This is a genomic window from Actinacidiphila sp. bgisy167, from assembly GCF_965342175.1.
Classification (GTDB): Bacteria; Actinomycetota; Actinomycetes; order Streptomycetales; family Streptomycetaceae; genus Actinacidiphila.
Genome location: NZ_CBDRBL010000003.1, coordinates 1 through 115,343 on the forward strand (window position 1 = coordinate 1; position 115,343 = coordinate 115,343).

Sequence of the window (115,343 nt, forward strand, 5' to 3'; positions counted from 1 at the left end):
GCCGCCTATCCGCGCGACCTCTTAGTTAGCCGAACGCGGCCCTCACGGCAAGGCCGGTCGCGGACGACGGCGGTCGGCGAGCCGACCGCCCGCGTGACTGACGCAGCGTCGGCTTCTGCCTCATGCACCGGCGCGGGCCGAAACGCGGGTGGAGCGCGGCGGGGCCCCGCCCGGACCGGTCAGGTGGAACTGCCGGTCCGAACGGGGCCCTGGAACGGGACGGTGCGGCGGCTCCTGGGTGCCGCCGGCAGCCAGCTCCCTCAGGCGAGCTTCACCCGGAAGACCTGCTGCGTCTCGTCGCGCTGGGTGCGGGTCGCGCCGCGGTCGCTGGTGAACACCACGACACCGCGGTGCAGGGCAGGCCAGGTGTTGTTGCCCTGCCGGCTCACCTGGGTGGCCGCGGACCAGCCCTTCTTGCGGTCGAGGGTGGCGGTGAGGACCTTCCACCGCCAGTCGGCCGAGCGGGAGTCGTACCAGACGGCGCGGACCGTGCCGTCGGGGTCCACCCCGAGCCTGGCCCGCTGGCTCATCGCGTCGGCGTCGAGGGCGACGTTCTCGAACGCCGTCCACGTGGTGCCGCCGTCGGTGGAGCGGCTCGCCCGCAGCTGGAGGTTGGCGCCGGAGCTCTGCAGCGCGCCGCTCTCCCAGATCGCGACGAACGTGCCGTCTTGGTCCACGGTCAGCGCCGGGTGACGGTCGGAACGGTCGCTGACCTTGCTGACCTGGACCGGGTTGCTCCAGGACTGGCCCGGCGCCTTGCGCACCGACGCCAGGATCTGCCAGTTGTCGGGATCGGTGCCGCCCGCGGCGGCCTGGCCGGCGGGCGGGGTGTGGCCGGTCCACAGCGGGTCCGGGTCGTAGCGGTCGTCCTGCCAGGTGATCACGGCGTGCCGGCCGTCGTGGACGGCGATCGCGGGGAACAGCGAGGCGGGGTAGCGCGGGGAGCGGGTGTCCTCGGGAACGCCGGGGCTGGTGGTCTTGCCCGCGGCGGAGACGTTCACCGCGGCCTTGTCGACGCCGACGATCTGCGCGTAGACGTCGAACGCTCCGCCGCTGTTGTCGGACCAGGCGACAAGGGGGTGCTTGTCGTCGACCAGAGCCAGCGCCGGGTGCACGGCGCGCCCCTTGCCCTTGCTGACCTTGCTCGGGGCCTTGAAGGACGTGCCGCCGTCGGCGCTGTGGGCCAGCAGGATCACCGGACGGTGCGGCTGCTCCTTGCCCTGCTCGTCCTGCCAGACCACCCAGACATCGTCGGACGTGGCAGCGATGCGCGGGAACCGCGCGGTGGCCGACCGGCCCGAGAGGGTGGCGGACGCGGTGGTCCTGCCCTTGGCGTCGAGGCGGCGGTAGACGACCTTGCTGGCGTGGTCCTCGTGCACCTCCGCCACCACGTGCGTGATGCCGCCGACGACCGCGACATCGGAGAAACCGGTGAACGCGCCCGGGTTGCCGACGACGAGTTCCGCCTTGTCGTGGGCGGTGTCGGCGGCCGGGAGCGGGATCTCGGGCCGCGGAACGGCCGGAGCGCCCACGGAGACGAAGATCGGCGAGGTGGCGCCCCGGAGCTGGTCCGGCAGGTTCGGGTCGGCGTCGGAACCGGAGGCGGCGCCGGGGGAACGGGCCTCGACCCGGAACCAGCCGTGGTCCGTGTCCTTGAGGACGAGCGGAAGCTCGTAGCTCTCGTTGGCACGCTGCGGACGGTAGGTCGCGACGGGCCCCGCCGAACGGCCGGGAGCCGCGTAGACGTGGACGGTGGTGCCCTTGCCGCCCTTGACCTTCACACGCAGTGCGGCCTTCTTGGGCAGCTTGCGGCTCGGCACGACCACTTCGTCGCCGCCGATCGCTTCGAACACGCCGTCGCCGTCGACGTCCGCCTCGATCGTCAGGAACGGCCCCGCGGTGTTCTGCGCGACCGTCGTACGGCCGCTGCGGAACCCGTCGAGGATGCCCAGGACCGAGCGCTCGGCCGCGAAGACGTGTGTGGTGGGCATGCCGGGGGCGTCGACGTCCCACAGCTCGCGGAAGTGGCAGTCGCTCGCCGCCGCCACGCCGAAGCGGAAGCCCGCGTTCCACCGGTTCTCCGCGTACTCGACCTGCTCGTCGGGGCCGGTGGAGACGTTGAGTACCTCGACGAGGTCCGCGCCCTGGACGCTGGCGTTGGCGCTCGGGCCGTCCGCCGGGGTGTACTCGCCGTCGTCGGGGTGGGCCTGCGACCACACGGCGCCCTGGGCGTGGGCGTCCCAGACCGACTGCTGTACGTGGCGGAAGGGCGCGGAGCCGGGCGGGTTGGCGCCGTCCACGATCACGTCCACGTTGCCCAGCACGATGGCGTGGGGAGAGCCGTTCGCCTCCTCGCCCGGGAGCAGCAGCAGTTTGGACGACTTCCACTGGGGGTCCCAGACCTGGTCGTACGTCCGGTGGTCGGTCAGGGGCATGAAGTCGAGCTTGGCCTCCTCGCCCTTCGCGATCTGGTCGCCGACGGAAAGGTTGCCGGGCAAGGTCTGGTGGGACGTCTGGCGGGGACCGCTGCCGTCCGACGAGTGGTCGTCGTGGACGTGGGTGTCACCCGCGAGCCATGTCCCCTTGGGGGCCTTCTTCCGGTTGAGCGCAGAGTGCCCGCCCGCCGGCTTGACCTTGCCGCCGGCCCCGGCGGCGGAACCCGTGGCCGCCTGGGCGGTGCCCACGCCGACGCCGACGGCCACGACGGCGGAACCCGCCATGACCACGAACCTCCGGCGGGTGAGGGCCGCCTCGGAACCGTGGTCCGGCTCGTCGGCCCGTGTTGCTGTTTCCATCTGCTGCGCCTTTGTGCGTGACGAACAAGTACGGGGCGCGCACCCGTTGTGCGCTGCCTCACAGAAGGACGGGTGAGCCACCTGCGGGCAACGCCGGTGTGACATACTGGTGAACGAATGCCATACGAGCTGACCGCGCCTCCTGCTCTCGTCACGCTGCCAGCCGCATCTTTTCTGTGCATGGGTCACATACCCCTCATGTGCGCGTGCCCCATGGGTCATTCGACCCTCATCGACAAGGTCGAACGGTTTTGGGGTGCCTCCGCCCGTGTCACCGCGCCGGACACAGCGTCTGTACACGTCCTTGGACCGTCCTCGTCGGTGGCCTCCTGTCACGGGTACGCCGGCGCCCCCGCTGTCCGGCCACACCGCCCAGGTGGTGCGGATCCGTCATGAGGGCGCACCGCCGGACGCGGCGTCCTCGGTGCCCGCGGCCTCGCGCCGCAGCCGGGCGAGGGCGTGGACCGTGTCGCGCGTCGCCGGGTACAGCTCCCGGTACAGACGGTGCAGCCCGTCGTATGCGGCACCCGCGGCCGGGTCCGGGACGCACCGGTCACGGACCGGATTCCACGCTGCGGTCGCCGCCTCGCCCTCCAGGTGGGCGGCCGCGAGCCGGGCGGCCCCGTAGGCGGCGCCGACGGTCACGGTGGGGATGTCCTGGGGCAGTCCGGTGACGTCGGAGACGATCCGCGTCCACAGCCCGCCCCGGGTCCCCCCGCCGACCGCGACGACCCTTTCGATGGCGGCGCCCGCCCGCCGCATGGCCTCGACGTTGTGCCGCACGCCGTGCGCGGTGGCCTCCAGCGCGGCCCGGTACAGGTCGCCGCGCGTGTGCTCGAGGGTGAGACCGGCGATCACGCCGCGCGCGTCGGGGTCGGCGATCGGGGTGCGCTCGCCCGCGAAGTAGGGGAGCATCGCGAGGCCGCGTGCGCCGACGCCGCTCTGCTCGGCCTCCGCCAGCAGGACCGCCCGGTCGGCCGCGCCGAAGAGGCCGCGCAGCCACTCGGTGACGGCTCCGGAGGTGGCCATGCCACCGGCCAGGGACCTGGTGCCAGAGTACGCGCCGACGGTGCTCCACAGCTCGGGCACCCGCAGTTGGCGGGTGACGGTGGCGATGAGGAACATCGTCGTGCCGTACATGAGCATCAGGTCGCCCGGTCGGGTCGCGCCGACGCTGACGGCCTCCGCCCAAGCGTCGACGGTGCCGGTGAGGACGGGTGTGCCGGGTGCGAGCCCGGTCGCGGCGGCCGCCTTCGCCGTCACCGTTCCGGCACGGTCACCGGGCCAGCGCAGCTCGGGCAGCTCCATGTGCGGCCATACCGCGTCCACCCAGGGGCGGTACCAGTCCTCGGCCCCGGTGTCGTAGAAGGGCACGGACTGACTGGCCGCATGGTGGTCCAGCACATAGGCGCCGGTGAGCCGGTGGACGAGGAAGGAGGACGGCATGAACAGCCGCCGGGCGGCCGCGAACACCTCCGGCTCGTGCTCGGCCACCCAGGCCACCTTCGGACCCACGGCCTGCGTGGAGAGGACGCTGCCGCACCGGTCGAGAACGGCCGGGCGGCCGAGTTCCGCGTCGAGCCGGGCGATCTGCGCGACGGCCCGCGTGTCCACCCCGTAGAGCACGGCCGGGCGCAGCGGCCGGCTCGCACCGTCGGCCAGCGCGACGCACGGGCCCATGCCGCTGATGCCGACCGCCGCCACCGGTCCCGGGCGTCCCACGCCGACGCCGGTTGGGCTGCTTCCGCCGCTCGCACCGCTCGCAGGGCCTGCGCCTCCCTTCGCGTCCGGGCCGCCCAGGTGACCTGACAGCAACTCGCGGGTGATGTCGCGGAACTCCCGCCACCACACTTCGGGGTCCATCTCGACGTGTCCTGGTCGCGGGCGGGAGACGGTGTGTGCGCGCACCGCGGTCGCGATCACCGTGCCCGAGGCGTCGACCAGGACACCCTTGCTGCTTGATGTGCCGATGTCGACACCGAGGTAGGCCATGACCGCATGTCACCACACCGCCGGGCGCCGACGACGGGCAACGCGGCCGCCCTTGACGGCCTCCGCCTTCCGCGCACCGCCGCCCGTCCCGACCCGGCCCCGCCCCCGGCTGCCGCTCAACCCGGTGGGCGGGAAGTGCGGCGGGCCTGCTTCATCTCGGCCTCGTACAGGTGGTCGCGCCCCTGTGCGAGTTCGTCGACGAGGCGCCGTTCAAGGTCCGCGAACCGCCGGTAGTAGGTCCGGTCGTAGGACTCGACGATCTGGAAGGTCCAGTGGCCGGGGATGACATCGCGTCCCAGGATCTCCCGTTCCACGACGTCGGCGTGTGACGCGTGACCGGCTTCCCTCAGCAGTCGGACGGTACGGTCGAGTTCGAGGTCCGCGGTCCCGGTCAGCTGGTGGAAGGAGTACAGGTGGCCGCGGGCGCGCTCGGTGGTCTCCAGTGCCTTCGACAGGGACCCGAGTGCCTCGACCGTCAGATCGGTCATCCCGGGCGGGCGCCGATGCGCGGCGTCCGGCGGCTGCTGCGGTGTGTCAGGTTCTTCGCTCATCCCTGCGGTATGCCACGCGAGGGCGCCGGCCTATCGCCGTCCTCCCCCACCCGAGGGTGCGGGCCGTCGCGTGGGCCGCACGTCCGCCCCGGTCACGGCCCCTCGCCGGTGTGCACGGGGGCGGCAGGCCGGAGCGGCCGGGTGACAAGGGCCACAGCGAGCCGCCGGGGGGGACGGCGGGTTGCCCGGCGGACTCCACGGCACCTAGGATCTTGCAAAGTCAAGTAATCTGTCGGCACCACGGCGGTCCCATGCGCACGTCCACGAGTCCCCCTTCGAGCCCGCCCCGAGCGGCGGCACCCGCGGCGGACATCCGCCCGGCGGCCTGAACCGACAGGGCCCGCATCAGCCGCGCCCCCCATGCCGGCCCAGGCCCGTGCGCGGCGACTCCCGCCGCGACCGACACAACGAGCACGGCACTTCACAGGGGCACCGGTCTGCCGCAGCACCGGGGAACGACAGGAACAAGGCGGCGCCGCATGACGCCGCACGAGCAGAGGAGGACCCGGGGTGACCGGCAGATCCCACAACCCCTATGGCTTCTGGTACCGGCTGGCGGCGGCCATCGCGAAGCCCGTGCTGTTCGTCCTCGTCAAACGCCAATGGCGCGGGCACGAGCACATACCCGCGGAGGGCGGCTTCATCACCGCCGTCAACCACATCTCGTACTTCGACCCGCTCACCTACGGCCACTTCCAGTACAACAGCGGCCGGCCGCCCCGCCTCCTCGCCAAGGCGTCCCTCTTCAAGATCCCCTTCGCCGGCACGGTGCTGCGCAAGACCGGCCAGATCCCCGTCCACCGCGGGACCGCCGACGCCGCGCTGGCGCTGAGGGACGCGATCACCGCCGTCAACAGGGGCGAGTGCGTGGCGCTGTACCCGGAGGGAACCGTCACGCGCGATCCGCAGCTGTGGCCGATGGTGGCCAAGACCGGTGCGGCGCGCATCGCGCTGACGACCGGCGCCCCGGTCATCCCCGTCGCCCAGTGGGGCGCCCACCGCATCGTGCCGCCCTACGCGCGCGGAGGCCGCGGCGACCGCCGGGTGCGGCTGGTGCCCCGTCAGGCCGTGCACGTCGTGGCCGGACCGCCGGTCGACCTCAGCCGCCACCACGGCAAGGACATCACCCCCGACGTCCTCAAGGAAGCCACCGAGGACATCATGGCCGCCATCACCGCGCTCCTCGCCGACATCCGCGGCGAGCAACCGCCCGCCGAACGCCACTCCGTGCGCCGTTTCCCGCGTCAGCAGGCCGGATAGCCGCACGACCGCCTTCGGCTCGCTCTGTCACCGGTGGCGGGGACGGGTCGTGCGAGACAGCGCCGCGGGCCGGCGCCGTCCGGTCCGCTCGTGCCGCCGTCCGTCTCCCCGCCGTCTCCCTCCCCGCCGTCTTCTGGCCGCCGGGTCAGGAGGCCGTCGCGGCACGGTCGGACGCACTGCGCAGGACGCAGAACTCGTTGCCCTCGGGATCCGCCAGGACGGCCCATCCCGAACCGTCGGCTTCCCGGCGGTCGGCCACCACGGTGGCCCCCAGACCGAGCAGCCTCTCGACTTCATCCTCGCGCGAGGTCTCCGGACGCAGGCACAGGTGCAGCCTGTTCTTGCACGACTTCGGCTCGGGGACCTCGTTGAAGTACAGCGACAGCCCTGTCGGCAGGATCACCTGCGTCTCCCTGTCCCCCGGTCCGGTGCCCGGGGGCAACGGGCGGCCGGTCACCCCGCCCCAGAACCTGGCCAGTTCATACGCGTCCGCACAGTCGATCGCCACGTTCTGCACTGTCGAAACCATGCGCACGAGCCTGCCAGATCCCGGAACATGGCAGAACAGCCGCGCGGAGACCGAATGCAGCGCTGCATCGATCGGTGAGCCGCTGTCACCCAACCGGGTGTCCGGGGGTGTCGATCGCGGATCGGTTGGCGCGGCGGGTTGATCCGGCGCGAACCGTTGCTTTGACTCCGTGCACGTGGCGACCAACGGTTCTTCCTCCCGTACTCCGCAGTCTCTGGGAGCGGCACTGGACGGTGCGGCGATGTCGCGGCTGCACATGAGGTTCTGGCTGCTGGCCGCGCTGGGGATCCTGCTCGACGGGTTCGACTTCTTCGTCATCGCGGTGGCGAACCCGCTGATCGCCAAGGACTTCGGGGGCAGTGCGGCAGAGCAGGGGGTGCTGTCGGCGGCCGCGATCGTGGGGGCGGTGTTCGGTGCGGCGCTGCTGGGGCCGCTGGGCGACCGGATCGGGCGGAGCCGGATCTTCAAGGTCGACCTGTGGCTGTTCGTGGTGTTCTCGGTGGCGTGCGCGTTCGCTTGGGACATCTGGTCGTTGATCGTGTTCCGGTTGCTGTTGGGGGTCGCGGTGGGGCTGGACTACCCGATCGCGGCGAGTTACGTGGCGGAGATCCTGCCCGCGCGGAACCGGGGGCGGTGGCTGGTCGGCGCGTTCAGCCTGCAGGCGGCCGGGATCGTGCTGGGGGCGGTGGTCGGAGTGGTGATCCTGCTGGTGCTGCCGGAGACGGGGTCATGGCGGCTCATGCTGGGCTTCGGGGTCCTGCCGGCGCTGCTGATCATCGTGCTGCGGCGTAATGTGCCGGAGAGCCCCCGGTGGCTCGCGCAGAACGGGCGCGAACGCGAGGCCTGCGAGATCGCGGAAGCCATGACCGGGCAGCAATGCCATGTGACGGAGGCGGACCGTGCACGGGGCGACCCGCCGTCGGAAGGATTGACGGCTTTTGCGCAGCCCCGATTGTTCTCCAGGCGGCTGTGGCGGCGCACGGTCTTCACCGCCGTCCCGTGGTTCCTGATGGACATCGCGACGTACGGGGTGGGGATCTTCACCCCGACGCTGCTCACGGGGCTCGCACTGAGCGGCGCGCACGCCACGTTCATCTCCGAGGACATCTCCTCGACCGAGGGCACGGCGGCCCTCGACGCCTTCCTGGTGGTCGGTTTCGTGCTGGCGATCGTGCTGGTGGAACGGGTGGGGCGGACGCCGCTGCAGCTCGCGGGCTTCGCCGTGATGGCCGTGGCACTGTGCCTGCTGGCCGTCGCCGAGTCGCTGCCCGGTGGCGGCGACGGTCATCTGCCCCTGGTTCTGGCGGGCTTCGCTCTGTTCAACACCTTCATGAACCTGGGCCCGAACGCCACCACCTTCGCCCTCCCTGCCGAGGTGTTCCCTTCCGAGGTGCGGTCCGCGGGCCATGGCTTCGCGGCCGCCTGCGGCAAGCTGGGCGCGGCTCTCGGGACCTTCCTCTTCCCGGTGTTGCTGGACGCCGTCGGGACCGCCGCACTGCTGTTCGGAGTGGCCGCCACCAGCGCACTCGCCTTCGTCGTGACGTGGGCCTTCCGCATCGAGCCCCGCGGGCGCTCCCTCGAGGAGCTATCCGGTGCCGAGACAGCTACACTCGCACCGCGCGTCACCCCGCCGTAACGGCCCATACGCCATGTGACGCAGGAACCAGCGTCGTTCCGGGCGGCGTCCCGGCCGACCTGAGCCCCAACCGCCCGCTCCACATCGCCGGTCCGCCATCCGGCGCAACCGGCACAGCCAGGACCCGCCTGGCTCCGGACAACGAAGCGGCTCACCTGCCACCTGCCACCTGCCACCTGCCACCGCAAGATCATCCTGGAGCCGGCCGGCGGTAACTCCACGTTTGCTTGTGATCGCTACGTTTCGCGGAGTCCAGTTCCGTGCTACCGCAGGCAATGTGCACGTACATCAGAAAGAACCAGACGTGACGAACCCGTTCGAGGACCAGCAAGCCCCTTACCTGGTGCTGGTCAACGCAGAGAAGCAGCACTCACTTTGGCCGACCTTCGTCGACGTCCCCGAGGGTTGGGACATCGCCTTCGGTGAGGCATCACGCCAGGAGTGCCTGGATTACGTCGAGCGCACATGGACCGACATGCGCCCCCAAAGCCTGATCGATGCCATGGACGGCCAATAAAGAGCGGCGACATCAGCCGTCCGTAGACCCTCAGCGGCTGCACTCGGCCGAGCAGCTCCAAGCCGGGACCGCCGCACGCGCTACACGTCTTCGCCGCTCTCGGAAATCCGAGACGGCTCTCCGGGCCCGGCGCCCCGGACCGAACGTGCGCCAAAGGCCACCTGCCACCTGCCGGGCCCCCGAACTCCTCACCCGTGCCGCATGAGCGGCAGCGCGTAACCGTGTGACCCGCGAGAACTCACCGCATCTTCGCAGACGGTTACAGGAATGCGCCGGTCGCCACTCGGGCGGGTCCAGCATGACACCGCGCTCGCGGCCGGACTTCTGGGACCTGAAGTGCAACGCGCCTGCCACTTCTGCGGCCTAACGGATACAAAGTCCGTGCAGAAATGAATTCGCGCTGATTTCTCGCTGGATATCAAGTACACGGGATGTTCGATATGCCGAACCATGCCACAACGGCCCTGACTGCAGCTCAGAAAGGCATTTGGTACTCCCAGGCACTGGATCCGACCAGCCCGGCCCAGAACATGGTGGAGTACCTGGAGATCTCCGGCCCTCTGCAGCTCGGCTTGCTGGAGAAGGCGTTCGGCCAGGTGCTGGCCGAGGCCGAGCTGTCGCATCGGAGGTTCGGGCAGAGCGACGACGGGCCGTGGCAGGTGGCAGAGCCCCTGCGTGACTACCGCTTGCCCGTGATCGACCTGCGGGATGAGCGCGCGCCCCTGGCGGCCGCCGAGGCATGGATGCGTGCCGACGCGGCACGTCCCGCCGATCTCGAACACGGCCGCATCATCACCTTCGCCGTGCTACTGGTGGGTGACGACAGAAGCATGGTGTACCTGCGGGCCCACCACATCGCAGTGGACGCCGTCGGATACGCGGTATGGCTGAACCGGGTCACGGATGTCTACACCGCCCTTGAGGAGGGACGGGACTGCCCGTTCACGCCGTTCGCGCCCCTCGAGGAGATCGTGGCCGACGACGAGGCGTACCGCGGGAGCGCGCAGTTCGCGCAGGACCGTGCGTACTGGACGGAGCGGATGGGGGACGCGCCCGACGTCCTTGCCCTGGCCTCACGGACGGCGTCGGCGTCCCACCATGCTCACCGCCGGACCGCCGTGGTTCCGGCTGAGATCGCGCAGTCGCTTCGACAGGTGGCCCGCGCGTCGGGCGTCGCCCTGCCGGCCCTGCTGATCGGGACCGCCGGGCTGTACGTGCATCGGGTGGCGCAGGTGCGTGATGTCCTGCTGGGACTGACTGTCACGGCGCGCAAGGGGTCGCGTGTGAGGGGGGCGGTGGCGAGCATGGCCCAGGCGCTGCCGCTGCGCCTGCGTATCACGGGTGGCATGAGCGTGCGTGACCTGGCTCGGGAGGCTTCTGCAGCGAGCCGGGGCGTTCTCCAGCACCAGCGTTACCGATACGCGGACCTGTATCGGGACCTGAAACTCGCCCCTGCGAACAGTCGCATGTTCGGCCCCGAGATCAACTTCCTTCCTGATGACCGGGCACTCCCCCGGTTCGGACGATGCGAGACCACCGCGCGCACTTACCTGGCGAACGGTGCGGTGGACGACCTGACGATCCTCGTATACGAGCGTGACGCAGGCCTGCGGCTGGATTTCCTGGCCAACCCCGCGCTCTACACCGAAGAAGAGAATGCCGCCCACCAAGCGCGGTTCGTCCATCTGCTCGCGGCCCTGGCCCGGCTGGAGCCCGATGCGCCGATCTCCCGGTTGGATGTGGCCACCCCGGTCGAACGCCACCGCACTTTGGTCGAGTGGAACGACACCACCTGTGACCTTCCCCTCCCGCCGCTTCCCACCTTGTTCGAGGCGCAGGTCGCGCGCACGCCGGACGCGACGGCGGTGGTGTCCGAGGACACCCGGTTGACGTATGCGGAGCTGAACGCCCGCGCGAACCGTCTGGCGCGGCTGCTGGTCACCAAGGGTGCCCGGCCGGAGGGCCGCGTGGCCATACTGATGGACCGTTCGGTCGACCTGGTGGTCGCCCTGCTGGCGGTGATGAAGTCAGGGGCTGCGTACGTGCCGGTCGATCCCGGTCATCCGGTCGATCGGATCGCCTATCTGATGGCCGACGCCCGGCCCGCGCTGGTGGTGACCACCCAGCCGGTGGCGCCGGTGTTGCCCGAAGGTACGGCGCCGCTGGTCGTGGATGCCCCGGAGACCGTCGAGGCGCTCACACGTCTTGACGATGGGGATCTGACCGACGCCGAACGCGGCGTGGCGCTGCATCCCGCTCACCCCGGTTACGTGATCTACACCTCGGGATCCACGGGCCGCCCGAAGGGGACGGTGATCTCCCACCACGCGCTCGACAACTTCGTCGCCGCCATGCGCGAGCACCTGACGCTGGACGCCGGCGACACCCTCGTCGCGGTGACCACGGTGGCTTTCGACATCCACGCGCTGGAGATGTACGTACCGCTGGTCGCGGGCGCCCGCGTGGTGATCGCCGACCACGACACCACCCGGGACCCACGGGCCCTGGCCGGGCTGATCCACCGGTCGGCGGCCACGGTGCTGCAGGCGACGCCCGCAGTGTGGCAGGCCCTGACTGCGGAGGCCCCGGACGCGCTGCCCCGACTGCGGGCCCTGGTCGGCGGCGAGGCACTGCCCCCCGCACTCGCTCGGCAGTTGACGGCGGCAGCGGTATCGGTGACCAACCTGTACGGCCCCACGGAGACCACTGTCTGGTCGACGCTGGCGACCTTGAACAGCGAACACGACAGCCGGGTACCGATCGGACAACCCATCCGCAACATGCGGGGGTTCGTGCTGGACGCCGCGCTTCGGCCGGTCCCGATCGGGGTCACCGGGGAGCTCTACATCTCCGGGGCCGGACTGGCTCGCGGCTACCTCGACCGGCCCGGCCTGACCGCGGAACGGTTCGTCGCCAACCCTCACGGCACTGCGGGCGAACGCATGTACCGCACCGGGGATCTGGCCCGCTGGAGCTCCGACGGACAACTGGAATACCTCGGCCGTACGGACGACCAGGTCAAGATCCGCGGCTTCCGCATCGAACCCGGCGAGATCGAAGCCGCCCTGGCCTCCCACCCGGCCGTCAGCCGGGCCGCCGTCGTCGCCCGCGAGGACCAGCCCGGCGACATGCGCCTGGTCGGCTACATCGTCCGCACCGCGGGCAGCGCCCTGCCCACGGACAGCACCGCCCTGCGCGCCCACGTCGCAGCCCTGCTGCCCGACCACATGGTGCCGGCAGCGGTCGTCGAACTGGACGATCTCCCGCTCACGGCGAACCGCAAACTCGACCGCAAGGCCCTGCCCGCCCCCGACTACGCCGCGGGTACCACCGGCCGGGGACCGGCGAACGCCCGGGAAGAAATCCTGTGCTCCCTGGCCGCCGAGGTCCTGGGCCTGCCGTCCGTCGCGGTCGACGACGACTTCTTCGACCTGGGCGGCCACTCCCTCCTCGCGACCCGTCTGGTCAGCCGGATCCGGTCCGTGTTCGGCGTCGAGGTCCCGATCCGGACCCTGTTCGAAACTCCCACGCTCCGAGAACTGGCCGCCCGGCTGACCACCTCCAGCGCGCCCCGCTCCCCGCTGGTGCCGACGCGACGACCGGAGCTGGTGCCGTTGTCCTTCGCCCAGCAGCGCCTGTGGTTCCTCGGCGAGCTCGAAGGCCCATCAGCCACCTACAACCTCCCGATGGCCCTACGGCTGACCGGCACCCTCGACACCCACGCCCTGCACGCCGCACTCCACGACGTGCTGGCCCGGCATGAAGTCCTGCGCACGGTGTTCGCCACCGTCGACGGCCAGCCGTACCAGCGGATCCGGGACCTCGACGCGCTCGGAGACCTCCTCACCGCCGTCGACGCCGAACGCGTCCCGCAGGCCGAGGCGACCCGCCTGGTCACCGAAACGGCGGAGCACCCCTTCGACTTGACACGCGATATCCCGCTGCGCGCCCGACTGCTCCGGACCGGCCCCGACGAGCATGTGCTGGTCGTGGTGGTCCACCACATCGCCGGTGACGGATGGTCCCTCGGCCCGCTCGCCCATGACCTCTCGACGGCCTACGCGGCCCGCACCGCCGGCAATTCCCCCGCATGGGCGCCGTTGCCCGTACAATACGTTGACTACAGCCAGTGGCAGCGCGACCTCCTCGGCGACGCGTCGGATCCAGCCAGTGTGCTGTCGCAACAGTTGGCTTACTGGCGCCAGGCGCTGAACGGGATCCCCGAGGAACTGGCCCTGCCGGTCGACCGACCCCGTCCACCGGCAGCCTCCCACCGGGGCACCACCGTGGACCTGCACATCGAACCGGACGTCCACCAAGCGATCGCGGACCTCGCCCGAGCACAGGGCGTCACCGTCTTCATGGTGCTGCAGGCCGCACTGGCCGTCCTGCTGCACCGCCTCGGCGCCGGCGACGACATCCCCATCGGCACCCCCGTCGCCGGACGCACCGACGAAGCACTCGACGACCTGGTCGGATTCTTCGTCAACACGCTCGTCCTACGCTCCGACCTGTCCGGCGATCCCACGTTCCTGGAGATGCTGAGTCAGGCACGCGAGACGGCCCTGGGCGCCTACGGGCACCAGGACGTGCCCTTCGAACGCCTGGTGGAAGTGCTCACGCCGACCCGGTCCGTGGCCCGCCACCCCCTGTTCCAGGTGATGCTCACCCTCCAGAACACCACCACGCCGAATCTCGAGCTGCCCGGCCTGACCACCGCGGTCTGGCCCACCAGCGGCGGTCCCGCCAAGTTCGACCTGGACGTCCGGCTCGACGAACACCTCACCGACCGCGGTACCCCCGCCGGTCTGCGCGGAGCGATCACCTACGCCACCGACCTCTTCGACCACCGCACCGCCACCAGCATCGCCGAGCGATTCATCCGAGTCCTCGCAACGGTCACCGCACAGCCGTCCGTCCCCGTGAGCCGGATCGACATCCTCAGCCCGGTCGAACACCACCGCATCCTGGTGGAATGGAACGACACCACCCGGGAACTTCCCCTCGCGACGCTTCCCGAACTGCTCCAGGCGCAGGTCGCCCGCACCCCCTCCGCGTCCGCCGTGGTGTTCGAAGGCGTCGAAGTCTCCTACGCCGAACTCGACACCCGCGCCAACCAGCTCGCTCGACTGCTGATCGAACACGGAGCAGAGCCCGAGCAACTGGTCGCACTGGCACTGCCACGGTCCGTCGACCTCATCGTCGCCATCCTGGCCGTACTCAAGACAGGGGCCGCCTACCTCCCCATCGATCCCGATCATCCGATCGATCGAATCGCCTACGTCATGGCCGACGCCCGGCCCGCGCTGGTGGTGACCACCCGTACGGTGGAGCCGGTGCTGCCCGAGGATGCGGCACGGCTGGTGGTGGACGCCTCGGAGACCGTGGAGGCGATCTCGCGTCTCGACGGCGCGGACCTGACCGACACCGAACGCGGCACGTCACTGCTGCCCGCCCACCCCGCGTACGTCATCTACACCTCCGGATCCACAGGCCGGCCGAAGGGCACCGTGGTCTCCCACCACGCACTCGGCAACTTCATCACCGCCATGCGCGAGCACCTGGCGCTGGACGCCGGCGACACCCTCGTCGCGGTGACCACGGTGGCCTTCGACATCCACGCCTTGGAGGTCTACGTACCCCTCATGTCGGGTGCCCGCGTGGTGCTCGCCGACCGGGACACTGCCCGCGACGCACAGGCCCTGGCCAAACTGATCCACCGGTCCCAGGCCACGGTGCTGCAGGCGACACCCGCAGTGTGGCAGGCCCTGACCGGGGAGGCCCCCGAGGCCATCGACGCACTGCGGGCACTGGTCGGCGGCGAGGCACTGCCCCCCGCGCTCGCCCGATCATTGACGGCGGCCGCGGCGTCGGTCACCAACCTGTACGGCCCCACGGAAACCACCGTGTGGTCGACGAGGGCAACCCTGAACCCCGGACACAACGGCCGTGTGCCCATCGGACAGCCCATCCGGAACACCCGCGTTTACGTCCTGGACGCGGCCCTCCGGCCGGTGCCGACCGGCGTGGCCGGAGAGTTGTACGTGTCCGGGGCCGGCCTGGCCCGGGGGTACCTCAACCGATCCGCACTGACCGCGGAACGCTTCGTCGCCAACCCCTATGGCACACCCGGCGAACGCATGTACCGCACCGGGGACCTCGCCCGCTGGAGCGCCGACGGACAACTGGAACACCTCGGCCGCACCGACCACCAGGTCAAGATCCGCGGCTTCCGCATCGAACTCGGCGAGATCGAGACGGCACTGGCCTCCCACCCGGCCGTCATCCAGGCCGCCGTCATCGCCCGCGAGGACCAGCCCGGCGACAAGCGCCTGGTCGGCTATGTCATCCCGAGCGACCACACGGACGGGGTGGACGTCGCGGATGTCCGCGCCGGCCTGTCAGCCGTGTTGCCGGACTACATGCTGCCTTCGGCGATCGTGGCACTGGACGCGCTCCCGCTCACGGCGAACGGCAAACTGGACCGCGAAGCACTCCCCGCCCCCGACTGCACTCCGACCACCGACGGCACCGGCCGCGGTCCGGTCAACGCCCAGGAGGAAAGCCTGTGCGCCCTGGCCGCCGACGTACTCGGCCTGCCGACCGTCGGAATCGACGACAACTTCTTCGACCTCGGCGGGCACTCGCTCCTCGCAACACGCCTGATCAGCCGCATCCGATCAGCGTTCGCAGTCGAGGTGCCGATCCGGACACTGTTCGAGGCTGCCACCTTCCGCGAACTCGCCGAGCGGCTGACCACCACCGCCCCCTCCAGGCCTGCCCTGGCGCCGGCGCTGCGACCGAAGCTCGTGCCGCTGTCCTTCGCCCAACAGCGCTTGTGGTTCCTAGGCGAACTCGAGGGCCCCTCCGCCACCTACAACATCCCCCTGGCCCTGCGGCTGACCGGCACACTCGACACCGACGCCCTGCACTCCGCACTCCGCGACGTCGTGAACCGGCACGAAGCCCTGCGCACCGTGATCACCACCACCGACGGCCAGCCCCACCAGCGCATCGCGCGCGCCGACGCAGTCGGTGACCTGCTCACCGTGATCGATGGCCAACAGGCCTCGCAGGGCGAAGAGGAGGCGGTGGCGCTCCCCTTCGATCTGGCGCACGAGATCCCGCTGCGGGCCCGGCTGATCCGGATCAGTCCCGACGAGCATCTGCTGATCGTCGTGGTCCACCACATCGCCGGTGACGGATGGTCGCTCGGCCCGCTGGCACACGACGTGTCGACCGCTTATGCCGCCCGCTCCACCGGCCGTGTACCGAGATGGGAGCCGTTGCCCGTCCAGTACGCCGACTACAGCCTGTGGCAGCGGGAGTTGCTGGGAGACGCGGGCGACCCCAGCAGCCTCCTGAGCAAGCAGCTCGCATACTGGCGACAGGCGCTGGGCGGAATCCCGGAAGAGCTCGATCTGCCCTACGACCGGCCGCGTCCACCAGTGGCCAGCCACCGCGGCGGCACCGTCGAGCTGCACATCGACGCAGACACACACCAGGCCGTCGCAGACCTGGCACGAACGCACGACGTCACCGTGTTCATGGTCGTCCAGGCAGCACTGGCCGCCCTCCTCCACCGCCTCGGCGCCGGAGACGACATCCCCATCGGCACCCCCGTCGCCGGCCGCACCGACCACGCGCTCGACGACCTCGTCGGATGCTTCGTCAACACCCTCGTCCTACGGAACGACCTGTCAGGGAACCCCGACTTCGTTCGACTCCTCGAACGCGTCCGTGAACGCGCACTCAACGCCTACGCACACCAGGACGTGCCCTTCGAACGCCTGGTGGAAGACCTCGCACCCACCCGGTCCATGGCCCGCCACCCCCTGTTCCAGGTGATGCTCACCCTGCGGAACACCACCACGCCGGACCTCTCACTCCCCGGCCTGAACATCGACGTCCTGACCACTGGCGACAGCCCCGCCAAGTTCGACCTCGACATCCAGCTCAACGAACACCTCACCGAGCACGGCAAGCCCGCCGGCCTGCACGGTGCCATCACCTACGCCACCGACCTGTTCGACCACCACACGGCCGCCGGCGTCGGCGAACGCCTCGCCCGTGTCCTCGAAACCGTCACCGCGAACCCGTCGGTGCCGGTGCACAGGATCGACATCCTCAGTCCCGTCGAACACGACCGCGTCCTCGCGGGTTGGAACGACACCACCCGGCCCATGCCGCAAGCCACCGTGACGGAGCTGTTCGAGGCCCAGGTCGCGCGCACTGCTTCCGCTCCCGCCGTGGTGTTCGAAGGCGTCGAAGTCTCCTACGCCGAACTCAACACCCGCGCCAACCAGCTCGCCCGACTGCTGGTCGGTCACGGGGCAGGGCCCGAGCAACTGGTCGCTCTGGCGCTTCCCCGCTCCGTCGACCTCATCGTCGCCGTCCTGGCCGTATTCAAGACGGGGGCCGCCTACCTGCCCATCGATCCCGGTCACCCGGTCGAGCGCATCGCGTATCTGCTTACTGAGGCCCGGCCCTCGGTCCTCATCGCCGCTGACGCGACGTGGGAGGGTCTGCCGAGTGTCGACGCAACTCGTCTGTCACTCGACGATCCGCGGCTGCGGCAGGACCTGTCGGGCCGCGCTGCGCATGATCTGTCCGACGGGGAGCGGCGCAGCCCGTTGCTGCTCGATCACAGCGCGTACGTCATCTACACCTCCGGCTCCACGGGGCATCCCAAGGGCGTGGTGGTCACACACCGTTCGCTCTCCAACAACATCACCGCCGTCGCGCCGGAGTACGGGATCGACAGGCGTTCGCGGGTGCTCGGGGCGACGGCGTTCAGCTTCGATGTGTCGGTGCAGGACCTGTTCGTCACCCTGGTCTCCGGTGCGGTACTCGTGCTGGTCGCCGATGACGATCGGGTCGACCTCGAGCGCCTGCGGGATGTGATGCGTGCGCAGGGCGTGTCGGTGGCGCATGTGACACCGGGAGTCGCGCGGCAGCTGGACCCTGCGTGCCTGCCGCAGTTGCGGATGCTCGTGGTGGGGGGTGAAGCCCCGGACGCGGGTCTCGTCACCCGGTGGGTCACTGCCGATCGGGAGTTCTACAACAGCTACGGGCCGACGGAGACGACCATCGGGTCCACGCTGATGCGGTGTGCCGCACCGTCGTGGAGCCGTACTCCGCCCATCGGCCGGCCCATAGCGAACACCCGGGCCTTCGTGCTGGATCGGTGCCTGCGGCCCGTGCCGCCCGGGGTGGCCGGGGAGCTGTACCTGGCGGGTGTTCATCTGGCGCGGGGATACCTGGACCGTTCCGGGCTGACGGCAGAGCGGTTCGTCGCGAATCCCTACGGGACCTCCGGCGAGCGGATGTACCGGACCGGGGACCTCGCCCGCTGGAACGCCGACGGGCAGCTGGAATACCTCGGCCGCGCCGACGACCAGGTCAAGATCCGCGGCTTCCGCATCGAACCCGGCGAGATCGCGGCCGCTCTTCTCTCCCACCCGGCCGTCACCCAGGCCGCCGTCATCGTCCGCGAGGACCAGCCCGGCGACAGGCGCCTGGTCGGATACATCGTCCCGGAGAGCGGTCCGGACGTTGTGGACATCACGGACGTCCGTGCCCGTCTGTCAGCCGTGTTGCCGGACTACATGCTGCCTTCGGCGATCGTCGCGCTGGACGCGCTCCCGCTCACGGTGAACCGCAAAGTGGACCGGAAGGCGTTGCCCGCGCCCGACTACACCGCCACGAGCCCGGGCCGGGAACCGCGGACCCCCCAGGAACAACTCCTCAGCCAGGCGTTCGCCGACGTCCTCGGCCTCCCCCACGTCGGGGTCGACGACGACTTCTTCGACCTCGGCGGCCACTCCCTGCTCGCCACCCGCCTCGTCAGCCGCATCCGCACCACCCTCCGGGCCGACATCCCGGTTCGCGCCCTGTTCGAAACCCCCACCGTCGCCGGACTCGCCCTCCGCCTCGCCGAGGGCGGCGCCGACGCCCCACGCCTGCCACTGGCGGTCCGGCCGAGGCCCAGCACGGTGCCGCTGTCGTACGCCCAGCAGCGCCTGTGGTTCCTGGAACAGCTGACAGGACCGTCCGCGCTCTACAACATCCCCATCGCCCTCCGCCTCACCGGCGACCTCGACCCCGAGGTCCTGCGAACCGCTCTCACCGATGTCGTCACCCGCCACGAGGTCCTCCGCACCGTTTTCGGGGTTGTCGACGGCGCACCTGAGCAGCGCGTCCTCGCCCACCAGGCGATCGACCTGCCGCTCTTCCCAGAGCAGGTGCCGGAGGGTGAACTGGCGTCGGCAGTGACCGGAGAAGCCCGTCGCCCCTTCGACCTGACCGACGAACTCCCCATACGAACACGGCTGTTCGCTGTGGCGCCACAGGAACACGTTCTGGTCCTGGTGTTGCACCACGTCGCCGGGGACGGCTGGTCCCTCGCGCCACTCGCCCGCGACATCTCGACCGCCTACACGGCTCGCGCCAACGGACAGGCGCCGGACTGGGAGCCGCTCCCGGTCCAGTACACGGACTACGCCCTCTGGCAGCGCGACCTTTTGGGCGACGGCCGGGACGCAGAGAGCGCCCTGAGCCGACAGTTGGGCTACTGGCGCGAGACGCTCGCCGGCCTGCCGGAAGAACTCGCCCTTCCCACCGACCGGCCGCGGCCACCGGTGGCCACCCACCGCGGCGGCACCGTCGGCGTTCGTATCGACGGCGAACTCCACCAGCGGATCACCAGCCTGGCCCGCGCCGAGGGCGTCACCGTGTTCATGGTGCTCCAAGCCGCCCTCGCGACCCTGCTCTTCCGACTCGGCGCAGGCGTCGACATTCCCATCGGGACCTCGTTGGCCGGCCGCACCGACGAAAGCCTGGACGAGCTGGTCGGGTTCTTCGTGAACACCTTGGTGATCCGCACCGACATATCGGGGGATCCGTCCTTCCGTGAACTGATGCACCGCGTACGCGAACGGGGTTTGGAGGCCTTCGCCCACCAGGACGTGCCGTTCGAAAGACTTGTGGAAGACCTGGCCCCCAGTCGGTCCATGGCCCGCCACCCCCTCTTCCAGGTCATGCTCGCTCTGCAGAACACCGCCCCGGCGAGCCTCGCTCTGCCCGGTGTCGATACCCACCTCATGACCACGGGTGACCAGCCTGCCAAGTTCGACCTCGACTTCCAGTTCCGCGAAGGCCACGCCGGCAGCCTGATCGGCTCCATCACCTACGCCACCGACCTCTTCGATCACGGCACGGTGGAGTCACTGGCCGAGCGGTTGGTTCGCATCCTCGACACCGTGACCGCCGACCCCGCACGGTCCGTCACGGCCATCGACCTTCTCAGCGCGGACGAGCGCCACGACGTGCTGTCGGCCTGGAACGACACGGCGCACGAGGTACGGGTCGCGACGCTGCCGAACCTCTTCCAGGCACAGGCCGCGCGCACCCCCGACGCCACCGCCGTGGTCTTCGAACACGTCAGGCTGTCCTACGCCGACCTCAACGCACGTGCCAACCGGCTCGCCCGCCTCATGGCCGGACGCGGCGCCGGACCCGAAAGCCTCGTCGCGGTCCACCTGGAGCGCTCCGCCGATCTCGTCGTCGCCCTGCTGGCCGTCCTCAAGACAGGCGCCGCCTACCTCCCCGTCGACCCGGACCACCCTGCCGACCGCATCACCCGTCTCCTGGCGGACGCCGGACCCGTGCTTCTGCTGACCAGCGCCGCCCTGAAGCCGGCGATCCGCGGACAGGTCCCCACCCTCGTCCTCGACGACCCGGAGCTGACCACCACACTCAGCCGCCTGTCCACACGCGACCTCGAGGACGGCGACCGCACCTGCGGCCTTCTCGTCGACCACCCGGCGTACGTCCTCTTCACCTCCGGGTCCACCGGACGACCCAAGGGCGTCACGATCACCCACCGGGGCCTGGTCAACCGATTGGCGTGGATGCAGGACGCCTACCGGCTGACCTCGGACGATCGGGTGGTGCAGAAGACGCCGTTCGGGTTCGACGTGTCGGTGTGGGAGTTCTTCTGGCCGCTGCTCGAAGGTGCGACGCTGGTGGCGGCCCGTCCGGGCGGTCACCGTGACCCGGGGTACCTGGCCGGGCTGATCCAGCGCGAGCAGGTCACCGTCGCCCACTTCGTCCCGTCGATGCTGCAGGCGTTCGTCGCCGAACCCACTGCCCAGGAGTGCACCTCGCTGCGGGCCGTGGTCTGCAGCGGCGAGACGTTGTCAGCCTGGTTGCGGGACCGGTTCCACGCGGCGCTGTCGATCCCGCTGCACAACTTGTACGGCCCGACCGAGGCATCCATCGATGTCACCGCCTACACCTGCGAACCCGGCGCCGCCACCGGCGGCGTGGTGCCCATCGGCCGACCTCTGTGGAACACGCGCGTGTTCGTGCTGGACGCCGCGCTGCGACCCGTACCGCCCGGCGTGGCCGGCGAACTGTACCTGGCCGGGGCACAACTCGCCCGGGGATACCTCGACCGGCCGAGCCTGACCGCCGAACGGTTCGTCGCCAACCCCTACGGCGAGCCGGGTGAACGGATGTACCGCACAGGTGATCTGGCCCGGTGGAACGCCGACGGACAACTGGAGTACATGGGGCGTACCGACGACCAGGTGAAGATCCGCGGGTTCCGCATCGAACTCGGCGAGGTCGAGGCAGCCCTCCTCACCCACCCGTCCGTCACGCGAGCGGCCGTGGTCGTCCGGGAGGACCGGCCAGGCGACAGGCGTCTGGTCGGGTACGCGGTGGCGGCCGGCGACGCTGACGTCGCCGAGCTCCGAGCGCACTCGGCTCGGGTGTTGCCCGAGTACATGGTCCCGGCCGCCATCGTGGTGCTCGACGAACTGCCCCTGACGGTCAGCGGCAAGCTCGACCGGCGGGCGCTGCCGGCACCGGAGTACAGTGCCGGGTTCGCCGGGCGTGGGCCGTCGACGGTGCAGGAGGAGATCCTGTGTGCGCTGTTCGCCGAGGTACTCGGCCTGCCCTCCGTCGGTGTCGATGACGATTTCTTCGAGCTGGGCGGGCACTCCCTGCTGGCGGTGACGCTTGTGGAGCGGGCCCGGGCGGCGGGTGTCGCGGTGGATGTGCGGACGCTCTTCACCAGCCCGACCGTGGCCGGTCTGGCGGCACTGCACGACGCTCCGAGGCTGGTGCTGCCCACCAACGGCATCCCCGCAGGTGCCACGACCATCACTCCGGAGATGGTGACGCTGGCCGACCTCACGACGGAGGAGATCGCTGACATCACCGCGCAGGTGCCCGGCGGTGCGGCCAACATCGCCGACATATACCCGCTGGCCCCGCTCCAGGAAGGCATCCTCTTCCACCACCTGCTGGAGGGCGAGAACGGCACCGATCTGTACACGCTGCCGTACGTCCTGCGCTTCGACTCCCGGCAGCGGGTGGACGACGTTCTCGCCGCCGTGCAGCAGGTGGTCGACCGGCACGACATCCTGCGTACGGCCTTCCTGTGGGAAGGTCTCCGGGAACCCGTCCAGGTCGTCCTGCGCACCGCCCCCGTTCCGGTCACGATCCTCCCACTGGAGGGCACGGACGCCGTAGGCAGCCTGCTGGCCACACGCACCACGCCGATGGACGTCCGGCGCGCCCCACTGATGCAGGCCGGCGTCGCGCAGGACCCGGACGGCCAACGCTGGTACGTCCTGCTCGAAGTGCATCACCTGGTGCAGGACCGTACGTCCCTCGCCCTGGTCTTCGAGGAGATCCGCGCGATCCTCTCCGGAAACGGAGACACGCTGCCGTCGCCGCTGCCGTTCCGTGAGTTCGTCGCACGGGCACGGCTCATGATCTCGGCTCAGGAGCACGAGCGGTTCTTCGCGGAGCTTGTCGGGGACGTGAGCGAGCCGACCGCGCCGTACGGGCTGCTGGACGTGCACGGCGACGGCCGCGGCGTGTCCGAGGCGCGCATGCCACTGGATGGCGAGGTGGCGCAGCGGCTGCGTGAGCAGGCGCGGCACCTGGGTGTCAGCCCGGCGACGCTGTTTCACGTCGCGTGGGCGCGCGTCGTGTCAGCCACCTCCGGCCGCGACGACGTGGTGTTCGGCACCGTGCTGTTCGGCCGGATGAACGCCGGAACCGGCGCTGACCGGGTGCCCGGCTTGTTCGTCAACACACTGCCCACCCGCCTCGTCGTCGGCTCCATGAGCGTGCGTGACGCCGTGGACGCCATGCGGCGGCAGCTCGCGGATCTGCTGGTGCACGAGCACGCACCGCTCATCCTGGCGCAGCGGGCCAGCGCCCTTCCCGCTCGGACGCCGCTGTTCACCTCTCTGTTCAACTACCGGCACGCCGAGGACACCGCCGCACCGACCCCCGAGGGCGTCGAACTGCTGCACGGCCACGAGCGCACCAACTACCCGCTGGAATTCGCCGTCAACGACCAGGACCCCCTGTTCACCTTCACCGTCCAAGCGGTGGCGCCGGTCGATCCGCGATCGGTGGGCGCCTTCATGCACACCGCGGTCGAGGATCTCGTCACTGCGCTCGAGGACGATCCCGGGCGGCCGTTGCGTGCGATCCACGTTCTGGACGACAAGGAGCGCCGACTGCTGGTCGAGTGGAACGACACCGCCCGCGACGTCGCCCCCGCGACGCTTCCCGAGCTGTTCCAGTCGCAGGCGGCCCGGACCCCGGACGCAGTCGCGGTGGTGTTCGAGGGCCTCCAGCTCACCTACGCGGAGCTGAACACGAGGGCCAACCGGCTGGCACGACTGCTGGTGGAGCGTGGTGCGGGTCCCGAGCAGCGGGTGGCGGTCATGATGGACCGCTCCCCGGATCTCGTCGTCACCCTGCTCGCCGTGGTCAAGGCCGGCGCGGCATACGTGCCGGTCGACCCCGAGTACCCGGCCGAGCGGGTGGCCTACGTGCTGCGGGACGCCAAGCCCACGCTGGTGGTCACCACCCGTCACATCGGAAGCGCTCTACCCGGAGCCGTGGCGCGGGTGGTGCTGGACGACCCCGCGACCATCACCGAGCTGGCCGGACAGGCCGGCGACGACCTGTCCGACGCCGACCGCGGCGGGGCACTGCTCCCGGCCCACCCCACCTACGTGATCTACACCTCGGGATCGACCGGGCGACCCAAGGGCGTGACGGTCCCCCACGCGGGTGTCGTGAACCGACTCGCGTGGATGCAGGACGCCTACCGCCTCACCCCGGACGACCGTGTCGTGCAGAAGACACCGTTCGGGTTCGACGTATCGGTCTGGGAGTTCTTCTGGCCCCTGCTCGAAGGCGCCACCCTCGTCATGGGCCGCCCCGGCGGACACCGCGACCCCGAGTACCTGGCCGAGCTCATCAAGCGCGAACACGTCACCATCGCCCACTTCGTCCCCTCCATGCTTCAGGTCTTCATCACCGCAGCCGAAACCTCCCCATGGGCCCTGCCATCGCTGCGCGCGGTCATGGCCAGCGGCGAAGCCCTGCCCGCCGAACTGCGGGACCGCTTCATGACCTCCTTCGGCGTCCCCCTGCACAACCTGTACGGGCCGACCGAAGCCTCGATCGACGTCACCGCCTTCACGTGCGAACCCGACGCTCACAACGACGGCGTCGTGCCCATCGGCCGCCCGGTCTGGAACACCCAGGCCTTCGTACTCGACACAGCACTGCGCCCGGTACCGCCCGGCGTCGCCGGAGAGCTGTACCTGGCCGGGATCCAACTGGCCCGTGGATATCTCGACCGGCCCGCACTGACCGCCGAACGGTTCGTAGCCAACCCCCACGGCGAACCGGGCGAGCGCATGTACCGCACCGGAGACCTCGCCCGCTGGACCACCGATGGGCAACTCGAATACCTCGGCCGCACCGACGACCAGGTCAAGATCCGCGGCTTCCGCATCGAACTCGGTGAAATCAAGACCGCACTCCTCGCCCACCCGGCCGTGGGCCAAGCCGCCGTCATCGTCCGGGAAGACCAACCCGGCGACAAACGCCTCACCGGCTACATCGTCCCGGCGAGCGAGTTGTCCACCGAGGACGTCGACGCCTTCCGAGCGGCGGTCGGTGCTCTGCGGAACCATGTCGCGACCCTGCTGCCGGAATACATGGTCCCGTCCTCGATCGTCGTCCTGGACGCGCTGCCGCTGACGGTGAACGGCAAGCTGAACCGTGCCGCCCTCCCAGCGCCCGATTACGCCGGCCAAGGCGAGCGCAGGGAACCTGCGTCAGCCGAGGAAGCCGCTCTCTGCGACATCTTCGGCAAGGTGCTGGGCGTCCCCGGCTTCGGAGTGGACGACAACTTCTTCGACCTCGGCGGGCATTCCCTCCTCGCGACCCAGCTCGCCGGTCACATCCGCGCCACCCTCAACAGGGAAGTGCCGATCCGCGCGATCTTCGAAACGCCCACTCCCGCCGGACTGGCGAAGCGGCTGGGACCGGAGAAGCACAGCCGGCCCGTCCTGCGTCCCCGGCCGCGCTAGGTCGCCGCTCCGCCCGTTCCCGCGCACCTCACCTGTTCAGTCCGTCATCTGTCGTAGAGAGCACTCCGATGATTCCTCTGTCCTTCGCCCAGCAGCGGTTGTGGTTCCTCGGTGAACTGCAGGGACCCAACGGGATGTACAACATCCCGATCACTCTGCGGCTCACCGGTGACCTGAACCAGGAGGCCCTGCGCACGGCACTGGCGGACCTGATCGAGCGGCACGAGGCGCTCCGTACACTGATCGCGACGGTTGACGGCGTCCCCGAGCAGCGGATTCTCTCCCCCCACGACGCGGGCCTGCGGCTACCGGTGATCGATGTGGCGGAAGACGAGATCGCGCGGGTGGTGGCCGAGGAATCCGCCCGCCCGTTCGACCTCTCCCGCGAGATCCCCTTGCGGGCATGTCTTCTCGCGGTGGCGCCACGGGACCACGTACTGGTCCTGGTGACCCATCACATCGCGAGTGACGGCTGGTCCCTGGCGCCCTTGGCGCGGGACGTCTCCACCGCCTACACCGCCCGGTCGGGCGGCCATGCCCCCACCTGGGAACCTCTGCCGATCCAGTACGCCGACTACGCGCTCTGGCAACGTGAACTCCTCGGGGGCGAGGACGACCCGGCGAGCTTCCTTGAACAGGAACTGTCGTACTGGCGGGAGGCTCTGGCCGACCTGCCGGAGGAACTGCCCCTGCCGTTCGACCGGCCGCGTCCGGCCGCGCCGAGCCACCGCAACGGCAGCGCCGACCTCGGCATCCCCGCCGAGCTGCATCGGCGGCTTGCCGCCCTTGCCCGGGCCGAGGGCGTCACCATGTTCGCGGTGCTCCATGCCGCGCTCGCCACCACGCTCTCCCGTCTCGGCGCCGGCACCGACATCCCCATCGGCACTCCGGTAGCCGGGCGTACCGAAGTCGCGTTGAGCGACCTCGTCGGCTTCTTCGTGAACACCCTGGTGGTGCGCGCCGACCTGTCGGGACGCCCCTCCTTCCGCGAGGTGCTGGCCCGGGTGCACGAGCGGAATCTGGACGCGCTCACCCACCAGGAACTGCCCTTCGAGCGGCTGGTCGAGGACCTCGCGCCCGCTCGGTCGCTGGCCCGTCAGCCGTTGTTCCAGGTCATGCTGGCGTTGCAGGACAACGTCGAGCCGGCCCTCACGCTGCCCGGCCTCGATGTGACCGTGCTGGCGAGCAGGGAGGCGCCGGCCAGGGCCGACCTCGCCGTTTCCATCAGGGAAACCTTCGGCCCCGGCGGCGCCCCGACCGGTCTCATGGGTGGCATCGGTTACGCGGCGGACCTGTTCGACCACGCCACCGTACGGACGCTGGCCGAGCGGTTCGTCCGGGCACTGGACGCCGTGACCGACGACCCGGCACAGCCCGTCGACGCCATCGACCTGCTCAGCCCGGCCGAACGCCGGCAGGTCGTGGTCGAATGGAACGACACCGCGCACGACGTCCCCGCGGCAACACTGCCCGCACTGTTCGAGGCGCAGGTGCTTCACGCCCCCGCCGCGACGGCGGTGATGTCCGAGGGTGTCGAGATCTCCTACGCCGACCTCAACGCCCGCGCCAACCGGCTCGCCCGCCACCTGGCCGACCACGGCGTCGGCCCGGAATCCCTCGTCGGAGTGCATCTCGAGCGCTCCGCCGATCTGGTCGTCACCCTCCTGGCGGTGATGAAGGCCGGCGGCGCCTACCTCCCCATCGACCCCGACCACCCCGCCGACCGGATCGCGTACCTGCTCTCCGACGCCCGGCCCGCCCTCGTCGTCACCACCAGCGCTCTCCAGCCGCGTCTGCCCGCCGGTGACACGGTGCGGCACCTCGTCCTCGACGCCGCCGCCACGGCGTTCGCCCTCGACGGCCTGTCCTCGACCGACCTCGACGACCGTGACCGCCACGGTGCGCTGCTGCCCGCGCACCCGGCGTACGTCATCTACACCTCCGGCTCGACCGGACGGCCCAAGGGGGTCGCCGTACCGCATCAGGGGGTGGTCAACCGCCTGAAGTGGATGCAGCACCAGTACCCGATCGGAGCCTCGGATCGGGTACTGCAGAAGACCCCGTTCGGATTCGACGTGTCGGTCTGGGAGTTCTTCTGGCCCCTCCTCCAGGGCGCCGTCCTGGTCGTGGCCCGCCCCGGGGGACACCGCGACCCCGCCTACCTGGCCGCTCTGATCCAGACGCGGCAGGTCACCGTCAGCCATTTCGTTCCCTCCATGCTGAAGGCCTTCCTCACCGAGCCCTCGGCCTCCCGCTGCACCACGTTGCGCGCCGTCCTCTGCAGCGGCGAAGCCCTCACCCCCGAACTCCGCGACCGGTTTCTGCGCACGCTGAACACCCCGCTGCACAACCTCTACGGCCCCACCGAAGCCTCCATCGACGTCACCCACGCCTCGCATCTCACAGGTGACGACTCGACCGTCCCCATCGGCCGACCCGTGTGGAACAGCCACGCCTACGTCCTCGACTCCTCTTTGCGCCCCGTTCCCCCCGGCGTCCCCGGCGAGCTCTACCTCGCCGGCGTCCAACTGGCCCGCGGCTACCTCGAACGCCCCGGCCTCACCGCCGAACGCTTCGTCGCCAACCCCCACGGCCGGCTCGGCGAACGCATGTACCGCACGGGCGACCTCGTCCGCTGGACCACCGACGGACAGCTGGAGTACCTCGGCCGGACCGACGACCAGGTCAAGATCCGCGGCTTCCGCATCGAACCCGGCGAGATCGAAGCCGCCCTCACCTCCCACCCGGCCGTCGCCCAGGCCGCCGTCACCGTCCGCGAGGACCAGCCCGGCGACAAACGCCTCATCGGCTACGTCGTCCCGAAGACCGGCACCGACGGCACCCACGTCCGCAACCACGTCGCCGGCCTGCTGCCCGACCACATGGTGCCCTCGGCCGTGGTCGTCCTGGACGCCCTGCCCGTGACGGTGAACGGCAAGCTCGACCGGGCCGCCCTGCCCGCGCCCGGCTACAGCACGGGACACACCGGCCGAGGGCCGCGCACCGCCCGCGAGGAGATCCTGTGCGACGCCTTCGCCGAGATCCTCGGCCTGCCGCGCGTCGGGGTGGACGAGAATTTCTTCGACCTCGGGGGGCACTCGCTGCTGGCGGTGACGCTGGTGGAACGGCTGCGCGCGCGCGGCCTGTCGGTCGATGTGCGGTCCCTGTTCACCACGCCTACCGTGGCCGGTCTCGCGGCGACCACCGGCCGAGCCGAGGTGCAGGTTCCCCCGAACCGCATCCCGGCCGGTGCGCGGGTGCTCACGCCGGACATGCTTCCCCTGGTCGACCTCGACACGGGGCACATCGCGGAGATCACCGCTCGCGTCCCCGGCGGCGCCGCGAACGTGGCGGACGTGTACCCGCTCGCTCCACTCCAGGAAGGCATCCTCTTCCACCACCTCATGGGCGGCGAGGCCACGGATGACGTGTACGTGCTGCCCACCGTCCTTCGCTTCGCTTCCCGCGAGAGACTCGACGCGTTCGTGACCGCCCTGCAGAAAGTGGTGGACCGGCACGACAACTTGAGGACCGCGGTGCTCTGGGAAGGGCTGCCCGAGCCGGTGCAGGTGGTGCTCCGGCGCGCAGTGCTGCCGGTGCGGGAGGTCGTGCTGACCGGTGACGCCGACGTTCCGGCGGGCGACCACGAACTGGTCGCCCGGCTGCTGGCGGTGTGCCCCTCGTCGATGACCGTCAGCCGTGGTCCTCTGCTCCGTATGCACGTGGCCATGCAGCCCGGCAGCGACCAATGGCTCGCGCTGGTGCAGGTCCACCACCTGATCCAGGACCACACCGCGCTGGACGTCATTCTGAGCGAGGTGTACGCGTTCATCGACGGACGCGACGACGAACTGCCCGCGCCGTCGCCGTACCGCGACGTCGTCGCGCAGGCACGGGCTCAGGTGTCCCGGCAGGAGCACGAGACGTACTTCGGTCGCCTGCTCGGCGACGTCACGGAGCCGACCACCCCGTTCGGGCTGGTGGACGTCCACGGGGACGGCACGGGAGCCGCCGAGTACACCGCCCCTATGGATCCGCGACTGTCCGGGAGGCTCCGTGAGCAGGCACGTCGCCTCGGGGTGAGCCCCGCGACGTTGTTCCACGTCATATGGTCCCGCGTGCTGGCCGCGACCTCGGGCCGCGACGACGTGGTCTTCGGGACGATCCTGTTCGGCCGGATCGGCACGGGGGCCGAACGGGTCGTGGGTCTGTTCATCAACACCCTCCCGGTCCGTGTCAGCACCCGCGGCTCCAGCACACGCGACGTCGTGCGCGCCGTACAGGCCCAGCTTGCCGAGTTGTTGCTGCACGAGCACGCACCGCTCGCGTCGGCACAGCGGATGAGCGGGATACCCGGGGAAGCCCCGCTGTTCACCTCGCTCCTGAACTACCGTCACAGCAGGAAGGACTCCGCACAGGCACGTGCCGGGCTTCCGGGCGTGGAGGTGCTTTTCACCCAGGAGCGCACGAACTACCCCGTGGGAATGATCGTCAACGACACCGGCGACGAGTTCGTCCTCACGGCCCAGGTCGTCGCACCCGGGTCGCCCGACGTCCTGTGCGCCATGATGGAGACAGTCGGCGAAGGGGTGGTCGCGGCGCTGGAGACCGCACCGGATGCGCCGCTCGGCGACATCCCGGTGCTGACGGCCGACGAGCGCCGGCGTGTCCTGGTCGAGTGGAACGACACGGCGCGGGACGTGCCGGCGACGACGCTGCCCGAGCTGTTCCAGGCCCAGGTCGCCCGCACGCCCAGCGCGACAGCGGTGGTGTTCGGTGACACCGAACTGTCCTACGCCGAGCTCAACGGCCGCGCCAACCAGCTCGCCCGCCACCTCGTCGAGCACGGTGTCGGACCCGAACGACTGGTCGCCGTGGCACTCCCCCGCTCGATCGACCTCGTCGTCGCCATCCTGGCCGTGACGAAAGCCGGCGGCGCCTACCTGCCGATCGACCCCGCCTACCCCGCCGACCGGATCGCGTACCTGCTCACCGACGCCCGGCCCGCGCTCCTCATCGCCGACGGAGCAACGCGACAACTGGCCACAAGCGGCGACGTCGCACAGCTGTCCCTGGACGTTCCCCAGCTGCGACAAGCACTGTCGGTCCTCCCCGACCACGACCTGCAGGACGCCGAGCGACTCTGCCCTCTCCTGACCACCCACCCCGCCTACGTCATCTACACCTCCGGGTCGACCGGCCGCCCCAAGGGCGTCACTGTCACCCACCACGGCCTGTCGAGCCTGATCACCGCACAGGCCGAGGCATTCACCATCACGCCTGCCAGCCGCGTCCTGCAATTCGCCTCACCCAGCTTCGACGCCGCCCTCGCCGAGATCGCCGTCACCTTGTGCACCGGCGCCACCCTCGTCACCGCCGCTCGAGAGGACCTCCTCCCCGGCCCGGCACTGACCCGCCTGGTCGCCCACCAGAACGTCACCCACGCCACCCTCCCCCCTGCGGCCCTCCCCCACCTCACCCCCCACGAGCTCCCCCACCTCACCACCCTCATTACCGCAGGCGAAGCCCTCCCGGCCCACCAGGTCACCCCCTGGGCGGCCGACCGCAACTTCGTCAACGCCTACGGCCCCACCGAAACCACCGTCTGCGCCACAACCGCCCGGCTCGCTCCTCACACTGGCGCCGCCATCGGCGCCCCCATCGCCAACACCCGGGTGTTCGTGCTGGACGCGGCACTTCGGCCGGCGCCGGTCGGCGTGGCCGGGGAGCTGTACATCTCCGGCGCCGGGCTGGCCCGCGGTTACCTGAACCGCCCCGGCCTCACCGCCGAGCGCTTCGTCGCCAACCCCCACGGCGGGCCGGGCGACCGCATGTACCGCACCGGGGACCTGGCCCGCTGGAGCGCCGACGGGCAACTGGAATACCTCGGCCGCACCGACGACCAGGTCAAGATCCGCGGCTTCCGCATCGAACCCGGCGAAGTCGAAGCCGCCCTGGCCTCCCACCCGGCCGTCACCCAGGCCGCCGTCATCGTCCGCGAGGACCGCCCCGGCGACAAACGCCTCACCGCCTACGTCGTGCCCACCACCCCGGACGTGGACGCCGCCGCGATCCGCAGCCATGTCACCGACCTGCTGCCCGACCACATGGCGCCCTCGGCCGTGGTCGTCCTGGACGCGCTCCCGCTGAGCCTGAACGGCAAGCTCGACCGCAAGGCCCTTCCCGCGCTCGCGTACGGGACAACCGAGGCGATCCGGGAGCCGCGAACCCCGCAGGAACAGCTCCTGTGCCAGATGTTCGCCGACGTCCTCGGCCTGAAGGACGTCGGGGTGGACGACAACTTCTTCGACCTCGGCGGCCACTCCCTGCTGGCCACGCGCCTTGTCAGCCGCATCCGCACCACCCTTGGCCTGGAACTCCCGATCCGGGCCCTGTTCGAAACGCCCACCGCCGCCGGACTCGCGGGCCGTCTGACCGATGCCGGGACGGCGCGCCGGGGGCTGACCACCGGACCGCGCCCCCAGGTCGTCCCCCTGTCATTCGCCCAGCAACGGCTGTGGTTCCTCGGTGAGCTCGACGGACCCTCCGGCCTGTACAACATCCCCATAGCCCTCCGGCTCACCGGCGACCTCCGCCCCGAGGCCCTCCGCACCGCCATCCACGACGTCATCACCCGGCACGAAGTCCTCCGCACCGTCTTCCCGAGCGTCGACGGCTCGCCCAGCCAGCGCATCCTCGGCCCGGAGGCGATCGACCACCGGTTCCAACTGCCCGTGATCGACGTTCCCGAAGGTGACATCGTCCGGGCCGTCAGGGAGGAGGCCGCACGCGGCTTCGACCTCGGCCGCGACATCCCCCTACGGGCACGGCTGTTCGCGGTCACGCCGCAGGACCACGTCCTGGTCGTGATCCTCCACCACATCGCCGGCGACGGGTGGTCGCTCGCACCGCTGGCACGGGACATCTCCACCGCCTACACCGCCCGGGTGGACCACCGGATTCCCGCCTGGGAACCCCTCCCGGCCCAGTACGCCGACTACACACTCTGGCAGCGTGAGCTCCTCGGGGACGAGGACGACTCCGGGAGCCTCCACGGCACGCAGCTGACCTACTGGCGTGAGACGCTCGCCGGTCTGCCGGAAGAACTCGCCCTGCCCGCCGACCGTCCCCGGCCGACGGTGGCGTCCCACCGCGGGGCCACGGCCGACATCAGCGTCGACGCGAACCTGCACGCGCGGCTGACCGCGCTGGCCCACGCCGAGGGCGTCACCATGTTCATGGTGCTCAACGCCGCACTGGCGACACTGCTCTCCCGCTTGGGGGCGGGTACCGACATCCCCATCGGCACCCCGGTCGCCGGACGTACCGATGAGAGTCTGAACGACCTCGTCGGGTTCTTCGTCAACACCCTGGTGATCCGCACCGACGTATCGGGCGCGCTCTCATTCCGGGAGGTGCTTCGGCGCGTCCGCGAGCGGAGCCTGGGCGCCCTCGCCCACCAGGACGTACCGTTCGAACGCCTGGTGGAAGACCTCGCCCCCGCCCGCTCCATGGCCCGCCACCCGCTGTTCCAGGTCATGCTCGCCCTGCAGAACACCACCGAGCCGGCACTCGGCCTGCCCGGCCTGAGCAGCCGCCTCCTGCCCAACGGGGACCAGTCCGCCAAGTTCGACCTCGACGTCCAGCTCCGCGAGACCCACGCCGGCGGCCTCCCGGCAGGCCTGACCGGCACCGTCACCTACGCGGCCGACCTGTACGACCGCACCACCGTGGACACCTTCATCCATCGGCTCATACGAGTCCTCGACGCCGTGACCACGGACCCGGCACTTCCGGTCACCGGCATCGATCTCCTCAGCGAAACCGAACGCCGACAGGTACTCGTCGCGTGGAACGACACCGGCCGGGATGTGCCGCAGGCCACGCTGGCGGAGTTGTTCGAGGCCCAGGTGGCCCTCAGGCAGGACGCCATGGCGGTCGAGTTCGGCGACGTCGCGTTGTCCTACGCGGAACTGAACACGCGGGCGAACCGCCTGGCGCGGCTCATGGGCTACCGCGGCGTCAGGCCGCGGGACCGGGTGGCGGTGATGATGGACCGCTCGGCTGATCTTGTGGTGGCAGTGCTGGCGACAGTCAAGGCCGGGGCGGCGTACGTGCCGATCGACCCGACCTATCCGGCTGACCGGATCGCCTTCATGCTGGCGGACGCCCAGCCTGCCCTCCTGGTCACGCAACAGGCCCACGTCCGCGCGGACATCCGCGGGGAGCGCCTCGTGGTGGACGATCCCGCCACGACCGCCGAGTTGGAGGACCTCTGTCGGGAGGACCTTTCGGACACCGACCGGGGCGGGAGCCTGCCGGCCACCCACCCCGCGTACGTGATCTACACCTCCGGGTCGACGGGGCGTCCCAAGGGGGTGGTCGTACCGCAGCAGGCGGTCGTCCGTCTCGTTCGGCAGGCGAACTACGTCTCGTTGGGCACTGACGACGTGGTCGCTCAGGCGTCGTCGGTGTCGTTCGACGCGGCCACCTTCGAGATCTGGGGTGCGCTGGCCAACGGCGCCAGGCTGGTGGGCGTCGACCGGAATGCGCTGCTGTCGCCCGAACAGCTCGCCGCGCAGATCGAGCGCAGCGGGATCACCACCATGTTCGTCACCACCGCGCTGTTCAACCGCCTGGCGGCGGAGCCGCACGAGGGGCTCGGACGCCTGCGGCACCTGCTGTTCGGCGGCGAGGCAGTCGACCCCTTGAGCGTGCGGCGGGTCCTGGAGCTCGCCGCGCCGGAGCACCTGCTGCACGTGTACGGGCCGACGGAGACGACGACGTTCGCGACCTGGCAATTGGTGGAGCGGGTCGAGGACGGTTCCGTGCCGATCGGCAGAGCCGTCTCCGGCGACCGGCTGTACGTCCTGGACAACGCTCTGAAGCCGGTGCCGCCGGGGGTGGCCGGAGAATTGTATGTGTCGGGGGCCGGATTGGCCCTTGGATATGTCAACCGGCCGGCGCTGACCGCGGAACGGTTCGTCGCCAGCCCCTTCGATGGGCCGGGCGAGCGGATGTACCGCACCGGAGACCTGGTCCGGTGGACCGCTGACGGACGACTCGAGTATCTCGGCCGTACCGACGACCAGGTCAAGGTCCGCGGCTTCCGCATCGAGCCCGCCGAGATCGAGACCGCTCTGGCCTCCCACGCCGCCGTCGCCCAGGCCACCGTGGTCGTCCGCGAGGATCATCCCGGAGACAAGCGCCTCGTCGGCTACATCGTCCCGGGCGACAACCCGGACGGCGCCGACCTCGGCGGCGGGGCGGTCCGGGAGTACCTGTCCCGTCTGCTTCCCGACTACATGGTGCCCTCAGCGGTGGTCGTCCTGGACGCCCTCCCCCTCACGATGAACGGCAAGCTGGACCGGAAGGCGTTGCCCGCACCCGACTACACCGCCACGAGCCCGGGCCGGGAACCGCGGACCCCCCAGGAACAACTCCTCAGCCAGGCGTTCGCCGACGTCCTCGGCCTCCCCCACGTCGGGGTCGACGACGACTTCTTCGACCTCGGCGGCCACTCCCTGCTCGCCACCCGCCTCGTCAGCCGCATCCGCACCACCCTCGGGGCCGAGATCCCGATCCGTGCCCTGTTCGAGACCCCCACCGTCGCCGGAGTCGCCCAGCGTGTGACCGAATCCGAGACGGCAGGCCAGAGGCTGACCGCCGGGCCGCGCCCCGCGACGGTGCCGCTGTCCTTCGCCCAGCAACGCCTGTGGTTCCTCGACGAACTCGAGGGACCCTCCGGGCTCTACAACATCCCCATCGCCCTCCGTCTCACCGGCGACCTCGACCACGACGCCCTGCGGACCGCCCTCACCGACGTCATCGCCCGGCACGAGGCTCTGCGCACCGTCTTCCCCAGTGTCGAGGGCACGCCGGAACAGCACATCCTCAGCCCGGACGCGATCGACCTCCGGCTGCTCGCGGTCGAGGCATCAGAAGGCGAGCTCGAGCAGGCGGTGGCCGACGAGTCCCACCGCCCCTTCGACCTGGCTCACCACATCCCGCTGCGAGCACGGCTGTTCGCGGTGACGCAGCGAGAGCACGTCCTCGTCCTGGTCCTCCACCACATCGCCGGTGACGGCTGGTCACTTGCCCCCCTGGCGCGGGACGTCGCCACCGCGTACGCAGCACGGTCGGGCGGCGACGCCCCGGACTGGGAACCGCTCCCGGTCCAGTACGCCGACTACACCCTCTGGCAGCGCCGCCTCCTGGGAGACCCCGACGACCCCGAAAGCCCGCACAGTGCGCAACTCGCCTACTGGCGAGAGGCACTGGCCGATCTGCCGGAGGAGCTCGTCCTGCCGGCTGACCGCCCACGGCCCCCCGTGGCAACCCACCGGGGCGGCACCGCGCACCTGCGCATCGCCGCCGACCTGCACCAGCGGCTCAGCGCCCTGGCGCGCGCCGAAGGCGTCACCATGTTCATGGTGCTCAACGCCGCACTGGCGACACTGCTGTCCCGTCTCGGCGCGGGCACGGACATCCCCATCGGTACGTCCGTGGCCGGCCGCACCGACGAGAATCTGGACAAGCTTGTCGGGTTCTTCGTGAACACCCTGGTCATCCGCACCGACGTGTCGGGAAACCCGTCGTTCCGGGAGATGCTGCGCCGCGTCCGCGATCGGAGCCTGGGCGCCCTCGCCCACCAAGACGTGCCGTTCGAACGCCTGGTGGAAGACCTCGCCCCCACCCGGTCCATGGCCCGCCACCCGCTGTTCCAGGTCATGCTGGGCCTGCAGAACACCGCATCGCCCGCCCTCGACCTGCCGGGACTCGCCACGGACCTGCTGCCGACCGGCGACCAGCCCGCCAAGTTCGACCTCGACGTCCAGCTCCAGGAGTCCTTCGCCCCCCACGGCCGGCCGAACGGCCTGAGCGGCGTCATCACCTACGCGACCGATGTGTTCGACCACACCACGGTCGTCACTCTCATCGAACGGCTCGTCCGGCTCCTCGAGGCCGTGGCTGCCGACGCCGCCCGTCCCGTCACCGGCATCGACCTGCTCAGCCCGGCCGAACGTCGCCAGGTCCTCGTGGAGTGGAACGACACGGCCCACGAGGTGCCGGCGTCAACGCTTCCCGAGTTGTTCCAGGCGCAGGTGGCCCGGACACCGGACGCCACGGCCGTCGTTTTCGAGGACAGCGAGGTGTCCTACGCCGATCTCAACGCACGCGCCAACCAGCTCGCCCGCCTCCTGGTCACACACGGCGCCGGCCCCGAACGGCTCATCGCCCTGGCACTCCCCCGCTCGACCGACCTGATCGTCACGATTCTGGCCGTACTGAAAACAGGCGGCGCCTACCTCCCCGTCGACCCCGACCACCCCGCCGACCGGATCGCCCACCTGCTCACCGACGCACGGCCGGAGCTTGTGGTCACCACGGAAGCCGTCAACCCGGACGGGAACGTCCCCCGGCTCGTCCTCGACGACCCGCACACGGCAGGCGTCCTCGACGACCTGCCCGACGGCGACCTCGACGACGTCGAGCGGCACGGCGTGCTGCTGCCCGAACACCCGGCGTACGTCATCCACACCTCCGGCTCCACGGGACGGCCCAAGGGCGTGACCATCACCCACCAGGGCGTGGTCAACTACATCGCCCGCACCTGGCACGCCTATCCCCATCTCGGGGGCAGCACTCTGCTCCACGCGTCCATAGCCTTCGACCTCGGCGCCACGGCGCTGTACGGCGCGCTCACCAGCGGCGGACGACTCCACATCGCCACCTGGGACGAAACGCTCCCCGCCACCCTCGCCGGCCACGAGATCACCTTCCTCAAGGCCACCCCCAGCCACCTGGCGTTCCTCCAGACTCTCCCCGGCAACTGGGCGCCCACCGGGCAGCTCATGCTCGGCGGAGAACCCCTGCGCGCGGCGCAACTCCAGCAGTGGCATCGTGATCACCCGGACGTGCCCGTCGTCAACCACTACGGACCGACGGAGACCACCGTCGGGATCACCGACCACCCCGTGATCGCCGCCGGCGACACCGGGCAGGGGATCACGCCCATCGGCCGCCCGATGTGGAACACCCAAACCTATGTCCTCGACCCGGCCCTGCGGCCGGTTCCCCCCGGCACCCCCGGCGAGCTGTACGTCGCCGGCGCCCAACTCGCCCGCGGATACCTCCACCGCCCCGCCCTCACCGCCGAGCGCTTCGTCGCCAACCCCTACGGCCCGTCCGGCCAGCGCATGTACCGCACCGGCGACCTCGCTCGCTGGACCAGCGACGGCCGGCTCGAATACCTCGGCCGCACTGACGACCAGATCAAGGTCCGCGGCTTCCGCATCGAACCCGGAGAGATCGAGGCCGCCCTCGCCTCCCACCCCGCGGCCGTGCAGGCCGCCGTGGTCGTCCGCGAGGACCGCCCCGGAGACAAACGCCTCATCGGCTACATCGTCCCGGCAACGGACGTGGACGGCGCCGCCGTCCGCGCCCACGTCGCGGGTCTGCTGCCCGACTACATGGTGCCGTCGGCAGTCGTGGTCCTGGACGCGCTCCCGCTCAACGCCAACGGGAAGCTCGACCGCCGTGCCCTCCCCGCGCCCGCCTACGAGACGACCGGGGGAAGCCGGGAACCACGGACTCTCCAGGAAGAACTCCTGTGCCAGGTGTTCGCGAGCATCCTCGGCCTGCCGCACGTCGGGGTGGACGACGACTTCTTCGACCTCGGCGGCCACTCACTGCTCGCCGTACGGCTGGTCAGCCGCGTCCGCACGGTGCTCGGGGCGGAGGTCCCCATTCGGGCCCTGTTCGAGAGCCCCACGGTCGCCGGGCTCGCGGCCAGGCTGGGGAACATGGGTGAGGGACGGCCCCGGGTCACGCCCAGGCCGCGGCCGGACGTCCTGCCGCCGTCCTTCGCCCAGACGCGGCTGTGGCTGGTGCGTGAGCTGGAAGGCGGAAACGCCAACTACAACATCCCGGTGGCCCTGCGGCTGACCGGAGACCTGGACATCGAGGCGACACGCGCCGCCCTGCACGATGTCCTCGTCCGGCACGAAGTGCTGCGAACCGTTTTCCCGGCCCCCGACGGCGCGCCGCAGCAGTCGGTTCTCCCGTCGGAGTCCGTGTCCTTCGGCATCCCGCTCATCGACGTATCCGAGGCGGACCTGCGCGCGGAGATGGCGCGGGTGTCGCGCTCCGCGTTCGAACTGCGCACCGACATCCCGCTGCACGCCTGGCTCTTCAGGCTGGGCCCGCGGGAGCACGTGCTGGTGATCGTGGTGCACCACATCGCCGCCGACGCGTGGTCACTGGTCCCTCTGGCAAGGGACGTGTCGGCCGCCTACACGGCCCGGGCCCAGGGCAGGCCGCCCGTGTGGGAACCGCTGCCGGTCCAGTACGCCGACTACTCCCTGTGGCAGCGTGAGCTCCTCGGAGACCCGGAAGACCCCGCGAGCCTCCACCACACCCAACTCGCCTACTGGCGGGAGAGGCTGGCCGGGCTGCCGGAAGAGCTCGCCCTGCCCGCCGACCGCCCCCGGCCCCGGACGGCCACCCACCGGGGCGACACCTCCGGCCTGCACATCGGCCCCGGCCTGCACCAGCGGCTGACCGCCCTGGCGCGCGCCGAAGGCGTCACCATGTTCATGGTGCTCAACGCCGCCCTCGCGACACTGTTCTCCCGCCTCGGCGCGGGCACCGACATCCCCATCGGCACCCCCGTCGCCGGACGTACCGACGAAAACCTCGACCAGCTCGTCGGCTTCTTCGTCAACACCCTGGTCATCCGCACCGACCTGTCCGGCGACCCCACCTTCCGCGACCTGCTCCACCGCGTCCGCGACGAGAGCCTGGGCGCCCTCGCACACCAGGACCTGCCGTTCGAACGGCTGGTGGAGGACCTCGCCCCCGCCCGGTCCTCGGCGCGCCACCCCCTCTTCCAGACCATGCTCGTGTTGCAGAACGTCGCGCCCGCCACGCTCGACCTGCCCGGACTGGACATCGAGAGACTCGACGTCGGCGACAACCCGGTCTTCGACCTGTCCTTCGTCCTGGGAGAGGAGTTCGACGCCGAGGGCGGCGCCGAGGGCGTGAACGGAATCGTCACGTTCGCCGCCGATCTTTTCGACCGCCCAACCGTCGACATGCTCGTCGACCGGCTTGTCGAGCTGCTGGACGCGGTAACGGCCGACCCGGACCTTCCGGTGGGCCGCCTTGATGTGCTGGGTGCCGATGAGCGCCGGCGTGTCCTGGTGGAGTGGAACGACACCGCCCGCGACCTGCCTGCGGCGACGCTGCCCGAGCTGTTCGAGACCCAGGCCACCCGCACCCCGGACGCGACCGCCGTCGTGTTCGGCGACACCGAACTCTCCTACGCCGACCTCAACGCCCGCGCCAACCTCCTCGCCCGCCACCTGGTACAGCAGGGCGCCGGACCCGAGCAACTGGTCGCCCTGGCACTCCCCCGCTCCACCGACCTCATCGTCGCCATCCTGGCCGTCGCCAAAGCCGGCGCCGCCTACCTGCCGATCGATCCCGCGTACCCTGCCGACCGGATCGCCTACCTCCTCACCGACGGCCGGCCGGCACTCGTCATCACCAGCGAAGCGGCGCGGGGGAAACTGACCGCGGCCGACGTCGCACAGCTCTCCTTGGACGACCCCCGACTGCGACAGGCCCTGTCCGGCCTCCCCGACCAGGACCTGCCGGACAGCGAACGACGCGCTCCCCTGCGCACCGCCCACCCCGCTTACGTCATCTACACCTCCGGCTCCACCGGCCGTCCCAAGGGCGTCACCGTCACCCACCACGGCCTGTCGAGCCTGATCACCGCGCAAGCCGAGAAGTTCGCGATCACCACCGCGAGCCGCGTCCTGCAGTTCGCCTCACCCAGCTTCGACGCCGCTCTCGCCGAGATCGCGGTGACATTGTGTAGCGGTGCCTGCCTTGTCCTGGCGGCTCAGGAGGACTTGGCGGGCGGGCCTGAGATGACCCGCCTGATCACCGCCGGCGGGGTGACTCATGTGACCCTGCCGCCGGTCGTCCTGGCCGAGCTCGCGCCGGACAGCCTGCCCACGGTGACGACGCTGGTGACCGCCGGCGAGTCGCTGCGGCCGGATCTGGTCGGCCGCTGGGCGGCGGGGCGGCGTCTGGTCAACGCCTACGGCCCGACGGAGTCGACGGTCTGCACGACGATGGGGGTGCTGAGCGCCGACAGCGCGGTCCCGTACATCGGGCAGCCGATCGCCGACACCCAGGTGTTCGTGCTCGACGTCGCGCTTCGGCCAGTTCCGATCGGGGTGGCCGGGGAGCTGTATGTCTCCGGGGCGGGTCTGGCCCGGGGATACCTCGGCCGGCCCGCGCTGACCGCGGAGCGGTTCGTCGCCAACCCGTACAGCAGGGCGGGCGATCGGATGTATCGGACCGGGGACCTGGCCCGGTGGACCGCCGACGGGCAACTGGAATACCTCGGCCGTACCGACGACCAGGTCAAGATCCGCGGCTTCCGCATAGAGCCCGGCGAAGTCGAAGCCGCCCTGGTCTCCCACCCGGCTGTCGCCCAGGCCGCCGTCGTCGTCCGCGAGGACCAGCCCGGCGACAAACGCCTCACCGCCTACGTCGTGCCCACCACCCCGGACGTTGACGCCGCCGCGATCCGCAGCCATGTCACCGCCCTGCTGCCCGACCACATGGTGCCGGCGGCGGTCGTCGAACTGGACGCGCTCCCGCTGACGGTGAACCGCAAGCTGGACCGCAAGGCCCTTCCCGCACCCGACTACGCTGCCGGTGCCAGCGGCCGGGGTTCGGCGAACGCCCAGGAGGAGATCCTGTGCGCGGTCTTCGCCGACGTGCTTGCCGTGCCGTCGGTCGGGGTCGACGACGACTTCTTCGACCGCGGCGGCCACTCCCTGCTCGCGACACGGCTCGTCAGCCGCATCCGGTCGGCGTTCGGCGCGGAAGTCCCGATCCGGACCCTGTTCGAGGCCCCCACCCCCGCCGCCCTCGCCGCCCGGCTGACCACCTCCGGCACGTCCCGGCCCCGACTGGCATCGGCGCAGCGACCGGAGCTGGTGCCGCTGTCGTTCGCCCAGCAGCGCCTCTGGTTCCTGGGCGAGTTGGAAGGTCCGTCCCCGACCTACAACATCCCGATGGCGCTGCGGCTGACCGGCGCCCTCGACACCGATGCCCTGCACGCCGCGCTGCGCGACGTCGTGGGTCGGCACGAGGTCCTGCGCACGGTGATCACCGCGGTCGACGGCCGGCCCCACCAGCGACTCGTGGGTGCCGACGCCGTCGGCGACCTGCTCACGGTCCTCGACGCCCGACGCCTCCCGCAGACCGAGCTCACCCGCCTGGTGGGCGAAGCAACGCAGCACCGCTTCGACCTTGGAGGCGAACTCCCTCTACGAGCACGACTGTTCCGGACCAGTCGGCACGAGCACCTGCTCGTCGTGGTGATGCACCACATCGCCGGAGACGGCTGGTCCCTGGGACCGCTGGCCCACGACGTGTCGACCGCCTACACCGCCCGCGCCAACGGCCAGGCGCCGGCCTGGAAACCGCTCCTCGTCCAGTACGCCGACTACAGCCTGTGGCAGCGGGAGCTGCTGGGCGCCGCGTCCGATTCCGCCAGCCTGCTGTCGGAGCAGTTGGCCTACTGGCGTAAGGCACTGGACGGGGCGCCGGAGGAACTGGCACTACCGGTCGACCGACCGCGTCCACCGCTGGCCACCCACCGAGGCGGCACCGTCGACCTCCACATCGACGCCGAAGTCCACCAGGCAGTCGTGAACCTGGCCCGAGCACACGGCGTGACCGTGTTCATGGTGATGCAGGCAGCACTGGCGGTCCTGCTCAACCGCCTCGGCGCCGGCGACGACATCCCTATCGGCACCCCCGTCGCCGGACGCACCGACGAAGCGCTCGACGACCTCGTCGGTTTCTTCGTCAACACCCTCGTCCTGCGCTCCGACCTGTCCGGGAACCCGGACTTCACCCAACTCCTGCAACGCACCCGCGAGCGCGCACTCCATGCCTACGCACACCAGGACGTCCCGTTCGAACGCCTGGTGGAAGAGCTCTCGCCCGCCCGGTCCATGGCACGCCACCCCCTGTTCCAGGTCATGCTCACCCTCCAGAACACCGGACAGGCCCAGCTCGACCTGCCCGGCCTGACCGTCGACGCACTGCCCACCGGCAACGGTCCCGCCAAATTCGACCTGGACCTCCAACTCCGCGAACGCCACACCCACGACGGAACCCCCGCAGGCCTGCACGGCGCGCTCACCTACGCCACCGACCTCTTCGACCACGACACGGCCGCCCGTGTCTGCGAACGATTCAACCGCGTGCTGGAAACCGTGACCGCCGATCCGTCAGTGCCGGTCAACCGCATGGACGTGCTCGGCGCCACCGAGCGGAACCGCATCCTGCTGGAGTGGAACGACACCGCCCGCGACGTTCCCCTCGCGACCCTTCCCGAGCTGTTCCAGGCCCAGGCCGCCCGCGCCCCGGACGCCACCGCGGTCGTGTTCGAGGACACCGAACTGTCCTACTCCGCACTTAACGCCCGTGCCAACCGACTCGCACGCCTCCTCATCGACCGAGGCGTACGGCCTGAGGACATCGTCGCTCTGGCACTGCCGCGGTCGATCGACCTCATCGTCGCCATCCTGGCGGTGATGAAGGCCGGTGGCGCCTATCTGCCGATCGATCCCCGTCATCCCGCGGATCGGATCGCCTACGTGCTCGCCGACGCCCGACCGGCCGTCCTCGTCACCGGCGCAGCCGCGCAGGACGAACGGGCACTCAGCGATCTGGTGTGCCTGTCGCTGGAGGATGCGCAGCTGCGGGACACCCTGGCGGCCTACCCCGCCCACGACGTGATCGACGCCGAACGTCACGGTCCGCTCCGGACCGGCAACCTCGCGTACGTCATCTACACCTCTGGCTCCACGGGCAGTCCCAAGGGTGTCCTGGTCACACACCGAGGTGTGCCGAACCTCGCCGCCGATCACATCGAGCGCCTCGAGATCGGACCGGAGAGCCGGCTGCTCCAGTTCGCCTCACCCAGTTTCGACGCCTCGGTGGCCGACATGTGGCCGGCGTGGCTGGCGGGTGCGGCAGTGGTGCTGGCTCCCGCTGACCAGATGGTCCCCGGTGCGCCGTTGGCGAGGCTGGCCGCGCGGCAGCGCGTCACGCATGTGACCCTGCCCCCCGCAACGCTGCCCCTGCTCGCCTCGGCGGGCGGTCTCCCGGAGGGGACGACTCTGGCCGTCGCCGGAGACGTGTGCCCGCCGGAGACCGCGGAGCGGTGGGCGCGCGGCCGGCGCATGCTGAATGTCTACGGGCCGACAGAGGCAACGGTCGCCTCGCTGGCCAGCGCCCCCTTGTCCGGGTCCGGTACTCCGCCCATCGGCGCACCCTTGTGGAACATGCGCGCTTACGTGCTTGACTCCGCTCTGCGACCGGTACCCCCCGGCGTCGCCGGCGAGTTGTATCTGGCCGGCGTGCAGCTGGCCCGGGGATATCTCGACCGGCCCGGCCTGACCGCGGAGCGCTTCGTCGCCAACCCCTATGGCACCGCGGGCGAGCGGATGTACCGCACCGGCGACCTCGCCCGCTGGACCGCCGACGGGCAAGTGCAGTACCTCGGCCGCACCGACGACCAGGTCAAGATCCGCGGCTTCCGCATCGAACCCGGCGAGATCGAAACCGCGCTCCTCACCCACCCAGCCGTGAGCCAAGCCGCCGTCGTCGTCCGCGAGGACCAGCCCGGCGACAAACGCCTGGTCGGCTATGTCGTCCCCACCACGTCGGACCTGGACAGCGCCGCGGTGCGCGCCCACGTCGCCACCCTGCTGCCCGACTACATGGTCCCGTCGGCGATCGTCGAGCTGGACGCGCTCCCGCTCACGGCGAACCGCAAACTCGACCGCAAAGCCCTGCCCGCCCCCAGCTACGCCGCCGGAGCCAGTGTCACCGGCCGGGGTCCGGCGAACGTGCAGGAGGAGCTCCTGTGCGCGGTCTTCGCCGACGTCCTCAACCTGCCGTCCGTCGGAGTCGACGACAACTTCTTCGAACTGGGCGGGCACTCCCTGCTCGCGGTGGCACTGGTGGAGAGGGCGCGTGAGCGAGGCATCACCGTGGATGTCCGCTCGCTGTTCGTCAACCCGACGGTGGCGGAACTGGCAGCGGCCGCCCCGCGGACGGGCCGGCAGGTGGCCGTCCCACCGAACGGCATCCCTGCCGACGCCACGGCGATCACGCCGGAGATGGTGACGCTGGTCGACCTCACCCGCGAGGAGATCGACCGGATCGTCGCCGCCGTTCCGGGAGGGGCGGTCAACATCGCCGACATCTACCCGCTGGCCCCGTTGCAGGAGGGCATCTTCTTCCACTCCCTGATGGAGGACGGGAACGTCGGCGACCCCTACGTCCTGCCGATCGTGCTGGGCTTCGACTCCCGGACACGGGTGGAGGCGTTCCTCTCCGCGGTGCAACGGGTCGTCGACCGGCATGACATCCTGCGGACCTCCTTCGTCTGGGAGGGACTGCGCGAGCCCGTCCAGGTGGTGGCGCGCCAGGCACTGCTCACCGTGCGGGAGGTGGACCTCCCCGCAGGCACGGGTCATGGCAGCTCGGACACGGCGGACAGGCTCCTCGCCGCGTGCCCGCCGCGCATGGACCTCTCCCGAGGCCCGTTGCTGCACGCCCATGTGGCACGGCAACCTGGTGGGGACCACTGGACGGTGGTCCTGCAGGTCCATCACCTCATCCAGGACCACACCGCGTTGGACGTGGTCATGGCCGAGGTGGCCGCCTTCCTCGACGGGCGGCAGGACGCCCTGCCCGAGCCGCTGCCCTTCCGGGAGTTCGTCGGCCAGGCCGCCACGGGAGTGTCCCCCCGGCAGCACGAGTCGTTCTTCGCTGCGCTGCTCGGCGACGTGAGCGAGCCGACCGCGCCCTACGGCGTGCTGGACGTCCTCGGAGACGGCCGTGACGTGGCCGAGGCGCGCATGCCACTGGACTCGGGCCTCGCGGCGAGGCTGCGTGAGCAGGCGCGGCACCTGGGTGTCAGCCCGGCGACGCTGTTCCACGTCGCGTGGGCGCGCGTCGTGTCAGCCACCTCCGGCCGTGACGACGTGGTGTTCGGCACCGTGCTGTTCGGCCGGATGAACGCCGGAACCGGCGCTGACCGGGTGCCGGGATTGTTCATGAACACCCTTCCCGTCCGGGTGAATGCGAACGCCGGGGCCGTGCTTGACGCGGTGCGGGGGATGCAGCGGCAGCTCGCGGAGCTGCTGGTGCACGAGCACGCCCCCTTGACGGTGGCGCAGCAGGCCAGTGCGGTCCCCGCTCGGACACCGCTGTTCACCTCGCTGTTCAACTACCGCCACAGCGCGGCTGCCGCCGCCGGCGCCGGGCTGGACGGAGTCGAACTGCTCCAGGCACACGAGCGCACCAACTACCCTGTCACGGTCAGCGTCGATGACACCGGTGAGGGCTTTGCCGTGAAGGCTCAGACGGTGTCACCGATCGAGCCCCTCGCCCTTGCCTCCATGGTGATCACGGCAGCCGAGGCCATCGTTTCCGCGCTGGAGAAGGCACCGTCGACCGCACTCAACCAGGTCGTGGTGCTGGAGAACGTCGAGCGGGAGCGGATCCTCCTCGAGGGGAACGGCACTGCCCGCCAGGTTCCTCCCGCCACGCTTCCCGAGTTGTTCCAGTCGCAGGCGGCCCGGACCCCGGACGCGACCGCCGTGGTGTTCGAGGGCCTCCGGCTCTCCTACGCGGAGCTGAACGCGCAGGCCAACCGGCTGGCACGACTGCTGGTGGCACGCGGCGCGGGTCCCGAGCAGCGGGTGGCAGTCATGATGGACCGCTCCCCGGATCTCGTCGTCACCCTGCTCGCCGTGCTCAAGACCGGCGCAGCATACGTGCCGGTCGACCCCGAGTACCCGGCCGAGCGGGTGGCCTACGTGCTGCGGGACGCCAAACCCACCCTGGCGGTCACCACCCGCCACATCGACAGCGCTCTACCCGAAGCCGTGGCGCGGGTGATGCTGGACGACCCCACGACCCTGACCCAGCTCAAAAGGTCAACAGGCACGGACCTCTCCGACACCGACCACACCACAACCCTGCTGCCCGCCCACCCCGCTTACATCATCTACACCTCCGGCTCCACCGGACGACCCAAGGGCGTGACCGTCCCCCACACCGGTGTCGTCAACCGGCTCACCTGGATGCAGGACGCCTACCGCCTCACCCCGCACGACCGCGTCATACAGAAGACACCGTTCGGATTCGACGTATCGGTCTGGGAGTTCTTCTGGCCCCTGCTCGAAGGCGCCACCCTCGTCATGGCCCGCCCCGGCGGACACCGCGACCCCGAATACCTGACCGAGCTCATCCAGCGCGAACACGTGACCATCGCCCACTTCGTCCCCTCGATGCTCCAGGTCTTCGTCACCGCGGCCGAGACGGCACAATGGACGACGCCGTCCCTGCGCGCCGTCATGGCCAGCGGCGAAGCCCTGACCGCCGACCTGCGGGACCACTTCACGAAGGCGTTCGACATCCCCCTGCACAACCTGTACGGGCCCACCGAGGCATCCATCGACGTCACCGCCTACACCTGCGAACCCGATACCGACACCAGCGGTGCCGTACCCATCGGCCGCCCCATCTGGAACACCCAGGCCTACGTGCTCGACGCCGCACTGCAACCGGTACCGCCCGGCGTCGCCGGAGAGCTCTACCTCGCCGGGACCCAACTCGCCCGGGGATACCACGACCGGCCCGCACTGACCGCAGAACGCTTCGTCGCCACCCCCCACGGCGAACCCGGCGAACGCATGTACCGCACCGGCGACCTCGCCCGCTGGAACACCAACGGACAACTCGAATACCTCGGCCGCACCGACGACCAGGTAAAGATCCGCGGCTTCCGCATCGAACCCGGCGAGATCGAAACCGCACTCCTCACCCACCCAGCCGTGAGCCAAGCCGCCGTCATCGTCCGCGAAGACCAACCCGGCCACAAACACCTGGTCGGCTACGTCGTCCCGGCGAGCGGTCCGGACGGCGGTGTCGACTTCACGGAACTCCGTGCGGGTCTGTCCGCCATGTTGCCGGAGTACATGGTCCCGTCCGCGATCGTCGTCCTGGACACCCTGCCGCTGACCGTGAACGGCAAGCTCGACCGCACGGCACTGCCGGCACCGGACCACACCACCGGGCACACGGGCCGGCAACCGCGAACCACCGACGAGAACGTGCTCCGCGAGATATTCGCCGACGTCCTCGGCCTCGGCCTTCCCGCGGTCGGGGTGGATGACAACTTCTTCGACCTTGGTGGGCACTCGCTGCTCGCCGTGCGGCTGCTGGGTGAGATCCGCAACGCCACCGGCTCGCATCTGTCGCTCATGAGCGTGTTCCAGAACCCGACCGTGGCGGGCCTGGCATCGATACTCGGCACCGGCACCGGCACCGGGGAGGACCTCTTCCAGCCGGTGATCGCGCTACGCGGGCACGGCGACCGGCCGCCGCTGTTCTGCCTTCCCCCTGCCAGCGGTTTCGGCCTGTCCTACATCGGTCTGGTGCGGCACCTGGACACCGGCCAGCCCGTGTACGGACTGCAGGCTCCGGGCGTCACCCGAGCGCAGGCTGTCCCGTCCGACCTCAACGCGCTGGTCACCTGGTACGTGGACCACATCACGAGCGTCCAGCCGAGCGGCCCCTACCACCTGCTCGGCTGGTCCATGGGCGGCAACCTCGCGCATGCCGTCGCGGTACGGCTCCAGCAGACCGGGCAGGAGGTGGCCCTGCTGGCCATGATGGACGCCTATCCACCGGACATCGACGCGCCGCACGAGGATGCCGACGACCACACCGTCATGCTCCAACTGCTGCTTGCCCTCGGGAGCACGCTGGACACACGGGAGCACCCGCTCACCGTGCCCGAGACGCTGGAGATCATCAGGGAGGAATTCGCCGGTTTGGAGGAGCTCACCGAGGACCACCTCCGAGGGGTCATGCAGAACACCCGGGACAACTGGCGGATGGTCCGGGGCACTCCACCGGGACGATTCGCCGGCGACATGCTCCATTTCCCCGCGACCGAGAGCGGGTTCTCGCAAGAAGAGGTTCTCCAGCAGTGGGCACCCCACTTCACCGGGCGCCTGCAGATCCATCCCGTCGCTTCCTCACACAACGACATGACCCGGCCCGAGCCCCTGCGTCAGGTGGCGACGGCACTGGCCGCCGTCTTGGCGAGACGTTCGCAATGACGTCGGGGGCCCACGCGCGATCTCGCGCGTGGGCCCCCGGGTCAGTTCGCCATGCGCAGACGTGAGAACAGGTCCTTCACGAGACTGCCGGCTTCCTCCACGAGGTAGAAATGACCGCCTTCGAAGGACCGGACGTGAAACCCTGACCGTGTGATCGCGGACCAGGCCGCGACGGAATCGTGTTCCAGATCCGCCTCGCCGTTCCCGTAATAGGCGACGACGGGAACATCGAGGCGGGACTCCTCGTCGGGAATGCGAGCGTCGTAGCGTTCCAGCAGGCGGTAGTCCGCGCGTATCGCGGGTAGCACGAGCTCACGCAAGGCCGCGTCTCGAAACACCTCTGCCTGCGTGCCACCCAACTCGACCAGCTCCGCCACCAGTTCCTCTTCGGGGGCATCTGCCAGCGCCGGCCGTCTCTCCCTTCCCGGTCCGCCGCGTCCTGACACGAACAGCCCGGTCAGGGTCCGTCCGTGTTCCTCCCGCAGACGAGTGGCGAGCTCATAGGCGACGGACGCCCCCATGCTGTGTCCGAAAAAGGCGACAGGAACATTGAAGAGATCGCGAGACGCATGGGACAGATCAGCGACCAGCTCGTCCATCGTCTCGGCCGGAGCGTCCAGGAAACGGCTCTCGCGTGCCGGATACTGGGCGGCGAGCAGCTCCACGCCGTTCGGTACGAGATCCTTCCACCCACGGAAGAAGCTGGCGTTGCCGCCCGCGTGGGGGAAGCACAGGAGTCGCAGCCCGGGGGCCGGAGCGGACCGGATGGTCCGGAACCAGCGACTGGTCGCCGTCTGAGACGTGCCGGTTTTCTGAGGGTTCACTCGGATCCATCCGGTTGAGGTGTCCGGATCGCACGCTCGGCACCCATGCGCGCGGCGTCGGGCGACGAGCCGCGTCACCTCGATGGTTCTCGGCAGTGGGCCCGGCCGGCGCGTGCTCCGGAGTATGCAGCGCTTGTCAGGCAGAGTTTATCGCCGGTCGTCGGCCGCAGCGCACTGGGCGCCGCCACCGGTTGGACCGTGCCTCTGCCGCGGTGAGCCGACCACGCGTGCGGTCCGCCGAAAGGGCGGGGCATGCCGACACGGCTGCGTGCCGCGCTCGGTGAGCGTTGACACGTTCCGCCGGAGGCGAGCGCATTGGTATTAACGGGCTGTCAACCGGACGTCGCCCCGGATGTCCCCGCCCGTTGTGCCGGCCCGCGCAGTATGGTCACTCGCTCCGGATGCGCTGCGGCCGAATCCGACCCGCGATCGTCCACCTCCGGCTCCGAGGAACCCGCAACTCAGCCATGAGCTTTCCCACTCCCGGCGGCCGCGATCGACTGCCACGCCCGTTCTACGCCGTGTGGGCTTCGGTGACGGTCTCCGGCATCGGTGACGGCATGCGCCTGGTCGCTCTTCCGCTGCTCACCGCCGGCCTCACGGACGACGCCCGGCAGGTCGCCCTGGTGGCCTTCGCCGGGCAACTCCCCTGGCTCCTGGTGAGCCTGGTCTCCGGCGCACTGTCGGACAGGTTCGAGCGCCGTCGCGTACTGTGCCTGGTCGACGTGGCCCGTGCGGTCGTAATGGCCTGCCTGGCGCTCCTCACCCTCGTCGACGGCCTGTCCATACCGGTGCTGGCCGGTGGGGCTTTCCTCCTGGGCTGCGGCCAGACCCTCTTCAACGGAGCGTGGTCGGGCATCGTGCCCGGGCTGGTGCCGCCTGAAAGGCTGACCAAGGCGAACGCGCGCCTGCAGGTCAGTGCGCTGCTCGTCGGTACCCTGCTGGGCACCCCGACGGGGGCGGTCCTGTTCGGCGTCACGCCGGTGCTTCCGCTCGCCGTCGACTCGATGTCGTACGCGTGTTCGGCGGGATTGATCCTGCTGGCCGCGGGCCGTGGCCGCACCCGTCCCGAGGGAGGCGGCCCGATACGGCGATCACTGCGCGAGGACGCCCTCCAAGGGCTGGTGTGGCTGTGGAGGCACCGGCTGCTGCGGCAGTTGTGTGCGGTGTCCGCCTTGAGCAATCTCGTCGTGGTCGGTCTGATGTCCGTCCTGGTCCTGTACTCCCGCCAGACGTTGGGGCTGGAAGGTCCCGGCTTCGCGGTGCTGACGGTGGCCTACGCCGTGGGAGGCATGGCGGGGGTGCCGCTCGCACCCCTGTTGGAGGCCCGGATCGGGGCCCACCGGGTGCTACGGATCGGCATGGCGGCCACAGCGGCGCTCTGCGCCGGGATCGGTTCGACCTGGTCCGTCCCGGTGGTGGCGGTGTTGATCGCCGTGTACGGCACGGTGGGCTTGGTGTGTAACGTCACGGCGGTGTCGCTACGTCAGTCACAGGTTCCGGAAGGGTTGTCGGGTCGCGTCACGATGTCCTTCCAGATGGCCACCATGTGCGCGGGCGCGCTGGGGACCCTGCTGGCGGGGCTGGCGTATCACGGCATCGGCCCGCGGGCGCCGTTCATGGCGGGGGCGGTACTGCTGCTCTACCTGGCCGGCGCCTGTTTCCGACGTCCGCGGACCGCCGTCCCGGCGGAAGCCTCCGCCGTCTCGGCCTACCGCTGAGCCCCGCACCGGTCCGGACGGCCGGCACCCGGCAGGGGCCGGCCCGGCTGGTGCCCGGCTACGTGAGCGCCGATCCGGCCTTCCACTGCTCCCAGGACATGTTCCAGCCGTTGAGGCCGTTGCCGGGGGCGACGGTGCGGTCGCGGGAGTGCTTGACGACGACCACGTCGCCGATGAGGGAGTTGGTGTAGAACCACGCCGCGTCCTGCTCGGAGTCGCCGCCTCCTCGGACGTCGTTCAGCCCCACGCAGCCGTGGCTCACGTTGGAGTGCCCGAAGACGGAGTCCGCCGCCCAGTAGTTGCCGTGGATGAAGGTGCCGGAGGTGGACAGGCGCATCGCGTGCGGGACGTCGGGGATGTCGTACTCCCCCGCGTAGCCGACCGTGGCGCCGTTCATACGGGTGGAGACGAGCTTCTCGGAGATCACCATCTGCCCGTTGTACGTGGTGCTGCCCGGCGCGCCGGCGGTGATCGCGATCGTGCGGACGGCCTTGCCGTCGCGTTCGACCCGCATGGTGTGCGTGCCCGCGTCGACGGCGGAGACCTGGCGGCGGCCGACGGTGAAGCGGACGGTCTTGTCCTGGGTCCCGTAGGCGTTCGCGGCGCCCTTCACCCCGTCCAGGCGCAGGTTCAGGGTGACCTTGGAGTGTGCCTTCCAGTACGTCTCGGGGCGCAGGTCCAGGCGCTGGTCACCGAACCAGTGGCCGACCACCTGCTGTCCGCTGTCACTGGTGACGCGTATGCCTTCTTCGACGGCCTTCTTGTCGGTGACCGGCTTGTTGAAGGTCAGCGACACCGGCATGCCGACACCGACGGTCGAGCCGTCCTCGGGGGTGAAGGTGCCGATGAGGCGGTCGTTTTTGGCGAGCGTGGTGAAGGACAGGCGCCGGGTCTGCTTCCCGCCCGCCTCGTCGGCGGCGTGGACGACGAGGCGGTACGAGGTGCCGTAGGCCAGGGCCGCCTTCGGGGACCAGCTGCGGTGGTCGCCGGCGGTGGTGCCGGGCACCGCGTCGCCGCCCGCGGTGGTGAGGGTGACGGACGCTATCGTCCCGCCGGCGACCTCGACCCGGCCCGCGCCGCTGACGGACGCGTGGCGGTCGCCGTCGGCGGCGCCGGTGGTGAGCCGGAAGACGGTCGCGGCGGCCCGCGGCGTGGCAGAGGAGCCGGTGGGGGCCGGAGTCCCCCGGGCGGCGGACGTCGCGGCGGGCTGCCCGCTCGCGCAGGCGGTGAGCACCGATGCTCCGCCGAGGGCGAGGGCGAGGGCGGTGAGCTTGGGACGGGAGGGCACGCCTGCTCCTGTCGGGAGGACGGTCATCGGGCGAGGGAGGCCGCGTCACCCATGACGACGACGGGATGGTCGGCCGGATCCAGGGCCAGCAGCAAATCCTTCATGTGCGCCTTGGAGATGCTGACGCAGGCGTGCGTGGGACCGCCGTGGTCGACGTGGATCCATATGCCGCCGCCGCGGTTGGCGCCCATGGGCTGGGCGCCGTCCATCGGGGACGTGCCGGGCCGCCGGTTGTAGTTGATGGCTATGACGTAGTCGAAGGAACCGGCGAGCGGTTCTCCCTCGAAGCCCGTACCGCCGACGGAGAAGGCGCCGGAGCGGTGGTAGGGCAGCTCGGTGCCGGGGTCGGCCAGCCGTCCGCCGGCGTCCGTGAGGCCGAACACCCCTATGGGGCTGTGCAGATCGCCCGCGTAGTGCTCGTCGGTCCAGCCCTTGTAGCCGTTGTGCGCGTCCCACACGGCGCCAGGGCGCCAGCCGCCGTCCACGCGCTCGTGGAGGACGACCTTGGATTTCGCCGACTTCTTGCCGGCTCCCGTGACGATGACGACCTGACGGGCGCCGGCCGGGACCTGCGCGAGGGTCTTGGGGCCGAGCCCCGGCAGCCGGTCGGGGTACTGCGGCTTCGGCGGGGCCGTCGTCGGAGCCGTCGAGGGGGACGCGGGCGCGGCCGTGGGCACGGCGGCGTCCTGGACGACCGACGCCGTCTCGGCTGCCGGACCGGGGTTCCCCTCGGGGAGGTACTGGAAGGCGGCGATTCCCAGTGAGGAGACGACGACGGCCGCAGCCGCGGTCATGTAGGGCCTGTTGATGCGCATGGGTGCGGACTTTCTCGGGAGACGGTGATGCGGAGGGGGGAGACCCCGGTGGCGGGGGCGCGCTGGAGCCGGGCACCGGGCGGGGTCCGCGGGAGGTGCGGAACGACCTGCAGCGGCGCCCGTGTCAGGTCCCGTCCCTGGGTGGGGAGTTCACACCCGCTCAACCGGGCGGCCCCGTGTTCGGGTTGCCTCGATGTCGAAGGGTTTCCCGGGTGGCGGTGCGCCGGTGCCGTGCGGACGGGTCAGCCGGCAGGGCGCCGCGGAGCACGTCCCGTCGTGCGGGACGGCGCACGGCAGCGCCGAGCGGCCTCGAGCGCTCTCGGACGGTGCGGGGCGGCGGGCGGTGGCGCCGACCGTCGCCCGGGGATCCGCGGCGTCACATCAGCGGCGTATCCCCGGCACGCCGGCGGGCGCCCGCGGGCCGCGGGCCGGCCCGCGGGGCGACGGTTCTCTCGTGGATCCATGCGGGCCTCGGCCGGCCCTTCCGGACTCAGAGGCCGCGCGGCGCGACCTCTCAGTCGCGGGCGTTGTCCGGCACGGTGATCTGCTTCTCGCCCCAGCTCATCCGGGTGGTCGCGCTGTAGTTCACCGTCGTCCCGGCGGTGAGGCCGGCTTCCCTGGCGCGGGCGGACGGTTCCACGAGCACGAGTTCGTCGCTGAGCATGGCGCCGTTGGACGGGTCCACGATCAGCCGCTCGAGGGTGGTGCCCAGGGGTCCGTCGTAAGTGACGGGGAATTCGACGGCCACGCCTTCACGCCCCAGGGGATCGGTGGCCTGTCCCGTCACCCGGACCCCGGGCAGATCCGCCATCACCCGGTACGCGGCCGCCCGCACTCCGGGCTTCACGGGCATCGTGACGAGGTTGCCCGCCTGGCGCAGCATCCAGGCGCTGCGTCCCGCGGTGCCGGTGTCCGCGCCGTTGTCCTGCGCGTACAGCCGCTCGAGGTAGCGCCGCAACTCGTCGCTGGTGGCGGGCAGTGCGCGCAGGTCCTTGTAGGAGACGTTGCGCGGGCCGACGGCGTAGATCTTGTCGTCGTCGTTGGTCCGCAGGACCAACGGCCGCCCCTTCCCGAACGAGAAGAGCAGCGAGCCGTGCGCCTTCCCCTTCCCGGTCTCGACCGGCACGGAGCGCGGTGAACCCGCGGCGCGCCAGCGGGCCTCGTCCGCCGCGGTCAGGGGCTCCGTGACGGAGTCCAGGCCGGTGACCATCAGACTCCCGGTTCCGGGGCGCACACCCACCGACCACTGCGAGACGGACGATGAGCGCACGGCGAAGAGGTGCCCCTCCGCACCGCCGACGTCCACGTTCTGCGAGTGGGTCGTGGTCTGCCAGTACGTGCCCTCTTCGACCGAGGACTCCGCCTGCCTCGCCGCGCTGAGCAGTTCGATGTGGCCGTCGACACGGAAGTCACCGCCCTCGCCGGGGACGCCCGTGGTGGAGGACGGCGGCTGGGCGGTCGGCTGGTCGGCGGGCTCCCGCCAGTCGACGGCGCCCACGGCCACCACGGACACCGCCACGGCGGCGAGCGCCGCGGCGCCCAGCGGACGGAAGGCCCTGGCACGGCGCGGTGCGAGGAAGCGTGCCGCCGGACCGTCCGTCGGCGTCATCACGATGCGCGCGAGATCCTCACGCTGCCGGGCGGGGTCGACCAGCCGGGCCGGGTCCAGTGCGTCGGGCCGCGCGTCCGCGAGCACCTTCAGGACATCGGGCCGCCCGGAGGGCCGGGGGGACTTCTTCACGCGCGTGCTCCTTCGCGATGAGCGGGGTACGGGGCCTGTGCGGGGGGTGCGGACGCCGGCTCCGGCGGAGCAGCTCCGAGTGCCTTCTCCAGGCGGCGGCGCGCCCGGTACAGCCGGACGGTGAGTGTCGCGGTGGTGCAGTCCAGGACCTGCGCGGCCTCCTTGGCGCTCAGGCCGTGCCAGGCGATCAGCGTGAGCAGCTCCCGGTCGGCATCCGGCAGGCCGGCGAGGGCCTGCAGCGCGTCGTGCCGCCCGGTGACCTCCGACGCGACGTCGCCGGCGCCGGACCCGGTGCCACTGCTGATGCGCCGTGCTTCCTCGACGGCGAGGAGGTACTGGTGGGCGTCCCGGCGGCGCAGTTCGCGCACCAGGTTGCGGGCGACGCCCAGGAGCCACGGCAGTGCCGGGTGCGGGATGTCCCGCACCCGCCGCCAGGCGACGGTGAACGTCTCGCTGGCGATGTCCTCCCCTACCTGCCGCCCGACCAGGCTGGTGGCGTAGGCGAGGACTCGTGGGTAGCACTCCTCGTATACGTCCCGGAAGCGTTGGGCATGTGTCACGCGCCGTCCCCTCATCTCGCACTCTCACCATGCAATGAGCGCGGCGGCCGGTTTCTTACATCCGGCAGCGACAAATCTCACGGATGTGGTCCACATCACGCGGGAACGGAGGGTAGGAGCGGTGATCCGGGCCCGGCATGCGGCGCGCCGCCCTCACCCGGCACGGGTCCGGGGGCTGCGGCCCGGACCGGTGTCACCCGGCCGGGCCGACGGGCGGCCCGCACGGTCACGCGCCGCTTCCCGCACCGACCCGCGCCGCAACGGCATGCCGATCTCCCCCCTCGCGGGCCCCCTGAGAGGTCGCGGCGCCCCGGCACGAAGATCGGCCGCCGCCCCGTGCCGGGGCGGCGGCCGTCGCGGGGGAGCGGGTCAGTGCGGTGCGGGCGCCGGCTCCAGGACGAAGAGCGGGATCTCGCGGTCGGTGTTCTTCTGGTATTCGGCGTAGTCGGGCCACGCCTCCACCGCCCGCTCCCACCATTCGGCCCGCTCGTCACCGGTGACCTCCCGGGCCGTCATGTCGCGGCGCACCGGGCCGTCCTGCAGTTCCACCCGGGGGTCGGCGACCAGGTTGTGGTACCAGACCGGGTGCTTGGGCGCGCCGCCCTTGGACGCCACGACCGCGTAGCGGCCCTCGTGCTCCACCCGCATGAGCGGCGTCTTGCGGACCTTGCCGCTCTTCGCGCCCAGCGTCGTGAGGACGATCACGGGCTTGCCGCGCAGCGTTGTCCCCTCCGTCCCTCCCGAGCCCTCGTACAGCTCGACCTGGTCCCGGACCCACTGCTCGGGGCTCGGCTGGTACTCGCCCACCAGAGGCATGTCGTTCTCCCATCTCGGCCATGCGACGTCGTCGCCCTGGACATCCTCGCCCACCCGCCGCCTTCCCGGCGGCACCTCCCGCTGTCGGGCCGCCGTACTCCGTGCCGATCACGCGAAAGGGGGTCGGCTCGAGACCGCGCCGGACCTCGCGGGCACCGGCGGCGAGAGCATTGCGCAGGCCGCGGGGCCGGGCGGCACCATGCGGCCGCGCCGGAACGGCGCGGCCGACGGCGTGACGGCGCCGGCGTCACCCCTGGGGGCGGGTCGCACGGGCCGGGCCCGGGTGGAGGGGGCAAGGGCGTCCTCGCTACCCTGGCTGCGGGAGCGACCGGATGGCCCTGCCGCTCACCTCGCGCGGCACGACGCGGATCCACAGCTCCCGCTTCCCCCCGGCCCAGGGCTCGCCCCCGGGGCGTCGGCCGAGGGCCTGCGCGGCGGCGGCGTCGGAGATCGGCTCGGCGGCTCCCGCCACCAGGACGCTCCAGCCGACCCGGTGCTCCTCGTCGACGAAGTCCGTCTCGAAGGCGACGCTCGTGCCGGACGCGACGGCCGCCGCTCCGGCCGGATCCGTCCGGTAGGCGATCGTCCGCCCGTCCACCCGGTAGTTGACGGGCATCACGACCGGCGCCTCGTCGTCCTCCCTGCCGGCCTCGTAGGCCACGCGGCCGATGCCGTGCGTGCCCAGCCGTTCCCAGCACTCGCCCTCGGACAGGCGCTGCAGCACCGGCCGGGCCGCGGGGCCGCCGCGTCCCGGCGGCGCCTCGCGGGAGCCCGTGACCAGCTCCTCGTACGGCATTCCCAGCACACGGGCGACGCGCCGCAACGCGTCGGCGTCGAAACCGGCTCCCAGCTCCTCCACCTGCCGCAGGTACGCGGTGGACATCCCGGCCCTCAGGGCCAGTTCCTCACGGGACATGCCCAGCTGCTTCCGCCGCACCGCGACGCGGCCGGCCACGTCCTCGGCGTCCAAGGAGCCTTTGCCCGCCGAGCGGGACTGTTCCGGACCACCCCGCACAGCCGCTCACCTCCTGCGTCATGTCTCCTTACAGGCCGCGCGCATAGGCGGGCCTGCGTCGCGGGTCGACGGCTCTCGCCCGGCGGCGTTGTCGTCGGTCGCCGCAGCTCCGCTGCGTCTCCCTTCTCCGCCTTGCCCGGCTCGGCCCTCGACCCGCTCCTTTCTCCACCCCGCCTATCCGCGCGACCTCTTAATCAAGCGCAGCAGACCCGCTCGCCGCCCGCCAGTCCAGAGCCCGTACCTGTGTCTGGGCTCGCCCGCGCGCAGGGGAACGGCCCCTGCGCCGCCGAGCCGTGTCACCGGGCCGGCAGGTCGAGCAGCCGGGAGCGGCCCGGCGCGACGGACCAGGTCCGGCCGTCGAGGCGCACCCGGACGGGAGCCGCGGCGAAGGCGGGGACGGCGATGCCGACGTGGTCCCTGTCGACGTGGATGCGCACGCCCCAGTGGCCCCGGTAGCGCACGGTCAGGGCGAACCGGGAGAGCTGCGGCAGCGGCGCCGGATCGAGCCACAGCGCGTCCTCGCGGGCCTCCAGGCCGGTCAGGCCGCGCTGCACGAGGTCGAGGGTGCCGGCCATGGCCCCGAGGTGGACGCCCTCCTCGGTCGTGCCGCCCTGGATGTCGGTGACGTCGCCCAGCAGGGCCTCCTGCGCGCAGGACCACGCGCCGGCCCGGTCGGTCCGGGCCAGCACCCAGGCGTGCACCACCGCGCTGAGGGTGGAGCCGTGGCTGGTGCGCCGCAGGTAGTGCTCGACCGTCGCACGCCATGTGCTGTCGTCGAGCTCGTATCCCAGGTGCGCGAGGAGGCGGTGCAGTTCGCCGGGCGGGAACAGGAAGCCCAGCATGAGCACGTCGGCCTGCTTGGACGCCTGGTAGCGGTTGACACAGTCCCCTTCCGCCTCCAGGATCCGGTCGAGCCGGCGAATGTCGCCGTACCGCGCGCGCAGTCCTTCCCAGTCGAGCTCCTCCAGCTCGCCGTAGCCGGCGAACTGGCTGATCACGCCGGCGTGCCAGGGGACGTACAGCTTGTGTGAGACGTCCTCCCAGCGGTCCGTCTCCTCGGCTGCGAGACCCATGCGCTCACGCAGTTCGTCGCGGCGCGGCGCCGGGAGGGTGCGCCACAGGTGGAGGGCCCGGTCCAGCACCCAGGCGGCGGTGAGGTTGGTGTACGCGTTGTCGTCGATGCCGGGTGAGGCGGAGTCGGGGTAGGCGTCGTGGTACTCGTCGGGCCCGACGACACCGCGGATGCGGTAGCGGCCGCCGCTGTCGCGGTCGGGGTCCCAGGTGGCGAGGCAGGCCCAGAAGCGGGCGATCTGCAGCAGCATCTCGGCGCCCTTGGTGTGCAGGAACTCAGTGTCACCGGTGGCCTGGGCGTACCGCCAGATGTTGTAGGCCACGGCCGATCCGACGTGGTGCTGGAGCCTGGTGTGGTCGGGCAGCCAGCGCCCCGAGCGCGGGTTGAGGTGGAGGGTCTGGGTCTCCTCGCGTCCGTCGCTGCCGCTCTGCCACGGGTACATCGCCCCGGTGCGGCCGGCCCGCTCCGCCGCCAGGCACGCCTCCCCCAGGCGGCGGTGGCGGTACTCCAGCAGCGCCCGGGACACCTCGGGAAAGTGCAGGTCCAGGTAGGGCAGGACGAACAGTTCGTCCCAGAAGACGTGGCCGCGGTAGGCCTCACCGTGCAGGCCCCTGGCAGGCACGCCCACGTCCAGTTCCGCCGTATGGGGGGAGAGGGTCTGCAGGACGTGGAAGGTGTGCAGCCGGAGGATCCGTCCGGCCTCGCCGGGGACGTCCAGGCCGGCGCGGTGCCACAGCCGCTCCCAGGCGGCCGCGTGGGAGGCGAGGAGGCCGCGGAAGTCCGGGGACCGCCCGACGCGGTCGAGTGCGGCGTGCAGCGGGTCGCCGATCGCCCGGTCCCGGGAGGTGTGCAGGGCGACGGTCTTCTCGACGACGGCGGGGCGGTCCGGCGCCACCGGGACGGTCAGCCGGTGCACCACGGTGCGCTCTCCCGCCTCGAATGAGCCGGTGTCCGCCGGACGCGGCGTGGCGCGGGTGCGGGCGGCGAGTGTGATGCGGATGTCGGAGGCGGTGGTCCGGCAGCGCAGCCAGACGGTGTCGGGTTCCGCCGTCCCGGTTTGCGTGCCGGTCAGGTGACGGCCGTTCAGGGCTCGGTAGCGGGCGACACCTGTGTTGGCGACGGCGCCGTCGAGCGCGGACTCCACCTCCAGTTCCCCGGACCAGTCGCCCTCGGCGCGGAAGACGGTGCGCAGTGCGGCGAGGTGCGGATCGCTCATGTGAACCAGCCGGGTCTGCTCGACGGCGAGGATCCGTCCGCGCGGGTCGCGCAGCCGGAACGTCCGGGTCAGAGTGGCGTGGCGGAGGTCGAGATCCTGCCGGTGCTCCAGCAGCGAGCCGTCGTCCGGGGTGAACCACGTGCCGCCGTCCCGGATCCTGAACCTCAGCGGCAGCCAGTTGGGCAGGTTGACCAGGTCCTCGTTGCGGACGGTTCGTCCGGCGACGGTGGAGTCGAGCCGGTTGTAGCAGCCGGCGGCATAGGTGCCGGGGTAGTGGTGGGGGCCTGCGGTGGTCTCCGGGGCTGCGGCGCGGGTGGCGAAGTAACCGTTGCCGAGGGTGCACAAGGCCTCACGCAGGCGCTCGCGGGCGGGGTCGTATCCCTCGTAGGACCAGGTCCACTCCCCCATCGTCACCCCTCTCGGGCCCGCGGCGGCCGGGGTCGGGCCCGCGGCACGCCGGAGGTGCGTGCGGACGTCACGCGGGCACGACCTCGATGAGGTCGCCGTCCGTGAGGCCCAGGGCGTCCGGTGTGCGCGTCGGGCTGCAGGGTGCGCCGTGGGCGAGGAAGCCGAGTCCTCCGTGGGCTCGTCCCGTCCTGGCGCAGTACGTGTCCATCAGCTGCTTGAGGGGCGTGTGCGGGCGCACCTGGAAGATCATCTCTCCGGTGTCGTCCTTGACCCACAGATTGATCGTGGCTTCGCTCATGACCGCACCTCCGCCGATACTGATCCGGCACGACACCCGATCCGGTGCGTCCGCCGCGCCGGGCCGGGCCGCCGTGGTCGTCGCCGGTGGCGGCTTCGAGGGGAACCGGCCTGGGCCGGACGGGCGCAGGGAGCGGCGGCGGCACCGGCTCCCGCGCGGCCGCGCCGCCCCGTAGGGCCACGGGTCCGGCCGGAACCGGCGAAACCCCCTTCCATGATGCGACACGGACTCCGCGCACGCCGCGCGCCGGCACAGGAGCGCCGACGTGCCCGCACCCAGGCCGGCTGAGCGGGCAGGGCGGCGGCGCGGCCGCGGTTGCCTCAGGCGTGGTCGACGAGCCGGGCGTGGCCCTTCTGGCGCGCGCAGTGGGCGCAGCAGAAGAACTGTCCGTCGGACTGCAGCCCGTGCCCCAGGATGCGGCACTGGCAGTTCTCGCAGATCGGAGCCATCTTCTGCGCCGCGCACTCCAGGCTGTCGAAGATGTGGAGTGCTCCCGCCGCGCGGACCTCGAAAGCCATCTCGTAGTCGTTGCCGCAGACTTCGCATACCGCCATCGGTTGCTCCTCGCGCCGTTTCACGGGTGGACCCTGGACGCTACGAGGCTGGAGCCGGGCCCGCCCCGAGGCAAGGCGACCAGCGGCAGGAGCGCCGGCAATCACCCTCCTGCACCCCGGGGAGCGCACCCGCGGGGCCACCAGGCGCGTCCCCCTGCGTGCCGGCCGCCCTCAACCGGGCCAGGTGCCCGTCAGCCGCCGGACGGTAGTGGCGCCCGCGCGGTCGACGGCGGCCTTGACGGCCGCGAAAAGCGCCCCCTGCAGAGCCGCCGCCAGGAGTACCTCACGCCACGTGCGGTCCTCGTCGGTGGCGTCCGGAGCCGCCGCCTCGTGCCGCAGTGCCTTCCACACCTGTTTGAAGAGCGCGCCGGCCACCATTCCCGAGAGCGCGCCCACCGCCATGCCGACAGGCTTGTACACGATCTTCGACTTCCTCACCGGTACACCTCCCAGGTGGCTTACCCACCCTCTTCCCCTTCCCCGGAACGCGCCTTCGGCCGCCGAAGCCGCAGCAGCCGAGAGGCCGTGCGGAGAGGTGGGCGGAGCAAGGAGCGGGTCGAGGCCGACTCCGGCACGGCGGAGCAGGAAGTCGCGGCGGAGTTGCGGCGATCGACGACAACGCCGCCATGCGGGAGCCGTCGACCCGCGAGCCGCCCCGCCTGTCCGCGCCGCGTACAAGGCCCACGCGCCGCGAGGGCCCCGGAGGCCACTGCCAGGGCCGTGCCGTTCACGCGGCGCGTGAGCCGCTGCTCCCAGCCTGCTCCCGACCTGGCCGCGGCGCATCCCGGCCCTTGACCGGCATCCCCGCCGAGTCCCCCTGATCACCACCGGCCACATATCCGTCACGAAGCGAGAACCCCATGGCTTCGCTTCGACGCCTACAGGCCGGGTAAGCGAAAACAGAAGAAACCACACAAAAGGGGAGATGGTCTGGATGACTCACACGCAACCCGGCATCGAGCAACATCCCGATCTGCTCGAACTGCGCGACGACTACGAGAGGGCCACCGCCACCAATCGCGGGCAGGCGACGGAGGCCATGGGGCTGATAGCAGGTACCTACCTGGCCGCCTCGCCGTGGATCGTGGGATTCAACGGACTGTCGACGATCACGGTCAGCACCCTGATCGCCGGTATCGCCTACGCCCTGCTCATGGGAGGCGTGGGACGGGGCTACGAGCGCACCCACTCCAAGGCGTGGGCGGCCGCCGTCATCGCCCTGTGGACGATCATCTCGCCCTGGTGCATCGCCGGTGACGTCAGCACGACGCGCACCATAACCAACAACGTGATAGTGGGCGTGATCGCGCTCATCCTCGCTCTCGCCACCGCCTCGATGCGCCCGGACGGCGCCCGCAAGAAGGGCGGCGGCATGAGCGAGGCCATGAGCGGCCTGCGCGGCTCGCAGGGCGGTGCGTCGTCGCGGTGACCACGGCCGCCGCCGACGGGGAGCCTGCCGCCGCGAGGCGACAGCCCTCTCGGACGCATGGCCGAAGAACCGGATGCGTTCCCGAGCCTCGCCGGCGCGCAGCGCTCGGCGAGGGCCGCCGGAAGAAGGAGAACTGACGGCGGCCCGGTGAGTGGCCGGCACGCGCCGGCGGCACGGACCGTCCCCTCGACGACCCGGAGGCAGCGACGCCGAGTGCGGCGCCTCCGGGTCGATCGCTGTCCTGGGCGTGAGGGCCGGTGCCCGGCACGACCGTGCCGGGCACCGGCCCTCAGTGTCGCCCCGTCAGCGCCCTTGCGCGGAACACTCAATAAATTGCGCTGCCTTCGCACCCGCGGACGGGCCGGAGAGGCCCGTTCCGGCACGCGTCCGGAGCACTGCCAGGTGTTAAACCGCCAGCGCGCCCCGATGCGCCGCCCGCAAGCACTCCGCAACCAGCGCAAGCCTCGACGCGGCCAACTGCCCTCTTGATTACGTGCTGTTGACAAAGCGGAGACGTGCAAGAAATCTAATGACGCCGTTTCCGCAAGAATTCGACTGGTTGACTCAATCCGCATGCATGACCTCCCTCCCGGGCACCGGGAGGGACCTCGTCGGTCCCTGCTCGTCCCGCGAAACCTGCGTCCCCGCTCCCCCTGGTTCCTCCTCTGCCGCCACCGCGCACCCCCACCCCCACGGAATAGAGGACCCCATGCGTTGGAGATCCCTCAGCCGGCGGTCGCTGTCCACCGCCGCCCTGGCCGGGCTCATGGCCCTTGCGCCGTTACCGACGACCGCCCCCGCACTGGCAGTCTCCTCGGCCCCCGCCGCTGCCGCCGCCGACGTCAACCTCGCTCTCGGCCGCCCCGCCACGGCGGGCGGCTCCCACGGCGAGTACCCGGCCGGGAACACCACCGACGGCACCCAGGCCACTTACTGGGAGGGACCGTCCGGCTCCTTCCCGCAGTGGGTGCAGGTCGACCTCGGCGCCGCCCGCGGTGTCGACCGGCTCGTGCTGAAGCTGCCCGCCGCGTGGGAGGCCCGGACCCAGACACTCTCCCTGCAGGGCAGCACCGACGGCTCCTCGTTCAGCACCCTGGCCGCCTCGGCGGGACGCGTGTTCGACCCGGCCCAGGCCAACACCGTCGCCGTGGACCTGACCTCCCCCGCCGAGGCCCGCTACGTCCGCGTCAACGTCACCGGCAACACCGGCTGGAACGCCGCGCAGCTTTCGGAACTGGAGGTCTACGGCGAGGAGGACGGCGGGAACGAGCCGCCGCCCACCGGCACCAACCTGGCGCGCAACAAGCCGGTCGAGGCCACCTCGTCGGTGCACACCTATGTGGCCGCCAACGCCACCGACGACTCCACCGCCACCTACTGGGAGGCGGCCGGCCATCCGGCGGACCTCACCGTCAAGCTGGGTTCGGCGGCCGACGTCACCGGCGTCGTCGTCAAGCTCAACCCCGACCCGGTGTGGGCAGCCCGCACCCAGGGCATCCAGGTGCTGGGCCGTGCGCCGTCCGCGACCGGTTTCACCTCGCTGCGCGACCGCGCCGACTACTCCTTCAGCCCGGGCGCGGGCAACGCGGTGACCATTCCGGTCAGCGGACGCTGGGAGGACGTACGGCTGCGGTTCTTCGCCAACTCCGGGGCGCCCGGCGGTCAGGTCGCGGAGTTCCAGGTCGTCGGCACCGCCGCGCCGGCGCCCGACCTCACCGTCACGAGCCTGAACTGGTCGCCGGCCACCCCGTCCGAGCGGGACGCGGTCACCGTGAACGCCGGGATCCGCAACGCCGGCACCGCGCGCTCCGCCGCGACGACCGTGGACGTGGGCGTGGAGGGCACGGTCGCCGGCTCCGCCCAGGTGCCCGCCCTCGACCCGGGCCAGTCCGCCACCGTCGCCGTCCCCGCCGGCACGCGCGCGGCGGGCAGCTACGCGGTCTCCGCGGTCGTCGACCCGCGCGACACGGTGGCGGAGCTGGACGACAGCAACAACAGCCGCAACGCCGCCGACCGGCTGGTCGTCACCCAGGCGCCCGGGCCCGACCTCGAGGTCGGCGCCATCACCACCAACCCGGCGAACCCAGCGGTCGGCTCGTCGGTCTCCTTCACCGTCGCCGTGCACAACCGGGGCACGACGGCCGCGCCCGCCGGCTCGGTCACCCGCCTGCAGGCCGGTGCCACCACGCTGAACGGCACGACCGGTCAGGTCGCGGCCGGGGCGACGGTGAACGTCGCGATCAGCGGCAGCTGGACGGCGACCGCGGGCGGCGCAACCCTCACGGCCACCGCGGACGCCACCGAAGTGGTCGCGGAGACCAACGAGAGCAACAACGTGCTCGCCAAGCCCCTCGTCGTCGGGCGCGGCGCGGCCGTGCCGTACACCGAGTACGAGGCGGAGGACGGGCGCTACCAGGGCACCCTGCTGACGGCCGACGCCAAGCGGACCTTCGGGCACACCAACTTCGCCACCGAGTCCTCGGGCCGCAAGTCCGTCCGGCTCGACTCCGGAGGCCAGTACGTCGAGTTCACCTCCACCACGCCCACCAACTCCATCGTGGTCCGCAACTCCATCCCCGACGCCCCGGGCGGCGGCGGCACGGACGCCACGATCAGCCTCTACGCCGACGGCGGCTTCGTGCAGAAGCTGAACCTCTCCTCCAAGCACAGCTGGCTGTACGGCAGCACCGACGACCCGGAGGGCCTGACCAACCGGCCCGGCGGCGACGCGCGGCGGCTGTTCGACGAATCGCACGCGCTGCTGTCGCGCACCTACCCGCAGGGCACGACCTTCCGCCTGCAGCGTGACGTCGGCGACTCGGCGGCCTACTACGTCATCGACCTGATCGACCTGGAGCAGGTCGCGCCCGCGGCGGACAAGCCGGCCGAGTGCGCCTCGATCACCGAGTACGGGGCCGTCCCCGGCGACGGGCTCGACGACACCGACGCCATACAACGAGCGGTCACCGCCGACCAGAACGGCCGGATCTCCTGCGTGTGGATCCCGGCCGGGCAGTGGCGGCAGGAGCAGAAGATCCTCACCGACGACCCGCTCAACCGCGGCCAGTACAACCAGGTCGGCATCCGGGACGTCACCATCCGCGGCGCGGGCATGTGGCACTCGCAGCTCTACACGCTGACCCCGCCGCAGAACGCCGGGGGCATCAACCACCCGCACGAGGGCAACTTCGGCTTCGACATCGACAGCAACACCAAGATCTCCGACATCGCCATCTTCGGCTCGGGCACCATCCGCGGCGGCGACGGCAACGCCGAGGGCGGCGTCGGCCTCAACGGGCGGTTCGGCCAGGGCACGAAGATCACGAACGTGTGGATCGAGCACGCCAACGTCGGCGTGTGGGCCGGACGCGACTACTCCAACATCCCCGAGCTGTGGGGACCCGGCGACGGGCTGGAGTTCTCGGGGGTGCGGATCCGCAACACCTACGCCGACGGCATCAACTTCGCCAACGGCACCCGCAACTCCACCGTCTTCAACTCCTCGTTCCGCAACACCGGCGACGACGCGCTCGCGGTGTGGGCCAGCAAGTACGTCAAGGACACCTCCGTGGACGTCGGCCACGACAACCACTTCCGGAACAACACGATCCAGCTGCCCTGGCGCGCCAACGGCATCGCGATCTACGGCGGCTACGGCAACACCATCGAGAACAACATCGTCTCCGACACGATGAACTACCCCGGCATCATGCTCGCCACCGACCACGACCCGCTGCCGTTCTCCGGGCAGACGCTCATCTCGGGCAACGCCCTCCACCGGACCGGCGGCGCGTTCTGGGGCGAGGCGCAGGAGTTCGGCGCCATCACCCTCTTCGCGCAGGGTCAGGACATCCCCGGCGTCACCATCCGGGACACGGAGATCCACGACTCGACCTACGACGGGATCCAGTTCAAGACGGGCGGCGGCGCGATGCCGGGCGTGAAGATCACCGGCGTCCGCATCGACAGGTCCACCAACGGCTCGGGCATCCTCGCGATGGGCGGCGCCCGCGGCAGCGCCACCCTCACCGACGTCACCATCACCAACTCGGCGCAGGGTGACGTGCTCGTCGAGCCCGGCTCGCAGTTCACCATCACCGGCACACCGAACGGCGCGTCGGCGGCGCGCTCGTCCCGCTGAACCGGGCGGGGTCCCCGGCTCGCGCCGGGCCGGGGACCCCGCGCGGTGTCATACGCGCCCGTGGACCGGCGCCCGGGCGACGAACGTGTGCGCGACACCGGTCTGCCAGCCGGGCAGCGGCAGCACCCGGACCCGTGTGAAGCCCGCCCGCCGCATCCGTGCGGCGAAGGCCTCGGCCGTGTCGAAGGCGAGGACGCTGCGCCACAGGTGCTCGTAGAGGGGGCGGTCCCCGGTCAGGCGGGCGACGGGCAGCAGCAGTCCCCGGCACACGGCCGTCCACACCGCGCGGTGACGCGGCTGCCCGCTCAGGGCGAACTCGTGGACGGCGATGCGCCCGCCCGGGACCATCGCCTCCCGCACCCGGGCGAGGACGAGATCGGGGTCCGACACATTGCGGAAGAGATAGGCGGCGAACACCGCGTCGTACGGCCCGGCCGCCCCCGACTCGGCAAGCCTCTCGGCCGGGGCGCGGCGGAAGGTCACGCCGGGGCCCCACCGCTTGCCGGCCGCCACCCGGAGCATGCCCGCGGAGGAATCCACGGCGGTGATCAGGGCGCGGGGGGCCGCGGTGAGCAGGGCGGCGGTGGACGCGCCGGTGCCGCACCCCAGATCCAGCAGCCGCATCCCCGCCCCGCCCGCGGGCAGCCCCAGCCGCCGGGCCGACCTGCGCAGATGGGCGTGGTAGCCGGGATTGGCGGCGACCAGCCGGTCATAGAGCGCGGCTGCGTGGTCGAACGCGGTCACGAGGTCACCGCCGTGCAGCACCGTCATGAGCACTCCATTCGCCGGCATGGGCATCGGGGCGGGCCGGACCGGCGCACGGACGGCCCGCGCCCATCCCACCCCCCCCGCCGGTCGGTGCGCACCTCGGCGCGGCGCCTCCCCGGTTCCACGGACGGCCCAAGAACCGCGTGTCCGGCCCGGCCGTGGGCCCTGTCGGCCGTGCGAGCGGCGATCATCGCCGCAGCGCCGCAGCGCCGCAACCGCCGCACCACCGGCCCGGAGGATCCGTTGACCGAGACCGGCCTCCGTGGTGCCGTCGACGTCGTGATCCTGGCGCGCCGGGGCTGACCGGCCGCGCCGCCCGCCCGGCGCGCCTGGCGGCTTCAGCCCGGGAACCGGCCCTTGCTGCGCAGGGCGTAGCGGCGCTCGGCGTAGGCGAGGTCGTCGCGCCACAGGCGGGCCGCGGTCCGCCGCATCGCCGGCCGCAGCAGCGGCGCGGCCCGGCGTACGAGGGTGAAGCCAGGGCGCGGCGAGTGGGCGACGACGGCCTCGGTCACGGCGGTCCGCGGCCGTCCGTCCTCGCCGTCGCCGAGGGGGGTCGCATGGGTCTCGACGACGCTGCCGGCCCCCTCCCCGGAGACGATGCGCATCACGACGGTGCGCGGTCCGGGCGCGGTGAACTCGGCCCGCACGGGGACGCCGAGGCGTCCGCGCACCCGGAAGGAGACGTCGACCAGGAAGCGGTCGGCGGACGCGTCCGCGTCCGGCGTGTCCGTCCCCTGGGCGGCGGAGGGCCCCGGCGCCTCGACGACGGTGAGGTCGGCGAAGGAGTGGGGGTGGAACCAGGCCCCGTGCCACGGGTCCAGGCGGTTGGCGACCACGTCCTCGGGCTCGCACCGCCCGGTGGCGGTCATGACGGCCGCCATCGACGTCGCGGGGGCGGGCCGCGCGGGAACGGACGGCGCCGGTGAGGGTTCCTCACCGCCCACCGCGTCCAGCCGCACCCACACCAGGAGGCCGTCGTCGTGGGCGGGGTAGGGCTCCCAGCCCGGGTGCCCCGAGGGCTCGAGTGCGAGGCCGTGCCAGTGGCAGACGATCGTGCCGTCCCGCACGAAGCTGTCGCACAGCGGGGCGCCCAGGTGCGGGCACGCGCCGGGGGCGGCCCTGGCCTGCCCCTGCCGGTCGCGCCACAGCACCACTTCGAGGCCCGCCACGGACCTGCCGGTGACGCGGCGGCCGACGACCTCGGCACTGGCGGCCGCCACGTACCAGTTGCCGGACGGGCGGGACTGGGCACGCTTCAGCGCCGCCGCGATCAGGGCGGGTCTGGCGGCACGCCAGGTGGGCGGCTGGCCCTGCCACGGGCCGCCGCCGATCCGTGCCAGCGGTTGGAACGGACGGCCGGAGCGGCTCATACGGTCGACCCCTCGGGCGTGTCGGACACGGCGCCGCAGGGCACCGGGCGCGGGCGCACCCGGTGGCCGACGCGGCTGGAGACGACGCCCACGAGCCCGCGGGCGGCGCCGCGGGCACGGCGGCGGCGCGGCACGGCCACGCGGCGGTGCAGCACCGGGTAGTCGGCGGCCTCGATCTCGTCCAGGATGCCCCGGTAGAGCACCAGGGCCGTGTCCACGCAGGGGCGTGAGACGGGGGCGAGCATGGGGATGCCGACGGCCGCCCGGCGGTAGACCCCGCGGGTGAGCTCGGCGGTCTCGCGGAGCGCGGCGCGGACCCGCGGGTCGGTGGTGCCGCGCCGGCGGCACCAGGTCAGCAGGGCGCGGTCGGCCCCGTGGGCGGCCAGGATGTCGCCGGGGATGTAGATCCGGCCGCGGTCCAGGTCCTCGCCGACGTCGCGCAGGAAGTTGGTGAGCTGGAAGGCGATTCCGAGGGCGGCCGCGGCGGGCGCGGCCTCCTCCCGAGGGGTGACCGTGTCCAGGACGGGCAGGAGCTGGAGGCCGATCACCGCCGCCGAACCGTGCATGTAGGCGGCCAGATCGGCGTAGGTGGGGTACGCGGTGACGGTCAGGTCCATCCGCATGGAGGCCATGAAGTCGGTGAACAGCGCGTGGTCGAGCCGGTGCCGCCGCACGGTGTCGGCGAGGGCGGTGACGACGGGGTGGTGCGCCCGGCCCCCGCGCAGCGCGTCCGCCAGCGCCGTCTCCAGGGCGGCGAGCTCCTCGCGCCGGGCTGCGGGTGTGACGTTCGCGGGGGCGTCGGCCTCCACGGTGTCGACGATGTCGTCGGCCCACCGGGCGAAGCCGTAGAGGGCGTGGACGAAGGGGCGGCGGTCCGCGGGGAGCAGCCGGGTCGCCAGGAAGTAGGTCTTGCCGTGCCGGGCGTTCAGGGCGCGGCAGCGCGCGTAGGCGGCCCGTGTCCCGGGCTCGGTGATGCCGGCGGCGTCGAGTTCCCGGGCGGTCACAGGACCCTCCCTCGCGGTCGCTGCCTCGCCACGACCCGGTCCCCGGCGATGCGGGCCGCGGCGAGCTTCCCCGAGATCAGCACGGTGGGCACTCCCACTCCGGGGACGGTGCCGCAGCCGGCCAGGACGACGTTCTCGGCTCCGTGGACGAGGTTGCGGGAGCGGAAGGGGCCCGTCTGGGCGAAGGTGTGGGCGGCCGAGAAGGGGGTGCCCACCGCGTGTCCGGCCGCTGCCCAGTCGGCGGGCGAGACGGTGCGCAATGTCTCCACGGACGCCTCGAACCCCTCCAGTCCGCGCTTGTCCAGCTCTTCCATCAGGCGCTCCAGGTAGGCGGGGGCCAGCTGGGCCCAGTCGACGGGCCCGGTGGCCAGGTTGGGGCACGGGGCGAGGACGTAGTGCAGGTGGCGGCCCTCGGGTGCGAGGGAGGGGTCGGTGGCCGTGGGGCGGGTGATCAGCAGGGAGGGGTCGCTCATCAGGCGTCCCTGACGGGTCAGTTCGTCGAAGGTGCGGGTCCATGCGGCGCCGAAGGAGAGGGTGTGGTGCGCCAGGAGCGGCCAGGTGCGGCGGGTTCCGGCGTGCAGCACGAACGCCGAGGGCGACCAGCGCAGCCGTACGGGCCGCAGGGGGGCGCGCCCCAGGAGCCGGTGCACCACCGGCAGATCGGGTGTGAGGACGACGGCGTCGCAGGCGATCCGCTCGCCCTCGCCGGTGCGTACGGCCGTCACCCTGCCGCCGTGGCCGCGTTCCAGGGCGGCGGCCTCGCTGCCGTAGCGCAGGTCGGCCCCCGCGGCGGCGGCCTCGGCGGCCAGGCCGCGGGCGACGGCGTGCATGCCGCCTCGCGGGAAGTACACGCCGGCGACGGTGTCCATGTAGGCGATGACGGCGTACGCCGCCAGCGCCCGGGCGGGCGGCACGCCGGCGTAGAGGGCCTGGAAGGAGAACACGCGCTGCAGGCGCTCGTCCTTGACGAAGCGCGCGATGCGTGGCTGGAGCCGGCCGAATCCGCCGAGCGCCGCCAGCCGGGCCAGGTCGGGGGTGAGCAGGGCCAGCGGCGAGTCGAAGTTGACGTCGATGAAGCTGCGCATCTGCACCCGGTACAGCTCGCGCAGCCAGGACCGCAGCCGCCGGTACCCGAGTGCCTCCGGACCCCCGGCGAACCGGGCGACCTCGGCCTCCATCGCCTCCGGGTCGCAGTGGACGTCGAGCACGGAGCCGTCGGCGAACCGCGCCCGGTATGCGGGGTGCAGTTCCCGCAGCTCCACCCGCGAGGCCATGGAGCCGCCGGTGGCCGCGAACGCCTCTTCCAGGAGATCGGGCATGGTGAGTACCGTCGGGCCGGTGTCGATGCGGTAGCCGTCCAGTTCGAGCAGGCCGGCGCGGCCCCCCGGTCCTCCGTCGCGTTCCAGGACGGTCACCCTGCGGCCGGCACCCAGCAGGTGGAGGGCGGCGGCGAGCCCGGACAGTCCGGCGCCCACGACGACCACGTGATCGGTGCGGCCCTGGACGGTCCTCATCGCCGGTCGTCCTGGCGTACGAGGGTCCGGCGGACCGGGGCGGCGGTCATGCGACGGCCACCGCGCCGATGCGGCGGGCCAGGGCGGTCAGGTGGCCGATCCCGCGCGGTGTGAGGAGACACGCCGTGGTCGTCAGGAGGGCGGCGGCCTCGTCGGCGAGCGCGGCGATCCGGGCCTCCACGGCCCGCACCGCGCCGAGGTCGCGCAGGAGCCCGCGGAAGGCCTTCAGTTCCGTCTCGTCCGCAAGGGGATTGCCGAGAGTGGAACGGATACGGGCCTCGGCTCCGGGCGGCCCGGACCGCCGGGCCAGCTGCACGGCCACGGCGGTCAGATACGTGAGCTTGCCCGAACGGATGTCGTCGCCGGACGGCTTCCCCGTCTGCGCGGGGTCCCCGTAGACGCCCAGAAGGTCGTCGCGGAGCTGGAACGCCAGGCCGGTCCGGCGGCCGAACTCGTGCAGGACCTCCGTCGCGCGGTCGTCCGCGCCGGCGGCGACCGCGCCAACGGCCAAGGGGCGGGCGACGCTGTAGAGGGCGGACTTCAACTCGGCGGTGCGCAGCGCCGCCTGTGGGTCGTCGGAGCCCTCCGCCTGCAGGCGGAGGTCCAGGTGCTGGCCCGCCACCATCTCGGACCGCATGGCCTGCCAGAGCTCTTCGACCCTGCGGCGCACGGCGGCGTCCATGGGAACCGTCCTGAGCAGGTCCTCGGCCCACACCAGGGCCAGGTCGCCCGCCAGCACGGCCTGTGCGAACCCGTAGGCCGCCGCGTCCCCGGACCAGCCCGCGCGGCGGTGCGCCTCGGCGAAGTGGGCGTGCACGGCGGGCCCGCCGCGGCGGGTCTCCGAACGGTCCATCACGTCGTCGTGGATCAGTGCGCAGGCCTGCAGCAGCTCCAGCGCCGCCCCCAGCCGCACCGGCACCCCGGCCTCGTCCCCGGCGGTGGGCCCGCCGGCGGCGAGCCAGCCCCACCACACGCAGCGGGCCCGCAGCCGGGCACCGCCCCGCGAGACGAACTCCGTCAGCACCTCGGCCAGGGCGGCGTCCGCGGGCAGGACGCCCGATCCGGTGAGGCGCCGCTCCGCCATGTAGGCGGACAGTTCGGCCTCCACTGCTCCCACCACTTCGGTGTCGGCTCCCGCATCCGCGCGTTCCACGTCGGCCTCTCGGTCGATGTCCCGGGCGGCCGGACTCCGCGTGCGGAGTCGGCTCCCTCTGGCGACCGCTTCCCACTCCGCCGCCTCGGAGCCTCGCGCCCGCCGCAGGGCGTGCCCGCGGCGGTGTGCGGACCCCTCGGGGGTCCACGGTCGCTCCCGACTCTCGCACCGGCCCGGCCGCCGCGCATCCGCAGGCACCCGCACGGCCGGTCTCGCCGGGGCGCGTCGGGGCGCGTCGGGGCGGGGTCACGTCAGGTCGGGTGGGTGGGGTCGGGACGGGCGGGATCTGATCGGACGCACGCTGCCGGTTCGGGGAGCGGGGGTGCCCCGTCCAGGTGGGCGACGACGGCCCCAGGGCGGGTCCGCCCGGTTGCCGCCGTCCGAGGTCTGCGGCGGTTCAGCCGTTCGCCGTCCACGGGCGCGAGCGGCACGCGGGTCGGCGACGGTCCCGTCGTGCCCCGTCAGAGGGGAGGGTGTGCGCCGCCACCGCGGCCGGCCGTCGCAGCTCGTACGCTCCGTGGGCTTCCCGGTCGTCCCGCCCGAAGCCTTGCTCCAGCACGTGCCGCGCGGGGCGGTGGGATGGGTCGATGGCCGCCTGCGGTGCGCTCCGCTCGGCGCCCACCACCGTCGTGGCGTTCGGGCGGTCCCGTGTCCGGCGGGCCCGGCGCAGCACCGCCGCCCCGCGGGGGCCTGTTCGAGCGGGCCCGCGGGTGCGGAGCCGAGCGGGCCTCGGTTCCGGCTCGCGCCGGTGCGCGGCTTGCCCGCACGGCGGCGGGCGGTCGCGGGCCCGTGACGGGACGTCCGACCGCGCCGCGCCCGGCGCAGCCCGGAGCGGGAAGAGCGGGGGGGGCCGTACGCCCGGCCCGGGGCGTGCGGCCCGTCCCCGACCGCGGTCGGTGACACTCTGGGGCCGGCACCGCGTGGTGGCGAACCGCCGCTCAGCCACCGCCGTTCAGCTGTCGAGGACCGCCTGCCGGGGCTCGGTGGCCGGTGCCGCCTCAGCGGTGCCGGACGCCGCGCGGGCGGCCGGGATGGCCGCGGCGATGAGCGCGGCGAGCAGTGCGATGCCGCAGCCGATCATCAGGCCGGTGCGGAAACCGCTCTCGGAGGTGAAGGTGTAGCCGCCCGCGGTCATGGACATCTGGGAGAGGACGACACCGACCACAGCGGCGCCCACCGAGGTGCCGAGCGAACGCATCAGGGCGTTGAAGCCGTTGGCGGCGGCGGTCTCCGCCAGCGGGACGGAGCCCATGATCAGGGCGGGCATCGACCCGTACGCGAGTCCTACACCACTGTTGACGACCATGACCGCCAGCATCAGGCCCCAGGCGGTGCCGGTCAGGACCAGCGACAGCCCGTACCCCGCGGCGAGGACCAGGGTGCCGCAGATCAGGGTGACCTTGGGGCCGCGGGCGTTGGTCAGCTTGCCGCCGAGGGGAGAGACGATCATCATCATGACGCCGCCGGGCAGGAGCCACAGGCCCGCCGCGAGCATGGACTGGCCGAGGCCGTAGCCGGTCGCCTTCGGGAACTGCAGCAGCTGCGGGACCACCAGCATCCCGGCGTACATGCCGAAGCCCACGAAGACCGAGGCGACATTGGTGATCAGCACCCGGGGCCTGGCCGTGGTGCGCAGGTCCACCAGCGGGTCGCGGGTGCGCAGTTCCCACCATCCCCAGACGCCCAGCACGACGACGGCCGCACCGAAGAGGCCGAGCGTGGTCGCCGATCCCCAGCCCCAGTCGGCGCCCTTGGACACGGCCAGCAGCAGGCACACCAGGCCGGCGCCCAGGCCGAGCGCCCCGGGCACGTCGAAGCGCTGTCCCTTGGCGCCGGCGGGCACCTCGGGAATGAAGAACCAGATCAGCGCCGCGACCACGGCCGCGAGGCCCCCGGCGCCCCAGAACAGCACGCGCCAGTCGGCGTACTGGGCGACGGCGGCGGCGATCGGCAGGCCCAGGCCACCGCCGATACCCATGGAGGCGCTGACCAGGGCGATGGAGGAGCTGAGCCTCTCCGCGGGCACCACGTCGCGCAGCAGGGCGATCCCGAGAGGCACCATGCCCATGCCCATGCCCTGCAGACCGCGTCCGACGATCATCGGCACGACGGAGGACGACAGGGCGCACACCACCGAGCCCGCCACCAGCGGCACCGAGCAGGCCACCAGCATGCGCCGCTTGCCGACCAGGTCGCCGAGCCGTCCGAAGACGGGCACGCACACGGCCGCCACCAGGAGGGTGGCGGTGATCACCCACGCGGCGTTCGAGGACGAGGTGTTCAGGATCCGGGGCAGTTCGGTCAGCAGCGGGGTGACCAGCGTCTGCATGATGGCGGCGGTGGTGCCGGCGAGGGCGAGCGTGGCAACCACGCCCCCTGCACGGGCTGTGGGTGGTGGGGCGTTCATGTCGGCACTCCTCGACGGGCGTCCATACGTTTCAAGCGGTGTGCATCATACATATGAGATGCATGGCACACATGATGTGTCGGGTGCACGCCTATGCGACGATGACCATGGGCGCCGAGGAGGGACACCGGCGGCGGCCTGTGAACGGCAGGAGGCGGAAGCGACATGGGCAGACACTCCCACGAGGTCGAGTACGAGCAGATGCTCCTAAGCCGCCACGAGGTGCTGCGCCACCGGTCCAGCAGCCTGGACCGCAGCGCCTACATCCTCCTCAGCCGTATCCGCGTCCAGGGGCCGATGTCGATCGGCGAACTGAGCGAGGCCTTCGCGCTGGACACCTCGACCCTCAACCGGCAGACGGCCGCCGCCATGCGCGCCGGCCTCGTCGAACGCATCCCCGACCCCGAGGGCGGCATGGCCCGCAAGTTCCGCATCACCCTCCGGGGCGCCCGCATGCTCGACGAGGAACGGGACACGATCATCAGCGGCCTGGACAGGGTGATGGCCGACTGGTCCGACGAGGACATCGCCGCCTTCGCCTCCTACCTCAGGCGCTTCAACACCGACATCGAACGCCTCGCCGGGCGGCCGTGGCCGCGCCCGTGACCATCTGCGGCGCATCTCACTTTCAAATATAAATTCAGGAGGTAGCCTGGGGGTGCGCGGACCTCCAGGGGCCCGCTGCGGAACACTGCACGGAGCCCTGAAGAAGGGCATGTCGCGAAGGACTGCGGTATGGAGATCAAGGGGTCGGTCGCCCTGGTGACGGGAGCCAACCGGGGGATCGGGCACGCGTTCGCCCGGGCCCTCCTCGAACGCGGCGCGGCGAAGGTCTACGCCGCCGTTCGCGATCCGAAGAGCGTGACGGATCCGGACGTCGTGCCGCTGCGGCTGGACGTGACGGACGAGGCGCAGGTGGAGGCGGCGGCGCGGGCCGCCGGCGACGTCTCCGTCCTGGTCAACAACGCCGGCGTCGCCGGCGGGGGCGCCGGGCTGCTGTCGGGCGGCCTCGACGGCGCGCGCCAGGCCATGGAGGTCAACTTCTTCGGCACGTGGTCGGTCTCCCGGGCCTTCGCCCCGGTGCTGGCGCGCAACGGCGGCGGCGCGGTGGTGAACATGCTGTCGCTGGCGTCCTGGGTCGGGCGGCCGGACTTCCCCGGCTACGCCGCGTCCAAGGCGGCGCAATGGTCGCTGACGGATTCCCTGCGCAAGGGGCTGCATGCGCAGGGCACCCTCGTCGTCGGCGTGCACTGCGGATTCGTGGACACCGATCTGAGCGCCTGGACGGACGCGCCGAAGATCAGCGCCGCCGACGTGGCGGACATGGCCTTGGACGCCGTGACCCAGGGCCGGTACGAGGTCCTCGGCGACGAGGCGACGCGGAGCACCAAGGCCGCCCTCTCGCTGCCGCCCGTGTCCGGCGCCTGATCCGCGCCGCTCCTCAGGGTCCGCGCCGGTCCGCGCATGATGTCGCCCCGCACCACCGGCGATCCGGCGCGCGGGACACCCCCCGCGAACCGTCACGCGCACACCGGCGCGGAATAGAACCCTCCGGAGGAACGTAATAAGGAGGCAAAAGACGCTGGTCACGTGAGAGCCCGTACACCTCGGTGGCGGTCGGGTCCGCGGTCGGCGCAGATCACGGACCGTCCGGGAGGCAGACATGGGCATACGGCGGACGACCCTTCCGGGCATCGGGACGCAGTATGTCGTGCCCACGCGTACCGGGCGGAACCTGTCGGTGGTGGTGCACCAGGACGGGCGGAGGTTCCTCGGGTTCTACGAGGCCGACGATCCCGACGCCTGCGGAATGTCCCTCCCCCTGGAGGCCGACGAGGCCGCGGCACTGGCCCGGCTGCTGGACCCGACGCCCCTGGACGCGGTGCGGACGGACGGCATCGGGCTGGTCACCGAGCAGCTCCCCGTCGACTCGAGATCGCCGTACGCGGGGCGGCCGCTGGGCGACACCCGGGCGCGGACGCTGACCGGTGCCTCCGTCGTCGCGGTGCTGCGACGGACGAGCGCGCATCCCTCGCCCGGCCCGGACTTCCGGCTGGCGATCGGCGACACGCTCGTGGTGGTCGGCACGCGTGAGGGCGTCGACGCCCTGGCCGCCATCGTGGCGGGTCGGTGAGCATGCACGACACCACCGCTCTGCTGATCGAACTCGGGGCCGTCATTCTCGGCCTGGGCCTCATCGGGCGCTTCGCGGGCCGGCTGGGGCTCTCGCCCGTCCCGCTCTACCTGCTGGCCGGTCTGGCCTTCGGGCACGGCGGCGTCCTTCCGCTGTCCGCGAGCGAGGACTTCATCTCCGTGGGGGCGGAGATCGGGGTGATCCTGCTGCTCCTGATGCTGGGGCTGGAGTACAGCGCCTCGGAACTGGTCACCAACCTGCGCACCCAGTACCCCTCGGGGGCCGTGGACTTCGTTCTGAACGCGGTGCCGGGCGCGGTGGCCGCGCTGCTGCTGGGATGGGGGCCGGTGGCGGCCGTCGCGCTGGCGGGGGTCACCTGGATCTCCTCCTCGGGGGTCATCGCGAAGGTGCTCACGGACCTCGGACGGCTCGGCAACCGCGAAACGCCCGTGGTGCTCGGCGTCCTGGTCATCGAGGACCTGGCCATGGCGGTCTACCTGCCGCTGCTGACCACCTTGCTGGCGGGCCTCGGGCTGGCGGCCGGGGGCGTGACCCTGGCCATCGCCCTCGGCACCGTGGGCGTCGTGCTGTATCTGGCACTACGCCACGGACGACTGCTGAGCAGGGCCGTCTCCTCCGACAACCCCGAGATGCTGCTGCTGGTCGTGCTCGGGCTGGCGCTGGTCGTGGCGGGCATCACGCAGAAGCTCCAGGTGTCGGCGGCCGTCGGCGCGTTCCTGGTGGGCATCGCCCTGTCCGGTGAGGTCGCCGAGGGTGCGGGACGGCTGCTGACGCCGCTGCGCGATCTGTTCGCCGCCGTCTTCTTCGTGTTCTTCGGGTTGTCGACCGACCCCGCGGCCATTCCGCCGGTACTGCTCCCGGCGCTCGCCCTGGCGCTGGTCACCACGGGAACCAAGATCGCCACCGGCTGGTACGCCGCGCGGCGGGCGGGCATCCAGGCGCGCGGCCGGTTGCGGGCGGGGGGCGCGCTCGTGGCGCGCGGGGAGTTCTCGATCGTCATCGCCGGCCTGGCCGTCGCCGCGCAGCCCGGGATCGGGCCTCTCGCCACCGCGTACGTCCTGATCCTGGTCGTCGCCGGTCCGCCGGCGGCCCGCTACACCGAGCCCGCGGTCACCGCGCTCGCCCGGCTGCTGCGGCGGGACGCGTTCGCGCCCCCGCCACCGGAGACCCTGGAGCCCTTCGAGGCCCTCGATGTGGCGCAGGCCGAGGAGTCCTCCGCGCGGCCCTGAGCGCGGCCATCTTGTTCCGAGATGACTGACATCATGATCCATCTCTACTGAAGGGGAAGCATCCGCGGCGTGCGGGCGCTGCACCAGTGGTCCGGGCGGCACAAGGAGTCGTCCGGCACCGACACCGTCCGCTGAACCGCGCTCCCGGTCCCCGCCGGGGAAGGGGCTGCCCCATGGCCACCCGCCCGAAGCGCCCTTCCGTGCGTTCCCAGGCGCCCGCCGCTGCCGCCCCCGGCGTCCCCGGATGGCTGATAACCCTGCTGGCCGTCGCCTCCGGCATGACCGTCGCCAACCTCTACTACGCCCAGCCGCTGCTGTCGTCCCTGAGCCGCGACTTCCACCTCGGAACGGCGACCGCCGGCGCGCTGGTCACGGTGACGCAGATCGGTTACGTGGTGGGGATGGTCTTCCTGGTCCCGCTCGGCGACCGGCTGGAGAAGCGCCGGCTGGTCACCTCGGTGCTCGCCCTCACCACGGTCGCCCTCGCGGTGGCGGGCACCGCCTCGAGCTTCCCGGTGCTGCTCGTGGCGTCGCTGGTCAGCGGTGTCACCTCCGTCGTCGCGCAGATCCTCGTGCCGTTCGCGGCGGACCTCGCGCCCGACCAGGCCCGCGGTCGCGTCGTCGGCCGGGTGATGAGCGGGCTGCTCGCGGGGATCCTGCTCTCCCGCACCGTCAGCAGCCTGGTTTCCGACGTCGCGGGCTGGCGCTACGTCTATCTCGGCTCCGCGGTCCTGATGGCCCTCCTGGCCCTGGCGCTGCATGCCGCCCTGCCGCAGCGCGCCCCGACGACCGCCCTTCCCTACGGCCAGGTCCTGCGCTCGACGGCGCGACTGGTGCGGACGCATCCGGCGTTGCGGCGCCGGGCGCTGTACCAGGCCGCCCTGTTCGGCGCTTTCAGCGCGTTCTGGACCACCGTGTCCTTCCTGCTCACCGGACCGTTCCACTACTCGCAGATCGGGGTCGCGGTCTTCGCGCTCGTGGGCGCCGCGGGTGCCGCGGTGGCTCCGGCGGCGGGCCGCTGGGCGGACCGCGGGCTCTCCCGCCCGATCACGGGGACCGCATTCGGCGTGGCGGCCGCGGCCTTCGCCGTGGCGGGCTTCGGGCAGCACAGCATCGTCCTGGTCGCCCTCGCCGGGATCCTGATCGACATGGCCGTGCAGACCACGCTGATCCTCGGGCAGCACACGGTGTACCAGCTCGACGCCACCGCCCGTTCCCGGTTGAACAGCGCCTTCATCGCGCTCTTCTTCGTGGGCGGTGCGCTCGGATCCGAGCTGGGGTCGTTGGCCTACCACGCGGCCGGCTGGACGGCGGTCAGCTACCTGGGCGCCGGACTGCCCCTGATCGCGCTCGGCTACTGGGCGACGGAGTGGCGCGCCGCCCGCACGACCGCGCGGGACCCGGCGGCGCAGACCCACACCCGCTGACCGGACTCACCCGCCCACCGCGGTTCTTGCGGCCCGACACCCCGCCTGCCTCCCCGCAACGGCGCCCCGCACGGATCACCCCTGCCCCGTAGCGGCCGTACCGGAAACGATGTGCCTCAACAGCGCCTGCACCGCGGGCGCCGGATCACCGCCCGGCCTGACCACCATGATCTTCCAGGCGGGCGCGTGCCGCTCGAACCGGCGGACGGCCAGATCCGGGAAGTGCGCGGCGATCGAGGCGGGCATGACACAGACCCCCAGATCGTGCCGGACCAGCTCGGCCGCGGCAAGGACGTCGTTCGCCTCGAACACCCGGGTCCGCTCCACCGCCGCTGCCCGAAAAGCCCGGTCCACCTCGGCGCGGGCGGCGAAACCGGGCGGGAAGTCCACGAAGGGCATACCGGAGACCTCCTCGAAGGTCACCACGTCCTTCCTCGCGAAGGCCCGCCCCGGCGCGGAGACCAGAAGCATCTGCTCGCGCGACAGGAGGCGGGTCACCAGCCCCCGTTGCTGCTGGCGGTCGAGGGCCACCACCGCGAGGTCCACCGTGCCCTCCCGCATCGCCTGCCGGATGTCGGCCACCGCGGCCTGCCGAAGGCGCACGGTCACCCCGGGGTGTTCCGCGCGCAGGCGCGCCAGGGGCTGGTGCAGGCCGGCCCAGACCCCCTGCATCGTGCCGACGGTCACCAGCCCCCGCAGCTCCCCCCGGACGGCGTCGACGGCGGCGCGCGCCTCCTCGGCCGCGCGGAGCGCGGCACGCGCAGCGGGCACGAACGCCTCCCCCGCCGGGGTCAGCGACACCCGGTGCGTCGTCCTCTCGAAGAGTGCGCTGCCCAACTCCCGCTCCAGCGCCCGTACGGCTCCGGACACCGCGGACTGCACGACGTGCAACCGGCGGGCGGCCGCCGTGAAGCCGCCCTCCTCGGCGACCGCGACGACCACTTCCATCTGCCGCAGATCCATGCGCACCAGCCGCCTTCCCGTCACCGGCCCCGGGCCGGCCGCCCTGATGATCCACCGCTGCAAGCATCGCACCGGCAGCAGGACGGGCGGACTCTCCGCGTGGTGCGGGGCCTGGCGGCCCTGGCCGCCCGATCCTGTCCCCGAACGTCATATGCGTCTCAACTTCCCTCTCTCGACACTCCGTTCATGTGATCACGCGCCTGACGACCACGCTCGTTCACACCGCGGCCGGGTGCGTGCCGCACATTCGCCGGGGCGTTCCGCTCGGGGCCGCCGCAGTGCAGGGACAGCACCAGGGAGAACGCGTGCGAGCCACACCAGCCGCCGTCCCCGCCGCGCCGGGCGGCGCGGCGGCAGCCGCTGACACCGCTGACACCACCTCAAGCGTCCTCGGGGCAGCGCCGCCGGACGTGCTCGCCGCGATCGAGGAGCAGGCGCGGCGGACACCCGACGCCCCGGCAGTCGTCGATGCCGCGGGCACCACCTCCTACGCAGGGCTCCTGGCCGCCGTCACCCCGCTGGCGCGGGCCCTGCGGGGGCACGGAGTGCGCCCGGGGGACCTGGTGGGCCTGTGCCTGCCCAGGGGCCGGGACGCGGTCGTGGCGATGCTGGCGGTGCTGCGGGCCGGGGCCGGCTACCTGCCGCTCGACCCGGGATACCCGGCGGCGCGAGTGGCGGTCATGCTCGAGGAGGCCGCGCCCCGGGTGGTGCTGGTCCCGCCCGGCGGCACGGACGGGTTCGCCCCCTCCCTGCCCGCGGGGACGCCGGTGCTCGCGGTGGACGCGGCCGCCGGGGCCGATCCCGTCCCGGGCACGCCGCTGGCCCCGGAGGACCCGGCGTACGTCATCTTCACCTCCGGCTCGACGGGACGGCCCAAGGGCGTGGTGGTACCGCGCCGCGCGCTGACGCACTTCTGCCGGGCGGCCGGGGAACGCTACGGCTTCTCCCCCGTCGACCGCGTGCTGCAGTTCGCGTCCCTCAGCTTCGACGCCAGCGTGGAGGAGATCTTCCCCCCGCTCGCCGCCGGCGCCGCGGTCGTCGTCCGGGACGACGACATGATCAGCCGTCCCGACGTCTTTCTGGACCGCTGCGCCGGGCTCGGCATCACGGTCCTCGATCTGCCGACCGCCTACTGGCACGAACTCGTCGCCGCGCTCGCGCGCGGCGAGGCGGTGCTCCCCCCGACGGTGCGCACGGTGATCATCGGCGGTGAGGCGGTCCATCCCGAGGCGGTCGCCCGCTGGGAGGCGCGGGTGGGCACGCGGGTGCGGCTGCTCAACACCTACGGGCCCACCGAGACCGCGGTCGTGGCGACCGCCGCCGACCTGACCTCCTGGACGGGCGAGGGGCCGGTGCCCATCGGCACTCCGCTGCCAGGTGTCGCCGTACGGGTCGTCGCCGAGGACGGCACGACAGCGGCGCCCGGCGAACCGGGCGAGTTGCGCATCGGAGGCGCCGGAGTGGCCACCGGCTACCTCGAACGCCCGGAACTGACCGAGGACCGGTTCCGCGAGGGACCGCACGGACTACGCGAGTACCTGTCCGGCGACCGGGTGCGGCAGCTGCCGGACGGCGGCCTGGAGTACCTGGGCCGGCTCGACCACCAGGTGAAGATCCGCGGCTTCCGGGTGGAACCGGGCGAGGTGGAGAGCGCGCTGCGGGCGGTGCGGGGCGTCACGGACGCCGTCGTCCTCGTGGACACCGGCGCGGGCGCGCCGCGGCTCGCGGCCCACCTCGTGACCGCGGACAAAGCGCCGGGCACCGACGCCATCCGCCGTGAGCTGGCCACCCGCCTGCCGCACTACCTCGTTCCGGCCGTCCTCTTTGTCCACCCGGCCTTCCCGTTGACGGCGCAGGGCAAGGTGGACCGCGCCGCGCTGGCCGCCTCGGCGACCGCGGCCCCGGTGGTGCCCCCGGTCGCGGCGGACAGCGCCGGGGACCGTTCGCCCGAGGCGCTCGTGGCCGCCGTGTGGCGGGAGGTGCTCGGCGCCGGGGACATCCGTCCCGGTGACGACTTCTTCGCCCTCGGCGGGGACTCGCTCTCCGCCATCCGTATGATCAGCCGGCTGCGGCACGCGCACGGGGTCGACCTCACGCTCAGCGCGCTCTACGCGGCGCCCACGCTGGCCGAGGTCGCCACCGCCGTCCGTGCCGCCGGCGGTGCCCCGGGTTCCTCGCCCACCCTGGGCGCCCGCGAGGACGAGGAGCACGGTGAGGGACACGGCGGGGAGCTGCCGGCCGGAAAGCCGTCGCAGGTCCCGCTCACCGCTCTGCAGCGCGACTTCTGGATGGCCGAGCAGGTGAGCCCGGAACTTCCGGTTCACACCCTGGGCATCCGCTATCGCTGGGCGGCGCCCGTCCGTCCCGAACTGCTGCCCCGGTGCCTCGCCGAACTGGCCGCGCGCCACCCCGCTCTGGTGTCGCGCTTCCCCTACCGCGACGACACGCCGGTGATGGCCGTCGACCCGTCCGCGACCATCCCCTTCGGCGAGATCGACCTGCGGGACCTGGAACCGGCGGCGGCCCGGGCGCGGGCGGCGGAGGAGCGCCGCGGGATCGTGGGCGAGCCGATCGATCTCGAGCGGGGCCCGGTCGCCCGCGCGGTGCTGGTGCGCACGCCCGACGGGGACGAGCTCCTTTTCGCCGTCCACCACCTGGTCTTCGACGGCTGGTCCGTGGGGGTGCTCGGGGACGGGCTCGCCGAGGTGTACGACGACCTGAACGCGGGTCGTGAGCCGCGGCGCACCGGCCCCGACCGCCTCGCGGAGGCCGTTCGCCGGCGGACGGCCGCCTCGGGTGACGCCGCCCTCACCGCGTACTGGCGCGACCGCTTCGACGGCGCGGACCTCGACCTGGAGCTGCCAGCGGACCGGCCGCGTCCCGCCGCGGCGACCCACCGTGCGGGACGGGTCACCCGCGACCTCGGTCCCGCGTCGCTCGCCCTGCTGAACGCGTGCGCCAGGGAGCACCGGGTCAGCCTCTTCATGGTCGTCCTCGCGGCTGTGCAGGTCGTCCTCGGCAGATACAGCGGCCGAAGCGACGTGACCGTGCTGGCCCCGGTGGCCGGACGGGAGGACCCCGCGCTGGACCGCGTCGTCGGCTCCGTCCTCGACATCCTGCCGCTGCGCGGCGACCTGACGGGCCGTCCGACGTTCGCCGGGCTGCTGGCCCGGGTGCGGGACGCCGTGCTGCGCGACCTTGAGCACCAGGGGCTGCCGCTGCCCGAGATCACGGCGGCGGTACGGCGCCCGGGCGGCGGCCGGCTCGACCCGCTCAGCCGGGTGAGCGTGACCGTCCACAACACGGCGGCGCCGCGTGACCCGCTGGTGGCGTACGCCGGGGACGAGGCGCCCGCCGCGACCGTGGCGGACCTCGCGATCGGTCTGGACTTCCCGGCCGACGGCCCGGTCCTGACCGTCGACTACGCGGCCGAACTCTTCGACGCCGAAAGGGTCGAGGCCTTCGTGGGCCATCTGCTGACCCTGCTCCTCGCCGCGGCCGCCGCCCCGGGGACCGAGGTGGGCCGGCTGCCCCTGCTCACGGCCACCGAACGGCACACCGTCCTCCGCACGTGGAACGACAGCGCCGCCGAGATCCCCGCGGCGCGCGGCCTGTCGGAGGTCTTCGAGCGCTGCGTGGCACGCCGGCCGGACGCGCCCGCCCTCACCTCGGGCTCGCGGACGGTCAGCTACGACTGGCTCAACCGGAGGGCGAACCGCGTCGCCCACGTGCTGCGTGAGCGCGGCGTGCGCCCTGGCGAGCGGGTGGCGATCTGCCTGGACCGCGGGATCGACCTGTTCGCGGCGATGTGGGGGGTCCTCAAGGCGGGCGGCGCCTATGTGCCGTTGGACCCGGCATACCCGCACGAGCGGCTGCGCTACATGCTCGAGGACAGCGGCCCGGTGGCCCTGGTCACCCGGCTCGACCTCGCGGGCGCCCCGGACGCGCCCACAGGCTCGGCCGTCCTCGCGCTCGACCGGGACGCCCCGCTGCTCGACGCCGCGGCGGACACCGACCCGGAGCCCGTCGGGACACCGGACGACCCGGCCTACGTCATCTACACCTCCGGGTCCACCGGCCGCCCCAAGGGCGTGGTGGTGACCCACCGGAACCTGGTGCACGCCGCCACCATGTGGCAGCGCGCCTACGACCTCGACCCGGACTGGACGTACCAGCAGGCCGCAAGCTTCTCCTTCGACATGTTCGTGGGCGAGACGCTGCGCGCGCACTGCACCGGCGGCCGGCTCGTCGTCGTCCCGCGCGAGACGCTGCTGGACCCGGCGGAGCTCTACGCGCTCATGCGTACGGAGCGGGTCCAGTGCACCGAACTGGTGCCGGCCGTGCTGCGGGCGCTGCTGGCCCACGCCGAACAGGCCGGGGAGCGCCTGGACTTCGTGCGGCTGCTGATCGGCGGTGGCGAGAAGTGGCAGGTACGCGAGTATCAGCGGGCGCAGCGCCTCGTCGGCCCCGGCAACAGGGTTGTCAACGCGTACGGCGTCACCGAGGTCACGGTCGACAACGTCTACTTCGACGGGGACGTCGACGACCTTCCGGCCGAGGCGCCGCTGCCCATCGGCCGTCCCTTCCCCAACAACCGGGTGTACGTCCTGGACGCGTTCGGGGAGCCGGTGCCGCCCGGTGTCGTGGGCGAGCTGCACCTGGGCGGCGCCGGGGTGTCGCCCGGCTACCACGAGCGGCCGGAACTGACCGCGCAGCGGTTCGTCCCCGACCCGTACGCTCCGGACGCGGCAGGCGGCCTGGGCGGCACGGCAGGCGGCGCGCGCATGTACCGGACCGGGGACAGCGCGCGCTACCGCCGCGACGGCACGGTGGACTTCTTGGGCCGTCTCGACGACCAGGTCAAGGTGAACGGCTACCGGGTCGAACTCGGCGAGGTCGAGGCAGCGCTCGGCGCGCTGCCCGGGGCGGCGGCGTCCGCGGCCGCGGTGCACACGCTGCCCTCCGGGTCCGCCCAGCTCGTCGGCTACGTCGTGACGGCTCCGGACGCCGGGCTCACCGAAGCGGCGGTGCGTGAGGCGCTGGGCACCACTCTGCCCGCCCACATGGTGCCCGCGCGCGTGGTGTTCCCGCCGCGGCTGCCGCTCACCCCGAACGGCAAGCTCGACCGGCGCGCCCTGCCCGCACCGCCCGACGCCGCCGACGCCCCGGCGCGCACCGCCCCCCGGAACGCGGCCGAGCAGCGCATCGCGGCCGTCTGGGCGAGCACGCTGGGAGTGCGGGAGACGGCGATCGGCATCGACGACAGCTTCTTCTCGCTGGGCGGGGACTCCTTCGCGGCGCTGTGGGCCGTCCGGCGGATCGATCCGGGCCTGGCCCTGGTGGAGCTCTACCGCACGCCCACCGTGCGCGGGCTCGCCGCGCTGCTCGCGGACCGCGCGGAACGCGAGCAGCGAGGCGAGGGGCGGGCCACGGAGCCGGCGCCGCTGCTGCACCGGCTCACGGCGCGGGAGGCGGATCCGGGCGCGGGCGGCGTCACGGTCGTCGCGGTGCCCTTCTCCGGCGGCAGCGCCGTCGCCTACCGGCCGCTGGCCGAGCAACTGCCGCCGCAGTGGGGGCTGTACGCGGTCGAGCTGCCGGGCCACGACATGAGCAGGCCGGACGACGCGCTGCTCCCGGGCGCCGAGGTGGCGTCCCGGGTGGTGGCGGAACTCGGGGCGGTGCCGGGCCCCGTCCTGCTCTACGGGCACTGCCTGGGCACGGGCGTCACGCTGCAGATCGCACGCCAGGCGGAGGCCGCCGGCATCGACGTGGTGGGAGTCGGCCTCGGCGCGGCCTTCCCCACAGCGCGGCTCCCCGGGCGCTTCTTCGACTGGCTGCACCGGCTGGTGCCCACCGACTGGCTCACCTCAGACCGGGAGTACCTTTCCTACCTGCGGGCGCGCGGCGGCTTCACGGAACTCGACGACCCCGAGCAGGAGCAGTTCGTGCTGCGCAACGTGCGGCACGACGCCCGGGACGCCGAGGAGTTCTACACGAGGGCATACCAGAACACGGCGACGCCCAGACTGCGGGCCCCGGTCCTCAGCGTGGTGGGCTCCCGGGACCGGGTCACCGAGCTCTACCAGGAGCGCTATCACGAGTGGGAGCACTTCGCGGACGACGTGTCCCTGGCGGTGCTCCCGAAGGCGGGCCACTTCTTCGTCAAGTCCCACGCCGCACCGCTGGCCCGGACCCTGGTGGAGCACGTCGAGCGGCGGTGCGAACAGCCGGCCCCGGTGGACGGCGCGCGGGTCGACAGCGGCACGCCCCAGGACGGCGCGGCCGGAGCAGAGCGCTCCGGGCAGGACGGCGCCGAGGGGCAGCCCGACAAGGTCCGGCTGCCCCGGCGGCAGGCGAGGGCCACGGCGGGCGCCAGGCCGAGCCTGTCCCGGTTCGCCGTCGTGGCCCTCGGCCAGTTCCTGTCGATGATCGGCAGCAGCCTCAGCACCATGGTCCTGAGCATCTGGGTCTACCGGCAGAGCGGTTCGATCACCGACTTCGCCGTGGTCAACGCGGTGGGCATGCTCCCCGGCATCCTTGCGGGGCCGCTGGCCGGCGCGATGGCGGACCGCTGGAACCGCCGCATGATCATGCTGGCGAGCGACGCGGTGGCGGGCCTGGCGATGGGCGCGCTCGGCCTACTCGTCCTCGGCGGCGGCCTGCGGATGTGGCAGGTCTACCTGGCCGTGTCGGTCACGTCCGTCGCGGGCGCCTTCCAACGGCCCGCCTACCTGGCCGCGGTGGCCCAACTGGTGCCCAAGCGGTACCTCGGGCACGCGGGCGGCATCAGCCAGCTCGGGGTGGGCGTGGGCACGGTGTCCGCGCCCATGATGGGCGCCGGGCTGATCGGGGTGATCGGCGTCCCCGGTGTGCTCCTGATCGACGTGTGCAGCTTCGCGGCGGGAGTCGTGACACTCGTGGCGGTCCGTTTTCCCGACACCCTCTTCCGCCGCCGCGACGAGTCGTTCGGCAGGGAGCTCACCGGCGGCTGGCGCTACGTCGCCCGCCGGCCCGGGCTCCGCGCGGCGCTGCGCTTCTTCGTCGTCGACCACGCCTTCTACACCCTCGGCTTCGCGGTCATCACACCGATGCTGCTCATCGAGCAGTCCCCACTGGTACTGGGCACGGCACTGGGCGCCGGGGGTGTCGGCGGGCTGTGCGGCAGCCTGGTGATGGGACTGTGGGGCGGCACGGCCCGCAGAGCGCACGGCATGCTCGTCTCCATGGCGGTGGCCAGCCTGGCGATGGCGATGACCGGTTTCGCCTGCCCGCCGCTGATCGTGGCCGGGATGTTCCTGCTGGCCTTCGGCGAGTCCCTGGCCGACGGACACTGGGTCGCTCTCGTCCAGACCAAGGTCGGCCTCGAGCTCCAGGGGCGCGTCCTGGCCCTGTTCATGACGCTGATGATGCTGACCATGCCGCTCGGCTATCTGGTCGTCGGCCCGCTGGCCGAGCACTTCGTGACGCCGCTCCTGGAGCCGGGCGGCGCGCTGGCGGGCACGGTCGGAGTGCTGCTCGGCACCGGCCCCGGACGCGGGCTCGCGCTGCTCGTCGTCGTCAGCGGCCTGCTGCAACTGGGCTGGGCCGCCCGCGGCTGGGCCGACGCACGGCTGCGCCTGATCGAGGACGAACTGCCCGACGCCCTGCCCCCGGCGGAGATCGGCGACCTCGACGACCTCCAGGCCCACGCCGACTCCCAGCTCGTCACGGCCCGCGCCTGACACCCCGCGCACCGGTGCCCGCAGCCATGCCGGGCGCCGGCGGGCACATCCCACCACCACACCCCACCACGCCCGAGAGGGAACCGTCATGTCCACCGCAGCACCACCGTCGACCGAAGCCCCCTCCGACGCCTTCGGCACCCCCCTCGTCGATGTCTCCGCCCTGATCCCCTCGGACGGCCGGGTCCTGGTCAAGGACGAGACGCGCTACGCCTCGGGAAGCCACAAGGAGCCCGCCGCCCGCGCCGTCGTGGCCCGTGCCGTGGCCGACGGCCACCGGCACGTCACCATCGCGACCTGCGGCAACTACGGCCGGGCCATGGCCACGGCCTGCCAGGCCGCCGGCGTGGAGTGCACGGTCGTCCTCCCCTCCGGCTGGAGCGACGGCGGCGAGGCGATGCGCGCCGCCGGAGCGCGCGTCCTCCTGGTGGACGGGTCCTACGAGGACGCCGTGGACGAGTCCCGCCGGCTCGCCGCCCGCGGTGACCGGGTCGACGGCAATGTGGACGGCCCCTACGCCGAGGCCGTGTTCGAGGGGCACGGGGTGGTCGTGTCCGCCCTGCGTGCCGCGCTGCCCGAACCGCCTGCGGCGATCTGGCTGCCGGTCGGCAACGGCACGACCGTGATCGGCGTCAGGCGACGGCTGGAGCTGCTTCGCTGGGACACCGTGGTCAACGGCGTGGGATCGGCCGGCAACAACCCGATGGTGACCTGCTGGCCGGGCCCGTACCGGCCGCTGCCCCCGCAGTCCGTCACCACCACCGACCACAACCAGCCGCTGGTCAACTGGCACGCCCTCCAGGGGGACGAGGCCATGACGGCGATCGCTGCCACCGGCGGCACCGTCCTCGGCGCCGACGACCGGGAGCTGTGCGAGGCAAGGGACGCGCTAACGGAATTCGGGGCCTTTCCCACCGCCGCCGGAGCCGTAGCCCTCGCCGGGCTGCTCCGCACCGCCCGCTCCGAGGGCCTGGCGCCCGGCACCCACGTGGTGGTGCTCAGTGGCCGTTGACCGGCTCCTCCCCGAAGTGGAGTACCACCCGCCCGCCGGCCCGGCCGTGCTGTTCACACGGCTGAAGGTGACGGCCGCCGACGAGCGCGTCTTCCTCGGCAAGCTGGCCGTCCTGGCCGCCCTCGTCTGCGTGGGTGCGGTGCTCGCGCTGCGGCGCGACGTGTGGGCAGCAGGTGCCGGGATCGTGCTGCTGGCGGCCATGTTCACGCACGCCGTCGAGTTGCAGCACCAGTGCCTGCACCACTCCGCATTCCGGCGCGCGCTTCCCCACCGGTTGGTCGGCGTCCCGCTGGGGATGCCGCTGCTCGTCGTCTACAGCCACTACCGGGTGCGCCATCTGCAGCACCACCGCTACCTGGGCACCCCGCAGGACACCGAGTTCTTCGGCTTCGACACCCGGGGACCGCTGACCTTCCGGGCGCTGCTGCGCGGGCTGCTGGACTACCCGCGTCTGGGCGCCGTCGCGGCGGACGTCGTACGCGCCGCCACGGGGCGCTGGACCTACGCCTTCGGGCAGATCGCGCCGGCGATGCGGCGGCGCATCGTGACCGAGCACATCCTGCTGGGCGCCGCGGTGCTGGGCGCGGTCGTCCTGACGGTCCTCGGCCACGGCGGGTATGTGCTGCGGCTGTGGATGCTCCCTCTGCTGCTCGCCGTCCCGCTGCACTTCCTCGTCGAGCTTCCGGAGCACCTGCTGTGCGACCCGGAGACGACCGACGTGCTGCGCAACACACGGTCGATCAAGGGAAACCGGCTGAGCACCTGGTTCACTAACGGCAACAACCTGCACATCGAGCACCACGCGGCGATGACGGTGCCGATCAACCGCCTCGGCGAGCGGCACGAGGAGACGAGGGCCTTCGCCGTGCACGTGGAGCGCGGCTACGCGGACTTCTACCGGCTCCTCTGGCAGGCGCTGAGGAACCGGCCGGCGGACTCGTAGCCCCCGGTCGACGACGGCACCGATGCGCGCCCGCGGCGGGGGCCGGGCGGCGGCGGCCGCGCCCGCGGCGGGGGGCCGCCGCCCAGGACGCCCCGCCGCCGTCCGGCCGCCGTCCGGCCGTCGTCCCGCCGTGCCCGAGCGGTCCCGGGCGGTCCCGGGCGGTGTCCCGGGCGGTGTCGCTGACGAGGGGAAGCGCCCGCTCACGCGCCTCGAACGGGTTCGTGGCGCGGGCCGCCGATCACCCCCGCGCGGGCGTTCTCTCCGCGTACCATCACTCGATGGCCGACATGACCGAAACCACGCCCGGCTGGCTGTCTCCGGACGACCTGGAGCTGACCCGCGCACGCATGCCGATCCTCTACGTCGACGCCGTGCCCGTGCGGGTCGACGACAGCGGGGAGGTGACACACATCGGTCTCCTCCTGCGCATCGGTCCGGACGGGAGCGTCAGCCGCGCCCTCGTCTCCGGGCGGGTGCTCCATCACGAGCGGGTCCGCGAGGCGCTGCTGCGCCACCTGGAGAAGGACCTGGGGCCCATGGCGCTGCCGCGCGTCCCGGTCTCCCCGCAGCCCTTCACCATCGCGGAGTACTTCCCGACGCTGGGCGTGACCCCCTTCCACGATCCCCGGCAGCACGCCGTGTCCCTGGCCTACGTCGTCCCGGTCGCGGGTGACTGCCACCCCCGGCAGGACGCCCTCGACCTGGTGTGGTTCACGCCGCAGGAGGCGTCGTCGCCCCAACTGCAGCAGGAGATGCAGGGCGGCCAGGGCGTCCTGCTCCGGCAGGCCCTGGCGCACGTCGGCTGCCTTTCCTGAGGACCGCCTGCACCCGGCTCGGGCGACCGGGCCGGGCACGGGCCACCGCGGCCGCCGCAGAGGCCGTCGCGGTCACGCTCGGGACGGCGCCGCGGTGGCGGCCGGCGTTCTCTCCGCCTCCGCGGCGGCCAGGGCCTCCTCGAGGGTGCAGTGGACCGGTATGACCTCGGTCAGCTCGGTGATCCGCAGGAGACGTCTGGTCGACCCCTCGGGACAGACCAGACGCAACCGGCCGTCGCGGCCGTCGGCCGCGTGGTGCGCCCAGACCAGGACGCTCAGCCCGCTGGCGTCGCAGAACTCCAGCCGGGACAGGTCGAGGACGACGTGCGCCGGGCGGTGTACGGCGATGACGTCCTCGAGGTGGTCGCCCAGCAGGTGCGCGGTCGAGATGTCGAGTTCGCCCGCCACCTCCACCACGGGCCACCCGTCGCAATGACAAGATGAGACCGTCAGCGGATCCATCGTCTCCCACCTCCCGCGGCCGTACGCGTTGTCCTCGCGGGCCGCGGCTGAGCGGCCCGGCAGGGCTTGTTCGGGGCTTCCATCTGCGCCGAACCCGGAGCCACCGCTCGTGCGGCACTCCGGGCTGCTCGGGCCGGCGCCCTACAGGTGCCATACCCATATCCAGCATATGCCAACAAAATGTGCGTAAATCCCTGCCGGGCCGCCGACGTTCCGCCCTCCCAGGGGCCACCGGTCACCGCACCGGGGCGGGCCGGCCACACCCGCGTGCATGGGGCGTGACCGCGCGGGTACGGGCACGCTCAGGGAGGCACCGCCTCCGCTCGCCGTCCCGCACCGATCCGCGCATGTCCCCGCCGCCCCCGGCCGCGGGAGCCCAAGTCTGTGAGGCACCCAGATGAAGCTGTCCTTCCTGCAACCGCTGTACAGCCGGCCGGGCCCGTGGGCGAGCACCTACCTGGACACCTCCCGCGACATCGCGGAACCCGACAGGGTCATCGCCTCGCGCTGGCGCCGGCTGCGTGACGACCTCACGGCCCACGGCGCCGACCCCGCCACCGTCCATGCCCTGCACGCCGCGGTGGGGATCGACGACGACCTGCCCGGACGGCACGGCCAGGCCCTGTTCGCCACCCGCGGGGAGCTCGTGCTGGCCGAGGAGCTGCCCGCCCCTCCCCCACACGACACGGCCAGCGTCGACGCCCTCCCCGACGCCCTGCCGCTGGTGCTGCAGCGCGCTCCGGACCTCCCGTACCTGGCACTTCTCATCGGCCGCGCCGAGGACGGCGACAGCGTCCGGCTCGCCGCCCAGGCCGAGCGCTGGCCGGCCGGACGCATCGACACGGACCTGGCGGTGCGGCAGACCGTGCCGCTGGAGGAGTGGCAGCAGACCGCCCCCCAGCTCTCTCGGGATCTGGCCGACCTGGCCGAACGCGGTGGCGCTGAGGTCCTCGTGCTGGGACGGGATCCCGGCGACACCTGGGTGTCCGATGTCCTGGTCGACCGCTTGCCGGAGCACCTCAGGAAGAACCTCGTCACGGTGGGGGGCCGCGACCACGGGGGCACCTGGGACCGGGCCCTGCTGGAGGAGCGGCTCTCCCACGAGCTGGGCAGCCGCCTCAACGCCGCCGACCAGGCCCGGCTCGAGGCATACCTGGCGCAGCGGGCCCGTGACCGCGCCGGCTGCGAGGGCACCGCCGCCACGGTGACGGCACTGCGGCGCGCGCGGGCGGCAGCCGTCCTGGTCAACGACCCGGCGTCGCTGCCCGAGCGTCTGTGGGCCGGACCCGAGGCCACACAGATCGCGGAGTCGGCGGCGGAGCTGCACACCTTCGGCGTGACACACGTGCGGGAGGAACCCGCCGGTGCCGCCCTGCTGCGGGCCGCCGCGGAGACCGGGGCGGAACTGGTGGTCGTGCCCCGCCGGACCCTCCCCCTGGACGACGGCATGGGTGTCCTGCTCCACGACGACGACGCCGGCGTACCACCCCAGTGAGGCCTCGGGTGCGGAATCGGCGCCGCCCGGGATGCGTTTGTACCAATGAGTACAACGAGAGGGGCAGGATGCCGACCGTCGACGCGGTACAGCAGCCGGGCCGTCAGCCACAGCAGCAGCCGGCCGTGGAAGGACGCTGGACGCTCTCCCATCAGCCCGACGCGCCCGCCCGGGGCCGCGAGCTCTCCAGGGAGCTCCTGCGGCGCTGGAACGTGCCGCCCGCCATAGCCGCTGAGATCCTGCTGGTCGTCTCGGAACTCGTGACCAACGCCATCGAGTACGCTCGGCCGCCCATCACGCTGCGCCTCGACCGCGACGACGACACCGGCCAGGTACGCGTGGAGGTCACCGACGGCGGACCCGCCGCGTCCCAGGGCGAGTGGGCGGCCAGCTGCGGAGCCGGCGAACACGGCCGGGGCCTGCTGATCGTGCACCAGGTCGCCTCGGCGCACGGCGACCGGATCGAGACGGGCCGCGCCCTGCACTGGGCGGAACTGGCCACCGCGGCCTCACAGAAGCACCGAGGGAAGGGCGCTCGGGGATCGCGTCGCCTGACGGACACGGCCGGGACCCGCGCGTCCGCGAGGCGGGCACGCCGGGCACGGCGGGTGCTACGACGGCCGGAACTGCTCCGCCCAGATGGTCTTGCCGGTCGGGGTGTGGCGGGTGCCCCAGCGGTGGCAGAGACGGCCGACCAGCAGCAGGCCGCGGCCACCCTCGTCGAGGACGCGGGCACGGCGCAGGTGCGGGGAGGTGTTGCTGGCGTCGGACACTTCGCAGATCAGTGTCCCGTTGTGGATCAGGCGCAACTGGATCGGCGCCTCGGCATGGCGGATGGCGTTCGTGACCAGTTCGCTCACGATCAGTTTGGTGGCGGGAACCGCGTCCGGCAGGCCCCAGCTGGCGAGCTGACCGGCGGCACGCCGACGGGCGTCGGCCACCGCGGCCGGCCGGTGCGGAAGCTCCCAGGTGACGACGTGGGAGGCCCCGAGCGCATGGGGCCGGGCGACGAGCACGGCGGCATCGTCCTCGTGCTCTTGCTGCCGCAGTCGCCGGAGCAGCGTGTCGCACACCGCGTCCAGTGAGGACGCGGGGTCCTCCAAGGCCCCGCGCAGGCGCCGCAGGCCCTCCTCGATGCCGTGGTGACGGTCCTCCACGAGTCCGTCCGTGTACATCACCAGCAGGCTGTCCTCGGGCAGTTGCAGCTCAGTGGCCTCGAACGGCACACCCCCCACCCCCAGGGGCGGGCCGGGCTCCACGTCCACGAAGTCGACGAGCCCGCGAGGGGTGACGACCGCCGGCGGGGGATGGCCGGCGCTGGCCATGACGCAGTGGCGGGTGACGGGGTCGTAGACCGCGTAAAGGCAGGTGGCGCCGATCTCCCCGACGCCCTCCGCGCCTTCCCGCACCTGTTCGAGGACCAGGTCGTCGAGCTCCGCGAGAAGCTCGTCGGGCGGCAGGTCGACGTCGGCCAGGGTGCGCACCGCGGTACGCAGCCGTCCCATGGCGGCGGAGGCGTGGATGCCGTGGCCGACCACGTCGCCGACGACCAGCGCGACCCGCGCGCCGGACAGCGGGATGACGTCGAACCAGTCGCCGCCCACGCCCGCCTGGGGATCGGCCGGCAGATAGCGGGCAGCGGTCTCCACGGCCAGATGCGAGGGCAGCCGCCGCTGGAGCTGGCTGCGCTGCAGGTCGCGTGCCGCGCCGTCGCTCTCCGGAGGGGCGACGGCTTCCATGAACCACTGCGTGCGGCCCTCCGCGTCGATGAGCGGGCAGGCGCGCAGGTCGACTTCGACCGGATCGCCGGCCAGGTCCCGCAGCACCACCCTGGCCCTCCACGCCCGCGCCCGGGCCAGATGCCACCGGGCGGACTGCGGCAGCCGCGCGTCGAGCACGGCGAAGGCGGATCTGCCGAGGACGTCCTCAGGCCTGTACCCGAGCAGCGACTGCGCCTCGCGGCTCCACGCGGTGAACCTGCCACGCTCGTCGACGGCGGCCGCGATCACGGCGGCCGTCCGCGGGGATCCGGTGCCGGCCACGGTCTCGGGCGGTGTCCCGTCATTGCTCATCACGAACCACGTCCCAGCACGCTGACGTGCCAGAGGGAAAAGCTGAACCATTCATCACCATAGACTCGATCCAGTTTTGAACAAACTTTTAGCAGCGCCGTGCGCCGGCCGCCCGGCGTCGGCGCCCGCGGTCGCCGACGCCGGGCAGACGTCCCGTTTGGGGCGGCCCACAGCGGTCAGGCGTCCCTTCGGACGGGCTCGGGGAGCGGACCGAGCCCGTATGCGAGTGGGAGGAAAGCCATGAGCGACGCGAAGGCCGAACGCGCACAGGCCGACGAACTCCCCGGCGGCGACGTCGTACGCATCCTGCTGCAGCAGCACGCCCACATCCGTGATCTGTTCTCGAACGTCAGGAGGACGCGGGGCGCTGAGAGGCAGCAGTGGTTCGACGAACTCCGGGCCACGCTGGCGGTCCACGAGACCGCCGAGGAGATGATCCTGCGGCCGGTGGCCAAGCGCACAGCCGGTGCGGCCGAGGTCGCGGCACGCAACGCCGAGGAGAAGGCCCTCAGCGAGGCACTGGCGGAACTCGAGACGATGGATGTGGACAGCGGCGCGTTCACGACGAGGATCGGCTCCTTCGAACGGGCCGTGATCGCGCACGCCGAGCGGGAGGAGCGCGAGGAGTTCCCGGCCGTGCGCGCGGGCTGTGACCGGGACCAGCTGCGCACCATGGGCTACCACCTGCAGTCGGTCCTCGCCATGGCGCCCACGCATCCGCATCCCAAGGTCGCGGGCTCGACGACGGCCCAGTGGATGACGGGCCCGTTCGCCGCGCTCCTCGACCGGGTCAAGGACGCGGTCGCGGCGGCCGGCGACCGTCGCTGAGAGCCCTGCGCGGCGTGCCGGAGTGGTCATGGCCCGCCCCCGCGGCGGTCCGGCCCAGGGTTGGGAAGCGCACCGGAGGGAAGCCGACCGCAAGGGACACGTCGGGAGGGCGGTCCGGCCCGTCCGAACCGTGGAGGCGCGATGCCTCGAAGACGTCACGCGCCGATGGCGGCGGCCGTCGCGCTGGCCGCCGCGGTGAGCGCCTGCGGCACTCTCGCCGAACGGCAGGACGCGGCCTCCACCGTCGCGGAAAGCTTCGAGCGGGCACTGAGCGACCAGCGGTCGGGGGCGCTGTGCTCCGCGCTCGCCCCCACAACCCGCGACGAGCTGGAGCAGACGGCGAAGCAGCCGTGCGAAGAGGCGATCCTGCGGGCCGAGCTGCCCCAGGCCGGTGACGTACGGCACGTGGACGTCTACGGCGGGCAGGCGCGGGTGGTCCTGGAACGCGACACCCTGTTCCTCGCGCACTTCCCCACCGGCTGGAAGGTCAGCGCCGCCGGTTGCACGCCGGTGCCGCAGCAGCCCTACCGGTGCGAGATCAAGGGCAGGTGAGAATCATGCGGACGCTGTTCGTCGGCACACTCGGGCTGATCGCGGTCGGCCTGGCGTACTTCACGGCGCTGGGACTGATGCAGCGATGACCGCCTCCCCCCGAGCCCGCGAAGAACCATCGCCCAAGCGGCGGCGCATGTGGCCGTTCGTCCGCGACAACAGTCTCGGGCTCGCCTTCATGTCGGCCTTCCTCGTGGCCCTCGCCGGACAGGCGGTGGCCGGTCACGCCGAGTTCAACAACCAGCTCGCCACCGACGGGCTGGCTCCTGTCGGCTTCGGCGCCTACCTCGCTTCCTCGGACTTCGCCGTCGACGTGACCGAGAACTGGCAGTCGGAGTACCTCCAGTTCTTCCTCTACATCTTCGCCACCGTCTGGCTGCTGCAACGCGGCTCCTCGGAGTCGAAGGAACTCGGCAGAGCGGGCACCGAGTCCGACGAGGAGCAGATGACGGGCGAACACGCCCACCGCGACTCGCCCCGTTGGGCGGCGGCGGGGAACTGGCGCGGGATTCTCTACTCCCGTTCCCTCGGCCTGGTCATGGCCACGATCTTCCTGCTGTCGTGGCTGGCCCAGTCCATCAGCGGCGTCGCCGCGTACAACGAGACGCAGCTGCGCCGGCTGGAGGCGCCGACCAGCTGGGCCGACTACCTCTCCTCCGCGGACTTCTGGAGTCGCACGCTGCAGAACTGGCAGTCCGAGCTGCTGGCCGTCGGATCGATGGCCATTCTGGCGATCTATCTGCGGCAGCGCGGCTCGCCGGAGTCCAAGCCCGTCGGGGCGCCGCACACCGCCACCGGCGTGGAGAGCTGATCGGAACCGGCGGCATGACGGTAAAAGCCATCCTCCGCGAAACCGACCGGCGGATCGCCTACCGCGTCGCGGCGTGGGACCCGCCGTGCGCGCGGTGCGCGATGCCGGCGGTGGGCCGGGCCGCGCGGCACGGCAAGGTGTGGTGCTTCTCGGCCGCGCTCATGGCGGGCCTGGGCGGTCGGCGCGGCCGGACCGCCGCGTGGGCGGGTCTCAGCGCCGTCGGTGTGGCGCAGGTGGCAGCCGGCGTCGCCGTCAAGCCGCTCACCGACCGGCCCAGGCCGCCCCCGCGGTGGGTGCCCCGGGACATCGGAGAGCGTCCCGGCAGCTCCTCCTTCCCCTCCGGACACACCGCCGCGGCCGTGGCGTTCGCCGCGGCCGTGGGCCGCACCTGGCCCACCATGGGCGCGGCGTGCGCGCTACCGGCGGCCATGGTCGCCCTCGAACGCGTGCACAGCGGGTCCCACTACCCCAGCGACGTCGCGGCGGGCGCGGTCATCGGGCTCGCCGCCGCCAGGCTCGTCCACGGCCTGCCGCCCCTGCGGACACCGCCCTCCACCGGGGGCCGGGGCGCAGCACGAACCGCGTGCTGTTTGTCCGGATTGAACCCGGGAAGGCGTGCCATGTCCGCATGAACGGAGAAGAGCAATGGCGACAGGCGAGACAGGATTCAAGGACGTGGCGTACGACTTGGTGTCGGTCCAGTACCACTCGTTGAAGGCGGGGCACGACTACGGCCAGTACGTCCGGGACGCGAGGAACGCGGGCGAGAACGACATCGCGGACTTCTTCCAGGACGTCATGCGGGAGGACTCCGAGCGTGCCGCTCGTTGCCACCAGTTCCTGTCGGAGCTGGCCGAGAAGGGCGACATCGGCCCGGCCGCGTCGGCCGCGTCCTGACCGGCGCGCCCGACCCGCGGGCCCGTGGGCACGGGTGGGGCGCCCGTTGATCGCGGTACGCCCTGCCCGGCCCGCATGCGCATGGATCCGGGTCCGCCTCCCATGCGGGTCCTAGTGACAGACCTCTCCTCGCTCGAGGAGACGGCCGCCCTCGCCCGACCGGGCGGCGAGTTCCACTCGTCGAAGGGGCCGCACACCGATCTGGTGACCGCTGACAACGCGGACGTGCATCGGCGTGCCTCCGGCGCGGGTCCGTATCGGGCTCCGTGAGCCGGCCCCGTCCCGGTGGTGGGCCGGCCGGTCAGCGTCTCGGACTGACGCCGATCCTCGGTCCGGGCGCGGCGACGCGGCCCGCCGCAGCGGCCCCGTCCGCGGACATCCCGAGCTCGGCCGGATGACGGCACCTGCCCGGCCCGTCCGCGGCGGCGCGGGCGGGCCGTGCGGGACGCCAGGTGGTGACCAAGGCGGCCGCCAGCAGAAGTTCGGCGAGGTCACCGGCGTAGTACATGATCTCGGCCGCCTGGCGCACCTGGTCGGCGGGCGCGTGGACATGCACACGGAAGCCGCCGTACATCAGCTGGGCGAGCACCGCGTGGTGTGGAAGAAGCCGTCCCAGACGGTGTTCATCCGCAGGCCGGGGACGGTGCGCGGGTCGTAGAACCTGACACCGATGCGGTCGTCGTCGGTGCCGCTGAGCATGTGGTGCCACTGCAGTACCTGATGGAGCAGGATGCCGTCGACGAACCCGCCCATCCCCACTCCCAGGAGGAGCCCCGGCAGCCGCAGCCCGACAGGGGCGTCACCGGTCTCAGTCCCGCCGATGGTGCGGGCCATCGCGTTCCTCCGTTCTCGGCGTGCGCTCGCGCTTCCCGGCCCGTCCCCGGGTCACCAGCCTTCCCCGGCCACCGTCCGGACTCACGCGGCGGCCCGGGTCCGCACCGGAACGGCCGCGCCCACTCGGGCGTCTCCCGACAGCGGCCCGGCGTCGGGGCGGGCGACCGTCCCGGCCCCGGACGGCGCGCCCCACCCCAGGGCAGGGTCGGCGTTCCTCCTCAGGTGCGCTAGCCGCGTTCCCTGCAACGGGGAGCGGTGCAGCCGGCCCAGGCCCATGGCCGTGCCGTCGGCACGGCACCGCTCGCCTGAAGCGCTCCCGCTGGAGACGCGCACTCGGCGGTGACCGGCGCGTCCGGCGGCGGGTCGGCGGCGGAGGCGTACCGGTCGGGGTATCGGCCAGGGATGCGCCGGGACGGGACGGGAGCGCGGGGCCCGGGGGGCAGCGCCCGCACCGGCGGGCGGCGCCGGCGGCCCGCCAGCATACTGAGGGGGAAGGCCCCTCCCGCGAGGTACCGAGGGGGAAGGCCCCGCCCGCGAGACCGATGGGCAGCACGTCCGGGACGCACCATGGCAGGACCGGGGATCGATTACCGCGCCATATTCGAGGCGTCGCCCAGCGCGACGCTCGTGCTCGACCCTGCGTTCGTCATCCTGGACGCCAACCCGGCCTACCAGCAACTGGTCGGCCGCACCCGGGAGGACCTGGTCGGCCGGTACGTCTTCGACGCCTTCCCGCAGGACGACGCGTCCGAACTGGCCGATCTGCAGGCCTCCCTGCGGCGGGTGGTGGAGAACCGCGCCCAGGACGTCGCGGGCTTCGTCCGCCACGACATCGAGGAACCGGACCGGCAGGGGGTGTTCGCGGAGCGCTACTGGAGCCCGGTCAACGCGCCTGTCCTGGACTCCGGCGGGCGGGTCTCGCTGGTCGTGCACCGGCTGGAGGAGATCACCGACCTCGTCCGCGCCGGCGCTCCGGACGTCGACCACCGGCACCGCCGGATGCAATTGGAGCTGTACGCGCGGTCGCGTGAGCTGCAGCAGGTCAACGAGCGGCTGCGGGAGGCCAACGCCCGCGAACGCGCGGTGGCCCTGGCCCTGCAGGAGGCGATGCTGCCCGCCCCGCAACCGTTGGCGCACCACGAGGCCACCGTCCGCTACCGCCCCGCGGTCAACACGCTCAACGTGTGCGGTGACTGGTACGACGTGACCCGGCTGCCCGGCGGCGAGTACGCCGTGGCCGTCGGTGACGTCGTCGGGCACGGCCTGGCCGCGGCCGGTGTCATGGGCCAGTTGCGCAGCGCCCTCAGCGCCGCCATCCGGGTCGTGGACGGCCCCGCCGCGGCGCTCGACGCCCTCGACCTGTACGCCCGCTCCGTCGAAGGCGCACTGTCCACCACCGCCGTGCAGACCGTCGTGGACCCGGACCGCCGCCGGATCACCTACAGCAGCGCAGGCCACCCGCCACCCGCTCTCACCGACCCCGGTGGCGAGGTGCGCTTCCTGGACGGCGCGACCGACCCTCCGCTGGGCGCAGCCCCCGACCACTCCCCGCGCCCCCAGGCCACCACCGCCTACCGCGACGGCTCCACCCTCGTGCTCTACACCGACGGGCTGGTGGAACGCCGCGGCGAGGACATCGACCGCGGTCTGCGACGCCTCGCCGACCGGCTGGCCAAGTACCACGTGCTGGACCCCGAGGAGTTGGCGGACCGCCTGCTGGGCCTCGGCCTGGCCGCGGACGACACGGCCGTGGTCGTCGTCCGCCTGTGAGCCCTGCGCCGGTGGGCCGTGCCTGCCGGGCGCTCCGTGTTCGGGCGCGTGCGCACCGCCGCCGCGCCGAGCGGTGAAGGTGACTGGCTGTCACACCGGCGCCGGCTGTCCGGTCACCAGGTAGACGGCTCACTTCGGAAGGACTCCCGGCGGGTCCTGCCCGGTACGCGACCGGTGACACCGGTGACGAGGAGGCGCGGAATGCTGCACATCGCCAGGGCCCTGTCGGCGCTCGGGCCGGCGCGCGGACACGGCCGCGAGGACTACGCCCTCGCGCCGCGGTGCCCGCGCGCGGCGGCGTGCCGCGCCACCTCGGCGGACAAGTGGCTGGTCGGATTCAGGGTCGGCACTCGGGGACGGTCGCCGACCTGGCTGTACTACGTGGTGGATCACGCGAACGATGCGATGGGGGCGAAGCAGAGGGCCCTCTCCATGGCCGGGGACGAGATCGACGCCCCCTTCCTGCGCGGGTCCGACGGCGTCGGCAGGACGGAGATCCGTCTGCTCCGCGACGACGGGATCGGGCCGCGGCGACTCCTGCACTGCACATGACCCGTCCGCCCCGCAGGACCGGCCGGCACCGCCGACGCCTCGCCGGCTCCTCCCGGTCGGCGGGACGGTGCGGCGGGCCGGGGCGGCCGCGTCGGGGTGCGGCCCGCCCTCCGGCGCGGCCCACCGCCCGTGCCGGGAAAGCGGCTGCCGCCGGTGCCCGGACGTGCTCCGGGAACCGGCGGCGGAAGGTGCGGTGCGCGCGCCTACTTGGTGAGCGGGGAGAGCTTGGGGTCGTTGGCGTAGGCCTCGGCCGCGTTCTCCTTGGTCACGATGACCGGCGGGAGCAGGTAGGACGGGACGACCTTGCTGCCGTTGTCGTAGGACTTGGTGTCGTTGATCGTCGGCTTGCCGCCCTTCTGCAGGGCCTGGACCATCGCGATGGTCTCGGCGACGAGCTTGCGGGTGTCCTTGTTGATGGTGGAGTACTGCTCACCCGCCATGATCGATTTCACCGACTCGACCTCCGAGTCCTGGCCGGTGACGACCGGGACCGGCTTGCCGGCGCTCTTCACCGAGGTGATGATCGCCCGGGCGAGGGCGTCGTTCGGCGAGAGCACGCCGTCGAGCGTCTTCTTGCCGTTGTAGGTGGAGTTCAGCAGGGAGTCCATGCGCTGCTGGGCGTTCTCCGGCTTCCAGGCCTGGATCGCGGTCTGCTTGATGTCGGTCTGACCGGAACCGACAACGATGTCGCCCTTGTCGATGGCGGGCTTGAGCACCTCCATCGCACCGTCGAAGAAGACCTTCGAGTTGTTGTCGTCCGGCGAACCGGAGAACAGCTCGATCGTCCAGGGGCCCTTCGGCTTCTTCGCCTTCATGCCGTCCAGCAGCGCCTGACCCTGCAGTTGGCCGACCTTGAAGTTGTCGAACGCGATGTAGTAGTCGACGTCCGGCGTGTTGGTGATGAGGCGGTCGTAGGCGATGATCGTCGCCCCGGCCTGCTTGGCCTGCGCCACCTGGGTCGACAGCTGCGAGGCGTCGGTCGCGCCGATGACGATGACCTTCGCGCCCTTGGTGACCATGGAGGAGATCTGGGCCTGCTGGTCCGCGACGGTGGTCGAGGCGCCCGCGTACTGGACGTCGGCCTTGAAGCCGGCGTCCTTCAGCCCGTTGGTGAACAGGTCACCGGCGAGCACCCAGTTCTCCGAGGTCTTCGCCGGCAGCGCGACACCGATCAGGGCGTCCTGCGCGAAGCCGCCCTTGGTGTCCTTGGTGTCCGTGCCGGTGGAGCCCTCGCGCTCGTTGGAGCACGCCGTGCCCAGGGCGAGCAACGCGGCGGCGCCGATGACGGCGATGGCTCTGGTGATGGTTCTGCGCATGTGGGTTGTGCCCTTTCCTGATGGTGCGAAGTGGGTCGAGCGCCGCCTGGTGCGGCACCCCGGAGTTGCTGCCGGCGTCAGCCCGCGACCGGAGCCTTGTCGGGTTCCGAGGCAGGGTTCGGCGGGTCGGCCGGTGCGGACGTGTCGTTCGAGCGGAACGGACGCATCAGGGTGCCGATGATCGAGAAGCGCCCCTGGCTCTTGCTGTAGACGTCGAACGCGACGGCGAGGAGGAGGACCAGACCCTTGATGATCTGGACCATGTCCGAGCCGACACCCTCCAGTTGCAGACCGTTGTTGAGCAGCGCCATGACGAGACCGCCGACGATGGAACCGCTGATGGTCCCGAGACCGCCGGAGACAGCGGCGCCACCGATGAACACGGCCGCGATGGCGTCGAGTTCCCAGCTGAGACCGTCCTGCGGGCCGGACGCCGCGGATCGGGCCACGAAGATCATGCCGGCGAGCGCCGCCAGCACGGACATGTTCATCATGACCAGGAAGTTGACACGCCGGAGCTTCACGCCGGAGAGCTCGGCCGCGCGGGAGTTGCCTCCCACGGCGTAGATGTGCCGTCCGCCGATGGTGTTGCGGGTGTAGTACGAGTACGCCAGCACCAGGACGATCAGGATGATGCCGGAGATCGGGAAGCTGGTGCCGACACGGCCGCCGGCGAAGCGCAGCGTCGCGAAGACGATGACGCCCACCATCACGACCACGCGGATCGCGGTGACCCACAGCGGAGCGGGGTCGGCGCTCATGGCGCGCCGGGTCTGCCGGGCCCGCCACTCGCGCCAGCCCACGCCCGCGCAGGCGACCAGGCCGAGCAGCAGCGTCAGGTTGTTGTAGCCGGTGTCGGGGCCCACCTCGGGCAGGAAGCCGGCGCCGATGTCGCGGAACCCGTCGGGAACCGGCACGGTGTCGGCGTTGCCGATGTACTGGTTGCCACCGCGGAACAGCAGCATGCCCGCCAGCGTGACGATGAACGCCGGCACCCCCACGTAGGCGACCCAGAAGCCCTGCCAGGCGCCGATCGCCGCGCCGACGAGCAGGCCGAGCAGGATGCCGAGCGGCCAGGGGAGCGAGTGCTCCTGCATCAGCTTGGCCACCACGATGCCGGTGAACGCGGCCACCGAGCCGACCGACAGGTCGATGTGCCCGGCCACGATCACCATCAGCATGCCGATGGCCAGGATCAGGATGTAGGAGTACTGGCTGACCACGGCGATGAGGTTGCCGGAGGTCAGGGTCAGGCCCCCCGTCCAGATCTGGAACAGGAGCACGATCGCCACGAGCGTCGCGATCATGCCGAACTGGCGGGCGTTGGAGGTCGTGCCTCCGAACAGGTTCTTCTGCAGGTCTGAGATGCGGCTCATGGGCTCGGTGTCTTCTTCATAGAGGTCATCTGTTTCATGAGGAGTTCCGGGTTCGCGTCGCGGCGCGTCACCTCACCGGTGATGGCGCCTTCGAACACCGTGTAAATGCGGTCGCACAGTCCGATGAGCTCGGGCAGCTCCGAGGAGATGACGATGACGCCCTTGCCCTGGGCCACCAGCCGCTGGATGATCCCGTAGATCTCGTACTTGGCACCGACGTCGATGCCGCGGGTCGGCTCGTCGAGGATGAGCAGGTCGGGGTCGGTGAACATCCACTTGGCGAGGACGACCTTCTGCTGGTTGCCGCCGGAGAGCTTGACGACCTCCTCGTCCACGCTGGGCGTCTTGATCCTCAGGTTCTGCCGGTACTCCTCGGCGATCCGGTGCTCGCGTACCGGGTCGATGACGTGGTGGCGGGAAATCTTCGACAGCTTGGCCGCGACCATCGAGGTCTTGATGTCGTCCAGCAGGTTGAGGCCGATCGACTTGCGGTCCTCGCTGACGTAGGCGAGGCCGTGCCGGATGGCCTCCGGCACCGTCTTGAGGTGGATCTCCTTGCCGTCCTTGAAGACCTGTCCCGACAGGAAGGTGCCGTAGGAGCGGCCGAACAGGCTCATCGCGAGTTCGGTGCGCCCGGCGCCCATGAGGCCGGCGAAGCCGACGATCTCACCGCGCCGCACGGTGAAGCTGGAGCCCTTGCACACGAGGCGCTCGTCGGAGGCGGGGTGCCGCACGGTCCAGTCGCGGACCTCGAAGAACACATCCCCGATGTCGGGCGTGTGCTCGGGGAACCGGCTGTCGAGTTCACGGCCGACCATGCCGCGCACGATGCGGTCCTCGTTCACGCCGTCGGCCTTGACGTCCAGGCTCTCGATCGTCCGGCCGTCACGCAGGATGGTGATGGTGTCGGCGACCGCCTCGATCTCGTTCAGCTTGTGACTGATCATGATCGAGGTGATGCCCCGGTCGCGGAAGCCCCGCAGCAGATTCAGCAGGTGCCGCGAGTCGGCCTCGTTGAGGGCGGCGGTCGGCTCGTCGAGGATGAGCAGCTTCACGTCCTTGGCGAACGCCTTGGCGATCTCGACGAGTTGCTGCTTGCCGACGCCGATGTCCTTGACGAGCGTGTCCGGGTCCTCCTTGAGGCCGACCTGCTCCATCAGCTCCAACGCCCGGCGCTGCGCCGCCTGCCAGTCGATCCCGCCGCGTTTGCGCGGCTCGTTGCCGAGGAAGATGTTCTCCGTGATCGACATGCCGGGGACCAGGGCCAGTTCCTGGTGGATGATGACGATGCCGGCCTGCTCGCTGGCCCGGATGTCGTGGAACTTCACGGTGTCGCCCCGGTAGACGATCTCACCGGTGTAACTGCCGTGCGGGTGGACCCCGCTCAGCACCTTCATGAGGGTCGACTTGCCTGCGCCGTTCTCGCCGCAGATCGCGTGGATCTCACCTTCCTTCACCACCAGGTTGACATCCGCGAGCGCCGTCACGCCGGGGAACGTCTTGGTGATGGACCGCATCTCCAGCAGCATCGGGGCGCGGCTCATGCGCGGAGCTCCACGCTGCGGACGCCGCGACGATCGCGCGAGCCCGCCTCCCCTGGGATGCGACGTTTCGTGGACATCAACTTGCCTCCGTTGACACTGCGCTGTGCCTCCATGCCGGACCTGTTGCGGCTTGGGCACCGGACTTTAAATCCATTTGTTTTACTAAGTCAACGCCCTTGCGCGGTATCGTCGTCGAAGCAAGAGAGGAACGCGTGTGCGGCAAGCAGGAACAAACCTCCCCAAAGTCGGGCGGTACAACCGGGCGGTGGTCCTGGATCAGATCCAACTCGCGGACGGGATCAGCAGGGTCGAGATCGCCCAGAAGACGGGCCTGACCCCGCAGACCGTCTCGGGGATCGTGCGGCGTCTGCTGGGCGAGGGGATCGTGCGCGAGGACGGCGCCAGCCGCGGCGCCGGCGGCGGTAAGCCCCGCACCACCCTGCGGGTGAACGCGGACGCGGGCAACGCCGTCGGCCTCGTCTTCGACCCGGTCGAGCTCACCTGCTCCGTGGTCGACCTGCTCGGCCGGCCGCTGGTCGTCCAGCGCCGCCCCACTCCCCCCGGCACCGACCCGGCGCACGTGGTGGCCGCCATGGCCGACCTCGTCGCCGAGGTGCTGGCCGAGGCCGACGTACCGCGCGCCGGCGTCCTGGGGCTGGGCCTGGCCACCCCCGGGCCGATCGACCAGCGCAACGGCATGATCGTCGCCCCTCCCCAACTCGCGCACTGGACCCGGGTGCCGCTGCAGCAGATGCTCGGCGACGCCACGGGGCTTCCGGTGACCCTCGACAACGACGCCACCGCCGCCGCGGTCGGAGAGCGCTGGTCCGGCGCGGGCCGGGGTGTGGCCAACTTCGCGTACCTGTTCTTCGGCACCGGCATCGGCGGCGGGCTGGTCCTCAACCACCAGGTCTACCGGGGTGGTTCGCTCAACGCCGGCGAGTTCGGGCACTCCACGGTGGCCTCCGGCGGTCCGGAGTGCTACTGCGGCAACCGGGGCTGCCTGGAGGCGCTGGCGAACCCGTCCGCGATCGTCGCCGAGACGCACCGCCGCCTGAGCGGCGAGCCCGGCGCCAGTGCGCTGTCACCCGCGTTCGCCCGCGACCCGGCCGCCGTCGACCACGCCGCGGTCAAGCTCGCCGCGGGTGCCGGCGACCCGGTCGCGACCGCCGTCGTCGACGAGGCCGCGCGGCACGTCGCCACGGTCGCCGTGTCGATCGCCAACTTCATCGACGTCGACCTCATCATCCTCGGCGGTCACGGCATCCAGCACGTGGAGTCCCGGTACGTCGACGCCGTCGCCTCCGCCCTGGCCGCACGCCCCCTGGCCCGGCACATCCGCACGGTCCAGGTCGAGGCCTCCCCCCTCGGCGCCGACGCGGCCGTCGTGGGCAGCGCGGCACTCGTGCTGCACGCCACCTACTCGCCGCAACTGTCGTCCCTGGTCCTGGACTGAGGGGACGGGAACCGCCTCCGGTGCGCGCGGCGTACCCACGCCGACGTGAGATACCGCGTCCCGCCAGGTCACCGGGCCCTGAGTCGCCCGTCACCCCGGCTCCGGACGGCGACACCGCCCTCATACCAGCGGGAGCCTGACGCGCAGCAGGGCTCCGCCCCAGGGAGCCGATCCCGCCTCGACCCGCCCGCCGTGCCGGTGGACGATGTCGCGGACGATGGCCAGCCCCAGCCCGGCGCCTCCCGCGTCGCGGGCGCGTGACTCGTCCAGCCGGACGAAACGGTCGAAGACGCGTTCCCGGTCGGCCGCCGGGATGCCCGGGCCGTCGTCGGCGACCTCCAGCAGCGCCCACCGTCCGTCTTCGGCGACACGCACCGCGACCGCGCCGGCCGCGTGGCGCTGCGCGTTGTCCAGCAGGTTGTCCAGGACGCGCTCCAGCCCCTGCCGGTCACCCCGGACCGTCAGGGTCTTTACCGTCTCGACGGTCACCGGCACCGTGCCCGAGCGCAGCGCGACCTTCTCGCGGGCCAGTTCGTCCAGGTCGAGCGGCTCCATGGGCGTCTCCTCCCCCGCGTCGAAGCGGGCGAGCAGGAGGAGGTCGGAGGCGAGCGTCTGGAGCCTGGCGACGTCGCCCACAGCGCTGTCCAGGTCCAGCAGGGACGGGTGGGCGGCCGCCACCTCCAGTTCGGTGCGCAGAGCCGCGATCGGATTGCGCAGTTCGTGGGACGCGTCGGCGACGAAGCGGCGCTGCCGTTCGACGGCGGCCTGCAGGGCCGCGAGCGTCTCGTTGGTGGCGCGGGCCAGCCGGGCCACCTCGTCGCGGACCTGGGGGACGGGAACCCTGCGGGACAGGTCGGTGCTCGCGGTGATGGCCTCCATCTCGGCCCGGATGCCGTCCACGGGGCGCAGCGCGTTGCGGGCCGCGACCCAGGTCGCCGTCCAGACCACGGCGAGCAGGACGGGCAGGCCGGCCAGCAGGAAGACGACCGCGGTGCGGACGGCGTCCTGTTCGGCGGAGAGGGAGGCGCCCGCGGTCACGGTGTAGGGCGTGCCGTCGCGCTCCCCCGAGAGGACGGCGAACCGGTACGGCTCCTGGTCGCCGTCGACGTTCGCGGTCCCGGTGCCGTATTCCGCCTCCGTGTCGGTGTCCTTGTCGTTCTCGCTGTCGCCGCCGCTGTCCGGGGCGTCGGCCGCGTCCGGCACCGGTGCTCCGGTGATGCTCCGGACGTCCTCCGATGCCGCGAGTAGGGCGCCGCGGCCGTCGGTGACCCGGACCGGGTACTCGTCGCCGTCCGGCAGGTCGAGGCGGTCGAACGGGGTCCCGGCGGCGATCTGGGCGGCAACCTCGCGTGCGGCGATCTCGGCCCGCAGGCCCGCCTGCCCGGTGAGATCGGCCCGCAGCGCGAGGACGAGGCCGAGGCCCGCAAGAACGAGGACGGCGCCCACCACCGCGGTCGCGGAAAGGGCCGTGCGGGCCCGGACGGAGCTCAACCGGCCTCCAGCACGTATCCGGCGCCGCGGACGGTGCGGATGGCGGAGGCCCCGAGCTTGCGACGCAGGGCGCTGACGTAGACCTCGACGATGTTGGGGTCGCCGCTGTAGGCGAAGTCCCACACGTGCTCCATGATGTCGGCCTTGGCGACCACCTCGCCGGCGTTGCGCACCAGGTGCTCCAGCACGGCGAACTCCCGTGCGGTGAGCGGTACTTCCTCTCCGTCGCGGGTGACCCTGCGGCGTCCGGGCTCGACGGTCAGCGAGCCGACGGCGATGACCGGCGAGCCGCCGCGGGGGCGCCGCCGCAGCAGCGCGCGGATGCGTGCCAGCAGCACGACATAAGCGAAGGGCTTCGTCAGGTAGTCGTCGGCGCCGGTGTCCAGGCCCTCCGCCTCGTCGTACACCCCGTCCTTGGCGGTGAGCATCAGGATCGGCGTGTCGTCGCCCGCGGCCCGCAGGGCGGCGCAGACGCGGTACCCGTTCATCCCGGGCAGCATGATGTCCAGCAGGATCAGGTCGTAGGACTGCTGCGTGGCCTGGTGCAGCGCTTCGGCGCCGTCGTGCACCACGTCGACGGCGAAGCCCTCGGCGGTCAGCCCCTTGGCCAGCGAGGCGGCGAGGCTGCGCTCGTCCTCCACGATCAGCAGGCGCATGGGTACAGGGTGCCAAAACGATCCTGAGGATTCCTTCAGGATCCTTCAGCGTGGCTTCAGGTACGGAGCGCGAGGGTGGGGTTCGCCGGATCCCCTCACGGAAGGAACACCATCATGAGGCGCAAGACGCTGATCGCCACCGCGGCCGCCGTCGCCGTCCTGGCCGGAGCAGGAGGCGTCGCGGCGACCGCCATGGCGGACGACGAGGAGCGCCGGCAGCCGGCCGCCGTGGCCGCCGACGACCGGGGCGCCGACCGCGACAACGAGCGCGACGACGAGCGCGACGACGACGGCGCCCGTGACGACGACCGCGGCGCCGCTGACGCCGGGGCCCGCGACGGCGGCGCCCGCACGGTGAGCCTGACCGACGCGGTCGGCGCGGCACGGGCCGAGGCTCCGGGCACCGTGGTGTCGGCCGAACTCGACGAGGACCGCGGACGCACCACCTGGGAGGTCGAGACGCTCGCCGAGGACGGAACCTGGCACGACGTGACGATCGACGCCGCGGAAGGCACGGTCCTCGCCACCCGCGAGGAGCAGGACCAGCGGAACGCCGACGAGGCCCGTGACGCGCTGCGCGGCTCCCGCACCGACCTCGTGGAGGCGGCGAAGGCGGCCGCCGACGCCCGGCCGGGTACGGTCACCGCCGTGTCCCTCGACGACGACACCCGCCGCTGGGAGGTCGAGATCCAACAGGACGGCGTCGAGCACGAGGTCCACGTCGACCCGGCCACCGGCGACGCCCGCTGACCCGGCTCACCGGCCGACCTGGCGCCCGGTCGCGGTCTCAGATCCGCGCACCGGGCGGGAAACCGGTCCAGCGCAGCTCCGCCGGCAGATGCCTCATGTCGTTGTGGACCAGGACCGTGACGGGCCGCCCCGGCGTGTAGCGGATGACGGTGAGGGCCGCATTGGCCTGCTGCACCGAGAGCCAGCGCCACGGAGGGGCGTCCATGGCATGGCTCACCAGCCAGCCGACCAGGAAGTTGTGGGTGACGAGCACTTCGTGCCGCTCCTCGTCGCCCTCGGCCGGGCCGGTGAACTGCTCCAGCGCGCGCCGGGCCAGCGACGGTCCGAGGGCGCGCTCCTGCTCCGTGGCGCCCTCGAGGAAGCGCAGCAGGCGCTCGGCGCTGTCCGGCGGCAGTTCCTCCCGCCGCGGGACGTAGGGAACGTAGTCGCCGGCGGTCGCCGCGACGCACCGGGGGGCGGCGGGCAGGTGCTCCCCGATCAGGGCGGCGGTCTGTGCGGCCCTGGGCAACGGGCCGTGGTGGATCACGGATATCGGGTGCTCGGCCAGTCGGCGGCCGAGCGCGGCCGCCTGGCGGCGGCCGTCGTCCGACAGCCCGCTCTCGTCCGGCAGGGCCTCCCCGTGCCGCACCAGGTACAGATGGCGAGTGGCCGCAGCCGCCATGCCCGGGCTCCTTCTCCACGCGTCGTGATCGTTCGTCCTGGGCACGACGCCGCGGCCGCCGTTCCGGTTCCCGCGACAGGGGGTGCCGCCTGCCGGGAACACGGGCACTGTGCCGGACCGGCCGACTCCCCCCGGGGGCTCACACCCAGTTGCGCCGGGCCGCCGCGACGCCGGCGCCGAACCGGTTGGTGGTGCCCAGTTCCGCGTACAGGGCCTGGATCCTCCGGCGCAGGGTGCGCGTGGAGACGCCGAGTTGGCGGGCGATGGCGTCGTCCTTCACCCCGGCGGCGAAGAGGGCGAGCAGGCTCCGCTCCTCGTCGGTGGGTTCGCGCACCTGGTCCCCCGAGGTGGCCGGCCGCGGCGCCGGCGCCGGCGTCGACGGCGACGAGCCCGGCGCGCTCAGCGCGGGCGCGCCGCTCCAGTAGCGCTCGAAGAGTTCGGTCAGGGCCTCCAGCAAGGGCGGCGACTCGGTGTAGAGGCATTCGTAGCCGCCGGCCTCCAGGCTCAGCGACACCAACGCCGCCGTGCGGTCCCCCATCGCCAGTTTGATGGGCAGCGCGGGCACGACCCTGGCCTCCTCGCCACGGGAGACGAGGCTGCCCAACTCCTGCCAGCCGCAGCCCTCGTCGAAGCTGGCGGCCGCGTAGACCACCCGCACCCGTACGCCGCGCCGATGGCGGCCTCGTCGAGTGCCTCGTTCGGGGCGAGCAGGAAGGGCGGGCGGTCCAGGGCGCAGAACTCCTGCCGGGCGGCCTGCTTCAGGCGGTAGTAGCAGTCCCCGACCTCCTCCGGGCCGCTGATCATCCGCGTCGCCGGTTCGCCGCTGCTCGACCGCCTGGCCTCGTCGAACAGCGCGCCGAGCGGCCCGGTGGCCGCCCGGACGGCCGCCAGTGGCGTTCGCGCGACAGCACCGGCGCCCGCAGCGCGTGCCGAGGATCCACCGTCAGGTACTCACCGGAGGAGCGACGGCTGAGAAGTCCGGAGTGGTGCAGTCGTTCCATGAGCGCCAGGGCCTGTCCGGTGCCCAGCCCGAACGCCGCCGTGACGTCGTCGACCGTGCCGCCACCTCGTGCCAGCAGATCACGGTAGACGGTCGCCGCCCCCGCGTCGAGGCCGATCAACTCCAAGGGCGCGTCTGCGTCCGTCATCGTTCTCCATCTCGGGGGAAGAAGCAGGCCATCCGGCACAGCGCCAGCAGACTCGCCGGTTTCCGGGGGCGTGTCGACCCCCGCGCCGTGCGGTACCTCAGGCTTGCCAAGCATTGCACCGGTTTGCGCCGTGTCCAGTTTCGGACATGGCACAGAAGTGCCAATGGGGTGCCTTTACAGGGGACAGCGGTAAGTGGCTGATTGCGTTCAACCGCTTCCACAGCAATTGTTCAACGAGGTTTCCGTGCACATGTCTTCCTCCCGCAGACGCGGGCTGACGGCCGCCGTCGCCGCCCTGGTGGTGCTGACGGCCACCGGACCGGCCGCCTCGGCCGACCCGTCGGCGACGCCCCCGTCCCCCGGCACGGCCGGTGCCGCGCCTACGACCATGCGCACCGTCACGCTGATCACCGGTGACAAGGTCACGGTGGCCGGGAACGGCCGCACCGAGTCCGTCACTTCGGTCACCGGCCCCAACGGCAAGCCCTCCGGCGCGCATGTGATGTCGGTGGGCTCCGACACCTATGTGTACCCCGATGCCGCGGTGCCCTACGTGGCGTCAGGAGCGCTCGACGAGAAACTCTTCAACGTCACCGCCCTGCTGGCGGACGGCTACGACGACGCTCGCAGCGACCGGCTGCCGCTCATCGTCACCTACACCGACGCCGCCGCTCTCTCCCGCAGCGCGAAGGCCCCGCAGGGCGCGCGCAGGACACTGACCCTCAGCAGCATCCAGGGCGCGGCGTTCTCCGCCGACCACGAGCGGGCCGCCGACTTCTGGTCCTCCCTGACGGGGGGCGCCGAGGCGAAGGCCACCAGGGCCGCCGAGGCGGCGGCCGGCGGCACGCTGGCCGGGGGCATCGCGAAGGTGTGGCTGGACGGCAAGGTCAAGGCCACGCTGTCCGACACGACGGCGCAGATCGGCGCCCCGGATGTCTGGAGCGGCGGGGACACCGGGCAGGGCGTGGACGTCGCCGTGCTGGACACCGGCATCGACGCCGCGCACCCTGACTTCGCCGGCCGGATAGCCGAGGCGCAGAGCTTCGTGCCCGGACTGGACGTCACGGACCGCAACGGCCACGGCACCCACGTCGCCTCCACCATCGCCGGGACCGGCGCCGCCTCCGGTGGCACCGAGAAGGGCGTCGCCCCGGGCGCGTCGCTGCACATCGGCAAGGTCCTGGACGACTCCGGCAGCGGCCAGGACTCCTGGATCCTGGCCGGCATGGAGTGGGCCGCCCGCGACCAGCACGCCAAGGTCGTCAGCATGAGCCTGGGCAACGAGCCCACCGACGGCACCGATCCGCTCAGCGAGGCCGTGAACCGGCTCAGCGAGGAGACCGGAGCTCTGTTCGTCATCGCGGCGGGCAACTCCGGCCCGGAGCCCTACACCGTGAGCGCGCCCGGCGCCGCCGACGCCGCGCTGACGGTGGGCGCGGTGAACGGGCCCGGCAAGGGCGTGGACCAGCTGGCCTCGTTCTCCAGCCGCGGTCCGCGCGTGGGCGACAACGCCGTCAAGCCCGATCTGACCGGCCCGGGTGTGGACGTGCTGGCGGCGCGCTCGCAGTACGCGCCGGAGGGCGAGGGCGCCTACCAGACGATGAGCGGCACCTCCATGGCGACGCCGCACGTGGCGGGCGCCGCCGCCCTGTTGGCGGCGAAGCACCCGGACTGGACGGGCCAGCAGCTCAAGGACGCCCTGGTCAGCACCACGGCGAGCACCCAGCGGTCCAGCCCCTTCGAGGCCGGCAGCGGTCGCGTCGACATCGCCGCCGCGGTGAAGGCCACGCTGGTCGCCTCCGGTGACGCGTTCGCGCAGACCCACTACCCGTACACGCCGGGCCAGACCGTCCGCAAGGACGTCACCTACACCAACTCCGGCGCCGAACCGGTCACCATGGACCTGGCGCTCAGCGCGGGACCGCTGCCCGAGGGCCTGTTCACCCTCAGCGACTCGCGGCTGACCGTGCCCGCGCACGGCACCGCCACGGTCGGGGTGATCACCCACCTCGACGCCGCGGAGGACGACGGGGCCTACACCACCCGGCTCGTCGCAACCGGCACCGACGGCACGCCCCTGGCCCGCACCTCGGTCGGGGTGAACAAGGAGGGCCGGCGGACCGTGCTGACGGTCATCGCCAAGGACCGGCACGGCAAAACCCTGCCCGGCACCCTCGTCCTGAAGGACGTCAAGCGCGACACCCCGCCCAAGGCGGTCGCCGTCGACGCCTCCGGCCGTGTCGACCTGCGTCTGCCCCCGAGCACGTACTCGGCGTGGATGACCGCGGACGTGCCCGGCATCGACGGCACGCACACGCTCGGCTTCGCGATGTTCTCGGCGCCGCAGATCGACCTCGACAGCGACCGCACCGTCCACTTCGACGCCGCGAAGCTGCGCAAGGCGGCGGCCGTCACCCCGCAGGCGACGGCCAACCAGTTCATGCGGGTGGACCAGTACCGCACCAACGGCGACCTGTTCCCGTTCCTGGACAGCTACATGCCGGAGTACTGGCGCTACGACAGCCTCTGGGTGACCCCGACACCGAAGGTGACCGAGGGCGAATACCACTTCGCGACCCGCTGGCGGCAGATCCAGCCGCCGCTGACGTTCTCCTCCGGCCCGGAGACCTACGGCGACGTCACCATCCCAAGCCAGTCCCCCGCCCTGCCGGACGGCAAGGGCACCTACCACGCGGTCTGGGCGGCCGACGGCTCGGCCGCGGACTTCCGCGAGGTCGCGGTGCGCGGCCAGGTGGCGGTCGTGCGCCGCAGCGACACCGTGTCCGCCCCTGACCAGGCAGCGGCCGCGGCGAAGGCCGGTGCGCGGCAGCTGCTGATCCTGGGCGACGGCTACGGGAAGTACGACCCGTGGGCCGACCTGTCCGAAGGCGCCCCCCTGCCGGTGGCCTCGCTCGGCGCCGACGACAGCGCACGCCTGCTGACCCGGCTCCGCAAGCCCGGCACCGCGACGCTGAAGGTCGTGTCGCACCCGCACCCGGCGTACCTCTACGACCTGATCCGCCACCACGACGGTTCGGTACCGCAGGACCCGTCCTACCGGCCCGGCCCGGGCGACCTGGCCCGCATCGACGAGTCGTTCCGCAACACCACGCAGGGTGAGGCCTTGGCATCCCGCGCGGATGTCTCGCTCTACTTCGACGGGCGCATGGACGGACAGCCGACGCCGGTCGCGGCCCAGGGCACCCTCACGTCGTGGGTCACCGCAGGCGAGGACGCCCGCTGGATCTCCGGGGCAGCCATGCGGGACCTCGGCCTGTGGGGCGTGATGCGCACGTACAAGCCGCGCAGCACCAGCAGCGAGACCTGGTTCGCCCCGGTCCAGCGC

General features: G+C 72.0%; 61 protein-coding genes and 4 pseudogenes (1 of these 65 running past the window's edge). 30 read left to right on the plus strand and 35 right to left on the minus strand.

Annotated elements, in window-relative coordinates; all coding sequences use genetic code 11:
- Positions 1–260: 260 nt before the first annotated feature.
- The 3 genes from ACRWND_RS01785 to ACRWND_RS01795 all read right to left on the minus strand — a co-directional run bounded on the left by ACRWND_RS01785 (position 261) and on the right by ACRWND_RS01795 (position 5,338).
- On the minus strand, positions 261–2,795 hold the full coding sequence (locus ACRWND_RS01785; protein ID WP_431945089.1) for a CehA/McbA family metallohydrolase: 2,535 nt from the start codon (positions 2,793–2,795) through the stop codon (positions 261–263).
- Positions 2,796–3,185: 390 nt separating this feature from the next.
- Complete coding sequence (locus tag ACRWND_RS01790; RefSeq protein ID WP_431945091.1) at positions 3,186–4,787, minus strand: FGGY-family carbohydrate kinase; 1,602 nt, start codon at positions 4,785–4,787, stop codon at positions 3,186–3,188.
- A 116-nt stretch (positions 4,788–4,903) separates the two neighbouring features.
- Entirely contained in the window at positions 4,904–5,338 is a 435-nt protein-coding gene (locus ACRWND_RS01795; RefSeq protein WP_431945093.1) for a hypothetical protein, read from the minus strand.
- A gap of 510 nt (positions 5,339–5,848) precedes the next feature.
- Here ACRWND_RS01795 and ACRWND_RS01800 point away from each other — a divergent pair.
- Positions 5,849–6,598 carry a lysophospholipid acyltransferase family protein gene (locus ACRWND_RS01800; RefSeq protein WP_431945095.1) on the plus strand — a complete coding sequence of 250 codons (750 nt, stop codon included), beginning with the start codon at positions 5,849–5,851 and terminating at the stop codon, positions 6,596–6,598.
- Between the two features lie 145 nt (positions 6,599–6,743).
- On the opposite strand, the gene ACRWND_RS01805 is transcribed toward ACRWND_RS01800, so the two are convergent.
- The gene (locus ACRWND_RS01805; RefSeq protein WP_431945097.1) at positions 6,744–7,127 is read right to left on the minus strand and encodes a VOC family protein; all 384 of its coding nucleotides are present in this window, start codon (positions 7,125–7,127) and stop codon (positions 6,744–6,746) included.
- A 241-nt stretch (positions 7,128–7,368) separates the two neighbouring features.
- Here ACRWND_RS01805 and ACRWND_RS01810 point away from each other — a divergent pair, with 241 nt between their 5' ends.
- From ACRWND_RS01810 to ACRWND_RS01825, 4 genes are all read left to right on the plus strand, one after another.
- Entirely contained in the window at positions 7,369–8,763 is a 1,395-nt protein-coding gene (locus ACRWND_RS01810; RefSeq protein WP_431945099.1) for an MFS transporter, read from the plus strand.
- A gap of 304 nt (positions 8,764–9,067) precedes the next feature.
- Entirely contained in the window at positions 9,068–9,280 is a 213-nt protein-coding gene (locus ACRWND_RS01815) for an MbtH family protein (RefSeq protein ID WP_431945101.1), read from the plus strand.
- Positions 9,281–9,720: 440 nt separating this feature from the next.
- Positions 9,721–25,701: a non-ribosomal peptide synthase/polyketide synthase gene (locus ACRWND_RS01820; RefSeq protein WP_431945249.1), complete on the plus strand. Its 15,981-nt coding sequence runs from the start codon at positions 9,721–9,723 to the stop codon at positions 25,699–25,701.
- A 68-nt stretch (positions 25,702–25,769) separates the two neighbouring features.
- Entirely contained in the window at positions 25,770–48,947 is a 23,178-nt protein-coding gene (locus ACRWND_RS01825; RefSeq protein WP_431945103.1) for a non-ribosomal peptide synthase/polyketide synthase, read from the plus strand.
- Between the two features lie 41 nt (positions 48,948–48,988).
- On the opposite strand, the gene ACRWND_RS01830 is transcribed toward ACRWND_RS01825, so the two are convergent.
- Positions 48,989–49,771, minus strand: a complete 783-nt coding sequence (locus tag ACRWND_RS01830) for a thioesterase II family protein (protein WP_431945105.1) — start codon at positions 49,769–49,771, stop codon at positions 48,989–48,991.
- A gap of 467 nt (positions 49,772–50,238) precedes the next feature.
- Here ACRWND_RS01830 and ACRWND_RS01835 point away from each other — a divergent pair, with 467 nt between their 5' ends.
- The gene (locus ACRWND_RS01835) at positions 50,239–51,492 is read left to right on the plus strand and encodes an MFS transporter (RefSeq protein ID WP_431945107.1); all 1,254 of its coding nucleotides are present in this window, start codon (positions 50,239–50,241) and stop codon (positions 51,490–51,492) included.
- 58 nt (positions 51,493–51,550) lie between these two features.
- Here the strand turns inward: ACRWND_RS01835 and ACRWND_RS01840 are convergent, their stop codons facing one another.
- The 10 genes from ACRWND_RS01840 to ACRWND_RS01885 form a co-directional block, all read right to left on the minus strand.
- Entirely contained in the window at positions 51,551–52,780 is a 1,230-nt protein-coding gene (locus ACRWND_RS01840; RefSeq protein ID WP_431945109.1) for a L,D-transpeptidase, read from the minus strand.
- Positions 52,781–52,803: 23 nt separating this feature from the next.
- Positions 52,804–53,595 (minus strand): hypothetical protein, encoded by a 792-nt coding sequence (locus tag ACRWND_RS01845; protein ID WP_431945111.1) that lies wholly within the window; start codon positions 53,593–53,595, stop codon positions 52,804–52,806.
- A gap of 514 nt (positions 53,596–54,109) precedes the next feature.
- The gene (locus ACRWND_RS01850) at positions 54,110–55,336 is read right to left on the minus strand and encodes a CU044_5270 family protein (protein ID WP_431945113.1); all 1,227 of its coding nucleotides are present in this window, start codon (positions 55,334–55,336) and stop codon (positions 54,110–54,112) included.
- Positions 55,333–55,896, minus strand: a complete 564-nt coding sequence (locus ACRWND_RS01855) for an RNA polymerase sigma factor (RefSeq protein WP_431945115.1) — start codon at positions 55,894–55,896, stop codon at positions 55,333–55,335. The genes ACRWND_RS01850 and ACRWND_RS01855 overlap by 4 nt, the downstream gene beginning before the upstream one ends.
- Positions 55,897–56,265: 369 nt before the next feature.
- Positions 56,266–56,712 (minus strand): nitroreductase family deazaflavin-dependent oxidoreductase, encoded by a 447-nt coding sequence (locus ACRWND_RS01860; RefSeq protein ID WP_431945251.1) that lies wholly within the window; start codon positions 56,710–56,712, stop codon positions 56,266–56,268.
- Between the two features lie 307 nt (positions 56,713–57,019).
- Positions 57,020–57,727 carry a helix-turn-helix domain-containing protein gene (locus ACRWND_RS01865; RefSeq protein ID WP_431945117.1) on the minus strand — a complete coding sequence of 236 codons (708 nt, stop codon included), beginning with the start codon at positions 57,725–57,727 and terminating at the stop codon, positions 57,020–57,022.
- 296 nt (positions 57,728–58,023) lie between these two features.
- On the minus strand, positions 58,024–60,423 hold the full coding sequence (locus ACRWND_RS01870; protein WP_431945119.1) for a glycoside hydrolase family 65 protein: 2,400 nt from the start codon (positions 60,421–60,423) through the stop codon (positions 58,024–58,026).
- A gap of 67 nt (positions 60,424–60,490) precedes the next feature.
- Entirely contained in the window at positions 60,491–60,721 is a 231-nt protein-coding gene (locus tag ACRWND_RS01875; protein WP_431945121.1) for a hypothetical protein, read from the minus strand.
- A gap of 320 nt (positions 60,722–61,041) precedes the next feature.
- Complete coding sequence (locus ACRWND_RS01880) at positions 61,042–61,275, minus strand: hypothetical protein (RefSeq protein ID WP_431945123.1); 234 nt, start codon at positions 61,273–61,275, stop codon at positions 61,042–61,044.
- Positions 61,276–61,446: 171 nt separating this feature from the next.
- On the minus strand, positions 61,447–61,713 hold the full coding sequence (locus ACRWND_RS01885) for a DUF4235 domain-containing protein (RefSeq protein ID WP_431945125.1): 267 nt from the start codon (positions 61,711–61,713) through the stop codon (positions 61,447–61,449).
- A 496-nt stretch (positions 61,714–62,209) separates the two neighbouring features.
- Between ACRWND_RS01885 and ACRWND_RS01890 the strand changes: the two genes are divergently transcribed.
- Complete coding sequence (locus ACRWND_RS01890) at positions 62,210–62,704, plus strand: SPW repeat protein (protein WP_431945127.1); 495 nt, start codon at positions 62,210–62,212, stop codon at positions 62,702–62,704.
- Between the two features lie 709 nt (positions 62,705–63,413).
- Positions 63,414–66,845: a CARDB domain-containing protein gene (locus ACRWND_RS01895; RefSeq protein ID WP_431945129.1), complete on the plus strand. Its 3,432-nt coding sequence runs from the start codon at positions 63,414–63,416 to the stop codon at positions 66,843–66,845.
- 48 nt (positions 66,846–66,893) lie between these two features.
- Here ACRWND_RS01895 and ACRWND_RS01900 read toward each other — a convergent pair whose 3' ends face one another.
- A complete protein-coding gene (locus tag ACRWND_RS01900) occupies positions 66,894–67,616 on the minus strand; it encodes a class I SAM-dependent methyltransferase (protein WP_431945131.1) in 723 nt (240 codons plus the stop codon).
- A gap of 171 nt (positions 67,617–67,787) precedes the next feature.
- On the opposite strand from ACRWND_RS01900, the gene ACRWND_RS01905 reads away from it, so the two are divergent.
- Positions 67,788–67,916, plus strand: coding sequence for a hypothetical protein (locus ACRWND_RS01905; protein WP_431945133.1), 129 nt, complete (start codon positions 67,788–67,790; stop codon positions 67,914–67,916).
- 35 nt (positions 67,917–67,951) lie between these two features.
- Here the strand turns inward: ACRWND_RS01905 and ACRWND_RS01910 are convergent, their stop codons facing one another.
- The 5 genes from ACRWND_RS01910 to ACRWND_RS01930 all read right to left on the minus strand — a co-directional run bounded on the left by ACRWND_RS01910 (position 67,952) and on the right by ACRWND_RS01930 (position 75,061).
- Complete coding sequence (locus ACRWND_RS01910; RefSeq protein WP_431945134.1) at positions 67,952–68,983, minus strand: DUF5914 domain-containing protein; 1,032 nt, start codon at positions 68,981–68,983, stop codon at positions 67,952–67,954.
- Positions 68,980–69,987 (minus strand): phytoene/squalene synthase family protein, encoded by a 1,008-nt coding sequence (locus ACRWND_RS01915; RefSeq protein ID WP_431945136.1) that lies wholly within the window; start codon positions 69,985–69,987, stop codon positions 68,980–68,982. The genes ACRWND_RS01910 and ACRWND_RS01915 overlap by 4 nt, the downstream gene beginning before the upstream one ends.
- On the minus strand, positions 69,984–71,501 hold the full coding sequence (crtI, locus tag ACRWND_RS01920; RefSeq protein WP_431945138.1) for a phytoene desaturase family protein: 1,518 nt from the start codon (positions 71,499–71,501) through the stop codon (positions 69,984–69,986). The genes ACRWND_RS01915 and crtI overlap by 4 nt, the downstream gene beginning before the upstream one ends.
- A gap of 46 nt (positions 71,502–71,547) precedes the next feature.
- Positions 71,548–72,654 (minus strand): polyprenyl synthetase family protein, encoded by a 1,107-nt coding sequence (locus ACRWND_RS01925; RefSeq protein ID WP_431945140.1) that lies wholly within the window; start codon positions 72,652–72,654, stop codon positions 71,548–71,550.
- Positions 72,655–73,606: 952 nt separating this feature from the next.
- Entirely contained in the window at positions 73,607–75,061 is a 1,455-nt protein-coding gene (locus ACRWND_RS01930) for an MFS transporter (protein ID WP_431945142.1), read from the minus strand.
- A 165-nt stretch (positions 75,062–75,226) separates the two neighbouring features.
- Between ACRWND_RS01930 and ACRWND_RS01935 the strand changes: the two genes are divergently transcribed.
- The 5 genes from ACRWND_RS01935 to ACRWND_RS01955 all read left to right on the plus strand — a co-directional run bounded on the left by ACRWND_RS01935 (position 75,227) and on the right by ACRWND_RS01955 (position 79,872).
- Complete coding sequence (locus ACRWND_RS01935; protein WP_431945144.1) at positions 75,227–75,667, plus strand: MarR family winged helix-turn-helix transcriptional regulator; 441 nt, start codon at positions 75,227–75,229, stop codon at positions 75,665–75,667.
- Between the two features lie 129 nt (positions 75,668–75,796).
- Entirely contained in the window at positions 75,797–76,489 is a 693-nt protein-coding gene (locus tag ACRWND_RS01940; RefSeq protein ID WP_431945146.1) for an SDR family oxidoreductase, read from the plus strand.
- 235 nt (positions 76,490–76,724) lie between these two features.
- The gene (locus tag ACRWND_RS01945) at positions 76,725–77,195 is read left to right on the plus strand and encodes a cation:proton antiporter regulatory subunit (RefSeq protein WP_431945148.1); all 471 of its coding nucleotides are present in this window, start codon (positions 76,725–76,727) and stop codon (positions 77,193–77,195) included.
- A gap of 2 nt (positions 77,196–77,197) precedes the next feature.
- Positions 77,198–78,445, plus strand: a complete 1,248-nt coding sequence (locus tag ACRWND_RS01950) for a cation:proton antiporter (protein ID WP_431945252.1) — start codon at positions 77,198–77,200, stop codon at positions 78,443–78,445.
- Between the two features lie 173 nt (positions 78,446–78,618).
- Complete coding sequence (locus tag ACRWND_RS01955) at positions 78,619–79,872, plus strand: MFS transporter (RefSeq protein WP_431945150.1); 1,254 nt, start codon at positions 78,619–78,621, stop codon at positions 79,870–79,872.
- Between the two features lie 75 nt (positions 79,873–79,947).
- Here ACRWND_RS01955 and ACRWND_RS01960 read toward each other — a convergent pair whose 3' ends face one another.
- Entirely contained in the window at positions 79,948–80,835 is an 888-nt protein-coding gene (locus ACRWND_RS01960; RefSeq protein ID WP_431945152.1) for a LysR family transcriptional regulator, read from the minus strand.
- A gap of 305 nt (positions 80,836–81,140) precedes the next feature.
- On the opposite strand from ACRWND_RS01960, the gene ACRWND_RS01965 reads away from it, so the two are divergent.
- From ACRWND_RS01965 to ACRWND_RS01980, 4 genes are all read left to right on the plus strand, one after another.
- Complete coding sequence (locus tag ACRWND_RS01965; protein WP_431945154.1) at positions 81,141–88,556, plus strand: amino acid adenylation domain-containing protein; 7,416 nt, start codon at positions 81,141–81,143, stop codon at positions 88,554–88,556.
- Positions 88,557–88,644: 88 nt separating this feature from the next.
- Complete coding sequence (locus ACRWND_RS01970; protein WP_431945156.1) at positions 88,645–89,568, plus strand: pyridoxal-phosphate dependent enzyme; 924 nt, start codon at positions 88,645–88,647, stop codon at positions 89,566–89,568.
- Positions 89,558–90,511 (plus strand): fatty acid desaturase family protein, encoded by a 954-nt coding sequence (locus ACRWND_RS01975; RefSeq protein ID WP_431945158.1) that lies wholly within the window; start codon positions 89,558–89,560, stop codon positions 90,509–90,511. Before ACRWND_RS01970 ends, ACRWND_RS01975 begins: the two co-directional genes overlap by 11 nt.
- 287 nt (positions 90,512–90,798) lie before the next feature.
- Positions 90,799–91,326, plus strand: a complete 528-nt coding sequence (locus tag ACRWND_RS01980) for an NUDIX hydrolase family protein (RefSeq protein WP_431945254.1) — start codon at positions 90,799–90,801, stop codon at positions 91,324–91,326.
- Between the two features lie 72 nt (positions 91,327–91,398).
- Here the strand turns inward: ACRWND_RS01980 and ACRWND_RS01985 are convergent, their stop codons facing one another.
- Positions 91,399–91,788: an STAS domain-containing protein gene (locus tag ACRWND_RS01985; protein WP_431945160.1), complete on the minus strand. Its 390-nt coding sequence runs from the start codon at positions 91,786–91,788 to the stop codon at positions 91,399–91,401.
- Between the two features lie 397 nt (positions 91,789–92,185).
- On the opposite strand from ACRWND_RS01985, the gene ACRWND_RS01990 reads away from it, so the two are divergent.
- Positions 92,186–93,283 carry a hypothetical protein gene (locus ACRWND_RS01990; RefSeq protein WP_431945162.1) on the plus strand — a complete coding sequence of 366 codons (1,098 nt, stop codon included), beginning with the start codon at positions 92,186–92,188 and terminating at the stop codon, positions 93,281–93,283.
- Between the two features lie 68 nt (positions 93,284–93,351).
- Positions 93,352–93,780 (plus strand): annotated as a pseudogene (locus tag ACRWND_RS01995) (ATP-binding protein); the annotation flags it as partial.
- Between the two features lie 114 nt (positions 93,781–93,894).
- On the opposite strand, the pseudogene ACRWND_RS02000 reads toward ACRWND_RS01995, so the two are convergent.
- Positions 93,895–94,986: pseudogene (locus ACRWND_RS02000) on the minus strand (SpoIIE family protein phosphatase); the annotation flags it as partial.
- A 60-nt stretch (positions 94,987–95,046) separates the two neighbouring features.
- A pseudogene (locus ACRWND_RS02005) lies at positions 95,047–95,406 on the minus strand (PAS domain-containing protein); the annotation flags it as partial.
- Positions 95,407–95,595: 189 nt separating this feature from the next.
- Here ACRWND_RS02005 and ACRWND_RS02010 point away from each other — a divergent pair.
- From ACRWND_RS02010 to ACRWND_RS02030, 5 genes are all read left to right on the plus strand, one after another.
- Positions 95,596–96,183: a hemerythrin domain-containing protein gene (locus ACRWND_RS02010; protein WP_431945164.1), complete on the plus strand. Its 588-nt coding sequence runs from the start codon at positions 95,596–95,598 to the stop codon at positions 96,181–96,183.
- Between the two features lie 141 nt (positions 96,184–96,324).
- A complete protein-coding gene (locus tag ACRWND_RS02015; RefSeq protein WP_431945166.1) occupies positions 96,325–96,735 on the plus strand; it encodes a hypothetical protein in 411 nt (136 codons plus the stop codon).
- 136 nt (positions 96,736–96,871) lie between these two features.
- Positions 96,872–97,546 (plus strand): DUF6766 family protein, encoded by a 675-nt coding sequence (locus ACRWND_RS02020; RefSeq protein ID WP_431945168.1) that lies wholly within the window; start codon positions 96,872–96,874, stop codon positions 97,544–97,546.
- A 14-nt stretch (positions 97,547–97,560) separates the two neighbouring features.
- The gene (locus tag ACRWND_RS02025; RefSeq protein ID WP_431945170.1) at positions 97,561–98,178 is read left to right on the plus strand and encodes a phosphatase PAP2 family protein; all 618 of its coding nucleotides are present in this window, start codon (positions 97,561–97,563) and stop codon (positions 98,176–98,178) included.
- Positions 98,179–98,191: 13 nt separating this feature from the next.
- Entirely contained in the window at positions 98,192–98,443 is a 252-nt protein-coding gene (locus ACRWND_RS02030; protein ID WP_431945172.1) for an acyl carrier protein, read from the plus strand.
- 301 nt (positions 98,444–98,744) lie between these two features.
- On the opposite strand, the gene ACRWND_RS02035 is transcribed toward ACRWND_RS02030, so the two are convergent.
- Positions 98,745–99,032, minus strand: a complete 288-nt coding sequence (locus tag ACRWND_RS02035; protein WP_431945174.1) for a hypothetical protein — start codon at positions 99,030–99,032, stop codon at positions 98,745–98,747.
- An 8-nt stretch (positions 99,033–99,040) separates the two neighbouring features.
- Positions 99,041–99,277 (minus strand): annotated as a pseudogene (locus tag ACRWND_RS02040) (DUF2243 domain-containing protein); the annotation flags it as partial.
- Positions 99,278–99,844: 567 nt separating this feature from the next.
- Between ACRWND_RS02040 and ACRWND_RS02045 the strand changes: the two are divergent.
- Complete coding sequence (locus ACRWND_RS02045) at positions 99,845–101,047, plus strand: PP2C family protein-serine/threonine phosphatase (protein ID WP_431945176.1); 1,203 nt, start codon at positions 99,845–99,847, stop codon at positions 101,045–101,047.
- 201 nt (positions 101,048–101,248) lie between these two features.
- Positions 101,249–101,599, plus strand: a complete 351-nt coding sequence (locus ACRWND_RS02050) for a hypothetical protein (protein WP_431945178.1) — start codon at positions 101,249–101,251, stop codon at positions 101,597–101,599.
- A gap of 203 nt (positions 101,600–101,802) precedes the next feature.
- Here ACRWND_RS02050 and ACRWND_RS02055 read toward each other — a convergent pair whose 3' ends face one another.
- The 3 genes from ACRWND_RS02055 to mmsA form a co-directional block, all read right to left on the minus strand.
- On the minus strand, positions 101,803–102,915 hold the full coding sequence (locus ACRWND_RS02055) for a substrate-binding domain-containing protein (protein ID WP_431945180.1): 1,113 nt from the start codon (positions 102,913–102,915) through the stop codon (positions 101,803–101,805).
- Between the two features lie 77 nt (positions 102,916–102,992).
- On the minus strand, positions 102,993–104,291 hold the full coding sequence (gene mmsB / locus ACRWND_RS02060) for a multiple monosaccharide ABC transporter permease (protein ID WP_431945182.1): 1,299 nt from the start codon (positions 104,289–104,291) through the stop codon (positions 102,993–102,995).
- The gene (mmsA, locus tag ACRWND_RS02065) at positions 104,288–105,835 is read right to left on the minus strand and encodes a multiple monosaccharide ABC transporter ATP-binding protein (protein ID WP_431945184.1); all 1,548 of its coding nucleotides are present in this window, start codon (positions 105,833–105,835) and stop codon (positions 104,288–104,290) included. Before mmsA ends, mmsB begins: the two co-directional genes overlap by 4 nt.
- A 265-nt stretch (positions 105,836–106,100) precedes the next feature.
- Here mmsA and ACRWND_RS02070 point away from each other — a divergent pair, with 265 nt between their 5' ends.
- Positions 106,101–107,291, plus strand: coding sequence for an ROK family transcriptional regulator (locus ACRWND_RS02070; RefSeq protein ID WP_431945186.1), 1,191 nt, complete (start codon positions 106,101–106,103; stop codon positions 107,289–107,291).
- A 120-nt stretch (positions 107,292–107,411) separates the two neighbouring features.
- Here ACRWND_RS02070 and ACRWND_RS02075 read toward each other — a convergent pair whose 3' ends face one another.
- Positions 107,412–108,782 carry an ATP-binding protein gene (locus tag ACRWND_RS02075; RefSeq protein WP_431945188.1) on the minus strand — a complete coding sequence of 457 codons (1,371 nt, stop codon included), beginning with the start codon at positions 108,780–108,782 and terminating at the stop codon, positions 107,412–107,414.
- Positions 108,779–109,438 carry a response regulator transcription factor gene (locus ACRWND_RS02080; protein ID WP_431945190.1) on the minus strand — a complete coding sequence of 220 codons (660 nt, stop codon included), beginning with the start codon at positions 109,436–109,438 and terminating at the stop codon, positions 108,779–108,781. The genes ACRWND_RS02075 and ACRWND_RS02080 overlap by 4 nt, the downstream gene beginning before the upstream one ends.
- 114 nt (positions 109,439–109,552) lie before the next feature.
- On the opposite strand from ACRWND_RS02080, the gene ACRWND_RS02085 reads away from it, so the two are divergent.
- The gene (locus ACRWND_RS02085) at positions 109,553–110,188 is read left to right on the plus strand and encodes a PepSY domain-containing protein (RefSeq protein WP_431945192.1); all 636 of its coding nucleotides are present in this window, start codon (positions 109,553–109,555) and stop codon (positions 110,186–110,188) included.
- A 37-nt stretch (positions 110,189–110,225) separates the two neighbouring features.
- On the opposite strand, the gene ACRWND_RS02090 is transcribed toward ACRWND_RS02085, so the two are convergent.
- From ACRWND_RS02090 to ACRWND_RS02100, 3 genes are all read right to left on the minus strand, one after another.
- The gene (locus ACRWND_RS02090; RefSeq protein WP_431945194.1) at positions 110,226–110,849 is read right to left on the minus strand and encodes a histidine phosphatase family protein; all 624 of its coding nucleotides are present in this window, start codon (positions 110,847–110,849) and stop codon (positions 110,226–110,228) included.
- Between the two features lie 139 nt (positions 110,850–110,988).
- A complete protein-coding gene (locus tag ACRWND_RS02095; protein WP_431945196.1) occupies positions 110,989–111,507 on the minus strand; it encodes a hypothetical protein in 519 nt (172 codons plus the stop codon).
- Between the two features lie 142 nt (positions 111,508–111,649).
- A complete protein-coding gene (locus tag ACRWND_RS02100; RefSeq protein ID WP_431945198.1) occupies positions 111,650–111,997 on the minus strand; it encodes a hypothetical protein in 348 nt (115 codons plus the stop codon).
- Positions 111,998–112,247: 250 nt separating this feature from the next.
- Between ACRWND_RS02100 and ACRWND_RS02105 the strand changes: the two genes are divergently transcribed.
- Positions 112,248–115,343, plus strand: the 5' portion of a protein-coding gene (locus ACRWND_RS02105) for a S8 family serine peptidase (RefSeq protein WP_431945256.1). It continues 660 nt past the right edge of the window; the window shows 3,096 of its 3,756 coding nt (coding positions 1–3,096); its start codon is at positions 112,248–112,250; the stop codon falls past the right edge of the window.

Excerpts from the sequence above, each read along its gene's own strand:
- ACRWND_RS02045 (WP_431945176.1), top strand. The coding sequence starts at position 99,845 with ATGGCAGGACCGGGGATCGATTACCGCGCCATATTCGAGGCGTCGCCC.
- ACRWND_RS02085 (WP_431945192.1), top strand. The coding sequence starts at position 109,553 with ATGAGGCGCAAGACGCTGATCGCCACCGCGGCCGCCGTCGCCGTCCTG.
- ACRWND_RS01875 (WP_431945121.1), bottom strand. The coding sequence starts at position 60,721 with ATGAGCGAAGCCACGATCAATCTGTGGGTCAAGGACGACACCGGAGAG.
- ACRWND_RS01950 (WP_431945252.1), top strand. The coding sequence starts at position 77,198 with ATGCACGACACCACCGCTCTGCTGATCGAACTCGGGGCCGTCATTCTC.
- ACRWND_RS01985 (WP_431945160.1), bottom strand. The coding sequence starts at position 91,788 with ATGGATCCGCTGACGGTCTCATCTTGTCATTGCGACGGGTGGCCCGTG.
- ACRWND_RS01990 (WP_431945162.1), top strand. The coding sequence starts at position 92,186 with ATGAAGCTGTCCTTCCTGCAACCGCTGTACAGCCGGCCGGGCCCGTGG.
- ACRWND_RS01890 (WP_431945127.1), top strand. The coding sequence starts at position 62,210 with ATGACTCACACGCAACCCGGCATCGAGCAACATCCCGATCTGCTCGAA.
- ACRWND_RS01970 (WP_431945156.1), top strand. The coding sequence starts at position 88,645 with ATGTCCACCGCAGCACCACCGTCGACCGAAGCCCCCTCCGACGCCTTC.
- ACRWND_RS02015 (WP_431945166.1), top strand. The coding sequence starts at position 96,325 with ATGCCTCGAAGACGTCACGCGCCGATGGCGGCGGCCGTCGCGCTGGCC.
- ACRWND_RS01895 (WP_431945129.1), top strand. The coding sequence starts at position 63,414 with ATGCGTTGGAGATCCCTCAGCCGGCGGTCGCTGTCCACCGCCGCCCTG.
- ACRWND_RS01980 (WP_431945254.1), top strand. The coding sequence starts at position 90,799 with ATGACCGAAACCACGCCCGGCTGGCTGTCTCCGGACGACCTGGAGCTG.
- ACRWND_RS01860 (WP_431945251.1), bottom strand. The coding sequence starts at position 56,712 with ATGCCTCTGGTGGGCGAGTACCAGCCGAGCCCCGAGCAGTGGGTCCGG.
- ACRWND_RS02010 (WP_431945164.1), top strand. The coding sequence starts at position 95,596 with ATGAGCGACGCGAAGGCCGAACGCGCACAGGCCGACGAACTCCCCGGC.
- mmsA (WP_431945184.1), bottom strand. The coding sequence starts at position 105,835 with ATGAGCCGCGCCCCGATGCTGCTGGAGATGCGGTCCATCACCAAGACG.
- ACRWND_RS01900 (WP_431945131.1), bottom strand. The coding sequence starts at position 67,616 with ATGACGGTGCTGCACGGCGGTGACCTCGTGACCGCGTTCGACCACGCA.
- ACRWND_RS01795 (WP_431945093.1), bottom strand. The coding sequence starts at position 5,338 with ATGAGCGAAGAACCTGACACACCGCAGCAGCCGCCGGACGCCGCGCAT.
- ACRWND_RS01825 (WP_431945103.1), top strand. The coding sequence starts at position 25,770 with ATGATTCCTCTGTCCTTCGCCCAGCAGCGGTTGTGGTTCCTCGGTGAA.
- ACRWND_RS02100 (WP_431945198.1), bottom strand. The coding sequence starts at position 111,997 with ATGACGGACGCAGACGCGCCCTTGGAGTTGATCGGCCTCGACGCGGGG.
- ACRWND_RS02020 (WP_431945168.1), top strand. The coding sequence starts at position 96,872 with ATGTGGCCGTTCGTCCGCGACAACAGTCTCGGGCTCGCCTTCATGTCG.
- ACRWND_RS01955 (WP_431945150.1), top strand. The coding sequence starts at position 78,619 with ATGGCCACCCGCCCGAAGCGCCCTTCCGTGCGTTCCCAGGCGCCCGCC.
- ACRWND_RS01870 (WP_431945119.1), bottom strand. The coding sequence starts at position 60,423 with ATGGGGGAGTGGACCTGGTCCTACGAGGGATACGACCCCGCCCGCGAG.
- ACRWND_RS01880 (WP_431945123.1), bottom strand. The coding sequence starts at position 61,275 with ATGGCGGTATGCGAAGTCTGCGGCAACGACTACGAGATGGCTTTCGAG.
- ACRWND_RS01845 (WP_431945111.1), bottom strand. The coding sequence starts at position 53,595 with ATGCGCATCAACAGGCCCTACATGACCGCGGCTGCGGCCGTCGTCGTC.
- ACRWND_RS02055 (WP_431945180.1), bottom strand. The coding sequence starts at position 102,915 with ATGCGCAGAACCATCACCAGAGCCATCGCCGTCATCGGCGCCGCCGCG.
- ACRWND_RS01820 (WP_431945249.1), top strand. The coding sequence starts at position 9,721 with ATGCCGAACCATGCCACAACGGCCCTGACTGCAGCTCAGAAAGGCATT.
- ACRWND_RS01935 (WP_431945144.1), top strand. The coding sequence starts at position 75,227 with ATGGGCAGACACTCCCACGAGGTCGAGTACGAGCAGATGCTCCTAAGC.
- ACRWND_RS01835 (WP_431945107.1), top strand. The coding sequence starts at position 50,239 with ATGAGCTTTCCCACTCCCGGCGGCCGCGATCGACTGCCACGCCCGTTC.
- ACRWND_RS01945 (WP_431945148.1), top strand. The coding sequence starts at position 76,725 with ATGGGCATACGGCGGACGACCCTTCCGGGCATCGGGACGCAGTATGTC.
- ACRWND_RS01785 (WP_431945089.1), bottom strand. The coding sequence starts at position 2,795 with ATGGAAACAGCAACACGGGCCGACGAGCCGGACCACGGTTCCGAGGCG.
- ACRWND_RS01940 (WP_431945146.1), top strand. The coding sequence starts at position 75,797 with ATGGAGATCAAGGGGTCGGTCGCCCTGGTGACGGGAGCCAACCGGGGG.
- ACRWND_RS02030 (WP_431945172.1), top strand. The coding sequence starts at position 98,192 with ATGGCGACAGGCGAGACAGGATTCAAGGACGTGGCGTACGACTTGGTG.
- ACRWND_RS01910 (WP_431945134.1), bottom strand. The coding sequence starts at position 68,983 with ATGAGCCGCTCCGGCCGTCCGTTCCAACCGCTGGCACGGATCGGCGGC.
- ACRWND_RS02080 (WP_431945190.1), bottom strand. The coding sequence starts at position 109,438 with ATGCGCCTGCTGATCGTGGAGGACGAGCGCAGCCTCGCCGCCTCGCTG.
- ACRWND_RS02090 (WP_431945194.1), bottom strand. The coding sequence starts at position 110,849 with ATGGCGGCTGCGGCCACTCGCCATCTGTACCTGGTGCGGCACGGGGAG.
- ACRWND_RS01810 (WP_431945099.1), top strand. The coding sequence starts at position 7,369 with ATGTCGCGGCTGCACATGAGGTTCTGGCTGCTGGCCGCGCTGGGGATC.
- crtI (WP_431945138.1), bottom strand. The coding sequence starts at position 71,501 with ATGAGGACCGTCCAGGGCCGCACCGATCACGTGGTCGTCGTGGGCGCC.
- ACRWND_RS02025 (WP_431945170.1), top strand. The coding sequence starts at position 97,561 with ATGACGGTAAAAGCCATCCTCCGCGAAACCGACCGGCGGATCGCCTAC.
- mmsB (WP_431945182.1), bottom strand. The coding sequence starts at position 104,291 with ATGAGCCGCATCTCAGACCTGCAGAAGAACCTGTTCGGAGGCACGACC.
- ACRWND_RS01805 (WP_431945097.1), bottom strand. The coding sequence starts at position 7,127 with ATGGTTTCGACAGTGCAGAACGTGGCGATCGACTGTGCGGACGCGTAT.
- ACRWND_RS02050 (WP_431945178.1), top strand. The coding sequence starts at position 101,249 with ATGCTGCACATCGCCAGGGCCCTGTCGGCGCTCGGGCCGGCGCGCGGA.
- ACRWND_RS01930 (WP_431945142.1), bottom strand. The coding sequence starts at position 75,061 with ATGAACGCCCCACCACCCACAGCCCGTGCAGGGGGCGTGGTTGCCACG.
- ACRWND_RS01790 (WP_431945091.1), bottom strand. The coding sequence starts at position 4,787 with ATGGCCTACCTCGGTGTCGACATCGGCACATCAAGCAGCAAGGGTGTC.
- ACRWND_RS01960 (WP_431945152.1), bottom strand. The coding sequence starts at position 80,835 with ATGGATCTGCGGCAGATGGAAGTGGTCGTCGCGGTCGCCGAGGAGGGC.